The sequence below is a fragment of the Thauera sp. SDU_THAU2 genome (genome assembly GCF_038260575.1).
Lineage (GTDB): Bacteria > Pseudomonadota > Gammaproteobacteria > Burkholderiales > Rhodocyclaceae > Thauera.
Genome location: NZ_JBBWUN010000002.1, coordinates 1 through 100,415, shown reverse-complemented (window position 1 = coordinate 100,415; position 100,415 = coordinate 1). Strand labels below are relative to the sequence as shown.

Sequence of the window (100,415 nt, the reverse complement as noted above, 5' to 3'; positions counted from 1 at the left end):
AGTTGTGGACGACGACGCCCTACCGCTATCTCAAGCGGCAGGCGAGCTTCCACGCGGGCCGCTGGGTCTCCATCGAGAACGGCGACGCCGTCATGGTGTCGTCGGTCGGCCATTGACCGTCGCGGGTGCCTGACCTCTGACGGCCCCGATAACGGCCTGAACCACCGCTTTCGTCATGCTCGGGCCTGTCCTGCGCATCTGCCGACCCACCTGTTTTCTTGGAGCGTATGCGATCCTCGGCACGGGGCCGAGGATGACGGAAGAGGGCTGGGCGGGCGCCGTCGATACATTGCGAGCGCCTGACGGCCACCGACGAAAGTCCGACAACCTCTCCCTCGTCATGCTCGGGCCTGTCCTGCATCTGCCGGCTCACCCCGTTTTGTTGAGCGTGCACGGATCCTTGGCACGGAGGCCGAGGATGACGGAAGAGGGCTGGGCGTGCGCCGTCGATAGCATTGTGAGCGCCGGCTACCGACGAAAGTCCGACAACCTCTCCTCGTCATGCTCGGGCCTGTCCCGAGCATCTGCCGACCCACCTGTTTTCTTGAGCGTATGCGGATCCTCGGCACGGGGGCCGAGGATGACGGAAGAGGGCTGGGCGGGGCGCCGTCGCATACATTGGGTAGCGCCTGACGGCCACCGACGAAAGTCCGACAACCTCTCTCGTCATGCTCGGGCCTGTCCCGAGCATCTGCCAACTCACCTGTTTTATTGACGTGTGCAGATCCTCGGCACGGGGCCGGAGGATGACGGAAGAGGGTGGGGCGGGGCTTTTCGCGTGGAGCGCAACCAGCGATTCGCAGGCCCCGATCCGTCCGTGACCGTTCCGTCCTCCCGCTCCCCTTTTCTCCAAAAACCGCCGTTCGCGATTTTGACGGTTTACAAAAGTAATACAATATGATGTTTTGGATGGGCTGCTGAGGAGCAGCTTTGTTTGGGAGGAAATCATGAAATTCAAAGTCGCACTCGCGAGTGCCACGATCCTTGCTGCCTCGATGTTCAGCGCTGCGTCCGCCGCCGACATGACCGTGGGGTTCTCGCAGATCGGTTCGAACTACGGCGCCGCCGAGACCACGCTGACGAAGCAGCAGGCTGAGCAGCGCGGCATCGACCTGAAGTTCGCCGACGCGCAGCAGAAGCAGGAAAACCAGATCAAGGCGCTGCGTTCCTTCATCGCGCAGGGCGTGGACGCGATCCTTCGCGCCCGTCGTCGCGACCGGCTGGGACGAGGTGCTCCAGGAAGCCAAGGATGCCGAGATCCCGGTCGCGCTGCTCGACCGCACGGTCGACGCCTCGGATGACCTCTACCCGACGGCCGTGACCCGACCTCGTGCACGAGGGCAACGTCGCCGGCAAATGGCTGGCCGACACCGTCGCCGGCAAGCCCTGCAACATCGTCGAGCTCCAGGGCACGACGGGCTCCTCGCCCGCCATCGACCGCAAGAAGGGCTTCGAGCAGGCGCTGGAAGGCAAGGACACCCTGAAGATCGTCCGCAGCCAGACCGGCGACTTCACCCGCACCAAGGGCAAGGAAGTCATGGAAAGCTTCCTGAAGGCGGAAGACGGCGGCAAGAACATCTGTGCCCTCTACGCCCATAACGATATGGCCGTCGGCGCCATCCAGGCGATCAAGGAAGCCGGCCTGAAGCCGGGCACGGACATCCTCGTCGTCTCCATCGACGCCGTGCCGGACATCTTCGAGGCCATGGCCGCCGGCGAGGCGAACGCCACGGTCGAACTGACCCGAACATGGCCGGCCCCGCCTTCGACGCCCTCGACGCCTATCGCAAGGACGGCACGGCGCCGGCGAAATGGATCCGCGACGGAATCGAAGCTCTACACCCAGGCTGACGACCCGATGAAGGTCTACGAGGAGAAGAAGTACCCGCCACCGACCTCTCCTGTCCCATCCCTTCGCGGATGCGGGACGCGTGTAGCCGTCCCCGTCCGCGTGCCGGGCGGGACGGTCAAACTCATTCGGGGGCGGATCATGCAGCCGGACAGTTCCTACGTTCTCGCGGCGACGGGGATCGACAAGATCTTCCCGGGCGCCCGGGCGCTCAACCGGGTCGATTTTTCGCGGCGCGGCGAGGTGCATGCGCTGATGGGCGAGAACGGCGCCGGCAAGTCGACGCTGATGAAGATCCTGTCGGGCGCCTATACGGCCGATCCCGGCGGCTCGGTGTCCTGATCGACGGCGAGCCGAGTCGATCGCTCGGCGACCCGCTGAAGGCGCAGGACCTCGGCATAGGCACGTCATCTATCAGGAGGTCAACCTGCTGGCGCCGAACCTGACGGTGGCGCGAAAACATCTTCCTCGGCCGCCGAGCCGTCGCCGCTACGGCGTCACCGACCGCCCGCCGAGATGAACCGGCGCGCCGGCGCGATCCTCAAGCAGCATACGGTATCGCCATCGACGTCGACGGCGGAGCTGGCCAGCCTATCGGTCGCCGAGCAGCAGATGGTGGAGATCGCCCGCGCGCTCACTCACCAAGGTGCCCGCATCATCGTCATGGACGAGCCGACCACGAGCTTTCGACGCGCAAGAGGGCGAAGCTCTTCCGACGTCATCGCCTGCGCTCAAGGCCGACGGCATCGCCATCATCTACATCAGCCACCGCATGGAGGAGATCTACCAGATCGACCGTGTCAGCGTGCTGCGCGACGGCCACCTATGTCGGCACGCTCGAGACCGCGTCCGCCGCGCCGAACAAGCTCATCGCCATGATGGTCGGGCGCGAGCTCGACAGCGAGGTGAGCAAGAAGGAGCACCGGCAGCGTGGCGGCCAGCGCCCGCGGTGCTCTCCGTCAAGGGCGTGGGCGACGGCCGTGCCGGTGCACATTGCCCCTTCGACCTCGACGTGCGGGCGGCGAGGTGCTCGGCATCGCCGGCCTCGTCGGCTCGGGGCGCACGGAGCTGGCGCGAGCTGATCTACGGCGCCGAGCGGCGGACAACGGCTCGGCGGAGGCGGAACGGCAGGCCGCTCGACCTCGCCGCGCCCCGCGACGCGCTCGACGCGGGCGATTCGCCTATCTCACCGAGGACCGCAAGGTGCACGGCCTTTTCGTCGACATGTCGATGACGCGACAACATCAATATCGGCGTGATCTCGCAGGACGCCAAGGCGGGCGGGGCGCGTCCGTTGAGCCACAGCGAGCAGGAGCGGGCGCGCCAGGCGGTCAAGGCGCTCGTCATCCGCACGGCCGGCAGCGACATCAGCGTCGGCGCTGCTGTCGGGCGGCAACCAGCAGAAGGTGATCTCTCGCCCGTCTGCTCGCGACCAATCCGAATCCTCATCCTCGACGAGCCGACGCGCGGCATCGACGTCGGCGCGAAGGCGGAGATCTATCGTCTCATCGACGCTGCGCGCAGAACGGCATGTCGCGATCATCGTCATCTCCAGCGAGCTGGAGGGAACTCGTCGCCTATTCCAGCCGCGTCATCGTGCTGCGCGACCGCGCCCATGTCGCCGAGCTCGCCGGCGAGCGCGTGACGACGGCCGATATCGTCGAGGTGATCGCCGCCTCCGGCGAAAGGAGCGCGTCATGACGGGAACCCTCAAGGCCTATGCCGTCCGGCTGTTTCCGCAGGTGGCCGCGCCCGCCGTCATCCTGTTCATGGTGTCGATCACCTTTCCGGGCTTCTTCCGGCTCGAAATGCAGAACGGCCGACTTTACGGCAGCCTCATCGACATCCTCAACCGCGGCGCGCCGGTGGCGCTGCTGGCGATCGGCATGACCGTGGTGATCGCTACCAAGGGCATCGACCTGTCGGTCGGCGCCGTCATGGCGATCTGCGGGGCGGTCGCCGCCGCCTTCATCACCGCCGGCCATTCGCTGGCCGCCACGCTCCTGATCACGCTCGGCACCGGCGTCCTCTGCGGCCTGTGGAACGGCATCCTCGTCGCCGTCCTCGACATCCAGCCGATCATCGCCACGCTGGTGCTGATGGTCGCGGGGCGCGGCATCGCCCAGCTCATCACCGAGGGCGCGATCCTCACCTTCAACCATCCGGGCCTCATCTTCATCGGCAGCGGCCCCTTCCTCGGCCTGCCCATGCCGGTGGTGATCTGGCTCGTCTTCGGCCTCATCGTGGCGCTCCTGGTGCGGCGCACCGCGCTCGGCATGCTCATCGAGGCGCTCGGCATCAACCGGCGCGCCTCGACGCTGTCGGGCGTCTCCACCGGCGTGCTGCTGATCGCCGCCTACGTGCTGTCCGGCTCTGCGCCGCCATCGCCGGCATCATCGCCGCCGCCGACATCAGGGGCGCCGACGCCAACAATGCCGGCCTCTGGCTGGAGCTCGACGCCATCCTCGCGGTGGTCGTCGGCGGCACCTCGCTGCTGGGCGGCCGCTTCAGCATCGCCGCCTCGCTGCTCGGCGCCATGATCATCCAGTCCATCAATACCGGCATCCTGCTCTCGGGCTTCCCGCCGGAATTCAACCTCATCATCAAGGCCGCCATCATCGTGCTGATCCTGGTGATCCAGTCGCCGCGCGCCAAAGTGGCCTTCGCCTGGTTCTCGCGCTCGCGCGCGGCGGGCTCCGGCACGGGGCAGGAGGCGAAATGAACCCGCGCTATCTCCCGCTCGCCGCCACCGTCGCGATCTTCGTCGTCGCCTATGCCGTCTGCGTGCTCCAATATCCGAACATGCTGTCGACGCGGGTCATCGGCAACCTCCTGACCGACAACGCCTTCCTGGCATCGCCGCCGTCGGCATGACCTTCGTCATCCTGTCGGGCGGCATCGACCTGTCCATCGGCGCGGTCATCGCCTTCACCGGTGTCTTCCTCGCGGTGCTGCTCCAGTCGACGGCGATCCATCCGCTCGCCGCCTTCGCGCTGGCGCTTGCCGTCACCACGGCCTTCGGCGCGCTGATGGGGGCGATCATCCACCATCTGGAAATGCCGCCCTTCATCGTCACGCTCGCCGGCATGTTCCTGGCACGCGGCATGGCCTTCGTGCTGTCGATCGATTCCATCCCGATCAAGCATCCGTTCTACGCCACGCTGAAGAGCGTCTATTACAAGCTGCCGGGCGGCGGGCGCATCACGCTGATCGGCGGGCTGATGCTTGTCGTCTTCGCCGCCGGCATCCTCATCGCACACCGCACCCGCTTCGGGGCGAACGTCTATGCACTCGGCGGCGGCACGGCGACGGCGCGGCTGATGGGCGTGCCGATCGGCCGGACGACGGTGGCGATCTATGCGCTGTCCGGCTTCCTCGCGGGCCTTTCTGGCATCGTCTTCTCGCTTTACACCTCCGCCGGCTACTCGCTCGCCACCGTCGGCGTGGAGCTCGACGCCATTGCGGCCGTGGTCATCGGCGGCACACTCCTCACCGGCGGCTCCGGCTTCGTCGCCGGGACGCTGGTCGGCATCCTCATCCAGGGCCTCATCCAGACCTACATCACCTTCGACGGCTCGCTGTCGAGCTGGTGGACGAAGATCCTGATCGGCCTGCTGCTCTTCGCCTTCATCCTTGTTCCAGAAGGGCCTGATCCACGTCACGGATCGAAGGCGGCGTCATGCCTGACCGTCTCCACCCTCCAGCGGGCCGGCCCTGGGCGCGCGCGCCGCGCGGCGGAGGTGACCCATGGTGCGCCGGCGGGGACTGCTGGAGACGGTGATGCAGGGCGGCATGGCGCGCACCAGCCACTGGCAGGTCGTCAACCAACTCGGCCAGGCGATCGCCGCCGGCGAGTTCCCGGTCGGCGCGACGCTGCCCGGCGATGCCGAGCTGGAGGCCCGCTTCGGCGTCTCCCGCACCGTCCTGCGCGAGGCCATGAAGACGCTGGCGGCCAAGGGGCTGGTGGTGCCGCGCGCGCGCATCGGCACCCGCGTCACGCCCAAGGCGCAATGGAACCTCTTCGACGGCGATATCCTGACCTGGCACTTCGCCGTCGGCGTCGACGAGGATTTTCTCCTGCACCTGAGCGAGATCCGCTTCGGCTTCGAGCCGCATGCCGCCGCCCTGCCGCCCGTCACGCGACGGAGGCCGACATCAATCAGATGATGCATCTCGCCGTCGCCATGGGCGATCTGGGCCACACGCGCGAGACGCTGCGCGCGCCGACCTGCGTTTTCACCTGAGCGTGATGGAGGCCTCGCGCAACCCTTCATGCGCACCGTCGGCAGTCTCATCGAGGCGGCGCTTGCCGGCGTCTTCCGCCTCAGCTCGCCCGCCACCGACCGCATCAAGATCGGCGACGTCGCGGCGAGCCACATGCGCATCGTCGAGGAAATCCGCCGCCGCGACGAGGAGGGCGCGCGCCGCGCCATGCAGAACGTCATAGACGTCGGCCGAGGCCGCATGATGTCCTCCGCGCCCGCGAGCCCGACGTGACATCTTCGCCGCGCTGGCGGCGATATCGCGCCGGCCGTGCCCGTATGCCCTTCAAAAGCCGGCGCCATTCCGCTAAGCAGGTCCGAACAGGTTTGAACAGGCGGCGTCCGGACGCCGGAAAAGAGGAAGCGGAATGACGCGGGACATGACGATCCGCCGGATGCCGCGCATGCTGCGTGCCGCCTTGCTTGTCGGGACCATGGCGCTGGCGGGCTGCGCCGGCCGGCCGGAAGGCGTGCTTGTGCCGAGCGGCGAGGCGCCGGCCGGCGTCTCGACCGTCGACCTTCTCGTCGCCACGACGCGCGCGCCCTCGCAGGAACCCGGCGTTCTCTTCTCCGGCGAGCGCGGCTCCGGCCTGGTGCTGCGCGACATCGTCGTGTCCATCCCGCCGGATCTGAAGCGCAAGGTCGGGCAGGTGCAATGGCCGGCCAAGCTTCCCGCCGACCCGCTGAAGGAATTCTCGACGGTCAGCGTGAAGACGGTCGCGGACGCGGCGGCGGGGCGGACATGGCTTGCCGGCCACCTGCCGAAGAACCGGCGCGTGCTGGTCTTCGTTCACGGGTTCAACAACCGCTACGAGGATGCCGTCTATCGCTTCGCCCAGATCGTCCACGATTCCAAGGCGGATGCCGCGCCGGTGATCTTCACCTGGCCGTCGCGCGCCAGCATCTTCGACTATTCCTACGACAAGGAAAGAACCAACTATTCGCGCGACGCGCTGGAGGACCTGCTGCGCGCCGCCATCGACACCCGCGACGTCGGCGAGATCACCATCATGGCCCATTCCATGGGGACGTGGCTCGCGGTGGAGACCCTGCGCCAGATGGCGATCCGCGACGGCAAGGTGCCGGCCAAGATCCAGCAGGTGATCCTCGCCTCGCCGGACCTCGACGTCGATGTCTTCGGCCAGCAGCTTCGCGCGCTCGGCAAGGACAAGCCGAAATTCACCATCTTCGTCTCGCGCGACGACCGCGCGCCGACGCTGTCGCGCCGCATCTCCGGCAATGTCGACCGGCTCGGCCAGATCAATCCGGCGGAGGAGCCCTACCGGTCGCTCCTGGAGCGGCAGGGCATCACCGTCCTCGACCTCACCGCCCTGAAGACCGGCGACAACCTGAACCACGGCAAGTTCGCCGAAAGCCCGAGGTCGTGCGCCTCATCGGCAATCGCCTGATCCAGGGCCAGACCGTGACGGATCTGAGGTCGGCTTCGCCGATCGGCTGGGCGCGGTGGCGCTCGGCACGGCGCAGACCGTGGGAAGCGCCGCCAGCATCGCCGTCTCCACCCCCATCGCCGTCTTCGACCCGGTCACCCGCAAGAACTACGACGAGCAATGGCGGCGTTTCGGTAGCTCGGTCGAGAACACCGCGATAACGGCCACCGGCCAGTGAGAGAGCTTGGCGATTCCATCGCCCGGCAGATCGCTATAATCGGCATCCGGCGCACGCGGAAATGGAGACGGTCGGGTGTTCAGGCGGTTCAGGCGGCATCCGTTGAAATGGCTGGAGATGATCCCTGTTCCGGGCCTGCGCCATGCCGTGGTCTCCGCCTATAGGGCTATCGACCGCAAGGGCTCCCATGTCGGTTGCGCTCGCCGACCCGCAGACGCTCGTCGAGCCCTGGCCCTACCGCTTCTTCCGCAAGAAACTTCTCTCGCGCCGGAGAGCCGCTCGTCACCGTCGTCGTCGCGACGCGCAACAATGCCGCGACGATCGAGAAGTCGATCCGCAGCCTTCTCATGCAGACGCATCGCAACCTCGAGATCATCGTGGTGGACGATGCGAGCGAAGACGCCTCCACGGGGATTATCGAGAGGCTGGCGCGGGAGGACGACCGCATCCTGTTCCTTGCCAATCCGGTCCATGTCGGCACGGGCGCCAGCCGCAATCGCGGGATGGAAGCGGCAACGGGCGACTACGTGACGTTCCAGGACGGCGACGACACCAGCCTGCCCATCCGCATAGAGGCGCAGATCGACGCCTTCCGGCGGCATCCGCGCCTGAAGCTGGTCACCTGCAACTATGTCCGGGTCAACGGCGAGGGACGGCGCATCCGCATAAACGACAAGCGCATCATGGAATGCGTCATTTCCATGATGTTCCCGCGGCGCGATATCCTCGGGAAGGTCGGGTATTTCGACAATATCAGCGTCAGCGAGGATACGGACCTGCACGAGCGCATCCGCATCGCCTTTGGCCCGGACTGTCACGTCAACGTCTTCCGGACGCTCTATCTGGCGCTCTTCCAGCCGACGTCGACGTTCTTCTCCGATGTGGAGATCGTCGGCAGGAGTGAGACGGAGGTGACCTACAGGCGAACGGCGCGGGCGGCGGACGCCTATGCGGAAATCTGCCGGCGGCACGCGAAGATGCGGGCGGGCACAATGGCTGTCTATATCGGCCCGACGCCGCTGCCCGAACCCGGCGGCTTCGAGAAAAGAGCCTGACGAGCGAGGCGCCCCGCAGGTGACGCGGCGCGCGGGACAGGGTCGCCGACAGCCGAAGCCCCCCGCGCGGAACGCGGAGGGCTCGGAAACATCACTTTCCTGTCGGTGTCAGCGGACCCAGATCACTTCGCGCGAGCCGCGGTCGACCAGGACCGGACGGTCCTCGACATAGATGTAGCCATAGGCCGCGCTTTCCGGAATCTCGACGATCTGCACGGTTTCCGGGATGACGATGCCGGCTTCGACCGGACCTTCGAGCACGACCGATCGATCGGGTGGCGCTCGACCCATAGGTGATCGTGCTTTCGGGCACATCCGGCAGGACACTGCCGGTCGTCGTCGCTTCCACCGCCGGCGCATAGACCACCTGGCGGCTATCTGTGCGCACGATGACCGGGCGGTTGTCTATATAGACATAGGCGAGGTCTGGATGGTCCGGGATCGGCGTCAGCACCACGGTATCGTCAAAGCGCGTCTCGGCGGTTAGCTCGCCGTCCAGCACGACCGGCGGCGCCGGATTTTCCGGCGACATAGACACGGGCGTCGTTCGGAACGGCCGCCTCGCCGCCGATCGCCATGCCGACGATGCCGCCAACCGCGGCCCGATCGGGCCGCCCACGACGCCGCCGGCAACCGCGCCGGCGGCAGCGCCGGTGCCCATGCCGAGCGCCGCATCGTTTTTGTCGTCGGCATGGACCGCCGTCGCGCCGAGGAGGGCGAGCGCCGCGCCCGCTACAAGAATCTTGTGCATGTCCGTTCTCCTTCGAGAGTTGGTTCTACCCCTTCGGCGGAGACAACGTGGCATGGCCGGATCGGTTCCGGCGGGCGGCGCGGCGCGCTTCACGTTGCGTGACACGCGGTAACGCCCGGCAGCGGGAAAGCAGTTGGAGCCCGGTGCGTTCCGATATATCACAGGCGCGATTTCTGCGGACAGACGGAGCACGCCGGCATGAGATGGAAACGCACGATCCAGCTTCTGGACGTTCACTGCGAGGGCGAGGTCGGCAAGGTGGCGATCGGCGGCGTGCCGAAAATCCCCGGCAACACCATCGCCGAGCAGCTCAACCACATCAACACGGTGGACGACAGCCTGCGCCGCTTCCTGTGCCTCGAGCCGCGCGCGGCGGTGACGGGCTCCGTCAACCTGCTCCTGCCGGCCAAGCGCCCCGAGGCCGACGCCGGCTTCATCATCCTCCAGGCCGACCAGGCCCATGCCTCCTCCGGCTCCAATTCGATCTGCGTCACCACGGCGCTCCTGGAATCCGGCATCGTCGAGATGAAGGAGCCGGAGACCGTCGTCATGCTCGACACGGCCGCCGGCCTCGTCAAGGCGACCGCCACCTGCCGCGACGGGCGCTGCGAGACGGTGAAGCTGACCATGGTGCCCTCCTTCGTCCACGAACTGGACGCGGAGATCGACACGCCGCACTGGGGCCGGGTCCGCTTCGACATCAGCTATGGCGGCATCTTCTACGCGCTGGTCGACGTCACGCAGATCGGCACCACCATCGAGAAGGCCAATGCCCGGGCGCTGGTCGATGCCGGCATGGCGCTCAAGGACCTGATCAACCGGGCGATGCCGGTCGTCCATCCGGAAATCCCGGAGATCAGCGGCATCGCCTATGTCATGTTCCGGGATCGCGATCCGGACGGCACGGTGCGCACCGCGACGACCATGTGGCCGGGACGCGTCGACCGCTCGCCCTGCGGCACGGGCAATTCCGCCAATCTCGCCACGCTGCACGCGCGCGGCCTGGTCCAGGTCGGCGACACGTTCCGCTCCCGCTCGATCATCGGTTCGCAATTCGAGGTGGGGCTGGAGGCCGAGACGACGGTCGCGGGCCGCCCCGCCATCATCCCGACGATCACCGGCCGGGGCTGGACCTTCGGCCTGCACCAGATCGCGCTCGACCCGACCGATCCGTTCGCCGACGGCTTCGCGATGACGGACACCTGGGGGCCGCAGGCGGGCGAGATCGGCTGATCCCGCCCGTCCGGATGGCTATTCCGCGCCGTAGTGCTTCTCTATGGCGCCGAGCGTGATCGGGTCGATCTCCGCATTGCCGGCGCCGGCGATCAGCTTGCGCTCGGCCAGCACTTCCTTGATGGCGAGACGGGCGTCGGCGCTCAACTGTTCCGGCGTGTCCCGCAGGATCACCTCCAGGTCGACGTCCCGCATCTCGAAGGCGGCCAGCAGGCTGTCGATCGCCCCTCGATGTTCTTCACGACGCCGATGCCGCTCTGCTGCATCAGGCCGAGCTTCAGCTTGCCGAAGCTGTCGCCGCGTTCGGCGGCCATGCGGAAATAGGCGGCTGCTGCCGCAAGGTCCTGCGCGACGCCTTCGCCCGATTCCAGCATGAGCCCGAGATTGATCATCGCATCGATATTGCCGCCATCGGCGCCGAGTCGGTAATAGGCGGCCGCGCGGGCGTCGTCCTCCCCGATCAGCCCGCCGTCGTCGAAGAGGACGCCGAGGTTGAAGGCCGCCGTCGCGTCGCCGCCGGCCGCCGCCTTCTCGAACCAGCGCGCCGCCTCCGCGCCGTCGATCGCGGGTGCCGATGCCGTCGCGATAGGCGACGCCGAGATTGTAGGCGCCGAGCAGGTCCCCGCCCTCGGCGGCCCTGCGGTAGAGCTGGAACTCGCTCACCGCGTCGCCGCGCTTGCCGAGCATGGCGCCGTAATTGACCATGGCGACCGTATGGCCGAGCTTCGCCGCCTCGCCGTAGAGCTTCATGGCTTCGAGATCCTGGCCGGCGCGCTCCTGCGCCCGGGCGAGCTGGAAGGCCATGCGCGCGCCGCCGCCGGCATTGTAGGCCTCGCGGCAGGCCGAGAGCGCCGGTCCGATCGCCATGTCCTCCAGGGCGACCGGCGGAAAGGCCGTGTTGCGGGTGGAATCGTAGCGGCTGCCGGCGGCGGCGTCGCACTGGGCCTCGACCGCCATGCCGTTGGCATGGGCGGCGCCGGAAAGCAGGACCGCGAAGAAAATGGCGCGGCCGGCCGTCTTCACTGTGATGGATCGCGACATCATGATCCTTCTCCCTTTCTGGATCGATGCGTGCAGAATAGCGCGGCGTTCGTATCGCGCTGTTTCCGCGGGAACAGAGAAAGGCGCCCCCGGGCGCATAAGTCTGTCATGCCGGTGGGATGCGGTGTTGACGTTCCGGCCGGTCCCGGTTCAATTCGTGTCATTGCCGTCCGCGCGAGAGGTAAGCCATGCGCCAGCACCCGTCCTCCGGTTCCGTCACGATCAGCCGCCGCCTGTTCATGGCCGCCGGCGCGCTGGCGCTCACCGGCATCGGCATCCGCGCCACGCAGGCCAACATGGTCATCGGCAAGGCGAAGGAGGTGACCGGCAACGTCACCCGCAAGCAGGAGGACCATCTGGAGGGCCTGCAGACCGGGGCGAGCATCCTGGACCGCGATTTCGTCGCGACGGGACCGGAAAGCTTCGCCGTGCTCGAGCTTGGCGACGACACGATGCTCAGGCTCGGCAGCGAGACCGAGCTCCTCATCGACAGCTTCATCGCCGGGCAGGGCGGCGTCATCGAGCTCGGCACCGGCCAGATGGTCTTCGACCGGCCGGAGGGGCTGGCCAAGATCGACCTGACCATGCGCACCGCCTTCGGCATGATCGGCGTGCGCGGCACCAAGTTCTTCGCCGGCCCGAGCCGCGGCGTCTTCGCCGTCTTCGTCGAGCACGGCCGGGTCGCCGTCACCGGCGGCGGCGTGACCCGCGAGGTCGGCCCCGGCGAAGGCGTCGAGATCGCCGCGCCGGGGGCAGTACCCGGGGAGATCGTCCAATGGGGCGAGGCGCGCATCCGCGAGGCCTATGCGAGCGCCGGCATCCGCTGAAGCATTTCCAGCCGAGGCGGCATCGCTTCGGCGTCGGATAATGCGGTAAAAACAAGATACTAGAACCGATCCGGCATCATGCCTTCGCGTCGGCGGTCTCTTCCAGCGTGAACAGCGCCATGGTGCCAAAGCCGCGGATCTCGTGGCTGCCGATGGGCACGAGCGGGCGGCTGCTCTCGCCCGCCGCGCGCGGGCCGACGCAGATCTGCGTGCCGAGGAATTTGTTGGCGTCCTGGAGGCGGGCGGCGAGATTGACCGCGTCGCCATGGGCCGTGTAGTCGAGCTTGCCGCCGGCGCCGACCTCGCCCAGCACCGCCATGCCGGTCTCGACGCCGATGCGCGTGCGGCCGAAATCCTTTTCCAGAAAGACCGGTCGGCGGCGCATCTCCTCCGTCAGCAGGCGGATGGCCTCGGCGCAGGCGAGCGCCTTGTCGACATGGCCGTCGAGATCGTCCGGCGCGTTGAAGAGCGCGTGCACCGCGTCGCCCACCACCTTGTCGACCATGCCGCCGTGGCGCGCGACCAGGGCGTTGACCTCGGAGAAATAGATGTCGAGCAGCCGGACGAGGTCATGCGGCCCGATCTTCTGCGCCAGTGCGGAAAAGCCCTCGATATCGGTGAAGAGCGCGGTCACCCGCCGCTCCTCGCCGGCGACTCGTCCAAGGTCGGGATTGTCGATATAGCGCGAGACGACGGAGAGCGGCAGATATTGCGAGAAGCGTTGCCGCGCCGTCGCCTCCGCGCGGCGGACATGGCCATATTGCAGGAGCCCCGTTGCGAGCGCGGCGAGCGCGACGACGCCGGCGATGCCGACGGCATCGGCAAGCAGAGCGGTATGGGCATAGAGTGCCGCGGCGCCGGCGAAGGCCGCGCCGACGAGGCCGAGGCCCGCAAGCGCGGCCCAGAGCGGGCGCAGCCGCGCTGCGGCGAGCGCCGCCGCCGCCCCGGCGAGAAGCGCGAGCCCCGCCTCCACCGGCAGGAGCGCCGGATCGCGCATCGGGATATGGTCGGTCAGGATCGCATTGGCGATATCCGCATGGATCTGCACGGAGGGTTCGAGCGGCATGGCGGCGCTCGCCCGCAGGCCGCCGAGATTGGGCAGGCTGCTGCCGATCAGGACCACCTTGCCGGCGATCCGCCCGGCTGGAACCGTCCCGGCCATGACGTCGGCGGCCGAGACCGTGCGCGCGGCGATGGCCTCGGCCCGGCTCGCGACGAAGCGCAGGCTGCCGTCCTCGTCGAGCCTGAGGATGCGGCCGTCATGGCGCACCCAGGTCGGGTCGCCGCCAAGGACCGGCGTGCGCGTGCCCGCCGCCATCCGCGCCACTTCCAGCCCGAGCGCCGGATAGGCGGCGTTGCCGACGATCGCATAGGCCTGCACACGGCGCACCACCGCGTCCTCGTCGCCGACGAGGAAGGCCGCCGCGGCCGAGACGGCCCTGTCCTGGAGGAAGGGGCAGGAGGTCTCTGTCCCGTCGATGAACCACAGGTCCGGCACGATCACCGGCCGTTGCAGCGCGAGCGCCGGCACGGGGCGCGGCGCGTTTTCCGCATCCTCGCCGATGAGGAAGCCGAGCACCGTCGGCGTCCGGCCGATGGCGGCTGCCAGCGCCGCGTTCGCCGTCTCGTCGGCCGCGCATTCGGTGCTGAAGACGAAGTCGAAGGCGACGGCGCGCGGCCCGGCCGCCGCCAGCCGGTCGATCAGTTGCGCCGTCTGCCCGCGCGTCCAGCTCCGCTCGGGAGCGGACTGGAAGGCCTTGCGGTCGATGTCGACGACCACGACGTCCTGCGTCTGCGCGACGGGGACGGCCTGGGTCAGCGCGTCGAAGAAGAATTCCTGCTGCCGCTCCAGCGTCGCGCCGAACAGGTAGAGGCCGGCCGCGCCCGCGAGGCTCACGGCGAGGCCGGCGAGGAAGGGCGCGCCTTCTTCGCGATCATGCCGGAACGCCCCGCGCCTCGATGCGCATCGCCGGCCTAGTCGTCGTCCGGCTCGGCGATTGCGTAGAGCCGGCCGATATTGCAATGGATGATGCCGTCCTTGCGCCGGATCGCGCCCGATCCTCCAGTGCCAGGATCGAGCGGTTGATCTTCGGCGGCTGGCGCCGACGATGCTGGCGATCTCCGTCTGGCTGAGCGAGAGCTGGAGATTGGCGCTTTCCGGCAGGTCGTCGCCATGGATGTTGCGCAGCGTCGCCAGGAAGAAGCGGGCGACGCGCGCGTCGAGATCGTAGAGTGCGATGGTCTCGAGCTGCTCCGTCGTCTCGCGCAGCTTGGTGCAGAGATAATGGATGATCGCCTGGGCGGCGGTGGGGTTGCGCGTCAGGATCTCCAGGAAGTCCCGCTTGGCGATGACATAGCCTTCCGTCGCCGTGACGGCCGTCGCATCGGCCGAGCGCGGCTGGCCGTCGAGGATCGCCATCTCGCCGAGGATCGAGCCCGCCTCGAGCTGGCGCAGCGACAGTTCCTTGCCCTGCGGCGTGATGAGCGAGAGCTTGATGCGGCCGTTGACCAGCACGATGAGATAGGTACCCTCGTCGCCGCGCTGGAAGATGACGGTGCCGGCCGGCCATCGGCGCCAGGTGGCGATCGATGCGATCTCGGCAATGGTCTCCTTGCCGAAGCCTTCGAAAATCGGAAAAGAACGCCAGAACGCGGCACTCTTGTTGATCTCGTTCATGTCCCGGTTTCCCCCGGCCGCCGCTGTCCGGGCGGGCGCGCCTTACAAGGGGAAATCTTCGCCCACCGGCGGAGCGCATGCAACAGAAAGAACGGCCGGCGCCGCCTACCGGCAGAGACGCACGCGGCGCATCACCGCGCGCCCGTCCCTGTCGGCGTTGCGGATTTCCTTCGTCACGCAGGTCCGGCCGAGGATGGAGGACCGTTCCTCGCCGTAGCGCAGGCCCGCATGGCCGCTGACGGTGAAGGCGAGGGAGGCGGCGGCAAGGGCGAGGGCGAGGCAATAGTGGCGCATGACGGCTCCGGGGTGGCAACGGCGGGAAGTCCACGCCCTTGTCGCATGCGCCGCCGCCCCGGATTGTTCCGCCGGGAACAGGCGGATCGTTCACAAAAACAGAACGAAGTGTCTCCATCCATTACGGATGGATTGACGGTGAAAAGCTGCTATCTCCCGCGCACCGAAAACACCAGAGCCCCAGGAGCCCCCATGCAACAACAGAACCTCGCCGTCCTCGCCGGCCGCATCCTTCTCTCGCTGATGTTCATAACCGCCGGCTATCCCAAGCTGATCGATCCGAGCGGCACGGCCGGCATGATCGCCGGGGCCGGCCTGCCGGCGGCGACCGCGCTCGCCTATCTCGCCGGCCTGTTCGAGCTGGTCGCCGGCCTCTTCGTCCTCGTCGGCTTCCAGACGAAGGTCACGTCGCTGCTGCTCGCCGCCTTCTGCGTCTTCACGGCGCTCGTCTTCCATGGCGGCCCGATCAACATCCCGGACTTCCCGGAAGGCGCCAACGGCCTGCTGACCATGTTCAACGGCCTGATGATGTGGAAGAACATCACCATCGCCGGCGGCTTCCTCGTGCTCGCGGCCTTCGGCGCCGGCGCTTGGTCGCTCGACGCCCGCCGCGGCAGCGCGCTGAAGAGCCTTGCGGCCTGAGCCTCCCACCCTTCGCCTGAGATCCTCCCCGGTATCCCCGGGGAGGAACCTCTCCTTCGTCATGCTCGGGCCTGTCCCGAGCATCTGCGAACCTCTCGATTTCATTGCATGTCGGCAGACCCTCGGCACAAGGCCGAGGGTGACGGCAGGTGCGGGCAGGCTTGCCGGAACCGCGACCCTCCCCGGCTGGCCGGGGAGGGTTTTCGCATTTTCGGGGTGCGGGAAACGCGCCCTCATCTGGAAAGGCTCGCCTCTTGCTGCTATGCGCTCCTGAACAGTCACGCGGGAGATGCCGATGTTTTCCAATTCCTTTCCGGACAGAAACGTGATGGCGGAGCTGATGGCCCGCATGCTCTGGGGAGATCGAGGCCGTCCATTTCCGTCCCGGGGAGCCCTACAAGCTCGCCTCCGGCATGGCGAGCCCGGTCTATATGGACTGCCGCAAGCTCCTTTCCTATCCGCGCATCCGCTCGGCGATCATGGATTTCGCCGCCGCGACGATCACGCGCGGCGCCGGCCTCGAGCGCTTCGACGCGATCGCCGGCGGCGAGACGGCCGGCATCCCCTTCGCGGCGCTCCTCGCCGACCGCCTCGCCCTGCCGATGATCTACGTGCGAAAGAAGCCGAAGGGCCATGGCCGCAACGCGCAGATCGAGGGCGTGATGCCGGAGGGGGCGCGCGTCCTCGTCATCGAGGACCTCGTCACCGTCGGCGGCTCCATGTTCACCTTCATCGACGCCATCCGCGCCGCCGGCGGCATCGTCGATCACGGCATGTCGCTCTTCTACTACGGCATCTTCAAGGAGGCCGAGGCGCGCGCTATGCGAATGGCGGCGTCAGGCTCCATCATGTCGCCACCTGGCGCGACGTGCTCGCCGTGGCGCGCCGGGACGGGCTCTTCGACGAGGCGACGCTCGCCTCGGTCGAATCCTTCTTCGACGCGCCGCTCGCCTGGTCGGCCGCCCATGGCGGCGTCTCGGCGCTGCCGACCGCGTGAAATGCGCTCTGGCGCTTTTCGCGGCAATCGTTTAAATCGATTGAAAGATCAAAGGGGGGAATGCTCATGATCCTGTGCTGTGGGGAAGCGCTCATCGACATGCTGCCGCGCACCTCGACGCTCGGCGAGGACGCCTATGCGCCCTATGCGGGCGGCGCCATTTTCAACACGGCGATCGCGCTCGGCCGCCTCGGGGTGCCCACCGGCTTCTTCACGGGCCTGTCCGACGACATGATGGGCGACATCCTGCGCGACACGCTGCGCAAGAGCGGTGTGGACTACAGCTATTGCGCGACGCTCTCGCGGCCGACGACGGTCGCCTTCGTCAAGCTCGTCGACGGCCATGCGACCTATGCCTTTTATGACGAGAACACGGCGGGCCGCATGATCACCGAGGCCGAATTGCCGGCCGTCGGCGACGAATGCGAGGCGCTGCATTTCGGGGCCATCAGCCTCATCCCGGAACCGTGCGGATCGACTTATGAAGCGCTTCTGGCGCGCGAGCATGGAAGCGCGTCATCTCGCTCGATCCGAACATCCGTCCGGATTTCATCCGGGACAAGGACGCGCATCTCGCCCGCATCCGCCGCATGGCCGCCATGGCCGACATCGTCAAGTTCTCCGACGAGGACCTCGCCTGGTTCGGGCTGGAGGGCGACGAGGAGACGCTGGCGCGCCACTGGCTGCATCACGGCGCCAGGCTCGTCGTGGTGACGCGCGGCGCGCGGCGCGGCGGGCTATACGGCAAACCAGAAGATCGAGGTGCCGAGCGAGCGCGTGACGGTCGTCGATACGGTCGGGGCCGGCGATACGTTCGATGCCGGCGTCCTCGCCTCGCTCAAGATGCAGAACCTTCTGACCAAGGAGCAGGTGGCGAAGCTCACCGGCGAGCAGATCGCCGCCGCGCTGGCGCTCGGCGCCAAGGCCGCCGCCGTCACCGTCTCGCGCGCCGGGGCCAATCCGCCCTTCGCGCACGAGATCGGCCTCGGTTGATCGCACCCGGCAAGCCGGCGTCATTGCCCTGTCACGCGGGCATGGTCCAAGGGGCCATGTCCGCTCTTTCTTTCTCCGATTCGGTCCATCCGCCAACCGTCCTCATCGTCACGGATGCCTGGCATCCGCAGCTCAACGGCGTCGTGCGCACGCTGGAGGAGCTGGCGCGGTCGATGGAGGGGAGGGCGTGCGCGTCCTGTTCCTGACGCCGGAGCGCTTCGCCACCGTCCCCTTGCCCTCCTATCCCGACATCCGCCTCGCCATCGCCACGACGCGGCGTGTCGCCGGCGAGATCGGGGCGCTCGCGCCCGACTATATCCATATCGCCACGGAAGGGCCGCTCGGCATGGCGGCGCGGCGCGCCTGCCTGCAGCAAGGCCTTGCCTTCACCACCGCCTATCACACCCGCTTTCCCGAGTTCATCGGCGCGCGCTTCCCGGTGCCGGAACGCCTCAGCTACTGGTGGCTGCGCCGCTTCCATAATGCCGGCAATGGCATGATGGTCGCCACCGCCTCGCTCGGCGCCGAGATGGCGACGCGCGGCTTCAGGCGCATCAAGCGCTGGTCGCGCGGCGTCGATACGCGGCTGTTCGATCCCGGCCGGCGGCAGGACCTCGGCCTGCCGCGCCCGGTCTTCCTCAATGTCGGGCGCGTGGCGGTGGAGAAGAACCTGCCGGCCTTCCTGTCGCTCGACCTGCCGGGCAGCAAGGTGGTGGTGGGCGACGGACCGGACCTGCCGATGCTGCGCAAGCGCTATCCGGACGTGCATTTCCTCGGCCGCAGGACCGGCGAGGACCTTGCCGCCGTCTATGCCTCGGCCGACGCCTTCGTCTTCCCGAGCCGCACCGATACGTTCGGCAACGTGATCCTGGAGGCGCTGGCGAGCGGTCTGCCGGTGGCGGCATTCCCGGTCACGGCCCCGCGCGACATTCTCTCGCCCGGCGGCGGCGCGCTCGCTGAAGACCTGCGCACGGCCGCACTCGCGGCGCTGGACATCCCGCGCGACCTGGCGCGTAAGCGGGCGCTGACCTATAGCTGGAGCGCCTGCGCGCACGAGTTCCTCGGCAATCTCACGCCCGCCACGGCTGCGCGCCCGTCGAGGCGCGCGCCGTCTGGAGCCCTATCGGGCGGCCCCGAGCAGGGCCGCGACGAGGCCGGCGGTGGAGGATCGTGGCCTTCCGCGCTCTGCTTGCCCTCGACGACCGGCAGCAGGCCCGTCGCCAGCTCCTTGCCGAGTTCCACGCCCCACTGGTCGAAGGAATTGATGTTGAACAGCGCGCCCTCGACGAAGACGCGGTGCTCGTAGAGCGCCGATCAGCCGGCCGAGCGCGAAGGGCGTCAGGCTCTCATAGACCATGGTGATGGACGGGCGGTTGCCCGGGAAGACGCGATGGGGTGCGATGCGGTCCGCCTTCGCCTCGTCCATGCCCTTGGAGGTGAGCTGCGCCTTGGCTTCCGCCAGCGTGCGGCCCTTCATCAGTGCCTCGGACTGGGCGAGGCGGTTGGAGATCAGGAGCTCGTGCTGGTGGCGCGCGCCTTCTCGTAGCCGTTGGCGGCGATCATGAATTCGGCCGGGATGATCGCCGTGCCTGATGGATGAGCTGGTAGAAGGCGTGCTGGCCGTTGGTGCCCGGCTCGCCCCAGACGACCGGACCGGTCTGCATCTCGACGGGCGTCAGAGTCCATGGTGACGGACTTGCCGTTCGATTCCATGTCGAGCTGCTGGAGATAGGCGGGGAAGCGGGTAAGGCGCTGGTCGTAGGGCAGGATGGCGCGCGAGCCGTAGCCGAGCACGTTGCGGTGATAATAGCCGATTAGGCCGAGCATCATCGGGATGTTCTCCCGCACCGGCGCCTCGCGGAAATGGGTGTCGATGGCATGGCCGCCGGCCAGGAAATCGGCGAAATCCTGCTTGCCGATGGCGATCACCAAGCGGCAGACCGATGGCCGACCAGATCGAATAACGCCCGCCGACCCAGTCCCAGAAGCCGAAGACGCGCTCGGCGTCGATGCCGAAGGCGGCGACCTTGTCGAGCGCGGTGGAGACGGCGCAGAAATGATGGCCGACGGCCGCCTCGCCGAGCGCGGCGACGATGAAGCGCCGCGCCGTCTCCGCATTGGTCATCGTCTCGATCGTCGTGAAGGTCTTGGAGGCGACGATGAAAAGCGTGGTCTCGGCGTCGAGCAGCTTCAGCGTGTCGGCGATATGCGCGCCGTCGATATTGGAGACGAAATGCAGGCGCGGGCCGTCATGATAGGGAGCGAGCGCCAGCGTCGCCATGACCGGCCCGAGGTCGGAGCCGCCGATGCCGATATTGACGACGTCGGTGATCTTCCTGCCGGTCGCGCCGGTAAGCGAACCGGAGCGGACGGCGTCGGAGAAGGCGCCCATCGCATCGAGCACGCCGTTGACGTCCGGCATGACGTCCTTGCCACCGGCGAGGACCGGCGTGTTGGAGCGGTTGCGCAGCGCCGTGTGCAGCACGGCGCGCTCCTCGGTGATGTTGATGATGTCGCCGGCGAACATGGCGTCGCGCTTCTTCTCGACGCCGGCCGCGCGCGCGCAGTGCCTCCAGCCCGTCGAGGACGGCGTCGTTGACCGCGCATTTCGAATAGTCGAACAGGAAGTCGCCGAGCGTCAGGCTGTAGCGAGAAAACCGCTTCGGATCGGCAGCGAAGGCCGCGCGGATATCGACGGCGTTGGTGTCCCGGACGGTGGATTTCAGCTTTTCGACGAGCGCGTTCATCGGCGTGTTCCCTGCGTTGGACGATGACGGCTAGCTAGTCGCTTTGCCGCCCCCAAATCAAGTCCGCAATAGGGCCTTCGCCGAAAAAATTAAATCCGGTTTGACCCTTCTCTTCCTGCCGCAATTCCTTGCGCAGGATCTTCCCGACATTCGACTTCGGCGGGCTTTCGCGGAACGTCACATATTTCGGCCGCTTGTAGTTCGTCAGGTTCGCCGCGCAATGCGCCTTGACCTCCGCCTCGGTGAGCGCGGCGTCCTTGCGCACGACGAAGAGCTTCACCGCCTCGCCGGAATGGCCGTCCGGCACGCCGATCGCGGCGCATTCGAGCACGCCGGCAAGCGCCATCACCACTTCCTCCACCTCGTTCGGGAAGACGTTGAAGCCGGAGACGAGGATCATGTCCTTCTTGCGGTCGACAATCTTGGTATAGCCCCTTCCGTCATGAAGCCGATGTCGCCGGAGCGGAAGAAGCCGTCGGCGGTCATGGCCGTTGCCGTCTCGTCCGGCCGCTGCCAGTAGCCGGCCATCACCTGCGGCCCGCGAATGCAGATCTCGCCGATCTCGCCCAAGGCCAGCCGTTTTCCGTCGTCGTCGCGGATGTCGATCTCGGTCGAGGGCAGCGGCAGGCCGATGGTGCCGGTGAAGTCGGACCGGTCGAAGCGGTTGGCGGTCGCCACGGGTGACGTTTCCGAAAGGCCGTAGCCCTCGGTGATGCTGCAGCCCGTCATCGCCCGCCAGCGCTCGGCCACTGGCCGCTGCACCGCCATGCCGCCGCCGAGCGTCAGCATGAGGCCGGAGAGATCGAGCCTGGCGAAGCCCGGATTGTTCATCAGCGCGTTGAACAGCGTGTTGAGGCCGGGGAAGATATGGATCCGGTGTTTCCCCAGTTCCTTGACGAAGGCGGGAATGTCGCGCGGATTGGGGATCAGGATGTTGTGGCCGCCGAGCGCGATGCCCATCAGCCCGTTCACCGTCAGCGCGAAGATATGGTAGAGCGGCAGGGCGCAGACGAAGACGAGCTGGTCCGGCCGCTTCCTGGTCTGGAAGGTCGGCTCGATCCACAGCCTGATCTGCTCCATGTTGGAGAGCAGGTTCGCCTGCGTCAGCGTCGCGCCCTTGGAGATGCCGGTGGTGCCGCCGGTATATTGCAGGAAGGCGACGTCGTGCGGGTCCTGGGCGACGGGCCGCAGGGCCGCGTTCGCCCCTTCCGCGAGCACCTGGCGGAAGGGGATATGCCCCGGCAACGACCAGGCCGGCACGAGCTTCTTCACCTTGCGCACGACGAAATTGACGAGCAGGCCCTTGAGGCCGAGCATGTCGCCCATGGTGGTGACGACCACGTCGCGCAGCGCGGTGCGCGCAGCGACCTTCGCGACCGTGCCGGCGAAGTTCTCCAGCACGAAGAGGGTCTTGGCGCCCGAGTCCTTCAACTGGTGCTCGAGCTCGCGCGGCGTATAGAGCGGATTGACGTTCACCACGACGAAGCCCGCGCGCAGGATGCCGAAGATCACGACCGGGTTCTGCAGGATGTTCGGCATCATCACCGCCACCCGGTCGCCCCTTTCCAGCCCGCGGCCCTGCAGCCAGGCCGCGACCTTGCGGCTCTCGGCCTCGAACTGCTTGAAGGTCAGGGTCCGGCCCATGCTGGTGAAGGCGGGGCGGGCGGCGAAGCGCGAGCAGCTCGCCTCGACGAACGCGCCGATGGAGGGATGGCTGAGCGGCGCGATCTCGGCGGCCATGCCCGCAGGATAGGAGGCGAGCCAGAAACGGTCCGCCGGCGGCGCGGCGGGATCGTGGACGGTTTCCGACATCGAGCACTCCTCCTCGTTATGCGCCGGCATTCCGGCAGCGGACGATCCTCCAGCCATACGCTGCGGACAGGATGATGTTTTTCCGACGCGGCATCAAGGACGGATTGCGGGATTACATTGACGTGAACGTAAATTTACTGCTCAGCCGCCATACTGCGCGTCGGTCACGTGCTCCAGCCAGTCGACGACCTTGCCGTCCTCGACTTCCTGGACCGCGATATGGGTCATCGCGACGTCGGGCGCCGCGCCGTGCCAGTGCTTCTCGCCCGGCGCGAACCAGACGACGTCGCCGGGCCTTATCTCCTCGACCGGCCCGTCCCAGCGCTGCACCCGGCCGAAGCCGGCGGTGACGACGAGCGTCTGGCCGAGCGGATGGGTGTGCCATGCGGTGCGCGCGCCGGGCTCGAAGGTGACGCTCGCGCCCTGCACGCGCTCGGGCGCCGAGGGATTGAACAGAGGATCGATCCTCACCGTGCCGGTGAACCAGTCGGACGGGCCCTTGCCGGAGGCCCGCGATCCCGCGCGAAAAATATCCATGTCGATTCCTTTCGTCATGCGATCCGGGAGATGTAGTCTCCCGCCGCCAAATGTCACGGTGCTTTCGCGGGCTATCAGAAGCCGAAGCGGGTGTAGGGATCGGCAAGCGCCGCCTCCGGGCGGCTCACCGGATATTTGGTGCCGGAAATCTTGGCCGCCATCCGGTCGGCGCCGTGCTGCTTCAGCAGGCTGCGGAAGCTCGGATGCATGCCGCCGTCGACATAGGCCGAGACCGGCGCGGAGCCGGAGCCCGTCAGCGCTTCGTCCACCTTCCTGCGCTCCGTCTCGATCTTCGCCGTCAGCCCGGCATCGAGCGGCGTCGAGGCGGGGCCAGGCGGCCAGCGGATCGGCGGGCTCGCCGTCGGCGAAGTCCCGGTTGAAGACGTAGCGGCTGCCGCAGACCGACACTTTCGGCTGGCGCTTCGTGAAGGCGAAGGCGTCGTAGCCCTCCTTCAGCGTCCGCCAGAACGGCATGCTGGGATCGCCCCGGTGGCGGGCCATGTTGGCCGCCGTCATGCGGAAGGGGTAGGCCTGCACCTGGAAACGTTCCTGCCCGCCTTCCAGCGCCTTCTGCACGATGGCGTAGATCTCGCCGACGCCCTGGTCGGTCATCGCGTAGCAGCCGGAGGAGGAACAGGCGCCGTGCACCATCAGCGCCTCGCCCGTATAGCCGAGGGCCGATTCCAGCCGGTTCGGATAGCCGAGATTGAAGGAGACGTAATATTGCGACTTCGGGTTCAGCATCCGCGCCGAGACGTGGTAGAAGCCCTCCGGCGCCTGGCGGTCGCCGGATTTCATCTTCGGCCCGAGCTTGCCCGACCAGCGGCACATCGGATAGGACTTGAACAGCGCGTAGCCGCCGCTGGCATCGACCTTCCAGACCTCGAGCTCGCTCTCCTGCTTGAAGATGCGGATCAGCACCGGGCTTTCCGGCTTCATCTTCTTGCCCGCCATTTCCGCCACGACCTTGCGCGACAGCTTGGGCGCCGGGGCCTGCTCGGCGAAATCCATGGCCATGCAGCCGGCCAGCAGCGCGCCGGCAAGCGCCGTCGCGACGAGCTTCGGAACGAGCGAGAAGGGACGGCGGGCATCCCGGCGGCGTTTGTCTTGTCTGGCTGCGATCATCTCTTCGGCTTCGGGCTTCGGACCTGACAGTCTGTTCTCATAAGGGCAGATTCGAGCGGATGGGTTAGAACTTCGTTAACTTCCATCCGCGCGACGGGCGGCCGCCCGGCGGGAGCTTGATTTGACGCGACGGCTTTCTCATTTGCGTTCAGCGGTATAGCCTGTCCCAGGCTCCCTTCTGGCGCGAGAAAATGTCGCGGCGAAGGCAAGGCCGGAATTCGAAAGGAAGAAGCGATGCTGACCATAGGCGACCTGTCCCGGTCCACGGGCGTCAAGGTCCCGACGATCCGCTACTACGAGCAGATGGGCCTGCTGTCCCCGGCGGAGCGCTCCGAGGGCAACCAGCGGCGCTATTCCGTCGCCGAGCGCGACCGGCTGTCCTTCATCCGGCATGCCCGCGACCTCGGGCTGACCATCGACGCGATCCGCGAGCTGATCGAGCTCAGCCAGCATCCCGAGCGGCCCTGCCGGGACGCCGACCGCATCGCGGCCGCCCAGCTTGAGACCGTGCGGGCGAAGATCGCGCGGCTGCGGAAGCTGGAAGCCGAGCTGGAGCGCATCACCAGCCATTGCCATTCCAACCAGATCCGCGATTGCTACGTCATCCGCGCGCTTGCCGATCACGGCCTCTGCGAGGCCGATCACGACTGACGGGATCAGCGGATCGGCCGCAGCAGCCGCAGCGCGTTGAGCGTCACCAGCACCGTCGCGCCGGTATCGGCGAGGATGGCCGGCCACAGGCCGGTGATGCCGGCAATCGTCGTCACGAGGAAGACACCCTTCAGGCCGAGCGCGATGACGATGTTTCCCGCGATGTTACGCATGGTCCGCTTCGACAGGTCCATCATCAGCGCCACGTCGCCGACGCGCCCGTGCAGGATCGCCGCATCCGCCGTCTCCAGCGCCACGTCCGTGCCCCCGCCCATGGCGATGCCGATATCCGCCGCGGCGAGCGCCGGCGCATCGTTGATGCCGTCGCCGATCTTGCCGACGACGAGGCCTTCCTTGCGCAATTCGCCGACGATGCGCTGCTTGTCTTCCGGCATGAGTTCGGCGCGGACCTCGATGCCGAGCCGCGCGCCGACCGCCTCGGCCGTGCGGCGGTTGTCGCCGGTCAGCATCAGCGTGCGCACGCCCGCGTCGGAAAGCGCCTTCAGCCCCGCAGCGGCGTCGGGGCGCGGTTCGTCGCGCATGGCGATGGCGCCGGCAAGGGCCCCGTCGACGACGAGAAGCGAGACCGTCTTGCCCTCGGCGTTCAGCGCCTCGACGCGTTCGCGCGTCTCGCCGGAATAGGCCGTGCGGCCGGCCGCCGCCTTGGGCGAGCCGAGGAAGACCTCCACGCCCTCGACCGTGCCGGCGACGCCCTTGCCGCCGAGCGCATGCGCGCCCGTGACCGGCGGGACGGCAATGCCATCGGCCGCCGCCCTGTCGAGAATGGCGAGCGCGAGCGGGTGGCTGGAGCCGGTCTCCAGCGCGGCGGCGAGGCGCAGCACCTCCTCCGCCGGCTTCGCCAGCGCGACGATGTCCGTCACCTTCGGCTTTCCCTCGGTCAGCGTGCCGGTCTTGTCGAAGGCGATGGCCGTCAGCTTGCCCATCCCCTCCAGCACGCCGCCGCCCTTCATCAGCAGGCCGCGCCGCGCGCCGGCCGAAAGCGCGGCCGCGATTGCCGCCGGGGTCGAGATCACGAGCGCGCAGGGGCAGCCGATGAGCAGCACCGCGAGGCCCTTATAGATCCATTCGCTCCAGCTTCCGCCGAAAAGCAGCGGAGGAAGGCAGGCGACCAGCGCGGCGACCGCCACCACGGCCGGTGTGTAGTAGCGCGAGAAGCGGTCGATGAAGCGTTCGGTGGGCGCCTTGGATTCCTGCGCCTCCTCCACCAGCCGGACCACCCGGGCGATCGTGTTGTCCGCCGCGGCGGCGGTGACGCGCACGCGCAAGGCTGCGTCGCCGTTGACGGTGCCGGCGAAGATGGTGTCCTCCGCGCGCTTGCGTACCGGCACGCTTTCGCCGGTGACGGGCGCCTCGTCCACGGCGCTCTCGCCCTCGACGACGATGCCGTCGGCCGGAATGCGGTCGCCCGGGCGCACGAGGATGACGGTGCCGACGGCAAGCGTTTCGGCCGGCACCTCGCGGGTCCTGCCGTCCTCCTCGACGAAAGCCTTCTTGGGCACGAGGGCGGCGAGCGAGGTGATGCTGGCGCGCGCCTTGCCGGCGGCGACGCCCTCCAGTAACTCCCCGACGAGGAAGAGGAAGACGACCGCCGCCGCCTCTTCCGCCGCGTTGATGATCACCGCGCCGACGGCGGCGATGGTCATCAGCATCTCGATGGAGAAGGGCGTGCCCGCCCGCGCAGCCATGAAGGCGCGCCGGGCGATGGGCACGAGGCCGATCAGCATGGCCACGGTGAAGGCATAGGGCGCGATGGCCGGCGCGAGCAGGCCTGCGGCATAGGCGAGAACGAGCGCCGCGCCGGTCAGAAGCATTGCCTGTCCCTTGCGGCTCGCCCACCACGGGCCGTCGGACGGCACGTGGTCATGGCCATGTAGTCCCTCGACGGCGGGCTTCGCCGCCGCCCCGTGCCCGTGGTCATGCGTATGATCGGGCGCATGGTCGTGCTCATGATCGTGACCGTGGTCGGCCCGGTGCCCATGATCCGCCGCCCCGGACGATGCCCCGCCGGGGCTGACGGCATAGCCGAGGCCGGCCACCTGCCGGCCGATGGCGTCGAGGTCGCTCGTTTCGTCGTGGCGCACCAGCATCGTGCCGGCCGTCACGGAGACGGAGACGTCGCTGACGCCCGGCATGCGCCGGACCGCCCTGTCGATCTTGCCGGCGCAGGAGGCGCAATCCATGCCCCCGACCCGAAACCGCGTTTGCCTTGCTTCCTTCATCGTCCGGTCCTCGAATTCATCTCGAGGTCACCCTACGACCTCTAGTAACTAGAGGTGCAAGGGCCGGAGCCGGAAATTTCTCCCCCTGTTGAAACGGAGGGATGCCTTGTGCTAAAGGCCACGCACTTGTTGCAGGTTTCATCTGCTGGTTGGAGAGAGCGCGATGTCTTACGACGCCCTCTTCCAATCGGGGATGGGCTCGGTCGATGCCCCCCGAACGGAAGAACTCTTGCGGAGCCATGCCTCCACGGCATGTCCCGATGTTTTTCGTCTCGCCTCTTCGAGAAGGCGGGTGCTGTCCGCGCGCGTCCGCATGATGGGGCGGCAGAGGGGTAACAGCGCGAAAGCGCTGATCCCGCGCTGGATTCCGGGCACGATCCCTTCCTGACGCCGGAATCCTCCCTCCTCGGCATGTTGCCGGGAACCGGGGCGCTGCTGCGCCCGTTTTCACCATCACGTCACGCCGCCGCTATAAACATGCGGCATAGCTTTCCGCCAAACCGCACGCGAACGGGCACTGACAGAATGCATCCTACGACACCCTATTACCTGATCGACAAGTCGAAGCTTCTCCGCAACATGGAGACGATCGCCCGCCTGCGGGAGGCCTCCGGCGCCAAGGCGCTGCTGGCGCTGAAATGCTTCGCCACCTGGTCCGTCTTCGACCTGATGCGCGACTACATGGACGGCACCACCTCCTCGTCGCTGAACGAGGTGCGCCTCGGCCACGAGCGCTTCGGCAAGGAGACGCACGCCTACTCCGTCGCCTATGCCGACTACGAGATCGACGAGGTCGTCTCCCACGCCGACAAGATCATCTTCAACTCCATCGGCCAGCTCGACCGCTTCGCCGACAAGGCCGCCGGCATCGTGCGCGGGCTTCGGCTCAATCCGCAGGTCAGCTCCTCCAGCTTCGACCTCGCCGATCCGGCCCGGCCCTTCTCGCGCCTCGGCGAATGGGACGTGAAGAAGGTCGAGGCCGTGATGGACCGCGTCTCCGGCTTCATGATCCATAACAATTGCGAGAACGGCGATTTCGACCTGTTCGACCGCATGCTGGCTACCATTGAGGAGCGTTTCGCACCGCTGCTGAAAAAGGCCGAATGGGTGAGCCTCGGCGGTGGCATTCATTTCACCGGCGAGGATTATCCCGTCGAGCGTTTCGCCGAGCGGCTGAAGCGCTTTGCCGGCGACTATGGCGTCCAGGTCTATCTGGAGCCGGGCGAGGCCTCGATCACCAAGTCGACGACGCTGGAGGTGAGCGTTCTGGACGCTCTCCAACGGCAAGAACCTTGCCGTGGTCGACAGCTCCATCGAGGCGCACATGCTGGACCTGCTGATCTATCGCGAGAGCGCCAAAGTGTCGCCGAATGCCGGCCCGCATCGCTACATGGTCTGCGGAAAGTCCTGCCTCGCCGGCGATATCTTCGGCGAGTTCGCTTCGAGAGAACGAACTGAAGGTCGGCGACCGCATCTCCATCAAGGACGCGGCCGGCTACACCATGGTCAAGAAGAACTGGTTCAACGGCGTGAAAATGCCGGCCATCGCCATCCGCGAGCTGGATGGCACGATCAGGACCGTCCGCGAATTTTCCTACACGGACTACGAACAGAGCCTTTCCTGAGGCTGGGATCAACGGGCAGAAGGAGATTTCCCCGGTTACATGAAGAAGAACGTGCTCATCATCGGCGCCGGCGGCGATCGCGCAGGTCGTGGCGCATGGTGCCGCACAACGATGTGCTCGGCGACATCCATATCGCCTCGCGCACCAAGGCGAAGTGCGACAAGATCATCGCGTCCGTTCATGAGAAGAAGGCGATGAAAGAGCAGGGCGTGCTCGAAGGCCACGCGCTCCACGACGCGCTTCGACATCGAGGCGACCAAGGCGCTGATCAAGTCGACCGGCGCCGAGATCGTCATCAATGTCGGCACGGCCTTCCTCAACATGTCGGTGCTGCGCGCCTGCATGGACACGGGCGTCGCCTATATCGACACGGCGATCCACGAGGAGCCGGCGAAGATCTCGCGAGGACCCCGCCGGTATTTCGAACTACGAGTGGAAGCGCGCCGCCGAATGCGAGGAGAAGGGCATCACCGCCATCCTCGGCGCCGGCTTCGACCCGGGCGTCGTCAACGCCTATGCCAAGCTCGCCAAGGACGAATATCTCGACAAGGTGACGGACGTCGACATCGTCGACATCAACGCCGGCAGCCACAGCGAGTATTTTGCCACGAATTTCGATCCGGAGATCAGCTTCCGCGAATTCACCGGCGTCGTCTATTCCTGGCAGAACGGCCAGTGGCAGACCAACAAGATGTTCGAGATCGGCAAGGAATACGACCTGCCGATAGTCGGCAAGCGCAAGGCCTATCTGCGGCCATGACGAGGTGCATTCGCTGGCCAAGAACATGGACGGCGCGGACGTGCGCTTCTGGATGGGCTTCGGCGACCATTACATCAACGTCTTCACCGTGCTGAAGAACATCGGGCTCCTCTCCGAGCAGCCGGTGAAGCTCGCCGAAGGCCAGGAAGTGGTGCCGCTGAAGGTGGTGAAGCCTGCCTGCCCGATCCGGCTTCGCTCGCCCCTGACACGAGGGCAAGACCTGCATCGGCGACTACGTGAAGGGCCTGAAGGACGGCAAGGAAAAGACCGTCTTCATCTATAACGTGGCCGACCACAAGGAAGCCTATGAGGAAGTCGGCAGCCAAGGCATCTCCTACACCGCCGGCGTTCCCCCGGTCGCCGCCGCGATGCTGATCGCCACCGGCGAATGGGATGTGAAGCGGATGGCCAACGTCGAGGAACTGCCGCCGAAGCCCTTCATCGCCATCCTGAACCGCATCGGCCTGCCGACGCGCATAAAGGACGAGGACGGCGACCGCCCGGTCGACTTCTCCTGAGCGGTTTCCGCCACCACGAATGCCCCGGATATCTCCGGGGCATTTTTTGCTTCGGCCCATTGAACCCACCGCCAAGCTGCGCTATGACCCCGAGCCCTCAAGGGCCACTCGGCTGCACCCGTAGCTCAGCTGGATAGAGTGTTGGATTCGATTCCAAAGGTCACAGGTTCAGATCCTGTCGGGTGCGCCACCGAACTTATTGATTTTATTGACTTATCGGTCTTCGCTTGATCTCTGATATTCCAGAAATAAAACTGGCGCACCCCCCCCCCATCAAAAACTCAAACTTTTCAACCTAAACTTCACACCTACACATCTTACCATCTGTTGATTGCCACTGAGAACTGACCCGGCGTGGCCTGATATTTCCATTGAGAATTGACCCATGTTCCAACCTTCCCTCGCATGTTTTCAGCGGGGGCTATGGAGTGATCGACATGGCGTTATTGAGCGTGATCCGACGCTGGCATTTTCGAGAGCAACTATCGATACGGGAGATTTGCCGCAGGACCGGCTTATCCCGAATACGATCCGCAAATACCTGCGCCTGGACGGCGTGGAGCCGAAGTTCAAGGTTCCGAGCGGCCGAGCAAGCTTGATCCGTTTGCAGATCGGTTGTCGGCCTGGCTGAAGACCGAATCCAAGAAGAACCGTAAACAGAAGCGGACGATGAAGCAGTTGCATGCCGATCTGATGAGCCTCGGCTATGAGGGCTCCTATAATCGGGTGGCGGCATTTGCCCGGGAATGGCGTGATGATCGTCAGCGGGAATTGCAGACGACGGGTCGCGGGACATATGTGCCCCTGGCGTTCGATCCTGGAGAAGCTTTCCAGTTCGACTGGTCGGAAGACTGGGCCATCATCGGCAATGAGCGCACCAAGCTGCAGGTTGCGCACACGAAGCTGAGCTATAGCCGTGCCTTCATCGTGCGGGCCTATCTCCTGCAGACGCACGAGATGCTGTTCGATGCCCACAACCATGCATTCCGCGTGTTCAGGGGCATCCCCGGCCGTGGCATCTACGACAACATGCGCACTGCGATCGACAAGGTCGGCCGTGGCAAAGAGCGTGACGTCAACGTGCGCTTCCAGGCGATGGCCAGCCACTACCTGTTCGAACCCGAGTTCTGCAATCCGGCTTCGGGCTGGGAGAAGGGACAGGTCGAGAAGAACGTTCAGGACGCGCGCCATCGTCTGTGGCAGCCAACGCCGCGCTTTCCATCGCTGGATGCTCTGAACGACTGGCTCGAGCAGCGCTGCAAGGAGTTCTGGGCGCAGACCCCGCACGGTCAAATGCGTGGCTCCATTGCCGACATCTGGGCGGAGGAAGTACCCGCGCTTATGCCCGTTATCCGGCCGTTCGATGGGTTTGTCGAATACACCAAACGTGTCTCACCGACCTGCCTCGTACATCTGGAGCGTAATCGCTACAGCGTCCCGGCGTCCTTCGCCAATCGGCCGGTAAGCCTCCGGGTTTACCCAGACCGCGTTGTCGTCGCCGCAGAAGGACAGATCGTTTGTGAACATCGTCGCGTCATTGATCGGTCTCATGACCGGCCTGGGCAGACCATCTACGATTGGCGGCACTATTTGGCGGTGGTGCAGCGAAAGCCAGGCGCTCTTCGTAATGGCGCACCGTTCGCCGAGCTTCCAGACGCATTCCGGGCTCTGCAGCAATATCTCCTGAAGAAGCCGGGAGGGGATCGCGAGATGGTCGACATTCTGGCGCTTATTCTCCAGCACGACGAACAGGCGGTACTCTCGGCCGTCGACATGGCGCTGAAGTCCGGCGTGCCGACCAAGACGCATGTGCTGAATCTGCTGCATCGTCTCGTCGACGGCAAATCCTTCACCCCGCCGACCATCGATGCGCCGCAAGCCCTGACGCTCATCAACGAGCCCAAGGCCAATGTCGAACGATACGATGCCCTGAGAAAGACGGAGACCCGCCATGCGTCATAATCCAGCAAGCGGCGCGATCGTCATCATGCTGCGGCAATTGAAGATGCACGGCATGGCACAAGCCGTCGGCGAACTGACCGAGCAAGGGTCGCCGGCATTTGAAGCCGCCATTCCGATCCTGTCGCAGCTTTTGAAAGCGGAAACGGCCGAACGGGAAGTGCGATCGACTGCCTATCAGCTCAAGACCGCCCGCTTTCCTGCCTATCGTGATCTAAATGGCTTCGATTTTGCCAGCAGCGAGATCAACGAGGCGCTCGTGCGCCAGCTTCACCGCTGCGAGTTCCTCGACGACGCCAACAACATTGTCCTGGTCGGCGGTCCCGGCACGGGCAAGACGCACATCGCGACGGCAATAGGTGTCCAGGCCATCGAGCATCATCACAAGCGTGTCCGGTTCTTCTCGACCGTCGAGCTGGTCAACGCGCTCGAGCAGGAGAAGGCGCAAGGACGATCTGGCCAGATCGCCAATCGGCTTGTCCATTCCGATCTCGTTATCCTCGACGAGCTCGGGTACCTGCCGTTCAGTGCCTCGGGCGGTGCGATGCTGTTCCATCTGCTCAGCAAGCTCTACGAACGCACCAGCGTCATCATCACGACAAACCTCAGCTTCAGCGAATGGGCCAGCGTCTTTGGCGATGCCAAGATGACCACCGCGCTGCTGGACCGCCTCACGCATCATTGCCACATCCTAGAAACCGGAAACGACAGCTTCCGCTTCAAGAACAGCTCCGCGCACGACACCAAAACGATGAGGGAGAAAACGAGAAACTTGACCACGACCACAGACCCGAAACATACCTAAGAGGCGGGTCAATTCTCGGTGGAAACGCCGGGTCAGTTCTCAGTGGCAATCAACACTCTCCACGCCCATATCCCGCAATCGCTCAACGAGTAACAGACCATCAGGCTCTGCTCATCGGGGAAGGCGCCCGACTGCCCCCGCAGCCGTCCCACACTATCCCCCTATAGCTTCTTCAGCGTGACGCAGAAACCTAGGAGAGTACCGGTATCGCGCTGATTGCTCTCGGCCTCCATCAAGTCGTGGATCTTCTTATTGATCGGATAGAACCGTAGGCAACGTGGGGCGCGAGGCGCGGGAGGCCGTGAGGGAGAGGGGTGAAGTGGTGGGGTGGTGTGGGTTGCTGGGTTGGGGTTGGGTGATTAATTCCCTAGTTAGATCTTGGTCTCACACCTACACCGCACAGCCATCAACCAACCATGACTACTAGCGGCGACATCGTTAAACATTGGTAAACGTGAACGAAGTGTAAAGGCGTTTGTCGGGACGGAGGATTGGCTTGCAGCAAGGCAGGCAAGAGACCGGACTGAAGGCCATGACCAGCATCCTGACGAACAATTCGGCTATGGCCGCGCTTGAGACCTTGCGGACAATCGGCGCCAGCATGATCGACACGCAACGACAGGTCAGTTCCGGGCTTCGGGTTCAGGTAGCAGCCGACAATGCCGCCTATTGGTCGATTTCCACGACGATGCGTTCGGACAATATGGCGCTGTCAGCAGTGCAGGATGCCCCTGGCTTGGGTGCTGCAAAAGTCGATGTCGCCTATGCCGGAATGGAAGCTGTCATCGACGTCCTCTCCGAGTTCAAAGCCAAGCTGGTGGCGGCCAAGGAGGACGGTGTCGATAAAGAAGCGAAGGTTCAGGCTGAGCTTGAGCAACTCAAGGAGCAAGTTGTCAGCATCTCAAAATCCGCCAGCTTTAGCGGACAGAATTGGCTCGACACAGATATCGCTGACATCAAGGATGAGGCGCAGAACAAGACCTCCGTGGTCTCGTCGTTTGTACGTGGCGCTTCCGGTGACGTTCGCGTGACAACCACGTCCGTCGATCTCTCAACGATCTCCTAATTCAACAGCACCGGACGCGGACTGCTTCAGGCAGATGTAGGTATTGGCGGCGCGCCCGGAAGTGGTGGGCAATCTTATAGCATACAAGAATATTACAATTTCTATGGCCCGGTCGATCTCGCGGCTGGAGAAAGCATCAGCTTTATCGTCGAGATTTATGATCCCCTATCAAGCAGTGGCGATACGTTTTTTTCCGCTACCATCACTCACGCCGATGTAAACGCCGCGCCTGGCATTGCAACTGGAAGAGTATCCGACGCACATGATATGAGCCTTGTGCTCAACAATGTCTGGAGCGGGAATATCGTTGCCGGGCAAGCACAGTTTTCTGAGATGTGGCTGGGAAGAGGGCCAAGCTATCTCTCTTCCTCAAAAGCCAAGGGTCGCGCCGTCCCTGACAGGGTTATCGTCCATTTCGAAGAGCAGATAAAAGAGCGGGCGAACAGAGCGAGGCGGATGCTGGACCTTTCACCGATCTCAGCCGGCACCAGCAGGAACTCCTAGCCATGGTCGATATTCATCGGCTTGAGAGGGAGAGGCTACCGGATCATGGCGATGAGGGACACCCTGCAAACTGCAACCGTCAGCAACTGGAGGAGAGTCGACATCCTGCCGAGCAAATTCGAGGTTTCCTCGACAAGCTGACGGCGTTCGAGGTTTTTGATTATCGACAGCCCATTCCGTTCGGAATGGGCTCACTTATCGCCATTGGCGACAAGCCTATCCTAAAGCAGATCGACCGCCGCCTTCATCATATCGTCCCGAACGTCGATATAGCGTTGGGTCGTCGTCAGGTTCCGGTGTCCCGCCAATGTCATGATGACCTTCGGGCTGACACCGGAATGGGCAAGCTTGGTGATGAACCAGCGTCGTCCGCTATGCGACGTTGCACCATCGGAACCGGCAAGCCGATATAGCTGCGCCATCAACTGGCAAAGCGTGTTCGAGCTGAACGCCGTTCGCTTTTGCGTCATCAACAACGGAGCATCATCATTTCCGCCCTCGGGCCATTCGGTTCGGTATCGTTCGATTTCTCGGCGGAGCCATCTCATTCAGGAAAACCGTTCGGGCATGGCCGCCCTTGGTGATCTCTGCTCGCAACCGCAATTGCTCACGAACCTTGCCGTCGCCATCGACCACATCACGCACCGTCAATGCTGCGATCTCTCCAGCGCGCAATCCTGCGAGATGGGACAGCATCAGGGCCAGCCGGTTCCTTCCCGCGTGCTTCATCTGCGCCACGACGGCCAGCAGCCGTTTGAATTCCGTTTCCCGTCAACACCGCGGGCCTGTTTCATGCAAACCTCACAAAAGGCAGGGGTTTCGTGCCTTTCGTTATGTTGCCGTCTGGCGAAAAGAGCGACCGGAAATTGGCGCAGAAAGAAGCTCTGCAAAATTAAGGTTTTATAAGCCGCCACCGGCCAAAACCTCAGAAAATGCACATTTTGTGAGATTTAGCTTTCCTCGTCGGTCCCGGTATATGGACACGGACACGGAGCTTATGGCTTCCCGCCTTCAGCTATGTGCGCACTGAGCGGCTCGCCAAAAAGAACCAGGCGAACGCGAAGAAAAAGCCAAAAAATCTCCCAGTCCATTTGTGTTGGTTTAGTCCAGTGCGAAGGGATGCAATATGCTTACCGTCTGCCTTGATCTGATGGATCACACGGTCGCCATAGCCGTGCACCTCAAATGCATTGAAATCTAGTCCTGCCATGGCAATCTTGGGTTCCAACCAGCTTCGCTCCTTTAGGGCCAGCTTAGAGGCGGTAGCGGACGATACCCCCGCTTTGAAGTCAAAATAGCTGATGAAGCACTGTGGCGATGAGATGCCATTTTTTTCCTCGGCATCACATATTTGCAAAAAGCACTTGGATTTGTCGCGGAGCCAGCTCCTGTAGGAAGCTGCGCTACTCGTCGACAGGATCAAATTCTCGATCTCGCGGCAAGGTGGGCTGCCCACTGCACCAAGAAAGCCACTGTTTTTTGACGAATGATTTGTTTAAGCGCGCTATCTTAGGACTTTCAGACGACACGGGCGCGCTCTTATCCAGAGTCGACAATAGCAATTTCAATTCGTTTATTTGGAAGAATATCGTCAAGGACGTTGGCAATATCATCGCCTCCACCGTGCATCGTGTCCATTGCTACAGGCCCAGGCTTTCCGCGAATGCCGACGCACTCAAACACTTGTTTAAGAAAACCAACCGTCAATGCCCGAGTTCTCGACCAGCAGAACACTCGGCTCTAATAGTCTGGACTTTGCTATCAAGCCAAGCCAGACGTGGTACTCCAGAACCTTGTTGGCTAGCAATATCCTCCATGGTGTTACGCACGACCACATACGCACTTGACCGTTTGTGCAGCCCGCCTGTTTGCGTGAATTCAGACCCAAGTCGCTCTAGTAAAGCGTGATCAGCGCGCGATAGTTGCAGCTTTTGCAATTCGGCGGCTAGTTGCCGGTCTGTTATTACGAGGTGGTGGCCTCGCCGGTGCGCCCGCAAGATCTCTGAAGTAACTTCAGGAAGCTTGGGATCATTCGATATTCCTTCGAATCCGTCGTCCAGAAACCATCTAAAAATCATTAGAGAACCGCAGGCTGAAAAAATCCGTATGGCCAATCAATAAGAGTGCCGTCGTTATCGTACTCGACGGTTCCCACTGACGTTTTACCCGTGTCATCAACCGGCTCGAACAAAATGACCTGAACATCTCGTGGATCTAACCGCTTTACGGCGATGAATTCACCAAGCCTGTTTACGAGCGTTTCGCTGTGCGTCTCAACTATATAGACACGCATTCTGGCCGATGTGGGCTTCGTATGTGATGATGCAACGGCGCTTCTCCAACCAACGCGTCAGCCAACAAAGCTTGGTGCGCCGGATGTAGATGCAACTCCGGCTGTTCGATAGCCAGAAGCGCTAACGGCGTACGCGAATTCCTCGAAACCGTTCTATTGCGCGCCCACCAGATTTGCCCCAAAACGGGCAGGAATTTGCGATACCCCATATCCGACGTCGACTATGTTTGTTTCTGTACTTCCATCTGTTAAATGAATACTAATATGGCCAGTTTGTTGGGAGACTTTAACGCCATATCCAAATAGGCTGTGAACCCATCTTGAGAACTCTTCGATTTGGTGCCGATTCAAAGAATTCAAAAACATAGGGAAGTTTTTCCCGTCAGGATCAATCTCTGAAACTGCCAAGTCTTGAGGAGCGGTAGTAGCGCTCGCTCCTAGCTCTAGCTGGACCGATATAGAGCGTCGCGCTCAATATGGTCCGAAGATGTTGCCCAATAGTTCTAAAGACCGATGGGAGTGCGGCGGCATTTAGTAGAAGGGCTATCTGCTGATAAGTTTTGTTGCCTGGGTCACTTGACAGACTACGAAATAGGCGACCAACAGTTATGCCGTTGCTGCCACCGATGGTTTCAAACTTTTCCTTATCGGCAATACCCGAGGCTATTAGGCGCGCAGCGATATCCGCTATCGTCCGATCTTTAACGCGCTGATCAATCGTGCGCCTAAGAAGCTTGGTGAGCGCCGGCATAAGAGCGGAGCCGGCACCTGACGCCCAGAAGTCTCGACTGGGATCATCCTTGGATCTCAAATACCTCGCAAATCTGGAAACAAAGACCCAGTCGAGAGAGCAAGCCGCAGTGGAGATATTGCCGCTAGTATGTCATCGTCATTTACTTGAATTTTCCGGATTGAGTTGCTATCATCGATCTCTCTAGCAATACACGCAGTTCTGGGTTCGCAATATTAATGCTTATCGATGAAATGCGGGTCCTTTCCCCGCGCCGCTCGATGCCTACTATGTAGCGGACGTCCCTGATTGTTTGCGGTGCCGCGGCTCTTCGATAGTAACCAAGCTCTTCGCCGAGGTATACTGGGCGATCTTCCACTACCCAACATGATCGATTATGTAGGAGAAATAGACGGATTTCGATTGAGCATCCCTCGCCGAGAACAGTGTCAAAAGATCCAAAATCAACCAGGTCGCCGTACCAAAGGATCGGTGAACTTGTCCTCGTCATGAGCGATTGACGAAAGAGTGGAAAGGTTCGGAGAAATGTACTTTTTCCACCGCTGTTTCTACCTAACAGCAGGGTGATGGGTTTAATTTCGATCGGGTCAACGTGTTCGAGGCGACGCACGTTGTCGATACCAAACTTTAGCATCTAAAAATTACCTCGCGCAAAAATTGCTTCGGCAACTTCTTGCACAAGTGGTTTTTGAAATCAAAGGGAGGTGGGGCGTTTATTTCAGACACGTCTATACGATCACCAGACTGAGATACGACTTCCTTTGCAAACGCCGGTAAATGTGTCGTTTCCAAAATCCGTCCGCTTGCAAGCTAAGTCAGCCACTATAGAACAGAAAAAAGCTAAATGGATCGCTCATGAGACCGTCAATCGCATTCGAAAGGCATCGTGCCGACGTCCGATCCTTGGTTATCCACTTCCGCGCGGGCAATCTGCGCGTGTTTGGTTCCTTGGCCCGTGGCGATGATGCTGACGGCAGCGATCTTGATATTCTGGTCGATGCCCTGCCAGGAGCAACCCTTTTTGACCTGGGTGGCCTACAAGTCGAACTTGAAGATATGCTTGGCGTCCCAATCAATTTATTAACGCCAGAAGACCTACTTGAGAAGTTCCGCGCCAAGGCTCTTGCGGAAGCAAGACCGGTAGAACATACACTCGACTAAACCTCCCTCGCTAACGCCACGCCTCTTCGATTAGAACCAGACCATAATAGTCAGCCAAAAGAAGCTGTTTTTTAGCAGCAGCGATACCTGCAACCCAAACAACCGACGACAGAACATTAGGGTTGCAAACTTTATTGTGTTCACTTTTTTACGCTCGGCGATCACTATCACCCAGAACGAATCGACGAGGTAAGCGATCATGGCCCGAGGAAGTGAAAAACCAGCGGTTTTTCGCGTTTTGTTTGATCGCCGATACAATTGGAAGACCAAGGTCTTCACCGCCCATACAGTGACAAACGACGAAATTCAGGAGGTAATCCTACAGCTTCGTGCGGATGAAGGGATTTCGCTGGCAGCAACCAATCCGGCAAATTTTCTGAAAGATTTCCTCAGGAGCAAAAATCGGAACGCTCATTGGCCGCAGGAAATCGCTGAGGTCGGTTACACGGCGCGCCAGTCTTATAGTGAAGGGAGAGTATTCGACTTCGTGCCGTTTTCTCCTGGCCAAACAATCCCATTTCCCGATGGGTTTGTTTTGCCGCCAGACGTTGTCATACATCGGATTGAAACGATATCTCTCCCTTCCGCTGCACGAGCACTCGGTCGAGCTGACGAGCCATGGCTAACTCAAGTCTGCGTTCATCAGCGCGTTCTGGAAACCCACTTCGCCCTATTTTCTAATATAGCGGTCGTGGATTTCCTCCATCTACAGAACAGCATCAAGGGCGTTCCTGAAATCGACGCGCTATTTCTGATGACATTCAAAACTGGGGCGACCCTGCAAAAGGCGCTTGTAACATTCGAGGCAAATCGGGACGAGCCTATTCTGCCCGATCAGATCAAGTCGCAAGTAGCGCTAATGTCTCATCGCACCAGCATAGAAGCTGGACTTAGCGATATCGATTTCATCGTTCCAGTTGCCGCCAAAACTGAGCGTATTGGGCCGCAAAGAGTGATAGCAGTTTTTGAGATGCAGGGCATACCAGTTGCCGATGGCGTTGCTGCATACCAAGCGGAGGCGGCGCACGCCTTACCTTTGTCAATTACGCAAACTATAGCGTACCGATTGGAACCCGAACTCCACGGCATCTCCGGAGCGTGATTTGGTAGACACCAGAACACCCGCACAGCGCCGCCACATCATGCAATCTGTAGGTCAGAAAGACACTGGCCCGGAACTCGCGATCCGACGTGCATTGCATCGGCTGGGATATAGGTTCCGGCTGCATGCAAAAAAACTTCCGGGGGCGCCCTGATATCGTCTTTCCATCTCGCCACAAAGTTGTATTCATACATGGATGCTTTTGGCACGGGCATAACTGCTCAAAGGGAAAACTGCCGAAATCTCGAAATGAGTATTGGATACCCAAGATCGAAGCCAACAAAGCTAGAGACGAACGAACCATAAACGCGCTAAGAGAAGCAGGATGGGAATCGCTTGTCGTTTGGCAATGTCAGGTTGCAGATCTTGATAGCGCGGTTGCAAGCATAAGGCACTTCTTGGGGCCGCCGGGAACTGCCCCCCGAGGCCGCAGAAAAGTTTGCGGAGTAGGATTATGACCAGACCTATTGGCATCGACCTGTTTGCGGGTGCAGGCGGTCTAAGCCTCGGCTTCGAGCAAGCTGGTTTCGATGTTGTAGCAGCGGTTGAAATCGACCCCCGTCCATTGTGCCGTCCACAAGTTCAATTTTCCAAACTGCGCCGTGCTTCCTCGTAGCGTCACAGGCTTATCGGGGGAGGAAATCAGGGAAGCGGCCGGCTTAAGCGCTGATGCGACGGTAGATGTCGTCTTTGGTGGACCTCCATGCCAGGGCTTCTCCATGATCGGTCAGCGGTCTTTGGACGATCCACGAAACAGGTTGGTTTACGACTTCGTCCGGATCGTCACCGAGCTAGATGCCAACTACTTCGTGTTTGAGAATGTGAAGGGTTTGACAGTTGGCAGACAACGCAAATTTCTGGAGGAAGTCGTCGAGGCTTTTCAGAAGGCCGGCTACGATGTCCGTCTACCGTGGAAAGTTTTCAATGCATCGGAATACGGCGTTCCGCAGCAACGCGAGCGACTTATTTTGATCGGATGTAAACGTGGGCTGGCCCTGCCAGAGTTCCCATCAGCAATTACCCGCGCCGCGAACGGCACATCGGATCGCCTTCCAGCCGGGCCGAGCGTTGAGGAGGCCATTGGGGGATTTGCCGGACGCCGATCAGTTCGATGAGTTGGCTAACGGCGATAAAGCGAAGACAGTTAAATACGGAGAGCCTAGCCTGTATGCTGCTGAGCTCCGCTGCCTCACCAATGACGCGTGGCATTTCGGCTATCGAAGAAATTGGGATTCCGCGACTTTGACCTCTTCTTGGAGGACAGAGCATACGGAGATTTCTCGCCGCCGTTTCGCGGAAACTCCATCGGGAGAGAGCGAACCTATAAGCCGATTTTTCAAGCTCGACGCAAACGGTGTATCGAATACGCTTCGTGCCGGGCACGGATGGAGCACGAGGTGCATTCACCAGCCCTAGACCGATCCACTACCGATATTCGCGCTGCATCACAGTACGGGAGATGGCCCGCCTTCACGGTTTCCCTGACTGGTTCAGGTTGCACTCCACAAAATGGCACGGTGCGAGGCAGATAGGCAACTCAGTTCCTCCCCCGCTAGCTCGCGCTGTTGCAAGCAGCCTAATTGCTGCGATGGGCAAAGAAGCAACTCGCCCGGATGAAACCATCGAGTTGGGCGATGAAGCCTTGCTTTATGCAACAGTCAGCGAGGCCGCCGATCTTCTTGGGGTGGTGGCTCCGAAGACGAAGCGAGATCGGAATTCTAATATCCGGAAGAGGAAGCAGCATGAGACGGAAGCTGCGAGACTGGCAGCGCTAGGGGCACTTAGCGATGGCTAAGAGCCCCCGAGGGAACATATACCAAGAAATTATCGGCCGGATTTTCTCAGAGCACTATAGCGATGGGGTGACTGAATTCGAATTTGAGCGAGCGGATATTGAGCGTGCAGCAACGGACATGGAGGTATCGCTCCCAAAAAACTTAGGGGATGTGATTTATGCCCTCCGCTACCGGAAAAGCTTTCCCGAAGCGATTGTTGCTACGCAACCGCCCGGAATGGAATGGATCATCGAGGGAGCAGGACGGGCAAGGTACAAGTTCGTCTTGGTTCCTTTGAACCGAATTCTACCGAGGGAGGAGCTTGTTACCATCGGGGTTCCGGATGGCACGCCTGAGATGATCAGAGCGTATGCTTTGGATGATGAGCAAGCTCTACTCGCGATTGTCCGCTACAATCGTCTTATCGATATTTTCCTAGGCCTTACCACCTATTCGCTACAGAATCATTTGCGCACTACCGTGAGAGGCATAGGGCAGATTGAAATCGACGAGCTATATGTCGGCATAGACAAATACGGTTGTCACTATGCCATACCAGTCCAGGCAAAAGGCGGCACGGACCAAATTTCAGTCGTGCAGACAAAACAAGATCTCGCTTGGTGCGCACAGCAATATCCTGGCATGAGGGCTAGAGCTGTGTCCGCGCAATTTATCGGAACCGAGAAAATCGCACTATTCGAACTCACCGTGGAGGAGAACACGGTGAAGGTGGTCGAGGAACGACATTTCAAGCTTGTACCCGCGGCAGAGCTCGATCAAGCAGCCATTCGCTCCTATCGATAGCAAAGCAGGAATCTAGCGCATTCATAGCGCAGCTGAATTGCAGCACATGTAAAAACAAGAGTTTATAATCGCTGTCTACCAATTCCGATTCCAAAGGTCGTAGGTTCGAATCCTACCGGGTGCGCCAAATTCCGCCGATTGCCATCTATACTACGCTATAACCGCCGAAGTTAATCCTTTCATCGGGGTAGTAGGCAGCCTATGTGCAGAAAAGCGTACAAACGGCGGCGTTTGGCGGTAACAAAGTTCGAATCGTCTCCGGTCGCTTGGGGTCCCACGAAGGCTTCGCGTTTGGAGCTTTATATGATAGCTACCTGCCTTCATATTGGTGGTTGAGCAGTCGTCCGCTGAGCCCGAAGAAGCCATTCGCCAACGCTACCCGCCCATAATGGTATCGCTGCGCTATTTAAGGGCGCTTAACTTAGCTCAACGTCTATTTAAGCCAAGAGCCAATTGCTTAAATAACACTGCGCCCTCATAATCGGGCATGTCCGAATCAGCTTCTAACTTTCGGCTAGGCCGCTTTTGTCGAAACCCCCGTTGCGGGGGAAATCGTGCGTGCCTACGTTCCGCCCTCACTGCCTCCAGAACCGGCCATTGACGTGCTGGCCCTCTTGGAGCGGTTAAGTCTGGCCGAACGCGCCTTGGGGCGTCTGGACGGCATCACCATGCTGCTGCCGCGTCAAGAGCTGTTCCTTTATATGTATGTGAGGAAGGAGGCCGTCCTTTCATCCCAGATAGAGGGCACACAATCGACTCTTTCGGACCTGCTCCGCTTCGAAACCGAGGCGCAGGCCGGCCAGCGATCGACGACATCCGTGAAGTGTCGAACTATGTCGATGCGATGATGTATGGGCTGGAGCGTCTGGAAGATCTGCCGCTGTCACTCCATCTGATCCGCGAGATGCATGAGCGACTGCTGCAAAGCGGGCGCGGCGGCACGAAAAATCCCGGCGAGTTTCGGCGGTCTCAGAACTGGATCGGTGGTTCACGTCCAGGCAACGCACTGTTCGTGCCGCCACCGCCGACCGAGATGGGTGCTTGTCTCGATGCGCTTGAGCGCTTCATGCACGAGGACGGCTCGCGTCTGCCTGCCCCTGATCAAGGCCGGGCTGCTGCACGTCCAATTCGAGACCATCCACCCGTTCCTTGATGGCAATGGCAGGATCGGTCGCTTGTTGGTGACACTGTACCTCTGCGTCAACGGTGTGCTGCGCAAGCCGCTGCTCTATCTGAGCCTCTACCTTAAAACGCATCGCGCCGACTATTACCGCCTGCTTCAGGAGGTGCGCGAGCACAGGGCATGGGAAGCCTGGCTCGATTTCTTCCTTGCCGGTGTTGCGGATACGGCCAATCAGGCATTCGAGGCCGCCACCCGGATTGTCGATCTGTTCAAGGAAGACCGCGAGCGGATCACGACAGAGAGCGACCGGGCAGGCTCCGCGCTGCGTATCCACGATCTGTTTCAGCAAAACCCGTTCCTGACGGCCAACCAACTCGTTCAGCAAACAGGGCTCTCAGCCCCCACGGTCAATGCGGCGCTCGCCGATCTGGAACGGTTCGGCATCGTTGAAGAAATCACCGGGCGCAAACGGGGCGCGTGTTCAGTTACCGGCGATATCTCGCCATCCTGAGCGAGGGAACCGACCCGCTCCCCACGACGGCCTGAAAGGGGAGCCTGTGCCGATAAAAACTATCTCCGCCGCACAATTCGCGACAGCGTTCGATCTTAGGCCAAATCTTGTGGCGTGGTTCCTCGGCGCAGGTGCATCGGCCGCCTCTGGTATCCCGACCGGCTATGCCATGATCCGCGATTTCAAGGCGCAGATATTTTGCCGTGAGACAAACCTGTCAAAGCGGGAGATCGATACGGCTGATCCCATCTGGATCGATAGGATCGATGCCTTTTTCCGGCAAACGTCACTGTTGCCGCCTGACGGCGATCCCACGGAATACGCCAAGGCCTTCGAAGCGGTGTATCCAGAGGCCCGGCATCGCCGACAGTATATCGACGATGCGATCTCAAAGGGCAGTCCCTGTTTTGGACACAAGGTACTTGGCAGTCTGATCGCTGCCGGCAAGGTCGATTGCGTTTTCACGACGAACTTCGATCCGCTCATCGAGGAGTCGGCGCATTCGGCAAATGGGATTCTGCCAGTAGACGACCAGAACCGCCCGACTGTGGCGGCGATCGATTCCGCCGACCGTGCCATGCGGTGCCTCAATGAATCGGACTGGCCGTTGGTCGCTAAGCTCCACGGTGATTATCAGTCGATCGCGATTAAGAACACGGGATCGGAACTAGAGGAACAGGACGCCCGGATGCGGCATGTGCTGGTGGAATCCGGAAAGCGCTTCGGAATGATCTTCGTCGGCTATAGCGGACGCGACGCTTCGATCATGGAGGCGCTGAACACGGTTCTCGATGCGCCGTCGCCGTTTCCGAACGGACTGTACTGGCTCACCTCGTCAGCTTCGCGCTTACTGCCGGCAGTGATCGAATTCCTAGATCGGGCCAAAGCGGCCGGCGTCGACGTGGCCGTCGTCGAGTGCGCGACCTTCGACGAACTCGCTGCCGACATCATCAAGATAACCGATCTGCCTACGCTGCTTTTTGATCGGGTGATGGAAGAAGGGGAACGTCGCCATGCAGGCAACAACGCATCTTCTTGAGGACCGGGCTTGACCTTACGGCGTCGCATCGCTGCGACCCCCTCCGTCTCCAAGCGCCTCAAGGACAGCCTTCCCCCGAGCAGAAAGTTGTAGCCGTCCATTTCCGCTACCATTTTGGTCGGTGGGTGATGGAGGTGGAGTATCGTGCGACTGGCCCGCGTCGCTTTTCTCATCGGCCTTAGCATCCTCACGCGCCTGCTTTTTGCATACTCTTGAAACGCTTGGAAGGTGGCGAGGATGTAACGGACAATCCCTTCTTTCTTCGGGAGGCCGGTGATCGCCACGATAACGTCGATAAGCGCAGCTTCCTCGGCCTTATGCGCGTACTGATTGCGTCAGAAATATCTCGCCGAAGCCATTTCGCAGGGCATTGAAGGGCGGCCGCAGGGCGACCTGCATCGGTCTGGAACTGCGCGTAGAGTTCTGTGGGCGCTCCCGTTTGATTGAGGAAGCCTGTCGCCTTCAAGATCGGAATAATTGGTCGTGCAGCTCCTCCTCTTGCATTCCATGACCGTGCCGAGAAAGTCATAGGTGAAGGTGCCCGGCTTCTCCGAAGTTGGTATCTTCTCGAAGACACGCCGCAAGACCCCGGACTAGACGTGTACGGAAGACCGCCCGGTATCTTGCGGCGAGCGGTCTTTTCTGGATTAGCGGGTGCGGCCGATGCCTCTTGTTCAGATGCCAAGTCAGATCCCCTTTGCCCAGCACTCTTGCTCACAACGCAACGATCTGCAAGTCGTACCCCATCCGATAACCAAGTCATCAATTTGTAAGCATGGCTTGCGCTAAGCTTCCCCAGATACGAGCAGCCGGAACGAAGTGCGCTTCTCCAAGCGCTTAACCGTGCGGGCATGTAAATTCACCGTCTGGCCGTCCTCATAGCGCCTACGCCCCAAGGGCGCATGGGGTACACTGGCAGCATCAGATGACAAGGAGGCCTTTTATCTCGCTGCTGAGCGCGATGTTGCATGCCCGGGGTCAGTGCCCTTAGCGGATGGACGGCGAGGAATGGTTCGCCGGAGCCTACACGCATTTGAGCACGGATTTCATAAACTCGTTTAGAGGGCTGTGGCATAGACGGCATGCTGTCATCTTCACCTGGCTGGCGCGCCATTCTCCTCCCTCATATTGAGCCATCCGCGTGAACCGGCGCGAACGCGGGATCATTTGGCGTTGACGTCGAAGATCTGGCGGATCCGCGTGCTGGAGATCGAGGGCGTCCGTTCCAGGTAGACGACGTCGCAATGGTCCATGAGGAATCAAATTTTCCGGCCCAGTCTGTCGCCATCGTGGAAGGTGTCGACGTGGTACGTGCGGTCGTCGTCGATCGTCCTGCTCCCAGGTCCGCTCCGGAATGACGAGGTCGACGTAACGCAGCGCCTCGAGGTCTTCCTTGCGCGCGTCATAGGTGAACATGGCCTTCTTGCCCTTCACCGCGTTGAATTCGTCCGTCGACAGCGCGACGATCAGGTAGTCCCCAAGGCGCGCGCGCGCCGGAGAAGGCGGACGTGCCCGTGATGCAGGGTGTCGAAGGTTCCGTATGTCAACACGCGGCGCATGGCCGGGCACCTCAATTGATCGGTCGGCTTCGGCGCCGCTCCTTTGCCGCGGGATCGAGGGCGTGCGTCGGCATGACGTGATTTCTGCAACTCAGTTCCACGGCCCGTGTCAATGCCGGCGCCTGCATCCGCGAGGGCCTGTCGCTCGCAGGGCGACTTGAAGGCATAGTGCCTTGAAAGGAACTCCAGCTTGGGTGCGATAGTCCGCGTCCAGCGCCGCTGTTGCCGCCGTCGTTCAGGCAGCGAATGCTGCGATACCGCCTGTGCTTGAGGAACTGGCGGAAATTCGTCGACCCGAGGATCAGGGACTCCTCGTCCACGTCCACGGCCTGGCCGGAGCCAGGGCGAGGTGGTGGTAGAGGAAGAGGTGAAGGGGACGTCGTCCCGGGACCGGAAGCGGGCGGAGCAGGTCGTGTCGGCTTCGCGGGGATAGTCGCGGATCATCCTGTCATAGACGCTTCGGCAGAGGGAATAGGGGGCATGGCGGTGCAACCGCGTCGGGAAGATGCCGTTCCGCGCCTGCGCCAGCCGCGCGCTGTTCAGCGCGGCCGCCTGCCACTCCTCGGCCTTTCCCTCTTCCGCCAGCGTATCGAGATAGTGCAGCGTCCCGTCGAAGAGCTCCAGCCTTGCCAGCGAGCGGCCATAGGCCGTGGAAATCCGACAGCCGCACTGGGTGCCGAGAGGAAAAAATCGTCGTTGAAATAGATGAAGTTCTCGGTAAGGCCGGGGATCTCGTACAGGAAGGTCTCGATGGCATGGGAGTTGAAAAGCGGCAGGTGTGTCTCCGCCACCACCTCCTCGTGCCGGACCCAGCGGATCCGGTCGGTCTCGCGGAACCAGTCGGGTGGCGCGCAATTGCTGAAGATATGGATGCGCCGCGCCCAGGGGCGAAAAGCCACCGACCGCAGGGAATATTTCAGCTCCCCGTCCGTCTGCTCGAAACGGTCCGGGTCGATCCGGCCGATGTCCTTGTAGGGGGACACCAGGTCGCGCCAGGCAGACTCGTGGGCGTCGGCCCAGGTCTGGACGATATCCGGCGGCGCTGCCGTGGAATCGGCCGGATGAAGCCAGTCGGGCATGCTGCTGGCGGCGTTCGCGCGCGCTTGACCGGCGCCTCGGCTGATGGCCACGCAGCATAGTCCTTCGTCGAGCGCCAGAGATGGACAGTACGCGTTCCGTCGTCCGGCCGGATGCGTCCGCGACGGCAAGCTCGACGCAGCCCCAGGCGATGCGGCGGGACGCATGCCGGTCCAGCGGGCCGCACGCGGGGCTGCGCCATATGCCGTCGCCGTCGAAAACGAGGAGCGCCTCGTCCCGCGACCGGGCGAGGTGCCTGCAGGGCCGAGGAGATCGAGGAAGGAGATCGCGCGGGCGATGTCCCTGTCGCCCGCAAGGCCGGTCGCGCGGCGCGTGGTATCGAGGCTGAGTTCCGCCGGGAGGTCGGAACCAGGCCGGCCATCGACAGTCCGCGTGAAACCCACTCGCGCAGGCCGTTCCATGCGCGCGCATCGCCGCCAGCAGGGGGAATTCCCGTTCCGGCCGCCGGGAGCGCGTCCGGACACCGGCGGCGGCCGCGGCGGTTTTCGAGCAGGTTTGCAATTCGGCGGATCATCTTTTCGTGCCTGTCGACTCTTGGGCATACCGGCGGCGGAACATGGTCATCCGGCCATCTGCCCACGTCCCAGAACGGGGTGAAGCGGCTTTCCGTCAGGAAATGCCTGGCCCAGGACGCGCGCTCCGGGCACCGTGGGTTGGCGGACTTTCTGCGCATGGAGGGGCAGGGCCTATCTCGCCTTGCCGTAGATGGCGTTCGGTATGTCGGCAGGCGCCGTCCGGCGAGGTTCAGGCGTTCGCGGGCGACCGGCCAGTTCTTCTGCGTATAGCTGTCCGGCAGGACGGCCAGCTCGTCCGGGGCGGCGGCGGGCAATTCAGGCGGATGATCGCGGGTGATGTCGCGTCCTCGGTGCCGTAGGCGAGGCTCGATCGGTCCGCCCTTAGCAGGCCGCGCCGTCTTCTCCACGAACTCCGCAGCGCCTTGACCACGGCGCTTCTGGTCGTTGACGGGGAGTCCGCATCCCAGACCTTGTGCAGTGTGACCTGCTTGCCGTGGAAAAATCACCTCGATCCCTCGCCCAGGCCGCGTCGCGTCATCGGCGCTCCATGGAGATCTCGCCGATGAAATGCACGAGGTATTTCAACGCCGCCGTCTTCGACGTCGAGGGGGGCATCGGGCGATTTCAATGTTTCTTTGCACCCCCTCGATAGCCCCCAGGATGCAGGCGTTTCTCTTGCAATGGCGGGCGGGATCGTAGGGGGTGTCGCCGCCGTCGAGCGTGACCATGTGGGAGGGTTGCTTGGGGACGCTGAGGTGGCGCATATGGTCTGCCCAGGAAGCGACCTCGGCCAGCAGGAAATGCACTTGTCTTCCACGACGCGAGCATCTCCCGCACCCGCGGCAACGCAGACTTGCGGCATCCGGTGGTTTTCGGCGATGATGCCGACGACGGCGTGCCCTTTGACCGTCCAGGCGTGCGCCGGGAAAGCAGTACAGGAGGACGCATAGAAAAAAGAAGCCGTATCAATGCTGTCGTCTCCACCCGAAACCACGCGCCAAATTAATGCGGGGCAAGGTCCCGTGGCAAGACCCATGCGCCTTGCCCGGCGGCACTCAGGGCCGCAGCCGTTTCCAGGCGGAGGCCAATGCGCTGGCAAGCCGTGTCGCCATGGACGCAGGGTTATGGGCGAGGAGGGGCGACGCGGGTCGCATCTTTTCCTGCGGTCGCTGCGGCCAACGGGGGCTTTTCCCTTCCCTCGGACTTACCGGACGTGTGGACCGGGCGGCGGCGAAGGCGGCGTCGAGATCGCCGGCAAGCCGGGTCAGTTCGGCCGCGCAGATGGCACCGGACCGGCCCCTTGTCTCGCTCGGAAGATATTGCTCCATGAAGGCGGTCACGTCCGGCCCGATGGCGACGCAGCGGCTGTTGCCCGAAGCGCCATGAAGCTCGTCGAAACTGTCCGGGTGATAGCCGAGCCTGTTCTTTGAAGATACCTATGGGCTTCCTCGGCGCTCTTCGGCCGGTATTTCTTGCACGCCCTTGCCGATGATCCAATAGGGGAAGATGACGGGCTTGCCGAGCCCTCAGGCCTCGTAAAGCCATGAGTGCCGAAGTCGGAGATGACGACATCGAAGCCTCCAGCATGCTGATCCCGGTCGGCTGCTTGTCCTCGCGGTTGCGCGGATGCAGGCCGATGGACAGGTCGACTTTCTCGGCGAGCCGATCGGTGAAGAACAGGAAGCCCGGATAGGACGATGTCGAGATATTCTCCGCTGCCCGTGCCGGCGGGCGTCATGCGTGATGAGCCCATAGGACCTTGAGCTTTTCGCCCTTCGTCGTCTCGCCGCGTGCCTTCATGCCTTCCCCCCCAGCAGCGTATCCAGGCGCGGCCAGCCGACAGGGACGATCTGCCTTGCCTCGAGCTCGACGCCGGGCGTCGCCAGCAGCACGTCCTTCAGCCAGGGGCCGGGCACGAACAGGGTGGCATAGTCGTTGATCATGAAGCGCCCGTCTTCATGCCTCCTGTACATGTAGTTCTTGTCAGCGACGCCGGAGTGCGACATGAAAACGTCGCCGCCCCGGCCGAAGAACATCGACATGTTCAGCAGGTCGGGATTGTGCCGATGGCGATAGGAGAAGCTGCCGGCCGGCAGGTGGCGGCCTATAGCGCCGAAAATGGCCTCTCGACTTCGGCGTAATTGCCCTTCTTCTTGGCCTGGAAGTTGATGTTTTTCATGAGGGGTGACTTCCATGTAAAGGACGGCCGCAGCCACGATGCCATAATCGACGTTGCAGCTTTCTGCAACGATCCGGCTGATGTAATTTCCGGCCGAAGCGGGATCGCTTCGGCGTCGGATAGTGCGGAAAACAGAATCTGGAGCATTTCCGGTGAAGCGGATTGCACCGGAAATGACTCTAGCCCCGCGTCGCCAGTGCCTTCGTCAGCTTCAGGACGGCGGTCACCATGCTCGTCGCCTCCAGGGGCATCTCGCCGTTCTTCCTGTACTGGCGGGCGACCCGGGTGACGTGGTTCGGCAGGAGCCATGTCAGGATACAGTGCAGGGAAGCCTTGAACGACGTCCGCATGCCCCGCTTCGCCCGGCAGCATGCCGTCGATACCTTTCGCAAAAATATGAATTCGTGGAATGCGTTCCTGTCGAAGTCCTTGCCGATGAAGTAGTTCGCTATTGCCTCGCCGAGATCGAAGCCGATGGGAAGCAAGGCGACGGTCCCCCAGTCGGTGACGTAATATTTGCCGCCTCTTTCGACGATGTTGTGGAACCACAGGTCTCCATGGGAGAACGCCTTAGGCAAGGCCGATGCCCTGGCTCTCCAGTCGTTGACGATGGGCTCGATCTGATGGAAGTCGACCCTTTGGTCGGGTTGTATCTCGTCGTTGATCTTCCTGATCAGTTCCATCGCCAGCGCGTCGAGCGTCCTGTATTTCACACTCGGAAGGTGTTCCGACGGCAGGGCGGACTTATGTTCCGGCGTCAGGCAGGCCGCGTTGATCTGCCCGGCGATGGAGGCCAGGCGAAAGGCGCTCTCGTCGGTTCTCGAAGGTCCTCTTCCGGCGATGAACTCGCACAGGACATAGGACTGGCTGCGGCTTGAAGATTCGACATCAAGACGGAAGGCACGCCCCAGCCTTCTCCCCCGAGCTCCGGTGCGATTTTGGTCAGGAAGTAGATCTCGGGATCGAGGGAATAGACGGGCTGATCCACACGGGCGGAAATATCGAGGAATTTGTCCTTGAAGCTCTTCTGGAAGAATTCCAGCTTGCCGCCGTCTTCATTGCGCACGACATGGCGGAAGACGCCGCGGGAATTCGAGCCCCTGCCTTTCTTTATAGGCGCGATCTCCCAGGATGCGACGGCGAAGTCCTTCGGAACACAAGCATCCGCCAGCATTTCCATGTCCCGAAATGGGGTTCTCACTGATCCCTCACCTGTCCGTTCCCGCGTCCGATCTTCCTCGTCCTGTCCGGCGAGGCGTGAAACGCTCCCTCTACGATTCAGCTCCTGTCCGGCGGCTCGGCCGAGCGGGCTCCTCCAGCCGGAGAATGGCCTCGTGGACCCGCGCGCACCAGTGGCCGTCGCGGAACAGGAGCGTCCGCTCGCACGGTACATAGTCCGGCTTTTCCCGGCCGGCACAAGTCGCCTCGACCTGATCGAGAAGCGCGTCAAGCGCGGTTTCCACAGGGCCGAAGCCATCCTTCAAGTATTCGAAATATCCCCGCTTGTAGAAATGCCCCGTCGAGAAAAGCTGGTCGATGTCAAGAAGGTAATACAGGACGGGGCGTTCGAGATAGGCCATTTCGAACGCGACGGACAGATAGTCGGTGATCATCATGCCGGCTTCCGTGAAGAGGCCTGGGTGATTGAGCGGCCAACGGGTGGCGGACCTCGACATGGCCGGGGACGTCGAAGTCGTCGATGTACATGGACATGTTCGGATGCGGGCAGAAGAGAATGCCGAGGCCGGCCTCCTCCGCGATCCGGCGCAGGCGCTCGCTGCGCAGCAAGGCCCCCAGTGGCGCGCATAGTCCGTCTCCTCGAAGTTCGCGATCTTGCCGCGCGCCATGCCGACGCGAACGCTTTCGTCGGTCAGGGAGCGGCGCCATGTCGGCATGATCATGATCTTGCGCGGCTCGACGCCGCGCCAGCAGGCGGTCATGGCGCGGCAGGCCGGAAAGCAGCACCTCCTTCTCGGAGAAGATGTAGTTGCTGTCGTAGCCGGCGATGGACTCGTACTCCGCCTCGGTGGACGTCACGAACAGGAAGATGGGCTTGGTGTTCAGCCATTGGGACAGGTCGTGCAGAATGACGCCGTGCTGCAGGAAGATGAACCTGTAGTCGACCATATCAGCGCATTGGTTTGCCGGCCACGGCCAGGGATGTGATGGTCGATATGCGACGAGATCACGAAGGTCGCATGCGTAAGCGCGCAGAAATGGCTCTCGCTTTGATATTCCAGCAGCCGGAAACCGTCCGCGGCAAGACGGTCCCAGTCCGGGAATCCGTCTCAGCACATAGAATGCCCGATCGGACCGCCCCGATTGCAAGAGATGGCGATAAGATGCTCCGCATTGTCGTCCGCGGCGTCTTCGCGGTCCATGAGCAGCCAGCAATCGCCGTAGCGGGCGCGCGCCTCCTCGGAGCGCGCCTGCATGCGCAGCTCCAGCATGGAGGCATCCAGGGTCGCCGCCTTCGGCTGCGGTTTCTGCATGTGCGCGACGATAGTCGCAAGGCCCTGGCAACGGCTCGATCGTCTTTCCGCCATATTTCAGGCGAGCGGGAACTTGCCGTCGAAGCTTGCGCTGATCTCGTCGCCTTCGGCAACCGGGATCCAGAACCTGTGCTCCGGGAAGTAGAGCCGATTCCGCCTTGAACAGGCTCTGCCGCTTGCTGGACATTTGCGCCGCGACGGCGTTGCCGTTGACCGCCGCAACGATCTCCGGCTGGCTCCGCCCGAGCAGTAGCTTAGCTGCACCAGCCCGTTGCCGGGTCGTATTGTCGGCAATAGAGGATGCCTTGCGGCCGTACCGCGTCCTTGAACATGGCCAGGGGGCGATCTTGTGCTCCTCGTGGCACTTGCCCAGGTTGAAGTCGTTTATGGTGCTCTCGTCGATATGGGGGAAGACCGCGTCGAGGAGCCGCAGGAACTCGCTCTTCTGCTCTTCCGTGAGAAAGTCGGTGCGTTCCGGGTGATCGACCAGATAGCGAAAGCGCCAGGAAGACGTCGTAGAGAACCGTGCGCTGGACGAACCGCGGCACCTGTCCGCCGCTATCGCGCGGGCCTGCTCCAGCAGGTCGACATCGCCGTAGCGGAACTGGTCGCTGTACCACTCGACCTTGAGCTTGGCCCCGTCGACAAGCGAGCTCGCATTGGCGCGCTTGCGATAGAAATAGTTCGCGTCGCGCAGGAAGACGACGTTCCTGTCCGGCTCGCGCAGGAGCAGTCTGTTGAGAAATGCCCGTCCTCGAATGTCGGCCTGATCCGGGAATCGAACCGCAGGCCGTGACGCTCGATCGCCGCCCGGTCGAACCAGGCGGAGCACACCTGCAACTGGATCTGGTTGCGCAGGTCCGAGGACGGCAGTTCCGTGCGCGGCTGGGCGAAGCGGTAGTCCAGCGGATGAATGTTGCTGAACCTGTCTGTATCCTCGTGATAGAAAACCGGCCTTGCCGATACCATCAGGGGAGGGGACGGGAATACCGCCTGCTGATCTCGGCATCGACGGTCGCGAAATAGTTCGCGTCCAGGAAGTCGTCGGGATCGCGAAGCTCACCCAGTCGCCCGTGGCATGCGCGAGCCCGGTATTGCGGGCGGCGGAAAGTCCTGGTTCTCCTGGTGGATATAGGTGATGGCGTCGGGATAGCAGCTCTGCCACCGCCGGGCGATGGCGCCGGACTGGTCGGTGGCGCCGTCGTCCACGATGATGATCTCGACATTCTCCAGCCCCGTCGATTGCCGCACGACCGAGGAGAGGAACTCGTCCAGGTAGGCCCCCACATTATAGGTGGGCACCACGAGCGAGCCGGTTCCGCGAGAGGCCTGGAAGCGGCGGCCGATGCCTTGGAGCGCTCCAGATGCTTGACGATGGCCGACAGCGGAGCGGCCGCTCCGATGAACACCCGGCCGTATTTCAGATGCGCCGGCACGCCGTCGACATCCGCGCCGATCTCGTCTTCGGGCAGGGCCGGTATCCAGAACCTGTGCTCCGTGAAATAGGGGCGGTCGATGAACAGGATCTGCCGCTTGCTGGGCATGAGCGGCGCGACGAGGTGCCGTTGACCGTCGCCGTCACATGCGGCGGCGTGCCGCCGGAATAATAGCTCAGTTGAAGCAGGTTGTTGGCATCGTCATGGTGCCTGGCATAGAGCGCACCCTCGGGCCGCGTCGCGCCCTTGAACAGGGCCAGCAGCGCGACCTTATCCTCCTCGTGGCACTTGCCGAGCTCGAAGCCGTTGATGACGTCTTCATCGATGTCGGAGAAGATCCTGTTCAGGAGCCGGAAGATCTCCCCCTTCTGGTCCTCCGCGAAGCGCTGGCCTGTTCGGGGCGGTCGACGAGATGCTTGATATGTCCGAAGGCGCCGTAGAGGACCGTGCGCTGGATGAACCTCGGGACCACGCCGCGCGCCGCCAGGCCTGCTCCAGCAGGTCCAGATAGCCATGGCGAAACTGGTCGATGTACCATTCGGCCGATACGCCCGCATTGGGCCGCGTGCGATAGTAGGTGTTCGCGTCGCGCAGGAAGACGACGTTCCTCTCCGGTTCCCGCAAAAGCAGCCTGTTGACGAAATGGGCGTCCTCGAAGGCCGGCCCGATCCGCGGATCGAACCGCAGCCCGTGGCGCTCGATCGCGGCCCGGTCGAGCCAGGCGGAGGACACCTGCGGCTGGATGTGGTTGCCCGGGTCGGCGGCGGGCAGCTCCGTCCGGGTGTCCGCGAAACGGTAGTCGAGCGGATGGTCCGTGCGGAACCTGTCGGCATCCTGCTGGTAGGAGACGGGCCTTGTCGCGATCATCACGGGCGCCTGTCCCTGCGTGCCGCTGATTTCGGCATCGATCCTGGCGAAGAGGTTCGGGTCCAGGAAGTCGTCGGGATCGCCGAAGCTCACCCAGTCGCCCGTGGCGTGCGCGAGACCCGTGTTGCGGGCGGCGGAGAGTCCTGGTCCTCCTGGTGGATATAGGTGATGGCCTTGGGAAAGCGGCGCTGCCGCCGCCGGACGATGGCCCCCGACCTGATCGCCGGCGCCGTCGTCGACGACGATGATCTCGACATTCTCCAATCCCGTCGATTGCCGCACGGCCGGGAAAGGAACGTGTCCAGGTATTTCGGCGCATCGCCGACGCACAGGATCAGGGAGAGGCGATTGCGGACGGGCGGCGCGGCCTCGCCCGCGCATCCGCTTGCAGAACTGCTTGCGGCCCCACGCCTTCTTTCCGATCGTCTCCCAGGGATGGCGCAGCATTCTTCGCGACGTGCGCAACAGGGCAAGCAACCGATGTCCCATATATCAACCCTTTCGACGATGCGGCCGAGAGGCAGTGGCCAATGCGCCGACCTTTGTCAATAGCGCGGCTGGCGGCTCCGATTCAGCTGGCGGAGACGTGCGGAAAAAGGCGGCGCGGAAAGCCTTTCATCATGCCGGAGGGCGGGTGCCGCAGGCTTGGCTATGCCGATGGTTCCGTATATTGTCCGGGCACCATCAACAAAAGGCATCCCCTTATGAACCTGATCAAGTGGCTGGGTATTTCAAAGAAGAATGATAGCAAGAAACAGCCTGCCCCGCCCAAAGCCGGTGAATTCGCTGCACAGGTGAAATCCCTGAAAGATAAGGCGCAACCGGCGAAGAAAGCGAAGAAGCGCTGGCGCCTTCCGCCGGACATGTCTGTCGACGCGTTTATCACCGCGGCGAAGGCGACGAATGCGCGTTTCGTCATTCTCAGATGGTTCTACGGCCTGCCCGTCGTCGACGGCGACATCGATATCCTGGTCGACGACGTCGATTATGAAAAGCTGACGGGCCTTCTCGTCCGCGACACGTCCAGCAGGACGGCTTCGATATTTTCACCGTCAACGGGATACTCAAGGGCACCTATCGCAGCATGCCCTATTATCCCCCGCATCTGGCCGAGGAGATATTGGAGTCGGCCGTCGACTACAAGGGTATGTATCCCGTCCCCGACAGCCGGAGGCATATGCTCAGCTTCATCTATCACGCCGTCTACCACAAGGCCGAGCAGTCCGACCTGCCCTTCGGCGCGGGCGACAAGCAGAAGAGCCTCGACAAGGGCAAGCACAGCCACGCGGACCTCATACGGTCGCTGTTCCACGCCATGGATATCAACGAGCCCGTTTCGTTCCTGTCGCTGCACCAGTTTCTCCTCGCCAACGGCTGGGGCGCGCCGACCGATCTCCTGAGAAAGATGGGCGTCAAGAGCCGCTGGCACCGCGAGCTGTACAAGCCCAACCGCAAAAGACGGGGCAGGGGGAGCTCGGCGTCTTCGTCCTGCGCGATTCCGGCCTGAACGTCGGCTGGCTGGAGAAGATGAAGCCCGTCCTGACCGAGCAGGGGTTGCAGATCCTCTCGGTCGACGTTCTGGACGGCGAGCAGCGGGAGATCGCCAAGCGCAAGCTGCGCGGGGGCAACTGGAAAGTCGGCAGCGACCTTGCCTCCCTGCAAAGCCTGAAGGCGATCGTCAACGGCCCCGCCGCCGCGATCTTCGTTTACGACCCGGCGCGCAGGCAGCCCCGTCGGCTTTGCTGGAGGTGCATCCGTTCGTTTCCAACGCCCGCATCCACGAGACCAAGGAATATCTGCGCAAGCAGATGTGGGAGGACATCCGGCCGATACTGGAAACGGAAGGCGGCGGCTGGAACGGCCTGCACGCGGCGGATGACGAGATCGAGGCATGGGAGATGATCGAGGCCGTCCTGCCCGGACGTCTCGCCGGCATCAGGGAGCAGTACCGGGAACTCCAGGAAAAGGAGCGTCTCCCGCGGCGGCGCAAGGCGAGGCGGCCGAAGAGAGAGCCAGCCAGATCGCATCCTGACCCGCACCGGCACATCGGGCCGCAGATCCTACGGGCCGGCGGCCGTGCGCGAAAGCCCTCAGTTTCAAAAGCGGGCTTCGGGATGCGGGCCGGTGACACGGGCAAGTGCCGTGCCGTCCTTGTCCCCGCCAGAGCACTTCTGCGTTTCTCCGAATCGCGAAAGTGCTCTATCTCTTTGTTTTTACGCATTTCCGGACGCAAAGCCGCTGCGCATTTTGCTGGAAATGCTCTAACCCCGATCCCAGGGCAGGCCGCGCGCCTGCCACTCGCTCTTCATCCGTTCGATGATCTCGCCCTCGGCGCGATGGGGAAACCGGGAATGAAGGCGGGCGGCGAGATCGTGGATGTCCGCGATATGCGGCCGGATTTCCTCGGCCTCGCCGGCAAGCCGGACGATTTCCGCCTTCAGGTCCTCGTCCATGCCGTTCTCCTTTTGGCAATGCGTCTGGCGCGGCGGGACGGCCGTCTCCCCGTCACGCCGGCCCCGATGCTCACCGCCCCTGGATCACCCGGATGAAGCGGGGGCTGTTCGTCCTGAAGTCGCTGTAGGTGATGCGGCCGCTGGCGACGCCGTTAAACGTGCGCTGGCAATAGATGCGGGCGACGTCCCGGCGGGGCTGACATTCATGATCTTCGCCATCTCGGCCTTGCGGGCGGGCGATGCCCTGCGGGCACCGGCATAGCACTTGTTCACGCCGTCGCGTTTTGCCGCCGGGCTGCCCCGGACGATCTCCTGGGCGCGATTGTAGTTGCTCTCCGTCATGCATCCCGCAAGGAACAGGGACGCGGACGCAAGCGCTGCGATCGACATCAGTCGCATGTGATTTTCCCCTTCTCGGTCATCAACCGGAAGAAGAATAGGGAGTGTGCCGCAAAGATCAATGCGCCGACGTCAGCCGGCGGCATTTCTCCGCGCATCTCCCGGATATCCCGTAAAAGGACGCTCCGGATTCAAGAAGATGGAGCACCCTTGGCATATCGGACGCCGGGCGCGCTAGATGCCGTCGCTTCCAAGCCCCGGGAGGCCGTCGATCCGGCCGACGGTCGTGCCAAGCGAGCGGACCGCCTCCATCGTCGTCGCGAGGCCTTCCATCAGCAGGGCGATATCCCGTTCCTGGCCGGAGCCGGAGAGCTCCGCCGCCCTGCGGCGCAGCGCCTCGCCGATTGTGTCCAGACGGGCATCAAGTTCTTCGTTCATTCCATCCTCCGATAGGCTGTTATTGTCAGAACCATTCCCACGCCGCCCATAGGCAGGCATAGGCGATAACGACGATTATCACGCACAGGGCGATCTGCCGGGCCAATCGCTCAGCTCCGGTCGCCCGTCGGCTTCACGAGCGAGATGACGCGCGGCTTGGAAGGGGCGTCCAGCCACTCGATCCATTTGTCCCGCTCCTCGACCGTGTCGAAGAACCGCCATAGCTTGTATTCCTCCTCGGTGGTCTCCAGCATCTCGCCGATCGATACGAGCTCCAGCGGCAACGTCACCTCGTTGCCGTCGAAACGCACGAAATAGATGCCGTCGGCCGCGAGGCGGACGACCTGGCCGGTCCCATAGGTCCCGTCGGGGTCGTCGACGGTGAAATACATGCCGGACAATGTGTCGAAGATGGGATCGGTCATTGCTTTCGTTCATTCCTCGTCTGGAGCGTGAACCGAGGACATGACGGCGTCGAACATCATGGAGGATCCGACGTGCCATGCCGTGAAGGGAAGTCCCATCCTGCCCCGGACCGTGACGTCCCTGCCGATGGCGTCGGCCCAGCCCGGGGCTTCCCCGTCCTTGGGGGCGAGATGGACGTCCCGGATGAAGACGTCGGAACGCTCGCCTTCCATGTCCTCGAGCGAGGCGCATGGCCCGTCCTCGACGAAGACGACGAAAGCTCGGATGAGCGTGCCGTTCAGGTGGCTGGTTTCGACGATGCGCAACTGCCCGGTGATCTCCGGCGGCGGTGCTGCGCAATCGTCCGCAAGCGCGGGCAGGGCGGAGGCGACGGCCGCGCAACTGGCGAGAAGCATTCTGGCAAACACGATGACCTCCCGGGGCCGGCGATGCCGGACTTGAAAACGCATGGCATCAGACGTTCGCCCAAGCCCTCGCGAAAGGCAAGCCGGCATATGTCGGACAGTGGATCGGGAAGAGTGGTGCCGCTTAGGTGACTCGAACACCTGACCCCATCATTACGAATTGTTTTTCGTAACAATATCAGATATTTAGACACTCTACGAAATCGTTGGACCCTACTGGACAAGCCATTGGCCGGAATCCACTTTCAGGAGTTGAGAGGTAGCACAGGGTATCACCCGGTTGCCACCCCTTTGATCCCGCGACACTACTAGCAGCCTACAGTTCGCGGTTGGCCCTACTAATCGGCACGGCACCAGCCGGACCTCCCCCTATCAACGGCGCTCACAGTTTGGGGCGGGGAGGGAGTCCGTGGGCGTCGGGATGTCCCGGATCGGCCGGATTCTTGATGTTCAGGCATTGGCAGAAACGGTAAGCGCTTGATCTGTCAGTCCAAGCGGGTGATCTTGGCGCTTCAGGCTGGGGGGAAGTGCATTGCAGACAGACGATTTTTCAATCGAAACAATATTGGCCGAAGGCCGCCGATTTATGGTTCCGCTGTATCAGCGGAAATACCAGTGGGCAGACGAGCGGCTGGTGCCCTTTTGGGATGATGCCGAAGCAAAGGCCGCAGAAGTGCTCGGCGGCAACAATCGATTTCAGCACTACATGGGCGCGCTCATCCTAGCGCCTCTTGGCGAAGGTTCGCAAATTGGAGTGACGCCAAGGGTGCAGGTGGTCGATGGTCAGCAGCGGCTAACGACCTTTCAGCTTTTCCTTGCGGCACTGCGCGAGGTGGCCCGGACGCACCAGTTCGCCGGCATCATTGATCAAGCGAATGGCTACCTGTTTAATCAGCCGCGCTCGAAAGACACTGACCCGCTTGTAAGGTTCAAGCTGACACCGACGCCATCGGACCGCGAAGTCTTCCACGACATCATAGATACTGAGTATTCAAAGGTTCGGGCGAAGTACCAGCGCTTTTATTGGGGCAGTGGCGTTCCGAAGAACACACCGTTCCGGGCGTTGCGTGCATACGACCTGTTTCGGAAGTGGATCAGCGAATTTGCGCTGAACGGCCCCAGCGATGCTGAACCTGACACAGAAGATGAGTCCGGTCGAAGCGGCAGATGAGGGCGCGCACGCCGGAGGTAATCGAGCAGCGCCTTGATGCCCTGCTAAGCGCTGTCCTTGCCCAAATGAAGCTCGTCGTCATCACACTGGGCGAGGGTGACGACGCTCAAGTCATTTTCGAGACGCTCAATTCCAAGGGAGAACCGCTCCTGGCTATGGACTTGGTGCGGAACAACATCTTCCACCGGGCCGAGAAGCAAACCACGGCGACGGATGAGCTTTATAAAGAGCTTTGGGACCCGTTCGACGCGCCTTGGTGGCGCGAGGACGCGCCGAACGCTCGCCCTCGGCGTCCGCGAATTGATCACTTCCTCGCGCATGTCCTTGCCGCCGAGAGCGGTGCGAGTATCGCCATGCGCGAACTCTATGCAGAGTATCGCGCGTTCGCGGTTCCGAAAGGACGGCCCCGCTTCCCGAATGTCGAAGACGAACTGAAGGTGTTGCAACGGCACTCGCCGATATACGAGACGCTTGAAGGCCGAAAAGACGAAAACCCGACTATGGCTTGGCTGGGTCGAAAGCTGGCGATGTGGCAAGTCACCACGGCATACCCAATTGCATTGCAGATCGCGGCGGCAGGGCTTCCAGACGACGAGCAAGATCGCATCGCGCGGCTGGTCTATTCCTACATCGTGCGTCGCGCCGTCTGCGACCTCACCAACAAGAACCTCAACAAGCTGTTTCAGGCGGTCTCGCAGAAGTTCTTTGAAGACGGCCCGTCCTACGACAATCTTCGGGACTTCTTCGTCACCCGCTCGGGAGAGAGTTCGCGTTTTCCCGGCGATGAAGAATTCCGGCGCGGCATTCTGCAGAACCCTGTCTACCAACTGGCTCCCGGCGACCGCAACAAGGATATCCTGTGGGAGCTTGAGCTAACCAGCCGCTCGAAGTTCGCGGAGAAGGTCGCCCGCCCCGGTGGGCTGTGGACTGAGCACGTCCTGCCTGTGTAGTGGACTGAGGACTGGCCGTTCGCCGAAGGTGAGTTCACACCGCGCGGTCAAGGGCACCAGAAGGCGGAAGACCGCGACCGCCTGTTGCACACGCTGGGCAACCTGACCTTGATTACCGGTGCCCTCAACATTTCATCGGGCAACAAGGGCTTCGCTCAGAAGCGCGAGAAGTTTGACGAGCACACGTCGCTTTTCCTGAACAAGTGGTTCGCCAAGCGGGAGTCGTGGACCGAAGCCGACATTCGGGAGAGGGTGAGCATCTAGCGGAAAAGGCGTTGGTCATCTGGCCCGGAGTTGAAGAATGATGTCAGCTTAGGCGCTAAAGGACGACCGGCCTAAAGATCGACTCCGGCGAAATCAAGCTGGGGGCGGTTATGCCCTTGTCGGGTTTGACATTCGCAGACCGTATCCCTTTTCGAGCCACGGTAAAATTTCCGTCTCGTTGGCTAACCGAACATAGTCATCCTCGAAGCGGGTCTTCGATACGACATAGCAGCCGTCATCGTGCTTATGAGGAAATAGAAGCTCGCCCAAGCGAGCGCCACGGCTGACGAAGGCATGCAACTGGCGTTTCGGCAATTTTTCTGTTTCCTCTGCGGACCTGGTCACCAAATGAACTGGTGCCCCATTCGATCAAGTCTTCTTAGGCGATCCTCGTAGTCCGGCATGATCGTTTCCAACGAGCGCCAAAATCGCCGTGAATGATTGTGCTCAAGAACGTGACAAGCCTCATGGGCAATAACGTAGTCGACCAATGGCATTGGTGCCATGACCAAGCGCCAGTTTAGGCGGATGCGTCCCCGTGCGTCGCAACTTCCCCAGCGTTTGGACTGGTCGACGACTTTGACAATTGGTGCCGGAATGCCAAGCGTCTCTGCGATCATTCGCGCACGGACGGGAAAATGCTGGATCGCATGGGCTCGATACCAGTGCCTCAGCCCGCTGCGGACAGCGGTGCGCTGCACGGATGCATGCCCATTCGGCAGAACCGGCGCGATGAGTGTCGAACCTCTCGCAGCAATTCGGGTCACAACGGCGGTTTCGTCGGGAATGAGCTTCAAGCGATACTGGCGGCCAAGATAGTGGAAGGTCTCGCCGCTCACAAACTCCTTGGCAACCGGCTGCCCTCCAAGTTCGCGGTACGCCGCCTGTTTGCGAAGCAGCCATTCGGGGAATGATCGAGCGGGGCGACCGCCATCACGATATCGCAGCGTTCTTCGGCCTCAATCAGGGCCGGATCGCTGAAGTAAAGGATGGAACGCGGTTTCCTGAAGTTCCGCCGGCGAGTCCCGACGAACTTCCGCCGAGGGGACCGCATCTGAGCCCGAAGGCAACGTGGATGGAAAACCGACTGGTCTCGTAAACCAGCCGATTTCCGAATACCTGGGCAAAGCCCGCTAGGCATGCTTTGAACACCGTTACCCTAGCTGGCCCATCCTTAAAGATCAATGACCCGGCGCTTCGGACGGGTCATATTTCCGGCCCAAGGAGGGCCAGCTACATGTTTGAAATCCTTCGCGCGAACGCAGGCGGGTACTTCTGGCGTCTTAAGGGTGCCAACGGCGAAGGCCTTGTGCCACTCCGAAGTCTACACCTCCAAGCAGTCTGCTCAGGCGGGCGTCGATGCGGCAAAGAGGGTTGCTCCCCTCGCACAGGTCCACGACCGAACCTAACGCCTATCGCGTTCTCATAACGAACCTCGCGGCCAACGCCGCGAGGGTTCATTTTTTATGCTGTGGGCTAAACTGAAACGGCCGTTGCTCATTTGCGTCCGCTCGCGCGTGCGTGCGTATCGGATGGCGTCGGACAGGGTTTCTCATCTTTGGCCTAAAGCTCCTTTTGTGTCATAAACATCTGATATCACTAGTAATTTCACGTTATTGACGTTAGGTTGAGTTGAGGCCAACAGGAGGTCTCAATGCCAAACCTACGTCTGACCCGCCGCGCAGTTGATGAAATTCCCCATCCCGCGAGCGGCCAAGTTTTCTACCGTGACACCACGCTGACCGGCTTCGGTCTTCGCGTCGGCAAACAATCCAAGGTCTACTATGCCGAGGGGCAGGTGAATCGGCAGACCCGCCGCGTGACCATCGGCCGCGCCGATGTGTTCGCGGCGGAAATCACCCGCAAGAGAGCGATGGCGCTGCTCGCCGAGATGGCGGAAGGTCATGACCCGAATGCCGAGAAGCGCAAGGAGGCGGTGGCCAAGGTCACGCTGGCTGACGCATTCGACAGCTTCTTCATCGCTCGTCCGCAGCTTTCGCCGCATACGGTGCTGAACTATACGAGGACTGCCAAGCTCTACCTCAAGGCATGGCGCAAGAAGCCGATCAACGAAATCACCCGCCAGATGGTGCTGAAACGGCATCAGGAGCTTTCCGCCGAAATCGGGAAGACCACGGCCAACAATGTGATGCGGCATCTGCGGTCGGTCTACAATTTCGCCGCTGCGACCCGCTGTGAGTTTCCGCCGAACCGGGTACAGATATTGACGCAGGCGCGAGCATGGCACCGCGAACAGCGTCAGCAGACAGTCGTGACGGCGCTGGACCTGCCTATTTGGTGGAAGGCGGTGATGGCCGAACCGGACTATGCCCGAGACTTCTTGCTCATGGCGCTGTTCACCGGCATGCGCCGGGGTGAGTTGATGGCCCTACGTTGGGACAACGTGGACCTGATCGCTCGGACACTGCACCTCCCGAAGACCAAAAATGGCGACCCGCTGAACCTACCTCTGTCGGGGTTCCTCGTGGACCTGTTAACGGAGCGCAAAAGGCAGCCGGGCGAGTCAGCATTTGTGTTCCCCGGCCCCGGTAAACAGGGCCACCTGATGGAAACGAAGAAGTTTCTGCTCCGGGTCAGCGCAGGGTCCGGCGTCAGCTTCACGCTGCACGATCTGCGGCGGACATTCATCACCATCGCGGAAAGCCTCGACGTTCCGTACTATGCGCTTAAGCGATTGCTGAACCACCGCGCTAATGGCGACGTGACGGGCGGCTATATCGTCGTGAATGTCGAACGCTTGCGCGGCCCGGTGGAACTGGTCGCGGCGGATACTGGAGTTGGCCAATGTCAGGCGGTGACTCCACTTACACAGCGATTTTTGGGGACAGCGGCACGGTGCTTGAGCGCGTCCTACTCGCCATCATCAACGCCCACACCACACCAGCCACAGACGGACGCCAGCTTGAGCGTCTGGACGCGGCGATGAACGCGCTGACCGGAGTCGACTGGCCGGCGAACCCGGCTCACGCCGCCGCTCTGCGCAAGGCGCTGAACTTCATGGCGCAGGAACGGCAATGCGAAATTTGCGACCGGGATATGGATATGTTGCGGGCAGGCGGCAAGGTCGGCCCGTCCGCTCGGTGCGGGAACTGGCGACGATAGCTGTCTCCGAGTTTCTGGATTGCGCCGACATGGCAGAACTAAACGAAGCCGCCGAACATCTTGTCGCACTCTTCAGCGATCGTCGCCGCGAGTTTCGGATAGTTGGTTACGATGCGGTGCGCGAGGCTATGGAGACAGAGGCAGTCCAGCGTCTGTGCGCCGAACTGACGGAATGGGATGTCCCAATCTGCCTCTGATATTTCAACCGCTTACCGGCTTTCTGTTTCAATCGCCAGTATTGCCCGTTGAATATCAACCCGCATCATGCAATGAAATAGATGCGGATGAGTTGACATCCATCGCCCGGAAACATCCGGTGGCGAGTAACCCCAGGGTCGGCGCAAGTGGCGCCGGGGCCTGACGGACTATACTCTTGCGGGAAGCCCTTCCCGGCCATGTCATGTAGCTGAGAACCGAGAACGAGGAACGACTGCCTACTCCGGCATCGATTTCCCTTGTGCGCGCTCGGTCGCGCTAGCTCGAAAGTTACAGACATGACATCGATAACTCACAATCGCGCCCAGCAGGGCGCGATTCCTTCCCCTACGCAATACAGCCAACAGCCGATGGAACGGTTCCTGACAACCGGTCAGGTAGCCACATTAACTGGCATGAGCGAGTCGTATTTCGAGAAGGCGAGGCTCAGCTCTTTCGGCCCTCCCTTCATCCGGCTTCGCCCCGGTTCCAAGAGCGGCGCGATCCGCTATCGTCTCAGCGCTGTCATGCGTTGGTTGGAAGAGCGGCAATACAACCCGGAGGAGGCGCATCATGGCTGACCTTCTCCAACCCGATGCGCAGCAGGCAATTTCCTTCCTGCTTTGGCTCAACCCGCAAGCGCCGCTCCATCTGGAAACACATGAAAGTGCGGGTGATACACGGCCAAAGCCGAAGAACTATCAGGCTCACGCCGCCGACGCCGCAAAACGCTTCGTCGCCGCCAACAACGGCGACGAGTATCGACGCAATGTCTATTTTTGCCCAACGCCGAACTGATGTCGGGCGGGCGCGCCAAGGTCAATATATCGGCCTCGCGTTTCCTCTGGGTTGACCTCGACTGCAAGGATTATCCCGGCAGAGAGGAGCAACAGCGCGACACAATACTTGGCCTACTTAGCGAAGACAAGCTGCGTCCGGCAGGCATACCGAAGCCGACTGCATTCTGGTTTACAGGAGGTGGTTATCAGGCGATCTGGCGCATGGCAGAGCCTGTTCCGCAGAGGAAGCCGAGGCTTACAACCGCGCTTTGCTTGTCGCGCGTTCCAAGGCGGAGCTGGTCCGATCGACGTCAGCCGGCTTCTCAGATTGCCCGGAACCGTCAACTGGCTGAGCGATAAGAAGCGGGCAACAGGCCGGGAACCGGCCAAGGCGTTCCTGTTGGAACCGATTTCGTTCGGCGCCTCCCCGAGAAGCTATACGCTCGCCGATTTCAGGTTGCGTTTCGACAAATCCAGTTCGTCCAAGACTGATGGCAAGGCTATCGCCAATCTGGACGACATCGAGGCGCTGCCTCTGCCTGACGACCGAGGCGAGATAATCCCTCTCGACCCGGTCTGGTCGGAGGCTATCGTCACGGGCAAGAATCCGCCCGGCAAGAATTATCAGTCTCGTTCGGAACTGGTTTTGCGGCGACTCTCTGGCTGCTTCAGCAGCAATGTCACGCCCGGTCATGTCGTGTCGATCCTGACCAGCCCCGATCTCGGCATCAGCGCCCATGTGAGGGAAAATCCCAACCCGCTACGATATGCACGGCGGCAGGTGGCGCGGGCGATGGAAACCATCGATCTGCGAGGACGAGGATGGCCGAGGGGTCGACGAGTACGGGCATCCGGCGTCGAATGCGCCAGAAAATGTGCGGTTCGCTCTCGCCATGCTCGATGTCGATGCGCGCCGCAACATGTTCACTCATGCCGACGAGGTGACCGGACTGGGGCTTGAAGGCCGGGACATCTCGGATATCTGCGAAATCCTGTGCAGCATATTCGACCGCAAGCTGGGTTTCAGCGCGGAGAGTAACTGTCATTCGGCGTGAACTGATTACGGTTGCCTATGAACGTGCCTACCATCCTGTCATCGACTATCTGGACGGGCTGGTATGGGACGGTGTTCCGCCGCCTTGACACATGGCTTAGCGATTATTGCGAGGCGGACGACACCGAACTCAATCGGGAGTTCGGCGCGCGGTTTGATCGGCGGCGTACGGCAGGATCAAGCAGCCCGGCGTCAAGTTCGACACCATGTTGGTCTTGGAAGGCCGTCAGGGTGTCGGCAAATCGCGTCTGGCGGCGCGGCTTGCCGTTCGTGACGAATGGATCTGCGGCAATCTTAACCTGAATGCGGACGCCAAGACCAAGGCCGAGCTTGTCTCTCGCGCGTGGATTGTCGAATGCCAGGAACTCGACGGCGCGCGCAAGGCGACACTTGACGCGATCAAGGCATTCCTCGCCACGCCTATAGACACCTATCGGCCTGCCTATGCCCACTGCCGGTTCTTTCCCCGGCATTGCGTGATTATCGGCACGACCAATGAGGACGCCTATCTGCGCGATTCGACCGGGAACCGACGGTACTGGCCGGTGGAGAGTCGGCAGCATCGACATCGAGGCCTTCAGCCGCGACGTGCATCAGCTATGGGCCGAGGCGGTCGTGCGGGAGCAGGGCGGCGGGCGATCACCCTGCCTCGTCATCTATGGCAGGTTGCCGACGAGCTTCAGGCCAGCCGCATGATCGAGGACCCTATCGGCATCGTGCTGGAGGGCGCATTTGGCGAGCGCACGGGCCGGGTGTCGATGGAGAGCGTCAAATTGCTTCTCGGCTACGAGGCCGGGCGCATGTCCGCCGGCGAGTTCCAGCGCATTACCGGCGCGATGACGACGCTGGGGTGGGAATACGGGACCCACAGGCTCCACGATCTCGGCCGCACGGGGCGAAGCGCCCGTAAGGGGTTTGCGCGCGGCAATGCCGACGAGCAGGGGACTGGAATGGGTCGCCAAACGCGTCGAGGGCGGCATCGCCGTCCTTCAGGCTGTAGGCGAGCCCACGGATGCGGGCAGCCCGTTTTGACGGCCCCGTGTAACCTGCAGCCTGTAGCCTAACAGGCTGCAAGACCTATAGCGGCTGGGGCAGGGGGAGTTGACTACTCCCCCTGCCTCTTTTGTGTGTTTGAACCTTAAGTTACAGGTACAGGTAACAGGCATTGTAGCCGTGCCGACTGCGGGGTGGGCAGTGAGGCCGGCAAGGCTCGCCAGATGCCCTTAGCGGCCCTCCAGAGCGCCGCTGGCGCACGGGTTGGGCATGTAGGGGTGGTGTGGGGGGCGTTGCCGCATCCGGCGGCCCTCCAGACGGCCTCCGAGGCCGCGGTACCCGACAAACGCCTTCAACATCTTTGCGGCCCGGTCTAGCTGGTCGTCGTTCATCCGGGAGAGGGTGCGGTGAATATCGGTTAGAAGCGATGCCCGCTCCCCGGTGCCCAGCATGGCGTCGGCGCCGAACAGGACGGGCGCGGGAATGTCGAGTGCAGCCGCAGATTTTACCTCGGCCGTCTCGAAAAGCGGCGCGGCGACACCTCGCTCGATCTTGCCGATAGTCTCGCGAGACATACCGGTCTGCCCGGAAAGCTGCTCAAAGGGTCCAGCCCTTGGCTTTCCGATGATGACGCACATTCGCGCCGAATAGTCGTTGAAGCTCCATGCGCACACCTCTTTCGAAGAGGGCGGCAACGCGGTACGCAAATCGAGAAATGGGAGCTTTGCATTCTCAAAACTGAGAACTATAAATTCTCATTAATGCCAAACAGAGATTCTATGGTTCAGTTCTCGATGGTTGGTGATATTCTCCTAAAAGGCCGTAAGCTGGCTGCTGGTCGCCTTCTTTGGCGGTCAGGTGCTCATCTTTATCGGTCTGATCCTGCGGATGATCTGGACGTACTCGATAAAGCCGAGGCTGATCCCCGCCGCTGAAATCGACCACCGCGTGGCCGATGATATTATCGCCAGCTATCCCGACCCCGAACTTGAGGCGTTCGCCCGCCACGAGCGCGCGTGGTACGACAGCGACGGCGCGGAGCAGACCTATTGGTATCGGGTGCGGAAGGCCGTCAGGCGGCGGCTGGAAGGGCACTGGGCGCATCCAGCCGAACAGCGGGCCGTGACCGCCGCCAGCGGCCTTGCGGCACACCTCGTCCTCGCGGGCCTCGCTGACCTCCCGCCGGATGTCGTAGGTCTCCCGCACCATCCGGTCGAGCTGGTCGAAGTCGAAGAGTTCGACGCCCTCGTCGGTGCTCAGCTTCACGGGGCGCTGGTCTTCGACAGCTTCGCCGAACTGAACGATGCCGAGCCGAGCGGCAGCGAAGTCTGGATTCGCCACCCGGATATGCTCGTGCATCATTGAGAAGACGAAACGTCTGGCCGCTGCCGTCAGACCCTTGCCGCGTCTGGGATCGATGAAGATCACCAGCGGCGCACCTTCCAGCGCCGTCACCATCGGCAACCAGTATTCCACCTTCTCGCCGACGCTCAGCGGCAGCGGGAAGAAGACTTAGGAGCGGCTGCGCAGGGCATTGCAGCGGGCGAAGTCGTGCAATCCCTTGGCGACGAGCAGATTGGCGTTGCACTCGTCGTCGGACGTCGCCTTTGCCCGGATCAGCCGTTCAAGAACCGGCCATGCGGTCGGATCGGCGGCGGCGAACATATCGGGCTGGACATTGAAGATATCGGCGAACCGGGCACGTACCGGCTTGTAGGTGATCGTCGGATGCCCGAGCTTGAAATGCTCAAGGGCGCGGCGCTGGTCTGTCGGCAGCGGGGCTATGCGGGCAAGGTCGATCTCGCAGGTAAGCGGCGTATCTTCATCCGGTTCTCCCGCGACCAGGGCCGCGCCAATGGAAACCTTGTGGAACTTGAATCGGTTAACGATCACATCATCGGGGATTCGCAACCCCAGCGCAACAGACGTTCTGCCTTTGTCCGCAATGTAATCCCAAGGCGCGCCCTTGGCATGGGAGATGTCCACCAGCCGCCCCGGCGATAGCTGCCCGTATGACGACATGATGCGTGCCAGATGGCGACGAATGGTAGGGTCGTCGGGAAGGTCCAGCGCATGGCGCTCACCGGTCATCACGTTTTGCCCGGTGGCGCGGAAGTTGATAGGAGAACTGCCAGCGGTCTTGAAAGCCGAGTAGGCGGCAGGATGCACCGGCCCATATTGCCATGCCTCGAAATAGCCGCTGACCAGAGGTCGCTTGGCTTCGATGAGGAAGATGGAGTGGGCGAAGTAGAGGAGTTTTGCAGTGCAAGATTGGTGACCTTGATCCCCGACCGGTCAGCCTCTCTCGTCCAGCATGAGGTTGGCGACGGCTCTCGGATCGTATGGACCACCGGTCATCTGCGCACTTTGACTTCCTCAGGCTGGGAAGTGGTGCCGCTTGCGTGACTCGAACACGCGACCCCATCATTACGAATGATGTGCTCTACCGACTGAGCTAAAGCGGCTTAACCCTTCACACACGGCCATGCTATGGCCCTACTAACTTACACTCACCAGCCTAACTCACTGGCCTCACACCTCATTCTCTAGCGGACCCGCTAATTACGAATGATGTGCTCTACCGACTGAGCTAAAGCGGCCCTTTTCGGTCCCGAAGCGTGTCGGAACGCGATGGGTGCGCTGATAACCGCAATGCGAGGAGATTTCAAGCGGGGGAGTTACAACTTCGTCACTTTTCCCGCGCGGCCCTCACGGGCGGGCGCAAAGGCAGGCGCGGGCGGCGGCGTATTCCTCTTCCAGCCGGGCTACGAGCCGGGCGACCGGGACGACCGCGTTCACCGCGCCGATGCCCTGGCCGCAGCCCCAGATGTCCTTCCAGGCGCGAGGGCCGTCGCCCGTTGCCGCCGCGAAATCCATCTTCGAGGGATCGGCTTCCGGAAGGTGGTCCGGGTCCATGCCGCTCGCGGCGATGGAGGGCTTCAGGTAGTTGCCGTGAATGCCGGTGAAATGGCTGGTATAGACGATGTCGGCGGCCGCGCTGTCGACGATCATCCGCTTGTAGGCCTCGCTCGCGCGCGCTTCCGGCGTGGCGATGAAGGGCGAGCCGATAAGGCCATGTCGGCGCCCATCGCCTGCGCGGCGAGCACGGCGCCGCCCGTCGCGATTGCGCCGGACAAAAGCAGCGGACCGTCGAACCAGGCGCGGATCTCCTGCACCAGCGCGAAGGGCGACAGCGTGCCGGCATGGCCGCCGGCGCCCTCCGCCACCGCGATCAGCCCGTCTGCCCCCTTGCGGATGGCGGAGCGGGCATGCCGGTCGTTGATGACGTCGTGCAGCACGATGCCGCCATAGGAATGGATCGCCGCGTTGACCTCCCGGCACGGCGCCGAGCGAGGAGATGGCGATCGGCACCTTGTATTTCACGCACAGGCCGAGGTCGTGCTCCAGCCGCCGGTTGGACTTGTGGACGATCTGGTTGACGGCGAAGGGGCCGCCGGCCGGTCCGGATGGTGCGCGTCGTGGGCGGCGAGCGTCTCGGTGATCTCGGCGAGCCATTCGTCGAGCTGCGATTGCGGCCGGGCATTGAGGGCGGAAAGGCGCCGACGATCCCGGCCTTGCACTGGGCGAGCGTCAGGCGGGGATGGGAGATGATGAAGAGCGGCGCGCCGACCACGGGCAGTCGAAGCTCGTCCTGGAGGATCGCGGGTAGCGCCATTGGGATTCCTGTCCGATCTGACCTTTACGAAAACGTCAAAAGCCTATCAGCGGAGCCGGGGCGTGAAAAGGGGTGCAGGGTGCAGCTGCCATCCCCGACCCGTGCCGGAAGGGTCGTCCGCGGCCTTGCTATCGGCGGACAAGCGTGGCCGGGGCGGCCGAAAGGCTTGCGCAAATCCCGCGCAAACGTTACGCAAATGCTAACAAGCGCCGGAAAGTAAAGCTCTTTCCACATCTGTTTCCCGGCCGCGGCTTTCGCGGCCTTGGAAAGGTCGAACGTGAGCGGACTGGAGACGGCAATCAGGAACGCGCTGGCGCGTTCGAGCGCGCCAATCCCGAGGTGCGCGCCCGGATTTACCAGTCGGCGCGCAATGCGCTGGAGGCGGGCCTGCGCAAGCAGGAGATCAACGACCCGGAGACCATCGCCGCGCAGCGCCACCGCCTGGAGGCGACGATCCACCAGATCGAGGCGGAGGAGCGTGTGGCGCCCCCGGCCGTCGAGCCAGTCCGTGACGAGCGGCTGGAGCCCGCCGGCAAAGCCGGGTCGAGCCCGGATACGGGAGACACAGGCGCGGCGCGAGCCGGAATTGACGGCCGAGCGCCCGCAACCGCAACAGGCGGCGGCAGCGGAAACGACGGCGGCGGGCGCGGGGACGAGCGATATCGGCGCGATCCGCCCGGACCGCGGGGACGGTTTTCCGCCGGCGGCGTCGCGCAGACACCGGCAAGCGCGCGGACGACCGATTTCCGGCCGGAGCGGGTGGCGAAGGCGCGCAAGCGGCGCGGCCGCTTCTTCTCCTTCCTGCTCGTGGCCGCCACGCTGATCGCCGGTTTCGGCACCGCCGCCTGGTGGGTGCAGACGAGCGGCCTCCTCGATCCGCTGCCGGACGAGGATGGCTCGGGAACCGTCTCGGGCGGTTCCTTTTCCGGCGAGGACCCGCTCAAGAGGGCGCTCGACACCCAGAGCCGCTTCTCCGCGGAATGGCGCGAGATTTTCTCCCCGCCGATACGGGCAGCCTTTCGGCGGGTCCGCAGGGCAGGGCGGAATCCGTCGGCACCAGCGAGGGGCCGGCGGCGCGCATCACCTCGTCCAACCCCGAGCGCGACGGCGCGGTCCTCGTGCCGGTCTCTCCGGCGATCCTCGGCGAATTGGCCGGCAAGACCTCGACCGTGGCGCTGACCGTCCAGTCGGTGAGCGGCAAGCCGGTGCAGATTTCCGTGGAATGCGCCTTCTCCACCATGGGCGGCTGCGGGCGGCATCGCTTCACGGTCGCGGAGCGGACGGACGCGCGCTGTTCCAGGTCGAGTTCGACCGCGCGCTCTCGCCGAGCGAGGACGGCCATCTCGTCGTCAACACGGATGTGGCCGGCGACGGCGCGAGCGTCAACCTCTTCGCCGTGCGCGTCCTGCCTGGGGAGTGATCCCCGTTTCTTCGAGATCGCGAAAACGCTGCGCGCTTTTGCTGGAAATGCACTACTTGAGGAAGCCGGGGCCGAAGCCCAGGAGCTTCTCGTCGATCACGCTGATCGACTTCTTGTCCTTGCCCTCGTAGTCGAGCGTCTTCAGCATGTGGCGGATGACGTTCAGCCGCGCGCGGCGCTTGTCGTTGGCGCGCACGACGGTCCAGGGCGCATGCTCGGTATGAGTCTCCTTCAGCATGCGGTCGCGCTTGCTCGTATAGTCGTCCCACTTGCCCAGCGAGGCGATGTCCATCGGCGAGAGCTTCCAGATCTTCAGGGGATCGTGGCGACGGTCATGGAAGCGCTTGAGCTGCATCTCGCGGCCGATATTCAGCCAGAACTTGAAGAAATGGATGCCCTCGGAGGTGATCAGCTTCTCGAAGCGCGGCGTCTCCTTGAGGAACTTCTCGTATTGCTCGGGCGTGCAGAAACCCATGACCGGCTCGACGCCCGCGCGGTTGTACCAGGAGCGGTCGAACAGGACGAATTCGCCGGCCGTCGGGAAGGTCGCGACATAGCGCTGGAAATACCATTGCCCACGCTCCGTCTCCGTCGGCTTCGTCAGGGCGACGATGCGGGCGGAGCGCGGGTTCATGTAGGACATGGTGGCGTGGATGGCGCCGCCCTTGCCGGCCGCGTCGCGGCCCTCGAAGACCGCGATGACCCGCTTGCCCGTCGCCTGCAGCCAGAACTGCACCTTGACCAGCTCGATCTGGAGCCGCTTCAGCTCGGCCTCATATTCCTTGTTGGGGAGCTTCTTGTCATAGGGATAATCGTCCGAGCCGAAGGCCTTCTTCTCCACCCAGTCGGGCAGGACGGGGTCGTCTATGTCGAAACGGCGCGCCTTGCCGCCGATCTCGAGGTCCACGGCCCTGCTTTCGCTCGCTTGCGCCATTGCTTGCTCCCTGTGCGGCCGGTCGCCGGCTCTCTGTTCCCGGCAAGGTGGCCACATCCGCATTGCGAATTCAAGCCGGCCGTGAAAAACATGTCATCAAGTCGCGATATCGATAGGGAATCGATGTCGCGGCGGAGGTTGACATGTTCGCGAGGGAATGGACGGCGGTGACGGACGAGCGCAGGCCGGTCGGCTGGGTGCTGACGCAATTGTGGGGCGAGCGGGTTCTGGTCGCCGCGGCCGTCTTCGTCGGCTTCCTGATGTGGGCGGCCGGGGTGCCGGTCGGCTGGGTCTTCTTCGGCGTGCTGCTCCTGATATTCGCCGGCCTGATGCGCATCGACCGCACGGCGTCCGGCACGCTCGGGCAGGCCGAGGCCGTCGCCGCGCCGCCGGCGGACGTGGCGGAAGAGCCGCTGGACGGGCTCGCGCCCTTCGCCGCCGTGCTCGACGCGCTCGATACGCCGGCGCTCCTGCTTTCGCCGCGCGAGGCGATCCGGCTCCAGAACCAGGCGGCCGAGGCGCTGCTGGGGGCGCTCCCCCGCAACGGCGACCTCGCCGGCCGCGCGCGTGCGCCCGTCATCCTCGACATGGTGCGCGAGGCGATCGGCTCCGGCGTCGCCCGGGAGACGGAATATGCCGAGCGCCTGCCCTCGGAAACGGTCTATATCGTGCGCATCGCGCCGCTGGCGCATCGCTGGGCCGATCCGGCGAGCGAGCCGCTCTGGCTCCTGACCTTCCGCGACGTCTCGCAGGCGCGCCGCATCGAGCGGATGCGCTCCGATTTCGTCGCCAATGCCAGCCACGAGCTGCGCACGCCGCTCGCCTCGCTGCGCGGCTTCATCGAGACCCTGCAGGGGCCGGCGAAGAACGACGCGAAGGCGCAGGAGCGCTTTCTCGGCATCATGCACGAGCAGGCCACCCGCATGAGCCGCCTCGTCGACGACCTCCTCTCGCTGTCGCGGCTGGAAATCCGGCCGAACCTGACGCCGGGGCAGACCGTCGACCTCGCCTCCATGCTCGGGCATGTCCGCGACAGCCTTCAGCCGCTCGCCGCCGATCTCGGCGTCGAGGTGAGCCTGCACCTGCCCGGCCATCCGGTCACCGTCACCGGCGAGCGGGACGAATTGCTGGAGGTCTTCGAGAACCTGGTGGAGAACGCCTGCAAATACGGGCAGGACGGCAAGCGGGTCGACGTGGTCCTGTCGGGCGGCGAAGGCGAGCCGGCGGAGGTCAGCGTGACGGACTACGGCCCGGAATCCCGCCGGAGCATGTGCCGCGCATCACCGAGCGATTCTACCGCGTCAATGTCGAGGCGAGCCGCACCCGCAAGGGCACCGGGCTCGGCCTGGCGATCGCCAAGCATATCCTGACGCGCCACCGCGCGCGCCTCGTCGTCAGATCCGAGGTCGGCAAGGGAACGGTCTTCACCGTGAAGTTCTGACACATAGGCCGTATCTGGCGATGGGTTGATCGAAATAGTCGTTCCATTTCAATCGCTTGACCTGTCATAAATGTTTCGTGGAACTGACATAAAACCGCAGGGGAAGGCGGTCTAGAGAAAGGGCGCCGATCGACGGCAAGCGAGCGCTGAAAGACGCGCTTCCACCACGTTCTCTTTGGGAGACCCCAGATGAAATCCCTTAAGCTCACCGTTGCGGCGCTCGTTGCTTCCGCCGCTTTTGCCGGTGCCGCCGCTGCGCGCGACCAGATCCAGATCGCCGGCTCCTCGACCGTTCTTCCCTATGCGAAGATCGTCGCCGAAACGTTCGGCGAGACGCTGCCCGATTTCAAGACGCCGATCGTCGAGTCCGGCGGCTCCTCCGGCGGCCTGAAGGAATTCTGCAAGGGCGTCGGCCCGAACACGATCGACATCGCCAATTCCTCGCGCGAGATCAAGGAAAGTGAAGTCGAGGCCTGCAAGGCAGCCGGCGTGACCGAGATCCAGGAAGTCCGCATCGGCTATGACGGCATCGTCTTCGCGACGGATGCCAGCAATGCCGATCTCACGCTGGAGCCGAAGGACCTCTATGAGGCGCTGGCCGCCGAGGTCGTCGTCGACGGCAAGCTCGTCGCCAACCCGCATCGCAAGTGGTCGGACGTCAATTCCGCGCTTCCCGATGCGGAAATCGCCGCCTATATCCCGGGCGAGAAGCACGGCACGCGCGAAGTCTTCGAAGAAGATCCTCGCCCAGGGCTGCGAGGATGCCGGCGCGAGCGAGGCCATCAAGGCCATCGTCGCCGACGAGAAGGACCAGCACGCCAAGTGCGTCGCCGTCCGCAAGGACGGCCTCGCGGTCGATATCGACGGCGACTATACCGAGACGCTCGCCCGCATCGACGCCAACAAGTCCGGCATCGGCGTCTTCGGCCTGTCCTTCTACGAGAACAATGCCGACAAGCTGAAGGTCGCCACCGTCGGCGGCGTCGTTCCGTCCACCGAGGCGATCGCCTCGGGCGAATATCCGGTTTCCCGCCCGCTGTTCTTCTACGTCAAGAAGGCCCATCTCGGGGTCATCCCCGGCCTCAAGGAATATGTCGAGTTCTTCACGAGCGACGACATGATCGGTCCCGACAGCCCGCTCGCCGAATACGGCCTCGTCGCCGCGCCGGACGCCGAGCGCGAGGAGATCCGCAAGGCCTTCGAAGACGGCAAGATCATGTGATGGACGGCGGCCGGCGCGGAAACCGCGCCGGCCGCGCGCCGATCGGTCGGGCGGACGATTTTCGCCGGGAGACTTTCCTTCATGAGCATTTCCATTCTTCTGCTGATCGTCGCGGCCATCGGCGTGGCGGGCTATCTTGCCGGTCGCTGGCGCGCCAACGCGCTGGCCGGCGGCAGGCTGTCCAGCCTTCATTCCCGCCCCGGCTACTACGGCTCCTTCGTCGCCATCTGGGCCATCCTGCCCGCGCTCGCGCTGATGATCGTCTGGATGATCGCGAGCCCCGCCTATATCGGCTCGACTGTGCGCGGCGGCTTTCCCGAGGCGGTGAAGGCCGAGCCGCAGGCGACGCAGAACCTCAACTACAACATGATCGGCGCCATCGCCCGGGGCCTGCGCCTCCTCACGCCGGAAGAGCGCGCGGCGCTTTCCGCCGGGGACGGTGCTGCGGCCCGCGCGGCGCTCGCCGGCAAGGGCGTGCCGCTCGCCGCCGATCCGGCGCCCTACATGATCACCGCCGCCGCCGACCTCGACCGCATGACGACCGCGAGCGCGACCATGCTGCTCGCCGGGGTCGTCGCGGCCGCCCTGCTCGGCGGCGCCATCGCCTACCGCGCGGTCGCGCCGCGCTTTCGCGCCCGCAACCGGGTCGAGGGCGTGATGCTGGCCGGCCTCGTCGGCGCCTCCTCCATCGCCATCCTGACGACCGTCGGCATCGTCGCTTCCATGCTCACCGAGGCCATCCACTTCTTCAACATGGTGCCGGCGTGGGAATTCTTCTTCGGCACGGTCTGGGACCCGCGCTTCGCCGCCGCCGGGGCGACGGATTCCTCCGGCCAGTTCGGCCTGATCCCGCTGCTCGCCGGCACGCTCTACATCGGCTTCGTCGCCATGGTCGTCGCCGTCCCGGTCGGCCTCTTCGCGGCCATCTACATGTCCGAATATGCCTCGGCCCATGTGCGCTCGGTGGCCAAGCCGCTGATCGAGGTCCTGGCCGGCATCCCGACCATCGTCTATGGCTTCTTCGCGCTCGCCACCGTCGGTCCCTTCCTGCGCGACATCTCCGCCCAGTTGAACGGGCTGGTCACGGGCAGCTATGCCAGCTTCATCCAGGCGCAGAGCGTGCTGACGGCGGGCTTCGTCATGGGCATCATGCTGATCCCCTACGTCTCCTCGCTGTCCGACGACATCATCACCGCCGTTCCGCGCGCGCTGCGTGACGGATCGCTCGGGCTCGGCGCCACGCGTTCGGAGACGATCAAGCGCGTCGTGCTGCCGGCGGCGCTCCCGGGCATCGTCGGGGCGCTGCTGATGACCGCCTCGCGCGCCATCGGCGAGACGATGATCGTCGTGCTGGCCGCGGGCGTGGCCGCGCGCATGCAGCTCAACCCCTTCGAGCCGATGACGACGGTCACGGTGAAGATCGTCAATCAGCTGACGGGCGACCTCGAATTCACCTCACCGCAGACGCTGGTCGCCTTCGCCCTCGGCATCACGCTTTTCTTCATCACGCTTTGCCTCAACATCTACGCCCTCTACATCGTGCGTAAGTACCGGGAGCAGTACGAATGAGCCACGTCACCACGGGTTCCCGGATGGCGGATGTCGCCTCGGTTTCCGCCCGGCCCGAACGCCGCGATATCGGCCTTCGCCGCCGCTACGCCGCCGAACGCCGCTTCCGCCTCTACGGGATGGCCGCCGTCGGCTTCGGCCTCCTTTTCCTCTTCCTCCTGCTGACGTCGGTGATCTCCAAGGGCTACACCGCCTTCCAGCAGACGATGATCACCATCCCGGTCGAGTTTTCCGAGCAGGTCATCGACAAGGACAACGCCCGGGCCACGAACCCGCAGAAGCTGATGACGGCCAACTATCCGGTCGTGGCGCGCGATGCGCTCGCCAAGGTGCTTGGCGTGGACGAAGGCGACCGCGCGGCGATGCGCGAGGTCGGCGGCATGGTCTCCGACAGTGTCCGCGTGCAATTGCGCGCAACATCGTCATGGCCGATCCTTCGGTGATCGGCCGGACGCTGCCCGTCTCCATCCTGGCGCACGGCAACGTCGATTCCGCCTTCAAGGGGCAGATCAACCTCGAGGTCAGCGAGAAGAACCGCAAGGTCTCCGACCGCCAGGTCGGCCTGGATGAACCAGCTCGCCGAAAGCGGCGCGCTCGCCAAGCATTTCAACACCGGCCTCTTCACCAACGGCGCCTCCAGCCGTCCCGAAGCCGCCGGCGTCGGCGTCGCCCTCATCGGCTCGCTCTACATGATGCTGATCGTGCTCGTGCTGTCCTTGCCGATCGGCGTGGCCGCCTCCATCTATCTGGAGGAATTCGCCCCGAAGAACCGCTTCACCGACCTGATCGAGGTGAACATCAACAATCTCGCGGCCGTGCCCTCCATCGTTTACGGTCTCCTCGGCCTCGCCGTCTTCATCAACTTCGCCGGCTTCCCCCGCTCGGCGGCGCTGGTCGGCGGCCTCGTGCTGACGCTGATGACGCTGCCAACCATCATCATCGCCACCCGCGCGGCGCTGAAGGCCGTGCCGCCGTCGATCCGCGCCGCAGCACTCGGCCTCGGCGCCTCGAAGATGCAGACGGTCTTCCACCACGTCCTGCCGCTGGCCATGCCGGGCATCCTCACGGGCACCATCATCGGTCTCGCGCATGCGCTCGGCGAGACGGCGCCGCTGCTCCTGATCGGCATGGTCGCCTTCGTCGCGGACATGCCGGCCACGCCGCTCGATCCGGCGACGGCCCTTCCGGTGCAGATCTACATGTGGGCGAACGAGGCGGAACGCGCCTTCGTCGAACGCACCTCGGGAGCCATCATCGTGCTCCTCATCTTCCTCATCCTGATGAATGTCGGGGCAATCCTGTTGCGCCGCCGCTTCGAACGGCGCTGGTAGAAGGAGCGGTCAAATGAATATGATGTCGGATGCAGCAGTCGAGAAAGCGCTGGATAAGAAAATGAACGACGTTTCCTACAAGATGATCGGCACGGACGTTTCGGTCTATTACGGCGAAAAGCGCGCGCTTTACGACGTCAACCTGAACGTCCGGGAAAACACGGTGACGGCGCTGATCGGCCCCTCCGGCTGCGGCAAGTCGACCTTCCTGCGCACGCTCAACCGCATGAACGACACGATCGACGGCTGCCGCGTGACCGGCGCCATCACGCTCGACGGCGACGATATCTACGATCCGGCGATCGACGTGGTCGAGTTGCGCGCGCGCGTCGGCATGGTGTTCCAGAAGCCGAACCCCTTTCCCAAGTCGATCTACGAGAACGTCGCCTACGGCCCGCGCATCCACGGCCTGGCGCGCGGCAAGGCGGAGATGGACGCCATCGTCGAGCGCAGCCTGCAGAAGGCCGGCTTGTGGAACGAGGTGAAGGACCGGCTCCATGAGTCCGGCACGGGCCTGTCCGGCGGCCAGCAGCAGCGGCTCTGCATCGCCCGCGCCGTCGCCGTCAGCCCCGAGGTCATTCTCATGGACGAGCCCTGCTCGGCGCTCGACCCGATCGCCACCGCCCGCGTCGAGGAGCTCATCCACGAACTGCGCGCCAATTTCACCATCGTCATCGTCACGCACTCCATGCAGCAGGCCGCTCGCGTCTCGCAGCGCACGGCCATGTTCCACCTCGGCCAGCTCGTCGAGGAGAACGAGACGGACAAGATGTTCACCAACCCGGACGACCAGCGCACGCAGGGACTACATCATGGGCCGCTTCGGCTGATGCCGGCCTGTCGCGAAACCCGGGCGTATTGAGGACAAGACCATGCCATCGACCCATATCGTCTCGATCTATGACGAAGAACTGAAATATCTCTCCCGCCGCATTTCCGAAATGGGCGGCACCGCCGAGCAGATGGTGGCGGACGCCGTGCGCGCCCTCGTCACCACCGACGGCGCGCTGGCGCAGAAGGTCATCTCCGAGGACGTCGTCCTCGACAATGCCGAGCGCCAGATCAACGAGAAGGCGATCCTCACCATCGCCAAGCGCCAGCCAATGGCGGCCGACCTGCGCGAGATCATGGGCGCGATCCGCATCGCCGCCGAACTGGAGCGCGTCGGCGATCTCGGCAAGAACACCGCCAAGCGCGTCATCGCCGTCCAGAGCTCCGGCATGCCGCGCAAGCTGAGCCGCGGGCTCGAGCACCTGGCCGAGCTGGCGCTGATGCAGCTCAAGGAAGTGCTCGACGTCTATGCCACCCGCTCGGTGGAGAAGGCCAAGGCGATCCGCGAGCGCGACGACGAGATCGACGCGATCTACACCTCGCTGTTCCGCGAGCTCCTGACCTACATGATGGAGGATCCGCGCAACATCACGCCCTGCACGCATCTCTCCTGTTCTGCGCCAAGAACATCGAGCGCATCGGCGACCATGCCACCAACATCGCCGAGACGATCTACTTCATGGCGACGGGCTCGCAGCCCGAGGGCGACCGGCCCAAGGACGACAACACGACGTCGGTGGTCGCGGACGCGGCCGAGCCGTCGGCATAGGGAGAACGGCCCCAATGGTGCCCAGAATTGCCGTTGTCGAGGACGAGGAGGCGCTGAGCGTCCTGCTGCGCTACAATCTCGAGGCCGAGGGCTTCGAGGTGGACACGATCCTCACGGGGGACGAGGCCGAGATGCGCCTGCAGGAACGCGTGCCCGACCTGCTCATTCTCGACTGGATGCTGCCGGGCGTCTCCGGCATCGAATTGTGCCGGCGGCTGCGCCAGCGGCCGGAGACCGAGCGCCTGCCGATCATCATGCTGACGGCGCGCGGCGAGGAGAGCGAGCGCGTGCGCGGCCTGGCGACCGGGGCGGACGACTACGTGGTCAAGCCCTTCTCCACGCCGGAACTGGTGGCGCGGGTGCGCGCCATGCTGCGCCGGGCGCGGCCGGAGGTCGTCTCGACGGTCCTGCGCTGCGGCGATATCGAGCTGGACCGCGAGACCCATCGCGTCCACCGCAAGAGCCGCGAGGTGCGCCTCGGGCCGACGGAATTCCGCCTCCTGGAGTTCTTCATGACCTCGCCGGGCCGGGTGTTCTCGCGCTCGCAGCTTCTCGACGGCGTCTGGGGCCACGACATCTATGTCGACGAGCGCACGGTGGACGTCCATGTCGGCCGCCTGCGCAAGGTGCTCAACTTCTCCAACATGCCAGACGTCATCCGCACGGTGCGCGGCGCGGGCTATTCGCTGGAGGCCTGAGCGCCGGACTTTCCTCCCAAGGACGGAAATGGGCCCTTCGGGGCCTGTTTGCGTTTCGCGTGATGGCGAGCGGGTCGCTCAAACGAAAACAGGCCCCGGAGGGCCTGTCGCGCGTTCGCTCGTCGTCCCGCCTATCGCATCCGGCGGCGCTCGGCCGACGGCTGGTAGGCGAGGCGCTGGTGATAGGTGCAATAGGGCGAGTTGTCCGGCGATTCATTGCCGCAGAAATGGAAATCGTCGTTCAGCGGGTCGCCGATCGCCATTTGCAGGTGCGTTCGGTGAGTTGCGTCAGCTCCAGCCGGCGCGACATGGGCACGACGACGCTGTTGGCATTGGCCGCCACGGGAAGCTGCTCGACCGGTGCCTCGAAATCCCCCTCGATCCCGTCCTGCTGCGCGCCGCCGGCATTCGGCCGGGCGACGGCGCGGGCCGGCGCGGGCCGGGCGGCGAAACTGGCGGGGCGCGGCGTGGCGGGTGCCGGGCGCTTGGGACGCGTCGCGGTCGGCGTGCCGCCCGTCTTGGCGCGGCCCGGGAGGTTGAGGCGGTGGACCTTGCCGGATCGCCGCGCGGCTGACGCCGCCCAGTTGCGCTGCGATCTGACTCGCGCTCAGGCCCTCGCTCCAGAGCTTCTTGAGTTTCTCGACCCGCTCGTCTGTCCAGTTCATGCTTTCGTCTCCGCTCGGCGCTCGCGATGCGGGAATCCCTCATCGCTGTTCCGGAGCGAATCCGGACCATGAACGCCTTGGCACTGTTGGTGACCAGTTCCGCCGCATGCAGCCTAGCAATTGGCGCTTAACCTAGAGACCCGGGGACCCCGTGACAAGAGTCGCCGGAATCCGGGCGAATCGATTTTCGAGTTTTCCCCAACTTGCTGCCCGGGTGTGACTCACTTGCGACACTCTGCCCGCACGCCGCGAATCCTCACCCGGCGGCAGGTTCGGCGGCGTTTCAAGATGCGCTTTTATTGACATTGCGCCGCGAAGTGCAGATAGTGCGGCCTGCCGCCGAAAGGCGGCTTTTGATTTTTTCGCACCCGGAAAGTCAAGTCCGAAAAGACGATTTCCGCCCCAATCTCCGGAGGAAACGGGCCATGGCCGACGCCGCGCCGCTCTACGACACCTATATGCGCGCTCCCTGCGGTTCGAACGCGGCGAGGGCGTCTGGCTGATCGCGGAGGACGGGGAGCGCTATCTCGATTTCGCCGCCGGCGTCGCCGTCAATTCGCTCGGCCATGCCCATCCGCATCTCGTCGCCGCGCTGAAGGACCAGGCAGAGAAGGTCTGGCACCTGTCCAACCCTCTACGAGATCCCCGGCCAGGAAAGCCTCGGCCGCCGGCTGGCCGAGGCCACCTTCGCCGACAAGGTCTTCTTCACCAATTCCGGTGCCGAGGCGCTGGAATGCGCGATCAAGACGGCGCGCCGCTATCATTTCGCCAAGGGCCATCCCGGCAAGTTCCACATCATCACTTTCGAGGGCGCCTTCCACGGCCGCACGCTGGCGACGATCGCCGCCGGCGGCTAGGAGAAATACCTGGAAGGTTTCGGGCCTAAGGCGCCGGGCTTCTATCAGGTGCCCTTCGGCGACATGACGGCCGTCAGGGACGCCATCACCGAGGAAACGGCGGCCATCCTCATCGAGCCCGTCCAGGGCGAGGGCGGCATCCGCCCCCGTGCCGAAGGAATTCCCTCCAGGAACTGCGCCGGCTCTGCGACGAATACGGCCTGCTGCTGATCCTCGACGAGGTCCAGTCCGGCGTCGGCCGCACGGGCCGGCTCTTCGCCCACGAATGGGCGGGCGTCACGCCCGACATCATGGCGGTGGCCAAGGGCATCGGCGGTGGCTTCCCGCTCGGCGCCTGTTTGGCGACGGCCGAGGCCGCTTCCGGCATGGCGGCCGGCACGCACGGCTCGACCTATGGCGGCAATCCGCTGGCCATGGCCGTCGGCAACGCGGTGCTCGACGTGGTGCTCGCCGACGACTTTCTCGAGCATGTACGCGACGTCGCGCTCGTCTTCCCGCCAGGGGCTCGCCGCGCTCAAGGACCGTTTCCCGGAGGTCATCGAGGACATTCGCGGCGAGGGTCTGCTGCTGGGCATCAAGGCGAGGATCCCGGCTGGCGAGCTGCTCAAGGCGGTGCGCGCCGAAAAGCTGCTCGCGGTGCCGGCCGGCGACAACGTCCTGCGGCTCCTGCCGCCCCCTGACGGTCACGGCGGAGGAGGCGCGCGAGGGGCTTGCGCGCATCGAGCGGGCGGCGGAAAAACTGACGGCCGCCACCAGGGCGGCCTGAGCTTCAGGGGACTGGGACAGACAGGACATATCATGGCCAAGCATTTTCTCGATCTTTCCGCCGTGACGGAAGGCGATCTCCGCGCCATCATGGACGATGCACGGACGCAAGGCGGCCTGCAAGGCCGGCACCGAAGCAAAGCCGCTCGCCGGCAAGATGCTCGCCATGATCTTCGAGAAACCCTCAACGCGAACCCGCGTCTCCTTCGACGTCGGCATGCGCCAGCTCGGCGGCGAGACGCTGTTCCTCTCGGCCTGGAACGAAATGCAGCTCGGCCGCGCCGAGACCATCGGCGACACGGCCAAGGTGCTGTCGCGCTATGTCGACGCCATCATGATCCGCACCACCGATCACGCCCGTCTGCTGGAGCTGGCCGAGCATGCGACCGTGCCGGTCATCAACGCGCTGACGGACCTCACCCATCCCTGCCAGATCATGGCCGACATCATGACCTTCGAGGAGCATCGCGGCTCGACGAAGGGCCGCACCTTCGCCTGGATGGGCGACGGCAACAACGTCCTCCATTCCTTCGTCGAGGCTCCGCCCGCTTCGGCTATACGATGAAGATGGCGGTGCCGCTCGGCTCGGAGCCCGACGACCGCATCCTCAACTGGGCGCGCGACAATGGCGGCGAGATCCTGCTCGGCCGTCGATCCCGAGGCGACGCCCGCCGGCGCGGACATGATCGTCACCGATACCTGGGTCTCCATGAACCAGGAGCACCGTGCCCGCGGCCACAACATCTTCCAGCCCTACCAGGTCAACGCCGCGCTGATGGCGCGCGCGGACAAGGGATGCGCTCTTCATGCATTGCCTGCCGGCGCATCGCGGCGAGGAGGTGACCGACGAGGTGATCGACGGTCCCCAGTCCGTCGTCTTCGACGAGGCGGAAAACCGCCTGCATGCGCGAGAAATCCATTCTGGCCTGGTGCTTCGGCATCGTCTGAGCTGTCCTTGAAAAGGGCGCGGGCCATCACGATCTAGGGGCCATCGCAGGGCGCCGCAAGGCGCCTGTCTCTGGCGCATGCCCGCCCGGTATGGAATGATCCGGGCGGCGCGACGCGCGAAATCAAGGTGGAACGCCTGACGGGTGCGGGGCCGGGCCGGATTGGCCCCGGCGACACGCAGGCGTGCAAGGAGCAGATGACGATGGCTGAGAATGTCCCCAAACTCGGCGAGCCCGGATTCGCCGGCGACGATCATGTCCTGCCGTTCCAGGTCGAGGGCCTGGACGTGCGCGGTCGCGCCGTCCAGCTCGGCCCCATGCTGGACGGCATCCTCGGACGGCACGATTATCCGCTGCCGGTCGCCCGGCTGCTGGCCGAGGCGATCACGCTGACGGTGCTGCTCGGCACCTCGCTCAAGTTCGAGGGCAAGCTGATTGTCCAGACCAAGGGCGACGGGCCGGTCGATCTCCTCGTCGCGGATTTCTCCGCGCCGGAGAACGTGCGCGCCTATGCCCGCTTCGACAGTGCCGCGCTCGACGCGGCGGTCGCGGAAGGCCGCACCGCCTCGCATGAGCTGCTCGGCAAGGGCGTCCTCGCCTTCACCATCGACCAGGGCCAGCATACCCAGCGCTACCAGGGCATCGTGCCCCTCGACGGCCATACGCTGGAGGACATCGCCGGCGTCTATTTCCGCCAGTCGGAGCAGATTCCGACCAAAAGTGCGCCTCGGCGTCGCCGAGCTCTTCGACCGCGACGAGAAGGGCAAGGCCCGCCATCGCTGGCGCGCCGGCGGCATGGTGGCGCAGTTCCTGCCCCCCGCCTCGGAGCGGATGCGGCAGGCCGACCTGCCGGGCGGCGACGGCGAGGAGGCAGGCCACGCGATCGCCGACGACGATCATTGGGCCGAGGCCAAGGCGATGGTCGAGGCGATCGACGCGGACGAGCTGACCGATCCGAACGTCGGCACGGAGCGGCTGCTGTTCCGGCTGTTCCACGAGCGCGGCGTGCGGGTCTATCCGCCGCAGCGCGTCTTCGACCGCTGCTCCTGCTCGCGCGAGAAACTGAAGGGCGTGCTCTCGGGCCTCAGCCGCGAGGAGATCGAGGCGAGCGCGGACGCGGAAAACGAGATCGCCGTGACCTGCGAGTTCTGCTCGACGACCTATCGCTTCGAGGCGGCGGAAGTGCTGCCGGCGTAAAGCCGCGCTACCTCTCCAGTTCAGCACTCGTACCTGCCCGGGCGTGTCGAGGGAGAAGGCGGGAATGGCGACGTCGAAGGCCTCGCCATTGTCCGCCTCCATGTGGTAGCGGCCGAACATGATGCCGGACGGGGGTCTCCAGCGGGCATCCCGACGAATATTCGTAGGTGTCGCCGGGTCGCAGCACCGGCTGCTCGCCGATGACGCCGGGCCCCGCGACCTCGTCCACCTGTCCGTTCTGGTCGGTGATGTGCCAGTAGCGCGTCATCAGGCGGACGACGAGGTCGGAATGATTGGAAATGACGACCCGATAACCCCAGACATATCGATTGTCGTCCGGATCGGACTGATCGGCCAGATAATAGGGCTCTACAGTCACTTCGATATCGCGGGTCAGCGCTCGATACATGGGAAAGCCTTGAACTGATTAGCTCTTCGCTATTCTACAGGAAGCGGCTTCGTCAAGAACAGACAAATAAGCGCCGGCCGCGTTCGCGGCCGGCGCTATGGTAAATCCGGCAAGGCCCGTTCGGCTCACGCTGTGACCCGGGCAAGCGCGCGGGCGAAATCCTCGATCAGGTCCTCGCCGTCCTCGATCCCCGCGGAAAAGCGCACGGTGCCGGCGGAAATGCCGAGCTCGGCGCGCGCCTCGTCCGTCAGGTTCTTGTGCGTCGTCGTCGCCGGATGGGTGATGAGGCTCTTGGCGTCGCCGAGATTGTTGGAGATCTTCACCACTTCCAGCGCGTCCTGCAGCGCGAATGCCGCTTCCTTGCCGCCCTTGAGCTCGAAGCAGACGAGCGTTGAGCCGCCCGTCATCTGCCGGGCGATGATATCGGCCTGCGGATGGTCCTCGCGCCCCGGATAGATCACGCGGGCGACCTGGCCCTGGTCCGCGAGGAAATCCGCGATGCGGCTCGCATTCTCGGTCTGCTGCTCGACGCGCAGCGGCAGCGTCTCGATGCCCTTCAGCAGCGTCCAGGCATTGAAGGGCGACATGGCCGGGCCGGTATGGCGGAAGTAGTCGTGCAGGTTCTCGTCGATCCACGCCTTGTCGGAGCACCACGCCGCCGAGGCAGCGTCCCTGCCCGTCGATATGCTTCGTCGCGGAATAGACGACGACATGCGCGCCGAGCTCCAGCGGCTTCTGGAAGAGGGGCGTGGCGAAGACGTTGTCGACGACGACCTTGGCGCCGATCTGGTTGGCGAGCCGCGCGACGCCGGCGATGTCGATCACCTCCAGCGTCGGGTTGGTCGGGCTTTCGAGGAAGAAGACCCTGGTGTTCTTGCGGACGGCGCCTTCCCAGTTGGCGAGGTCGCGGCCGTCGATCAGCGTGCATTCGATCCCGTATTTCGGCGCCAGCGTCTCGACCACCCAGCGGCAGGAGCCGAAGAGGGCGCGCGCGGCGACGATATGGTCGCCTGCCTTCAACTGGCAGAGGATGGCGGCGGAGACGGCGGCCATGCCGGAGGCCGTGGCACGCGCGTCCTCGGCGCCTTCCAGCATGCACATGCGCTTTTCGAACATGTCGTTGGTCGGGCTGCCGTAGCGGGCGTAGATGAAGCCGTCCGTCTCGCCCTTGAAGCGGGCTTCGGCGGCCGCCGACGTGTCATAGACGAAGCCCTGCGTGAGGAAGATCGCCTCGGCGGTTTCGCCGTGCTGGGAGCGGGTGGTTCCGCCGTGAACGAGTTGGGTGGCCGGGCGCCAGGACTTGCTCATGTTCATCGTCGCCTTCAAAACAAAAAAACCGGCCGCGAAAGCAGGCCGGTTCGATACCCGGCCTTTTTAGCTACTTGTTTTACGTGGCTGCAAGCCGGCCGGCCAAATCACCACGGGATAAACCCGCTATTACTGCGCCGGCGCGCTTGCGTCAATTGCCCGCATTTGGTTTTGTCTGGCCATTCTGACGGAATGGGACGATCATGGCTTCTGCGACGCGCGACACGGGCATTCTGGCGGACCACGCCATTCGCGGCTTGTTCGACGCCGGCCGGCTGAAGAGCGAGGCGGCGCTCGACGCCGACCAGGTCCAGCCTGCGAGCCTCGACCTGCGCCTCGGCGCCAAGGCATTCCGCGTGCGCGCCAGCTTCCTGCCCGGCCCGGCCCATCTCGTCGCCGACAAGCTCGACCGGCTGAAGCTGCACGTCATCGACCTTTCGGAAGGCGCGGTGCTGGAGACCGGCTGCGTCTATATCGTGCCGCTGATGGAAAGCCTCGACCTGCCGGCGGAGCTCGCCGCATCGGCCAATCCGAAAAGCTCCACCGGCCGGCTCGACATCTTCACCCGCGTCATCACCGACCGGGCGCAGGAATTCGACAAGATCCCGGCCGGCTATTCCGGCCCGCTCTATCTGGAAATCTCGCCGCGCACCTTCCCGATCGTCGTGCGCCGCGGCTCGCGCCTGTCGCAGATCCGCTTCCGCAAGGGCAACGCGATGCTCGGCGAGGCGGAGCTTCCAGGCGCTGCACGGCACCGACACGCTCGTCGCCAGCGAGACGCCGAACGTGTCCGGCGGCGGCATCGCGCTGTCGATCGACCTCAAGGGGACGGGGCCGGACGGTCTCGTCGGCTATCGCGGCAAGCACCACACCTCGGTCGTCGACGTCGACCGCAAGAACCAGCACGACGTCTTCGATTTCTGGGAGCCGCTTTTCAGCCGCGGCCGCAACGAACTGATCCTCGATCCGGACGAGTTCTACATCCTGGTCTCGCGCGAGGCCGTGCATGTGCCGCCGCTCTATGCCGCGGAGATGACGCCCTTCGATCCGCTGGTCGGCGAGTTCCGCGTCCACTATGCCGGCTTCTTCGATCCCGGCTTCGGCCATGCGCCCGCCGGCGGCTCCGGCAGCCGCGCCGTGCTGGAGGTGCGCAGCCACGAGGTGCCCTTCATCCTCGAACACGGCCAGATCGTCGGCCGCCTGGTCTACGAGCACATGCTGGGCGTCCCCGAAGGCCTCTACGGCTCCGGCCTCGGCTCGAACTACCAGGCTCAGGGCCTGAAGCTCTCCAAGCATTTCCGCGCTGGCTGACGCCCGCCGGAAGAGGACCGCTTGACAGCCCGCCCGAACTGTTGAATGACTGCCGCCCACGGCACCCTGCGGGTATGATGTACTGGTAGCCTGTCAGCTTCCCAAGCTGAACGCGCGGGTTCGATTCCCGCCACCCGCTCCAAAAACCAGTTCCAAGGAAATCCAGCGGCGTCCATAAATCATTGAAATGGAAAGACAATTGACTTCGCAGCGTCCAGTGAAATCCGCCGGAAGCCATATGCAGCCAGGACTTTTAAGTCCATTTCTTTAGGGACGCTGCTGGTTCCGGTTTGATGCTGGTGGAGCGGCGAAACGAATCGAATTCTGACCCTGACTCATAGCTCAGGAGACAGCACCATGGTTCTTACCGACACGTCGGTCCGGCAGGCAAAGCTTACGGGCAAGGATTACACGCTCCCCGACTTTTGACGGGCTGTCGCTCGCTGTGTCCGCACAAGGCGGAAAATCGTGGTATTTTCGCTACTACTGACTCGATAAGCAGAAGCGTATGTCGCTCGGCACTTATCCTGAAGTCAGCCTTCGCGAAGCTCGTGCCCTCAAGGATGAGGCGAGGGCTATGCTGACCAGAGGTGTGAATCCCAAGTCGGATCGCAAGCAAAGGCGATGCGCCGCTCGACTGGCGAGCGAGAGTACTTTCAAAACTATCTATGAGAAATGGCTCGAATTCCGGGGCTATGAACTCAAGGAAGGGCGCCAGACGACGCTGACCGTCATGAAGCGCGTCTTCAAAAAAGATGTCCTGCCGATGATCGGCAACGTCTCCATCTACAAGATTGGGCGGGCCGATCTGCTTGACCTCGTCGGCCGCATTGAGCGCCGAAATGCCCTTTCAGTCGCCGGGAGGGTGCGAATATGGCTAAATCAGTTGTTCCGTATGCGCTGGTAATGGTTCCCGGTTTAGAAAGTAATCCAGCATCGGATCTAAATGTCGTCGCAGTTCCTCAAACGCCTGTCCGGCAGGAAGTCGGCATCGCGCGCCTCATCGCGATCACCGGCATCGGCGCGGGCGAGACACGGGGCCATGACGGATGGTTCTATAACCGGATCGTCTATCCGCTGTTCATCCGCAATCGATATGTGGACAAGGATCGGCAGGGGGCGATCATCGAACGGTCCGGCCTTGACTGGACCATCGTTCGGCCGGCGCCCGTTCACGTCGAAGGCTGGCGCAGGATCCTGGCGCGTTTGCACGGATATTCCGCCGGATCTGCAATTGCGGTCGATCACCCGCAACGAGGTCGCCACCTTCATCCTCGACACGCTGGAAAGCGGCAGCTTCATTCACGAGAAGCCGTTCATCGGCCATTCCTGACGCACAAGACGGCCTGTGGTCGAGACGACGGGTGCAGCGGCGTCGAAGGAATCATGTCGGTTCGGTTTCGGCCGTACTATCCGTACCGTCGGCGAGTGCTGTCACGAGACCGACGATTTTTATGGAATAAATAAACCTCCACCTTCGGTGGAGGACTGGACGCGTTCTACATAGTGATTGAGAGACCTCCGCGCTTGGACCGTTAGATTGGCCGAGACATAGAACGGAGGTTTTATGGACGAACGATCACAATCGTACTCCACATGGGACTGCAAATATCATGTGGTCTTCGCGAGTAAGTACCGAACGAAACGCCTTTACGGGGACGCAAGGCGTGAGCTTGGTGATCTGCTGCACACTTTTGCTCGACAAAAGGGGTGTGAAATCAGGGAAGGGCACTTGATGCCCGACCATGTGCACATGCTGATATCGATCCCGCCGAAATACTCGGTGTCATCCATTGTCGGCTTTTTGAAAGGCAAGACGGCCACTTACGTGGTAAGCGCGATTTTCAGGTCCTGCCGTTGGATGAGGTTGGGTCGGCTTGTGTCCATCATGGAGGTTATGGACACAAGCGCGATGCTACCGTCGCATCATGGTGCGACCTGAGCCTTGGCGAAGTTGAAGGGTAGCAAGTCGGTAATGTCGTCCTCAGCCGGGCGCTGCGGCAGTTCGGTGAGAACGAAGCGCAGCCAGACGTATGGATCGATACCGCAGGCACGGCAGGTCAGCATGAGGCTGTAAACGACGGCGCTGGCTTTGGCACCGGCAGGCGTATCGCTGAACAGCCAGCTATTGCGTCCGGTGCAAAACGGCCTGATGTCGCGCTCAAGCAGGTTGTTGTCGATCGGCGCGTGTCCGTTTTCGACATAGCGGATCAGGTAATCCCACTGGTTGCGAGTATAGGAGATGGCCTTGCCAAGCTTGCCCTTGGGCAGCACCTTGGGGGCAATGTCGTCGAGCCATTTCCTGAGCGCCGCTAACACTGGAAGGCTATGCGTCTGACGGAGCCGTCGGGTAAGATCGGCACGCGTCTCACCCTTGGTCACGTCGGTTTCCCGCGCCAGCCGCTCCACCTTGTAGAGCGCCTCGAAGAAGGCCAGTGCCTGAAGCGGCGGTCCGCCTGGTTTCTTCATAGCCTTGAGCGCGTCGGTAAATTTTCGGCGCGCATGCGCCATGCAGCCATAATGAGTGGCGCCCTTGATCGTTCGCCAGGCCTCATAGCCGTCACTCATGAGCAGGCCGCGATAATCCCCGAGGAAGGCTTGCGGGTATTTCTGGCCACGGCCGGGCTGATAGTCGAACAGCACGATCGGTTCCTCGCTGTCCTGGCCGCTGCGATATGCCCACATGTAAGATGTATCCTGCGCCTGCCGGCCTTCCTCTTTCAGGACCTGGACGAAGGTCTCGTCGCCGTGGATCAGCGGCTGCAGCCGAAGTTTCTCCTTCATGGCATCGTAGATACGCTCAAGATGCAACTGGCTCGACCGGATCACCCAGTTGGCGATTGCCCCGCGGCTGAGAGATACGTTGGCACGGCCAAGGGCCTGCGACAGGCGATAGATCGGTGTGCCGTCGACATATTTGTTGGCCAGCATCAGCGCCAAGGTCGCCGGCGTTGCCACGCTCCCCGGCAAAGGCTGGGCTGGCATGGGCGCAAGCACCATCGGTGTCTTGATGCCGGTCCGGTCGCAATGGCGGCAGGCGTATTTGAACCGGACGTTCTGCAGCACTTTCGCCTTGATCTCGATATGCAGCTGCTCGCTCATCGCCTCGCCCATCCGGTGAAGCGGGTTTCGGCAGCACGGGCACAGTTTTCCATCTTCCGGCAGGTCGTATTCGACACGCTCGCGCGGAAGATCGGCTGGAAGAGGCCGGCGGCCTCGCTTGCTGCCCTCAGGCTTGTCCAGCTCCGGCAGGCCTGTGTCGGGAAGGTCGACGGTGTCGAGACCGTCAATGCCGGCGTCAAAATCGCCATCGATATCAGGGTCGGACCCGGCAGCCTGTTCCGCCTCGTTGAACAGGCGATCCATATGCTTTTCGCTGCTGGGCCCAAAGCGGTGCTGCTGCGCCAGCCGCAATTCTTCCTCCAGCGTGCTGACGCGCGCCTTCAACGCCGCGATTTCAGCCGCGTTCGCCGCAAGCTGTGCCAGCAAAGCTTCGACATCAGGAGGATTCGTACGAGTCATTCCAGTTTTGAATCGGAACACCTCACCGACGTCAACGATTTTTGGCCACGCCTATCCCGAAGACCGCTCGGGCAGCATGGGCGTATCGAAGTGCGCAGGAACCTGTGCCCCGGCACTGGCGTACTGCCGCAAAGGGTGTCGGGACACAGCTTCGATGTCGATGCCGTCGAGAAGCCAGTGAAGCTGTTCGGTCGTCAGATGTGCCACGGCGTCACGGCGATTTGGCCAGTAAAACCGGTCCTCTTCCAGGCGACGCAGGATCAAGACGAAGCCGGACCGATCAAAAAACAAAAGCTTCACCCGATCCCGGCGCCGATTGCAGAAAGCAAATACCGCCCGCTCGAACGGATTGAGACCCATCGACTGCTCGACCAGGATCGCCAGACTGTCGATCCCGGCGCGGAAGTCGATGGGATCGCGATGAAGATAAACCCGCACATCAGCCGACAGACGGAACATTGCCCAAAGCTCCGATCATGGCAGCCACCATGGACGCGTCGGTCAGATCCACCGACAGCGTGACACCGTTCGGCAGCGTGACCCTAGCTCTCAGCCCGGATACCGCGCCATCGCCGGCGGCAATAATCGATCGTTCCCGCCGTTCCGTCGGTGGATCGCCCAAACCTCTCGGTTTGCGATCGTCATCGGCAATGCGCTCAGCCCGTGCCTCTGCGACCGGAATAAACATCGACACTTCCGCCGGCGGCGCAGGCCCGGCCAAAACCGGCGCCTTCAACTTGCGATGCTTGCGGATCCACGTCCGTAGCAGATTCGCATTGATACCGTTCTCAAGCGCCAGTTTCGATATCGAAACCCCAGGCGTCAGGCAGGCTTCCAACAGCCTGGCTTTCGACGCCGGATCAAACTCGCGTTTCCCGCCGCGACCAGCATGCAATACCCGCAATAGCCGCGGCTCGATAACATCATCCATCGCATTGTGTCCATTACGTTGCTTGTGGACACAACCTGCCTAAGCGCTCCCCCCGATTCATAGGTGACCCAAAAATCGCGGTTACCTTACGTGGCCAACAAATATGCCCGCAAACGGCGCCAAGGGTTATCACTTTGGGTGTGGGTACTTCGTCTCTACGGCTGGCTATGATGAGCAGGTCGTCAGACGTTGTATCCGTGGTCTGAAAAGGCCGACAAAGCTTCCGACTTTGCCGACCTCGAACGTGGCTTACTGGGTCCGACATAGCAACCGCTTCAGAGCCCGTCCGCTATCAGCTGCACCGATCGTTGCTGTTTTCTGATTCCCCACCCGCTTTGACGGAGGTTGGTGTGATGGCCAGAGCACCCTCGGTGATGATTGGCGGTTGCGTGTCTCGAAAGCTGTCGACGATGGTGGGGCACTCCCGCTGCGACAGGCGGCGGCGACCGTTCGGCGTTGGGGCGTGCCGAGCGACATCCGCTGGATCGCGCGGGCGAAGGCCGGCGAACTGACACCGCGCCCCCAGGGACGGCGGCGCGAACCACGCCCTCGACGGATATGAGGACTTCATCGTCGGGATGATCGAGGAACGCATGGACATCACGCTCAACGAGATGGTCGGGCGTCTCGATACGGAGCGCTCTATGCGTATCGGCCGAAGCACCTTGAGCGACTGGCTTGGCAGGCACGGGTGGACATTCAAAAAAGTCCGCCCATGCACTGGAGCAGGACCGCCCCGACATCCTGAAGCGGTCGCGCCTGGTTCGACAGCCAACCTGATCTCGATCCGGCCAGGCTGGTCTTCATCGATGAGACTGGCCTGTCGACCAGGATGGCGCGCCGCTTGCGCGGCCGTTCGCCCTGCGGTGAGCGCTGGTCGCGCCGATGCCGCACGGCCATTGGAAGACCACCACTTTCACTGGCGCACTCAGGCTGTCCGGCATGACCGCTCCCGTCGTCTACGACGGCGCCATGAACGGCAACGTGTTCCGCGCCTATGTCGAGCAGGTTCTGGTCCCGTCCCTTGCGCACGGCGATGTCGTCATCATGGATAATCTGCCCGCCCACAAGGCCGCCGGTGTGCGCGACGCCATCGAAGCGGCGTGCGCGAGCCTGCTCTACCTGCCGCCTTACAGTCCCGACTTCAACCCCATCGAGAACGCATTCGCAAAGCTCAAGGCGTTGATGCGGGCAAGGGCCGAGCGAACCATCTCCGCTCTCTGGAACGCCGCAAGTTCCATCGTCGAACTCTTCACCCCAGCCGAATGCGCAAACTTCGATTTAGCAGCCGCAGGATATGAACCGGATTAGGTCGAGACTCAATCATATCCCCCACATGCAGATTGCCGCTATGTGGCAGGTTGCTGCGAAATTGGTTGCCAGCTTGTCGTATCGGGTGGCGACGCGCCTCCAGTCTTTCATGCGGCAGAACGTGCGTTCGATGATGTTCCTGCGTTTGTAGGCTTCAGCATCAAGGGCTGGATATGCTTTCGTGTTGGATCGTTCGGGATCACCGGCTCGGTGCCGCGCGCGATGAGAAACGTGCGCAGAGCATTGCTGTCATAGGCGGCGTCGGCAGCGCATAGACGGCTGGGTGGCAGGGTTGCGATCAGCGGTACGGCAATGGGGGCGTCACCCCGCTGCCCTGGTGTTATCTTGAGCGCGAGAGGACGGCCGCGACTATCGACAACAGCATGGATTTTTGTCGATCTGCCGCCTCGCGAGCGGCCGATTGCCTCGCCATCCGCCCCCTTTTCCACCCGCTGCCGATCGATGGGCCTTGGCCGTGGTGCTGTCAATCATGTGAATATCCCGATCGTTCGTTTGCACCAGGGCATCGAACAGTCGCCGCCATATTCCGCGCGCCGACCATCGATGGAAACGGTTGTAAATTGTTGTTGGCGGCCCGTAGCAGGCAGGACAGTCCTGCCACCGACAACCCGAGCGCAGCACGTGAATGATGCCGCTGATGACCCGGCGGTCATCCGTGCGATGAGCGCCGGGTTGGTTCGTCGGCAGATGCGGCTCAAGCACCACCCACGCATCGTCGCTTAACCAGAAAAGCCCGCTCATCAGCGCCTCCGTCATGCCTACGCATGCGAGAATCTGATTTGCTATGACGCATCAATAGGCTGATTAGGTTTTGACCCTAGACTGCCTGGGATGTTGCTGGCGACGCCAGCGAATATGCGGCAGTGATGGTATCGCCTCACGGCGACAGGCACGCAGCACCGGCATCCTCTTATCACCGCATTCCGTGAACACGACCGAAGCCTGCCTGTACGGCTTCGTAAATCGCACTCTCCGACAAGATCATCGCATCGCACTGTCTGAAGGCAGGCCAGATACGTCATGGAGCGGGCCGTCACCGGAAGGGCTTTTTCCGTCGAGAGAGAGGATCGCGATCCGCGCCAGCCACGGCACCGCGGTGGCCAGCACGCGGTCGTCGAAATCGTAGCGCCCTTGATGGAAGGCGCCGGCATCGCCGGCCGGCCCGTTGCCGATCCACACATAGGCGCCGGGCATGTGAGCGAGGAACTCGGCGAAATCGCCGATCATGCTCGGCCGCATGTCGTTCGACAGGATGGCGCCCGTTTCCAGCGCGGCCTTGCGCGAGAGATCTCGCTCGTACGGCGTATTGGACGACAGGATTGCTCGTCACGCTGTCGCAAACAAGGATATCGACATTGAAGGCGGCCGCGAGCCCCGCGCACTGACGCCCACGGCATCGAGCGCCGCCTGCCGCTCGGCCTGGCTGAAGGTGCGCAGCGTGCCGCCGATCTCGATGAGGTCGGGAATCTGGTTCGCGACGGTCCCGCCCCTGAGCGTGGTCAGGAGAGGGTAGCGGCGTTCCCGGGGCGATTTCGCGCGAGACGATCGCCTGCAGTGCCACCAGCAGATGGCCGGTCGCGATCACCGGATCGCGCGCCAGATGCGGCATTGCGGCATGCGAGGACGCGCCCCGGACGGTGATCGCGAGCTGGTTGCCCGCCACAGCGACAGGACCTTGGTGGAACGGCGATCGAAGCGAGATCGAGGCCGGGATAGTTGTGGAAAGCGTAAATCCGCTGGCAGGGGAAGCGCTCCAGCATCCCGTCCTCGATCATCGCGCGCGCCGCTGCCGGTTTCCTCGGCCGGCTGGAAGATCAGGCGGACCGTGTCTTCCCATCTGTTCGAACATTGCAGCAATGCCGCGGCTCCCAGCAACGCGGCCAGTGGCCGTCATGGCCGCAGGCATGCATGACCCCCGGATTTTGCGAGGCATGGGGAATATGCGCACATTCGAGGATCGGCAGCGCATCGAGCTCGCAGCGCAGGCCCACAGAGCGCGGTCCCTGTCCTCGGTGGATCGTCGCGACGACGCCGTGCCTGCCGATGTCCCTCTCGAAGGCGATGCCCATCTGCGCGAGACGGCGGCATACTTCGTCGGCGGTCCGTCGTTCCTCGCCGGAGAGTTCCGGCATGGCATGCAGGTGCCGTCTCAGCCGGACGGCCTGTTCCAATATCGCGGGAAGCATCGTCATATCGGGCAATCCAACGTCTTTCATGGGGGAGGGGGATGGAGAGGTCATCCGCCGCGCTCGCCCGGGCTTTTGGCGACCATCGCCATGACCGCGTCGTCCGTGCATCCGAGCGGATTCGAGCGCGTCGGAAAGGTCCGCATGAAGGGAAGGAGCTGGCGCTTGGCGATCTCGAACACGCGCCGCAATTGGCCACCGGCTCCGTATGCTCGTCGATCCTTGAGGTCGACATGGGGATACTCCTCCTGTCGACGACGCAGAGCGCGGCCGGATTGCTGCCGCGCAAGTCGCCGCCGTGGGCCTGGCCGGCTTCCAGCGCGCGCATAAGCCGCGCGCGCGGGTAGGTCCCCGTCGCAGGACAGGAAAGCCGCCTCCATCGCCTCTATCGTCTCGGGGCCGGTCAGCATGTTGCCCTGGACCGCATAGCCCGGCTCCCGCCGGTGCCCGAACCAGGGCGTGCAGTCCGGCCCGCTATGGACGGCGCTGTGGTGCTGCGCGTCGACGATGCCGATCTGGCGCCGCGAGCGCCCCGTCGTCGGCCAGCAGCCGCTCCAGCGTGTCGCCGGCTGAAAAGCCCTCGGACAGGAGGCGTATCCCGTCGAGGCCGAGATAGGGATTGACCCAGATTGCGTCGCGATCAGCCTGACCCCGGCCCTGGCATGCGGACAATTGGAACCGACGGCCGGCATCGCGGTCGAGACGCTGACGCCCATCATGCTGGTTTGCGCAGCGCGCGACGATCGAGAAGGTATTGAGCTCAAGCATCAGACACTCCTAGAACGGGCCGGGCAGGCTGCGCCGGCGCCGCGAAATGACAGGTCGAAGTTTCCACGCCGCCGCCGACATCCCTGGACCGGCGGCTCCTGCCGGGTGCAGATCGCCCGGCCATGAAGCAGCGCGTGCGGAAACGACAGCCGCTCGGCGGATTGGCCGGGCTAGGCGGCTCGCCGCGCAGGATGATGCGGGCGGCGGCGTTCCCGGCGCGCCGGATTGGCAATGGGCACGGCCGACAGCAGCGCCTGGGTATGCGGATGCGACGGCGCTCCGTAGATGCGCTCGCGCGGCCCTATCTCCACGATGCGGCCGAGATACATCACCGCGACCCTGGGCGCCATGTGGCGCACCGTGGCGAGATCATGGGCGATGAATATATAGGAGAGGCCGATGGTCCGCTGCAGGTCGCGCAGGAGGTTGACGATCTGGGCCTGCACCGAGACGTCATGCGCGGAGAGGGGCTCGTCGAGCACGACGAGCTGGCTTCAGCGCCAGCGCCCGCGCGATGCCGACGCGTTGGCGCTGCCCGCCGGAGAACTGGTGCGGAAAGCGGTCGGCATGGTCCGGCGCCAGCCCGACGAGATCGAGCAGGCGCGCGACCTCCGTCCTTTGCGCCGCCCGGTCGAGCGTTCCGTGGATGCGCAGCGGTTCGCCGACAAGCTCCGATACCCGCATCCTGGGATCCAGAGAGGCATAGGGGTCCTGGAACACGAACTGCATGGTCGCGCCAGACGCGGCGCACTTGCCGCGGCCCCAGCCCGCTGATCTCCTCGCCCATGAACTGGACGCGGTCGCCGGTGGGGCGCTGCAATCCGACGAGCGTGCGCGCAAGGGTCGATTTCCCGGAACCCGACTCCCCGACGATGCCGAGCGTCTCGCCGGCGGCGAGCGAGAAGCTCCCACGCCGCTCTACGGCACGGCACCGCCTCCGCGCCTTGCCGCGAAGAGGCCCGAATGCGAGCGGAAGTGTTTCGCAAGCTCTTTCACGCGCAGGGATTTCCCGGTTCTGTACCGGCGTCTGGTCGGCCGCGTTCATATCGGTCTGGCCCGTTCCGGACGACATTCCCGTGGCTGAAATGGCACGCGCCAGATGGGCGGCGCCCACGGATTTAAGCTGCGGCGCGTCCGCTCCGCGTACTCGGAGCGGCCCCCCGCTGAGAGCGCAGCGCGGCCGGAAGGCGCAGCCTTTCCTCTCGGCGCCGGCGCGCGGCGGCTGCTCGCCGATCGGCTCCAGCCTGTCGTCGGAACCGATGCTCGGCCGGCTGGCCAGCAGGCCCGCGGTATAGGGATGGCGCGGGGCGGCGAATATCGCGTGCACGTCCGCGGTCTCGACCAGATTGCCCGCATACATCACGCCGACCCGGTCGGCGACCTCCCGCGACGACGCCCAGATCGTGGGTGATGAAGAGCATGCCGGCATGCCGGTCTCGGCCTGGATGGCCCTTGAGCAGCGCGAGGATCTGCGCCTGCACGGTCACGTCGAGCGCCGTCGTCGGCTCGTCGGCGATCGAGGAGCTCCGGCCGGTTGGCGAGCGCCATGGCGATCATCACGCGCTGGCGCATGCCGCCGGAGAGCTCGTGCGGATAGGCCGAAGGCGCGGTCGGCGGCTCGGGGATGCCCACCTGCTCCAGCAGGGCGACGGCCTGCGCGCGGCGGCGCCGTCGCGACACTGGTCGATGCAGCCGGATCGCTTCCGCCGATCTGGCAGCTCCGATGGACAGGACCGGATTGAGCGAGGTCATCGGCTCCTGGAAGATCATGCCGATGTCGCTGCCGCGCACGGTGCGCAGCTCCGCGTCGCCGGCAGACCGAGGATATCGCCATGGCCGGCGAGAGTCACCGAGCCGGAGACGGATCCGCGCCGCCGGATAGGGCAGGAGGTTCAGCACCGAGTTCAGCACGTCACCCACTTGCCGGACCCGGATTCGCCGACCAGCGCCACCACCTCGCCGGGCCGGAGGTCGAAGGAGACGCCGTCGACGGCGCGCTTCGGCTCGTCGGGTCCGACGAAGTCGATCTTCAGGTCTCGCACCGAAAGGATGGGATCGTCACGCATGTGCGGCGCCATGCCTTCCCGAGGCTGCTCTTGCCGGGCCAACGGCTGCATCGATGTGATCCTCCTTGTCGTTCATGCGGTTCATGCCTCCTCATCCGATGCGGAAGGCCCTCGAAGGCCTCCTTGCGGAAGGTCAGGCCATGCCCCGGACGGTCCATCGCCACGGCGCGGCCGTCCACCAGCGCCGGGGTTTCCTCGAAGAGGCGGTCGGTGAAGGGAAAGTGCTCGACATAGACGGTGTTGAACGAGGTCGCCGCGAGCGGCGCTGAAGCGGCGCACGAAAACGCGAAAGCGTTTCACGATAAATGCGAAAACTAGGGAAACACGATAGAATCCGAAGGTTAAACACCCAAATTGAAACTGAACGAAG

General features: G+C 63.3%; 111 protein-coding genes, 3 tRNA genes, 30 pseudogenes and 1 riboswitch. Of the genes and pseudogenes, 87 read left to right on the top strand and 57 right to left on the bottom strand.

What is annotated here, in order from left to right; genetic code table 11:
• The first annotated feature begins 2 nt into the window (after positions 1-2).
• From AAFL97_RS24510 to AAFL97_RS00935, 12 genes and pseudogenes are all read left to right on the top strand, one after another.
• Complete coding sequence (locus AAFL97_RS24510; RefSeq protein ID WP_445954456.1) at positions 3-116, top strand: transglutaminase-like cysteine peptidase; 114 nt, start codon at positions 3-5, stop codon at positions 114-116.
• Positions 117-947: 831 nt separating this feature from the next.
• Positions 948-1,301, top strand: a complete 354-nt coding sequence (locus AAFL97_RS00980; RefSeq protein ID WP_341643345.1) for a hypothetical protein — start codon at positions 948-950, stop codon at positions 1,299-1,301.
• A gap of 29 nt (positions 1,302-1,330) precedes the next feature.
• Positions 1,331-2,191: a substrate-binding domain-containing protein gene (locus AAFL97_RS00975; RefSeq protein WP_341643344.1), complete on the top strand. Its 861-nt coding sequence runs from the start codon at positions 1,331-1,333 to the stop codon at positions 2,189-2,191.
• Positions 2,192-2,359: 168 nt separating this feature from the next.
• Positions 2,360-2,728, top strand: a pseudogene (locus AAFL97_RS24505) (hypothetical protein); the annotation flags it as partial.
• Positions 2,729-3,379: 651 nt separating this feature from the next.
• Positions 3,380-3,550, top strand: a complete 171-nt coding sequence (locus tag AAFL97_RS00970; protein ID WP_341643343.1) for a hypothetical protein — start codon at positions 3,380-3,382, stop codon at positions 3,548-3,550.
• Positions 3,547-4,571, top strand: a pseudogene (locus AAFL97_RS00965) (ABC transporter permease). The gene AAFL97_RS00970 and the pseudogene AAFL97_RS00965 overlap by 4 nt, the downstream one beginning before the upstream one ends.
• On the top strand, positions 4,568-4,723 hold the full coding sequence (locus AAFL97_RS00960; protein WP_341643342.1) for a hypothetical protein: 156 nt from the start codon (positions 4,568-4,570) through the stop codon (positions 4,721-4,723). Before AAFL97_RS00965 ends, AAFL97_RS00960 begins: the two are co-directional and overlap by 4 nt.
• Complete coding sequence (gene yjfF, locus AAFL97_RS00955) at positions 4,720-6,093, top strand: galactofuranose ABC transporter, permease protein YjfF (RefSeq protein ID WP_341643341.1); 1,374 nt, start codon at positions 4,720-4,722, stop codon at positions 6,091-6,093. The genes AAFL97_RS00960 and yjfF overlap by 4 nt, the downstream gene beginning before the upstream one ends.
• 28 nt (positions 6,094-6,121) lie before the next feature.
• On the top strand, positions 6,122-6,346 hold the full coding sequence (locus AAFL97_RS00950) for an FCD domain-containing protein (RefSeq protein WP_341643340.1): 225 nt from the start codon (positions 6,122-6,124) through the stop codon (positions 6,344-6,346).
• A gap of 169 nt (positions 6,347-6,515) precedes the next feature.
• On the top strand, positions 6,516-7,520 hold the full coding sequence (locus AAFL97_RS00945) for an alpha/beta hydrolase (RefSeq protein ID WP_341643339.1): 1,005 nt from the start codon (positions 6,516-6,518) through the stop codon (positions 7,518-7,520).
• Between the two features lie 79 nt (positions 7,521-7,599).
• Entirely contained in the window at positions 7,600-7,737 is a 138-nt protein-coding gene (locus AAFL97_RS00940; protein ID WP_341643338.1) for a hypothetical protein, read from the top strand.
• 194 nt (positions 7,738-7,931) lie between these two features.
• Positions 7,932-8,792: a glycosyltransferase family 2 protein gene (locus AAFL97_RS00935; RefSeq protein ID WP_341643337.1), complete on the top strand. Its 861-nt coding sequence runs from the start codon at positions 7,932-7,934 to the stop codon at positions 8,790-8,792.
• Between the two features lie 91 nt (positions 8,793-8,883).
• Here the strand turns inward: AAFL97_RS00935 and AAFL97_RS00930 are convergent, their stop codons facing one another.
• Positions 8,884-9,543: a hypothetical protein gene (locus tag AAFL97_RS00930; RefSeq protein ID WP_341643336.1), complete on the bottom strand. Its 660-nt coding sequence runs from the start codon at positions 9,541-9,543 to the stop codon at positions 8,884-8,886.
• A gap of 198 nt (positions 9,544-9,741) precedes the next feature.
• On the opposite strand from AAFL97_RS00930, the gene AAFL97_RS00925 reads away from it, so the two are divergent.
• Positions 9,742-10,776 carry a proline racemase family protein gene (locus tag AAFL97_RS00925; RefSeq protein ID WP_341643335.1) on the top strand — a complete coding sequence of 345 codons (1,035 nt, stop codon included), beginning with the start codon at positions 9,742-9,744 and terminating at the stop codon, positions 10,774-10,776.
• Positions 10,777-10,946: 170 nt separating this feature from the next.
• Here the strand turns inward: AAFL97_RS00925 and AAFL97_RS24500 are convergent, their stop codons facing one another.
• Positions 10,947-11,237: a tetratricopeptide repeat protein gene (locus tag AAFL97_RS24500; protein ID WP_445954455.1), complete on the bottom strand. Its 291-nt coding sequence runs from the start codon at positions 11,235-11,237 to the stop codon at positions 10,947-10,949.
• Positions 11,238-12,005: 768 nt separating this feature from the next.
• On the opposite strand from AAFL97_RS24500, the gene AAFL97_RS00915 reads away from it, so the two are divergent.
• Positions 12,006-12,644: a FecR family protein gene (locus AAFL97_RS00915; protein ID WP_341643333.1), complete on the top strand. Its 639-nt coding sequence runs from the start codon at positions 12,006-12,008 to the stop codon at positions 12,642-12,644.
• Between the two features lie 76 nt (positions 12,645-12,720).
• On the opposite strand, the gene AAFL97_RS00910 is transcribed toward AAFL97_RS00915, so the two are convergent.
• On the bottom strand, positions 12,721-15,321 hold the full coding sequence (locus AAFL97_RS00910; protein WP_341643332.1) for a CHASE2 domain-containing protein: 2,601 nt from the start codon (positions 15,319-15,321) through the stop codon (positions 12,721-12,723).
• A gap of 105 nt (positions 15,322-15,426) precedes the next feature.
• Positions 15,427-15,615 carry a hypothetical protein gene (locus AAFL97_RS00905; protein WP_341643331.1) on the bottom strand — a complete coding sequence of 63 codons (189 nt, stop codon included), beginning with the start codon at positions 15,613-15,615 and terminating at the stop codon, positions 15,427-15,429.
• A gap of 192 nt (positions 15,616-15,807) precedes the next feature.
• Here AAFL97_RS00905 and AAFL97_RS00900 point away from each other — a divergent pair, with 192 nt between their 5' ends.
• From AAFL97_RS00900 to AAFL97_RS00875, 6 genes and pseudogenes are all read left to right on the top strand, one after another.
• The gene (locus AAFL97_RS00900; RefSeq protein ID WP_341643330.1) at positions 15,808-16,257 is read left to right on the top strand and encodes a DoxX family protein; all 450 of its coding nucleotides are present in this window, start codon (positions 15,808-15,810) and stop codon (positions 16,255-16,257) included.
• 362 nt (positions 16,258-16,619) lie between these two features.
• The gene (locus tag AAFL97_RS00895; RefSeq protein ID WP_341643353.1) at positions 16,620-17,324 is read left to right on the top strand and encodes an orotate phosphoribosyltransferase; all 705 of its coding nucleotides are present in this window, start codon (positions 16,620-16,622) and stop codon (positions 17,322-17,324) included.
• Positions 17,315-17,686, top strand: a pseudogene (locus AAFL97_RS24495) (PfkB family carbohydrate kinase); the annotation flags it as partial. The gene AAFL97_RS00895 and the pseudogene AAFL97_RS24495, both read left to right, overlap by 10 nt.
• 86 nt (positions 17,687-17,772) lie before the next feature.
• Positions 17,773-18,247, top strand: a pseudogene (locus AAFL97_RS24490) (PfkB family carbohydrate kinase).
• A gap of 56 nt (positions 18,248-18,303) precedes the next feature.
• Positions 18,304-18,453 (top strand): hypothetical protein, encoded by a 150-nt coding sequence (locus AAFL97_RS00880; RefSeq protein ID WP_341643328.1) that lies wholly within the window; start codon positions 18,304-18,306, stop codon positions 18,451-18,453.
• Positions 18,435-19,220: pseudogene (locus AAFL97_RS00875) on the top strand (glycosyltransferase family 4 protein); the annotation flags it as partial. The gene AAFL97_RS00880 and the pseudogene AAFL97_RS00875, both read left to right, overlap by 19 nt.
• A 56-nt stretch (positions 19,221-19,276) precedes the next feature.
• Here the strand turns inward: AAFL97_RS00875 and AAFL97_RS24485 are convergent.
• From AAFL97_RS24485 to AAFL97_RS24465, 5 genes and pseudogenes are all read right to left on the bottom strand, one after another.
• The gene (locus tag AAFL97_RS24485; protein ID WP_445954454.1) at positions 19,277-19,513 is read right to left on the bottom strand and encodes a hypothetical protein; all 237 of its coding nucleotides are present in this window, start codon (positions 19,511-19,513) and stop codon (positions 19,277-19,279) included.
• Between the two features lie 106 nt (positions 19,514-19,619).
• Positions 19,620-19,724 (bottom strand): annotated as a pseudogene (locus AAFL97_RS24480) (hypothetical protein); the annotation flags it as partial.
• An 82-nt stretch (positions 19,725-19,806) separates the two neighbouring features.
• Positions 19,807-19,878: pseudogene (locus AAFL97_RS24475) on the bottom strand (hypothetical protein); the annotation flags it as partial.
• Positions 19,850-20,176 (bottom strand): annotated as a pseudogene (locus AAFL97_RS24470) (hypothetical protein); the annotation flags it as partial. The pseudogenes AAFL97_RS24475 and AAFL97_RS24470, both read right to left, overlap by 29 nt.
• 64 nt (positions 20,177-20,240) lie before the next feature.
• Positions 20,241-20,774 (bottom strand): annotated as a pseudogene (locus AAFL97_RS24465) (glucose-6-phosphate isomerase); the annotation flags it as partial.
• Here AAFL97_RS24465 and AAFL97_RS00865 point away from each other — a divergent pair.
• Positions 20,755-21,021, top strand: a complete 267-nt coding sequence (locus AAFL97_RS00865; RefSeq protein WP_341643325.1) for a hypothetical protein — start codon at positions 20,755-20,757, stop codon at positions 21,019-21,021. The pseudogene AAFL97_RS24465 and the gene AAFL97_RS00865 sit on opposite strands and share 20 nt — an antisense overlap.
• A 7-nt stretch (positions 21,022-21,028) precedes the next feature.
• Here AAFL97_RS00865 and AAFL97_RS24460 read toward each other — a convergent pair whose 3' ends face one another.
• The 3 genes from AAFL97_RS24460 to AAFL97_RS00855 all read right to left on the bottom strand — a co-directional run bounded on the left by AAFL97_RS24460 (position 21,029) and on the right by AAFL97_RS00855 (position 24,468).
• On the bottom strand, positions 21,029-21,394 hold the full coding sequence (locus AAFL97_RS24460; RefSeq protein ID WP_445954448.1) for an AMP-binding enzyme: 366 nt from the start codon (positions 21,392-21,394) through the stop codon (positions 21,029-21,031).
• Entirely contained in the window at positions 21,391-22,806 is a 1,416-nt protein-coding gene (locus AAFL97_RS00860) for an AMP-binding protein (protein WP_445954447.1), read from the bottom strand. The genes AAFL97_RS24460 and AAFL97_RS00860 overlap by 4 nt, the downstream gene beginning before the upstream one ends.
• 141 nt (positions 22,807-22,947) lie before the next feature.
• Positions 22,948-24,468 carry a (R)-mandelonitrile lyase gene (locus tag AAFL97_RS00855; RefSeq protein WP_341643324.1) on the bottom strand — a complete coding sequence of 507 codons (1,521 nt, stop codon included), beginning with the start codon at positions 24,466-24,468 and terminating at the stop codon, positions 22,948-22,950.
• Positions 24,469-24,702: 234 nt separating this feature from the next.
• On the opposite strand from AAFL97_RS00855, the gene AAFL97_RS00850 reads away from it, so the two are divergent.
• Positions 24,703-25,119, top strand: a complete 417-nt coding sequence (locus AAFL97_RS00850; protein ID WP_341643323.1) for a MerR family transcriptional regulator — start codon at positions 24,703-24,705, stop codon at positions 25,117-25,119.
• Between the two features lie 5 nt (positions 25,120-25,124).
• On the opposite strand, the gene AAFL97_RS00845 is transcribed toward AAFL97_RS00850, so the two are convergent.
• A complete protein-coding gene (locus AAFL97_RS00845; RefSeq protein WP_341643322.1) occupies positions 25,125-27,359 on the bottom strand; it encodes a heavy metal translocating P-type ATPase in 2,235 nt (744 codons plus the stop codon).
• Positions 27,360-27,770: 411 nt separating this feature from the next.
• Between AAFL97_RS00845 and AAFL97_RS00840 the strand changes: the two genes are divergently transcribed.
• Both AAFL97_RS00840 and AAFL97_RS00835 read left to right on the top strand, forming a co-directional pair.
• Complete coding sequence (locus tag AAFL97_RS00840) at positions 27,771-28,817, top strand: hypothetical protein (RefSeq protein WP_341643321.1); 1,047 nt, start codon at positions 27,771-27,773, stop codon at positions 28,815-28,817.
• Between the two features lie 44 nt (positions 28,818-28,861).
• Positions 28,862-28,984 (top strand): hypothetical protein, encoded by a 123-nt coding sequence (locus AAFL97_RS00835; protein ID WP_341643320.1) that lies wholly within the window; start codon positions 28,862-28,864, stop codon positions 28,982-28,984.
• Positions 28,985-29,019: 35 nt separating this feature from the next.
• Here the strand turns inward: AAFL97_RS00835 and AAFL97_RS00830 are convergent, their stop codons facing one another.
• Positions 29,020-29,280 (bottom strand): hypothetical protein, encoded by a 261-nt coding sequence (locus tag AAFL97_RS00830; RefSeq protein WP_341643319.1) that lies wholly within the window; start codon positions 29,278-29,280, stop codon positions 29,020-29,022.
• On the opposite strand from AAFL97_RS00830, the gene AAFL97_RS00825 reads away from it, so the two are divergent.
• From AAFL97_RS00825 to AAFL97_RS00795, 7 genes and pseudogenes are all read left to right on the top strand, one after another.
• Positions 29,231-29,839 (top strand): saccharopine dehydrogenase NADP-binding domain-containing protein, encoded by a 609-nt coding sequence (locus tag AAFL97_RS00825; RefSeq protein WP_341643352.1) that lies wholly within the window; start codon positions 29,231-29,233, stop codon positions 29,837-29,839. The two genes, AAFL97_RS00830 and AAFL97_RS00825, sit on opposite strands and share 50 nt — an antisense overlap.
• On the top strand, positions 29,749-30,027 hold the full coding sequence (locus AAFL97_RS00820; protein WP_341643318.1) for a hypothetical protein: 279 nt from the start codon (positions 29,749-29,751) through the stop codon (positions 30,025-30,027). Before AAFL97_RS00825 ends, AAFL97_RS00820 begins: the two co-directional genes overlap by 91 nt.
• Positions 29,981-30,262, top strand: a complete 282-nt coding sequence (locus AAFL97_RS00815; protein WP_341643317.1) for a saccharopine dehydrogenase C-terminal domain-containing protein — start codon at positions 29,981-29,983, stop codon at positions 30,260-30,262. Before AAFL97_RS00820 ends, AAFL97_RS00815 begins: the two co-directional genes overlap by 47 nt.
• 114 nt (positions 30,263-30,376) lie before the next feature.
• A tRNA-OTHER gene (locus AAFL97_RS00810) sits at positions 30,377-30,452 on the top strand.
• A 247-nt stretch (positions 30,453-30,699) separates the two neighbouring features.
• Positions 30,700-32,224: pseudogene (gene istA / locus AAFL97_RS00805) on the top strand (IS21 family transposase).
• Positions 32,214-33,026: an IS21-like element helper ATPase IstB gene (istB, locus tag AAFL97_RS00800; RefSeq protein ID WP_341643316.1), complete on the top strand. Its 813-nt coding sequence runs from the start codon at positions 32,214-32,216 to the stop codon at positions 33,024-33,026. The pseudogene istA and the gene istB overlap by 11 nt, the downstream one beginning before the upstream one ends.
• A 532-nt stretch (positions 33,027-33,558) precedes the next feature.
• Positions 33,559-34,092: a flagellin N-terminal helical domain-containing protein gene (locus AAFL97_RS00795; RefSeq protein WP_341643315.1), complete on the top strand. Its 534-nt coding sequence runs from the start codon at positions 33,559-33,561 to the stop codon at positions 34,090-34,092.
• A 725-nt stretch (positions 34,093-34,817) separates the two neighbouring features.
• On the opposite strand, the gene AAFL97_RS24455 is transcribed toward AAFL97_RS00795, so the two are convergent.
• Positions 34,818-35,066, bottom strand: a complete 249-nt coding sequence (locus AAFL97_RS24455; protein WP_445954453.1) for a tyrosine-type recombinase/integrase — start codon at positions 35,064-35,066, stop codon at positions 34,818-34,820.
• Here AAFL97_RS24455 and AAFL97_RS00785 point away from each other — a divergent pair.
• Positions 35,032-35,502: a hypothetical protein gene (locus AAFL97_RS00785; RefSeq protein ID WP_341643313.1), complete on the top strand. Its 471-nt coding sequence runs from the start codon at positions 35,032-35,034 to the stop codon at positions 35,500-35,502. The genes AAFL97_RS24455 and AAFL97_RS00785 overlap by 35 nt on opposite strands.
• A 109-nt stretch (positions 35,503-35,611) precedes the next feature.
• On the opposite strand, the gene AAFL97_RS00780 is transcribed toward AAFL97_RS00785, so the two are convergent.
• Together AAFL97_RS00780 and AAFL97_RS24450 are read right to left on the bottom strand one after the other, a co-directional pair.
• Entirely contained in the window at positions 35,612-35,824 is a 213-nt protein-coding gene (locus AAFL97_RS00780) for a hypothetical protein (protein ID WP_341643312.1), read from the bottom strand.
• A 1,049-nt stretch (positions 35,825-36,873) separates the two neighbouring features.
• Positions 36,874-37,098, bottom strand: coding sequence for an AAA family ATPase (locus tag AAFL97_RS24450; RefSeq protein WP_445954446.1), 225 nt, complete (start codon positions 37,096-37,098; stop codon positions 36,874-36,876).
• A gap of 1,397 nt (positions 37,099-38,495) precedes the next feature.
• On the opposite strand from AAFL97_RS24450, the gene AAFL97_RS00775 reads away from it, so the two are divergent.
• The 12 genes from AAFL97_RS00775 to AAFL97_RS00740 all read left to right on the top strand — a co-directional run bounded on the left by AAFL97_RS00775 (position 38,496) and on the right by AAFL97_RS00740 (position 45,155).
• The gene (locus AAFL97_RS00775; RefSeq protein ID WP_341643311.1) at positions 38,496-38,801 is read left to right on the top strand and encodes a nucleotidyltransferase family protein; all 306 of its coding nucleotides are present in this window, start codon (positions 38,496-38,498) and stop codon (positions 38,799-38,801) included.
• A gap of 199 nt (positions 38,802-39,000) precedes the next feature.
• Positions 39,001-39,903 carry a hypothetical protein gene (locus AAFL97_RS00770; protein WP_341643310.1) on the top strand — a complete coding sequence of 301 codons (903 nt, stop codon included), beginning with the start codon at positions 39,001-39,003 and terminating at the stop codon, positions 39,901-39,903.
• A 1-nt stretch (position 39,904) separates the two neighbouring features.
• Entirely contained in the window at positions 39,905-40,057 is a 153-nt protein-coding gene (locus AAFL97_RS24445; protein WP_445954445.1) for a hypothetical protein, read from the top strand.
• Positions 40,029-40,361: a DNA mismatch endonuclease Vsr gene (gene vsr, locus AAFL97_RS24440; protein ID WP_445954444.1), complete on the top strand. Its 333-nt coding sequence runs from the start codon at positions 40,029-40,031 to the stop codon at positions 40,359-40,361. Before AAFL97_RS24445 ends, vsr begins: the two co-directional genes overlap by 29 nt.
• Complete coding sequence (locus tag AAFL97_RS24435; protein WP_445954443.1) at positions 40,358-40,519, top strand: DNA cytosine methyltransferase; 162 nt, start codon at positions 40,358-40,360, stop codon at positions 40,517-40,519. Before vsr ends, AAFL97_RS24435 begins: the two co-directional genes overlap by 4 nt.
• Positions 40,449-41,018 (top strand): DNA cytosine methyltransferase, encoded by a 570-nt coding sequence (locus AAFL97_RS00765; protein WP_341643309.1) that lies wholly within the window; start codon positions 40,449-40,451, stop codon positions 41,016-41,018. The genes AAFL97_RS24435 and AAFL97_RS00765 overlap by 71 nt, the downstream gene beginning before the upstream one ends.
• Before the next feature lie 239 nt (positions 41,019-41,257).
• The gene (locus AAFL97_RS24430; RefSeq protein ID WP_445954442.1) at positions 41,258-41,698 is read left to right on the top strand and encodes a DNA cytosine methyltransferase; all 441 of its coding nucleotides are present in this window, start codon (positions 41,258-41,260) and stop codon (positions 41,696-41,698) included.
• 67 nt (positions 41,699-41,765) lie between these two features.
• Positions 41,766-42,482, top strand: a complete 717-nt coding sequence (locus AAFL97_RS00760; RefSeq protein WP_241605431.1) for an endonuclease — start codon at positions 41,766-41,768, stop codon at positions 42,480-42,482.
• A 554-nt stretch (positions 42,483-43,036) separates the two neighbouring features.
• Positions 43,037-43,330: a Fic/DOC family N-terminal domain-containing protein gene (locus AAFL97_RS00755; protein ID WP_341643308.1), complete on the top strand. Its 294-nt coding sequence runs from the start codon at positions 43,037-43,039 to the stop codon at positions 43,328-43,330.
• Positions 43,306-43,635 carry a Fic family protein gene (locus tag AAFL97_RS00750; RefSeq protein WP_341643307.1) on the top strand — a complete coding sequence of 110 codons (330 nt, stop codon included), beginning with the start codon at positions 43,306-43,308 and terminating at the stop codon, positions 43,633-43,635. The genes AAFL97_RS00755 and AAFL97_RS00750 overlap by 25 nt, the downstream gene beginning before the upstream one ends.
• The gene (locus AAFL97_RS00745) at positions 43,532-44,116 is read left to right on the top strand and encodes a Fic family protein (RefSeq protein WP_445954452.1); all 585 of its coding nucleotides are present in this window, start codon (positions 43,532-43,534) and stop codon (positions 44,114-44,116) included. The genes AAFL97_RS00750 and AAFL97_RS00745 overlap by 104 nt, the downstream gene beginning before the upstream one ends.
• A 109-nt stretch (positions 44,117-44,225) precedes the next feature.
• Positions 44,226-45,155 (top strand): SIR2 family protein, encoded by a 930-nt coding sequence (locus AAFL97_RS00740; protein ID WP_341643306.1) that lies wholly within the window; start codon positions 44,226-44,228, stop codon positions 45,153-45,155.
• Between the two features lie 187 nt (positions 45,156-45,342).
• Here AAFL97_RS00740 and AAFL97_RS24425 read toward each other — a convergent pair whose 3' ends face one another.
• From AAFL97_RS24425 to AAFL97_RS00705, 10 genes and pseudogenes are all read right to left on the bottom strand, one after another.
• The gene (locus AAFL97_RS24425) at positions 45,343-45,918 is read right to left on the bottom strand and encodes a DUF5343 domain-containing protein (protein WP_445954441.1); all 576 of its coding nucleotides are present in this window, start codon (positions 45,916-45,918) and stop codon (positions 45,343-45,345) included.
• Positions 45,919-46,493: 575 nt separating this feature from the next.
• Positions 46,494-46,724 (bottom strand): annotated as a pseudogene (locus tag AAFL97_RS24420) (hypothetical protein); the annotation flags it as partial.
• Entirely contained in the window at positions 46,622-47,206 is a 585-nt protein-coding gene (locus AAFL97_RS24415; protein ID WP_445954440.1) for a stealth conserved region 3 domain-containing protein, read from the bottom strand. The gene AAFL97_RS24415 and the pseudogene AAFL97_RS24420, both read right to left, overlap by 103 nt.
• A 47-nt stretch (positions 47,207-47,253) precedes the next feature.
• Positions 47,254-47,844 (bottom strand): hypothetical protein, encoded by a 591-nt coding sequence (locus AAFL97_RS00735; RefSeq protein ID WP_341643305.1) that lies wholly within the window; start codon positions 47,842-47,844, stop codon positions 47,254-47,256.
• Positions 47,845-50,123: 2,279 nt separating this feature from the next.
• Entirely contained in the window at positions 50,124-50,522 is a 399-nt protein-coding gene (locus tag AAFL97_RS00730; RefSeq protein WP_341643304.1) for a hypothetical protein, read from the bottom strand.
• A 163-nt stretch (positions 50,523-50,685) separates the two neighbouring features.
• A complete protein-coding gene (locus AAFL97_RS00725; RefSeq protein ID WP_341643350.1) occupies positions 50,686-51,348 on the bottom strand; it encodes a phosphotransferase family protein in 663 nt (220 codons plus the stop codon).
• Positions 51,264-51,686: a hypothetical protein gene (locus AAFL97_RS00720; RefSeq protein ID WP_341643303.1), complete on the bottom strand. Its 423-nt coding sequence runs from the start codon at positions 51,684-51,686 to the stop codon at positions 51,264-51,266. Before AAFL97_RS00720 ends, AAFL97_RS00725 begins: the two co-directional genes overlap by 85 nt.
• A gap of 91 nt (positions 51,687-51,777) precedes the next feature.
• Entirely contained in the window at positions 51,778-52,122 is a 345-nt protein-coding gene (locus AAFL97_RS00715; protein WP_341643302.1) for a CDP-glycerol glycerophosphotransferase family protein, read from the bottom strand.
• Positions 52,046-52,633 carry a hypothetical protein gene (locus tag AAFL97_RS00710; RefSeq protein ID WP_341643301.1) on the bottom strand — a complete coding sequence of 196 codons (588 nt, stop codon included), beginning with the start codon at positions 52,631-52,633 and terminating at the stop codon, positions 52,046-52,048. Before AAFL97_RS00710 ends, AAFL97_RS00715 begins: the two co-directional genes overlap by 77 nt.
• Before the next feature lie 161 nt (positions 52,634-52,794).
• Complete coding sequence (locus AAFL97_RS00705) at positions 52,795-52,998, bottom strand: hypothetical protein (RefSeq protein ID WP_341643300.1); 204 nt, start codon at positions 52,996-52,998, stop codon at positions 52,795-52,797.
• Positions 52,999-53,356: 358 nt separating this feature from the next.
• Here AAFL97_RS00705 and AAFL97_RS00700 point away from each other — a divergent pair, with 358 nt between their 5' ends.
• The gene (locus AAFL97_RS00700) at positions 53,357-53,794 is read left to right on the top strand and encodes a hypothetical protein (RefSeq protein ID WP_341643299.1); all 438 of its coding nucleotides are present in this window, start codon (positions 53,357-53,359) and stop codon (positions 53,792-53,794) included.
• A 263-nt stretch (positions 53,795-54,057) separates the two neighbouring features.
• On the opposite strand, the gene AAFL97_RS00695 is transcribed toward AAFL97_RS00700, so the two are convergent.
• Positions 54,058-54,303 (bottom strand): glycosyltransferase, encoded by a 246-nt coding sequence (locus AAFL97_RS00695; protein ID WP_341643298.1) that lies wholly within the window; start codon positions 54,301-54,303, stop codon positions 54,058-54,060.
• A gap of 59 nt (positions 54,304-54,362) precedes the next feature.
• On the opposite strand from AAFL97_RS00695, the gene AAFL97_RS00690 reads away from it, so the two are divergent.
• The gene (locus tag AAFL97_RS00690; RefSeq protein WP_341643297.1) at positions 54,363-54,605 is read left to right on the top strand and encodes a hypothetical protein; all 243 of its coding nucleotides are present in this window, start codon (positions 54,363-54,365) and stop codon (positions 54,603-54,605) included.
• A gap of 147 nt (positions 54,606-54,752) precedes the next feature.
• Here the strand turns inward: AAFL97_RS00690 and AAFL97_RS00685 are convergent, their stop codons facing one another.
• Complete coding sequence (locus AAFL97_RS00685) at positions 54,753-55,778, bottom strand: glycosyltransferase family 2 protein (protein WP_341643296.1); 1,026 nt, start codon at positions 55,776-55,778, stop codon at positions 54,753-54,755.
• Between the two features lie 607 nt (positions 55,779-56,385).
• On the opposite strand from AAFL97_RS00685, the gene AAFL97_RS00680 reads away from it, so the two are divergent.
• Together AAFL97_RS00680 and AAFL97_RS00675 are read left to right on the top strand one after the other, a co-directional pair.
• The gene (locus tag AAFL97_RS00680) at positions 56,386-56,808 is read left to right on the top strand and encodes a hypothetical protein (RefSeq protein WP_341643295.1); all 423 of its coding nucleotides are present in this window, start codon (positions 56,386-56,388) and stop codon (positions 56,806-56,808) included.
• A gap of 232 nt (positions 56,809-57,040) precedes the next feature.
• Positions 57,041-57,850, top strand: coding sequence for a hypothetical protein (locus tag AAFL97_RS00675; RefSeq protein WP_341643294.1), 810 nt, complete (start codon positions 57,041-57,043; stop codon positions 57,848-57,850).
• Here the strand turns inward: AAFL97_RS00675 and AAFL97_RS00670 are convergent.
• The 4 genes from AAFL97_RS00670 to AAFL97_RS00655 all read right to left on the bottom strand — a co-directional run bounded on the left by AAFL97_RS00670 (position 57,839) and on the right by AAFL97_RS00655 (position 59,364).
• A complete protein-coding gene (locus tag AAFL97_RS00670; protein ID WP_341643293.1) occupies positions 57,839-58,153 on the bottom strand; it encodes a hypothetical protein in 315 nt (104 codons plus the stop codon). The genes AAFL97_RS00675 and AAFL97_RS00670 overlap by 12 nt on opposite strands.
• Before the next feature lie 174 nt (positions 58,154-58,327).
• Complete coding sequence (locus AAFL97_RS00665) at positions 58,328-58,531, bottom strand: hypothetical protein (RefSeq protein WP_341643292.1); 204 nt, start codon at positions 58,529-58,531, stop codon at positions 58,328-58,330.
• Positions 58,532-58,641: 110 nt separating this feature from the next.
• On the bottom strand, positions 58,642-58,956 hold the full coding sequence (locus AAFL97_RS00660; protein WP_341643291.1) for a hypothetical protein: 315 nt from the start codon (positions 58,954-58,956) through the stop codon (positions 58,642-58,644).
• A gap of 9 nt (positions 58,957-58,965) precedes the next feature.
• Positions 58,966-59,364, bottom strand: a complete 399-nt coding sequence (locus AAFL97_RS00655; RefSeq protein ID WP_341643290.1) for a hypothetical protein — start codon at positions 59,362-59,364, stop codon at positions 58,966-58,968.
• A gap of 529 nt (positions 59,365-59,893) precedes the next feature.
• Between AAFL97_RS00655 and AAFL97_RS00650 the strand changes: the two genes are divergently transcribed.
• From AAFL97_RS00650 to AAFL97_RS00640, 3 genes and pseudogenes are all read left to right on the top strand, one after another.
• On the top strand, positions 59,894-60,532 hold the full coding sequence (locus AAFL97_RS00650) for a DUF262 domain-containing protein (RefSeq protein WP_341643289.1): 639 nt from the start codon (positions 59,894-59,896) through the stop codon (positions 60,530-60,532).
• Positions 60,529-61,482 carry a DUF262 domain-containing protein gene (locus AAFL97_RS00645; RefSeq protein WP_341643288.1) on the top strand — a complete coding sequence of 318 codons (954 nt, stop codon included), beginning with the start codon at positions 60,529-60,531 and terminating at the stop codon, positions 61,480-61,482. The genes AAFL97_RS00650 and AAFL97_RS00645 overlap by 4 nt, the downstream gene beginning before the upstream one ends.
• Before the next feature lie 18 nt (positions 61,483-61,500).
• Positions 61,501-61,746 (top strand): annotated as a pseudogene (locus AAFL97_RS00640) (HNH endonuclease family protein); the annotation flags it as partial.
• A 341-nt stretch (positions 61,747-62,087) separates the two neighbouring features.
• On the opposite strand, the gene AAFL97_RS00635 reads toward AAFL97_RS00640, so the two are convergent.
• Positions 62,088-62,645 (bottom strand): YgjP family zinc-dependent metalloprotease, encoded by a 558-nt coding sequence (locus AAFL97_RS00635; RefSeq protein WP_341643349.1) that lies wholly within the window; start codon positions 62,643-62,645, stop codon positions 62,088-62,090.
• 285 nt (positions 62,646-62,930) lie between these two features.
• Here AAFL97_RS00635 and AAFL97_RS24410 point away from each other — a divergent pair, with 285 nt between their 5' ends.
• The 8 genes from AAFL97_RS24410 to AAFL97_RS00600 all read left to right on the top strand — a co-directional run bounded on the left by AAFL97_RS24410 (position 62,931) and on the right by AAFL97_RS00600 (position 67,961).
• The gene (locus tag AAFL97_RS24410; RefSeq protein ID WP_445954439.1) at positions 62,931-63,155 is read left to right on the top strand and encodes a YegP family protein; all 225 of its coding nucleotides are present in this window, start codon (positions 62,931-62,933) and stop codon (positions 63,153-63,155) included.
• A gap of 245 nt (positions 63,156-63,400) precedes the next feature.
• Positions 63,401-64,693: a tyrosine-type recombinase/integrase gene (locus AAFL97_RS00630; protein ID WP_341643287.1), complete on the top strand. Its 1,293-nt coding sequence runs from the start codon at positions 63,401-63,403 to the stop codon at positions 64,691-64,693.
• Positions 64,690-64,869, top strand: coding sequence for a hypothetical protein (locus tag AAFL97_RS00625; RefSeq protein ID WP_341643286.1), 180 nt, complete (start codon positions 64,690-64,692; stop codon positions 64,867-64,869). Before AAFL97_RS00630 ends, AAFL97_RS00625 begins: the two co-directional genes overlap by 4 nt.
• Before the next feature lie 29 nt (positions 64,870-64,898).
• Complete coding sequence (locus AAFL97_RS00620; RefSeq protein WP_341643285.1) at positions 64,899-65,066, top strand: hypothetical protein; 168 nt, start codon at positions 64,899-64,901, stop codon at positions 65,064-65,066.
• A gap of 297 nt (positions 65,067-65,363) precedes the next feature.
• Positions 65,364-65,645: a helix-turn-helix transcriptional regulator gene (locus AAFL97_RS00615; RefSeq protein WP_341643284.1), complete on the top strand. Its 282-nt coding sequence runs from the start codon at positions 65,364-65,366 to the stop codon at positions 65,643-65,645.
• Complete coding sequence (locus AAFL97_RS00610; RefSeq protein ID WP_341643283.1) at positions 65,638-65,862, top strand: hypothetical protein; 225 nt, start codon at positions 65,638-65,640, stop codon at positions 65,860-65,862. The genes AAFL97_RS00615 and AAFL97_RS00610 overlap by 8 nt, the downstream gene beginning before the upstream one ends.
• Positions 65,863-66,736: 874 nt before the next feature.
• Entirely contained in the window at positions 66,737-66,898 is a 162-nt protein-coding gene (locus AAFL97_RS00605; RefSeq protein WP_341643282.1) for a hypothetical protein, read from the top strand.
• A gap of 175 nt (positions 66,899-67,073) precedes the next feature.
• On the top strand, positions 67,074-67,961 hold the full coding sequence (locus AAFL97_RS00600) for a VapE domain-containing protein (RefSeq protein ID WP_341643348.1): 888 nt from the start codon (positions 67,074-67,076) through the stop codon (positions 67,959-67,961).
• 159 nt (positions 67,962-68,120) lie between these two features.
• On the opposite strand, the gene AAFL97_RS00595 is transcribed toward AAFL97_RS00600, so the two are convergent.
• From AAFL97_RS00595 to AAFL97_RS00570, 6 genes and pseudogenes are all read right to left on the bottom strand, one after another.
• Positions 68,121-68,465 carry a hypothetical protein gene (locus AAFL97_RS00595; protein ID WP_341643281.1) on the bottom strand — a complete coding sequence of 115 codons (345 nt, stop codon included), beginning with the start codon at positions 68,463-68,465 and terminating at the stop codon, positions 68,121-68,123.
• 202 nt (positions 68,466-68,667) lie between these two features.
• Complete coding sequence (locus AAFL97_RS00590) at positions 68,668-69,366, bottom strand: hypothetical protein (RefSeq protein WP_341643280.1); 699 nt, start codon at positions 69,364-69,366, stop codon at positions 68,668-68,670.
• A 36-nt stretch (positions 69,367-69,402) separates the two neighbouring features.
• A pseudogene (socA, locus tag AAFL97_RS00585) lies at positions 69,403-70,137 on the bottom strand (type VI toxin-antitoxin system SocA family antitoxin); the annotation flags it as partial.
• 142 nt (positions 70,138-70,279) lie between these two features.
• A tRNA-Thr gene (locus AAFL97_RS00580) sits at positions 70,280-70,355 on the bottom strand.
• A 244-nt stretch (positions 70,356-70,599) separates the two neighbouring features.
• Entirely contained in the window at positions 70,600-70,902 is a 303-nt protein-coding gene (locus AAFL97_RS00575) for a hypothetical protein (RefSeq protein ID WP_341643279.1), read from the bottom strand.
• Positions 70,899-71,189, bottom strand: a complete 291-nt coding sequence (locus tag AAFL97_RS00570; RefSeq protein WP_341643278.1) for an alpha-hydroxy-acid oxidizing protein — start codon at positions 71,187-71,189, stop codon at positions 70,899-70,901. Before AAFL97_RS00570 ends, AAFL97_RS00575 begins: the two co-directional genes overlap by 4 nt.
• Positions 71,190-71,710: 521 nt before the next feature.
• On the opposite strand from AAFL97_RS00570, the gene AAFL97_RS00565 reads away from it, so the two are divergent.
• Positions 71,711-72,745: a hypothetical protein gene (locus AAFL97_RS00565; RefSeq protein WP_341643277.1), complete on the top strand. Its 1,035-nt coding sequence runs from the start codon at positions 71,711-71,713 to the stop codon at positions 72,743-72,745.
• Between the two features lie 43 nt (positions 72,746-72,788).
• Entirely contained in the window at positions 72,789-72,986 is a 198-nt protein-coding gene (locus tag AAFL97_RS00560) for a hypothetical protein (protein ID WP_341643276.1), read from the top strand.
• Positions 72,987-73,038: 52 nt separating this feature from the next.
• Here the strand turns inward: AAFL97_RS00560 and ppk2 are convergent, their stop codons facing one another.
• On the bottom strand, positions 73,039-73,920 hold the full coding sequence (gene ppk2 / locus AAFL97_RS00555) for a polyphosphate kinase 2 (RefSeq protein WP_341643275.1): 882 nt from the start codon (positions 73,918-73,920) through the stop codon (positions 73,039-73,041).
• Between the two features lie 143 nt (positions 73,921-74,063).
• On the opposite strand from ppk2, the pseudogene AAFL97_RS00550 reads away from it, so the two are divergent.
• From AAFL97_RS00550 to phoB, 11 genes and pseudogenes are all read left to right on the top strand, one after another.
• A pseudogene (locus AAFL97_RS00550) lies at positions 74,064-74,876 on the top strand (histidine kinase dimerization/phospho-acceptor domain-containing protein); the annotation flags it as partial.
• A 314-nt stretch (positions 74,877-75,190) separates the two neighbouring features.
• Positions 75,191-75,361 (top strand): ATP-binding protein, encoded by a 171-nt coding sequence (locus AAFL97_RS24405; RefSeq protein WP_445954438.1) that lies wholly within the window; start codon positions 75,191-75,193, stop codon positions 75,359-75,361.
• Between the two features lie 189 nt (positions 75,362-75,550).
• Positions 75,551-76,583: pseudogene (locus AAFL97_RS24400) on the top strand (substrate-binding domain-containing protein).
• A gap of 81 nt (positions 76,584-76,664) precedes the next feature.
• Positions 76,665-78,152 (top strand): phosphate ABC transporter permease subunit PstC, encoded by a 1,488-nt coding sequence (pstC, locus tag AAFL97_RS00535; protein ID WP_341643271.1) that lies wholly within the window; start codon positions 76,665-76,667, stop codon positions 78,150-78,152.
• Positions 78,149-78,595, top strand: coding sequence for a DUF3333 domain-containing protein (locus AAFL97_RS00530; RefSeq protein WP_341643270.1), 447 nt, complete (start codon positions 78,149-78,151; stop codon positions 78,593-78,595). The genes pstC and AAFL97_RS00530 overlap by 4 nt, the downstream gene beginning before the upstream one ends.
• Positions 78,577-78,627: pseudogene (locus AAFL97_RS24395) on the top strand (hypothetical protein); the annotation flags it as partial. The gene AAFL97_RS00530 and the pseudogene AAFL97_RS24395, both read left to right, overlap by 19 nt.
• A gap of 91 nt (positions 78,628-78,718) precedes the next feature.
• Entirely contained in the window at positions 78,719-79,483 is a 765-nt protein-coding gene (gene pstA / locus AAFL97_RS00525) for a phosphate ABC transporter permease PstA (protein WP_341643269.1), read from the top strand.
• 61 nt (positions 79,484-79,544) lie between these two features.
• Positions 79,545-80,345: a phosphate ABC transporter ATP-binding protein PstB gene (gene pstB / locus AAFL97_RS00520; protein ID WP_445954437.1), complete on the top strand. Its 801-nt coding sequence runs from the start codon at positions 79,545-79,547 to the stop codon at positions 80,343-80,345.
• A 10-nt stretch (positions 80,346-80,355) separates the two neighbouring features.
• Positions 80,356-80,871, top strand: a pseudogene (phoU, locus tag AAFL97_RS24390) (phosphate signaling complex protein PhoU); the annotation flags it as partial.
• A gap of 38 nt (positions 80,872-80,909) precedes the next feature.
• The gene (locus tag AAFL97_RS24385; RefSeq protein WP_445954451.1) at positions 80,910-81,083 is read left to right on the top strand and encodes a PhoU domain-containing protein; all 174 of its coding nucleotides are present in this window, start codon (positions 80,910-80,912) and stop codon (positions 81,081-81,083) included.
• 14 nt (positions 81,084-81,097) lie between these two features.
• Positions 81,098-81,781 carry a phosphate regulon transcriptional regulator PhoB gene (phoB, locus tag AAFL97_RS00515; protein ID WP_341643268.1) on the top strand — a complete coding sequence of 228 codons (684 nt, stop codon included), beginning with the start codon at positions 81,098-81,100 and terminating at the stop codon, positions 81,779-81,781.
• Positions 81,782-81,912: 131 nt separating this feature from the next.
• Here phoB and AAFL97_RS00510 read toward each other — a convergent pair.
• Together AAFL97_RS00510 and AAFL97_RS24380 are read right to left on the bottom strand one after the other, a co-directional pair.
• Positions 81,913-82,277: pseudogene (locus AAFL97_RS00510) on the bottom strand (GcrA family cell cycle regulator); the annotation flags it as partial.
• A gap of 73 nt (positions 82,278-82,350) precedes the next feature.
• A pseudogene (locus AAFL97_RS24380) lies at positions 82,351-82,446 on the bottom strand (GcrA family cell cycle regulator); the annotation flags it as partial.
• 235 nt (positions 82,447-82,681) lie between these two features.
• On the opposite strand from AAFL97_RS24380, the pseudogene AAFL97_RS24375 reads away from it, so the two are divergent.
• From AAFL97_RS24375 to AAFL97_RS00490, 7 genes and pseudogenes are all read left to right on the top strand, one after another.
• Positions 82,682-83,065: pseudogene (locus tag AAFL97_RS24375) on the top strand (aminotransferase class III-fold pyridoxal phosphate-dependent enzyme); the annotation flags it as partial.
• Between the two features lie 22 nt (positions 83,066-83,087).
• Positions 83,088-83,303, top strand: a complete 216-nt coding sequence (locus tag AAFL97_RS24370) for an aminotransferase class III-fold pyridoxal phosphate-dependent enzyme (protein WP_445954450.1) — start codon at positions 83,088-83,090, stop codon at positions 83,301-83,303.
• A 173-nt stretch (positions 83,304-83,476) separates the two neighbouring features.
• The gene (locus AAFL97_RS24365; RefSeq protein WP_445954449.1) at positions 83,477-83,983 is read left to right on the top strand and encodes an aminotransferase class III-fold pyridoxal phosphate-dependent enzyme; all 507 of its coding nucleotides are present in this window, start codon (positions 83,477-83,479) and stop codon (positions 83,981-83,983) included.
• Positions 83,984-84,165: 182 nt separating this feature from the next.
• Entirely contained in the window at positions 84,166-84,633 is a 468-nt protein-coding gene (locus AAFL97_RS00500; protein WP_341643266.1) for a hypothetical protein, read from the top strand.
• 60 nt (positions 84,634-84,693) lie between these two features.
• Positions 84,694-85,053 (top strand): hypothetical protein, encoded by a 360-nt coding sequence (locus AAFL97_RS24360; protein WP_445954436.1) that lies wholly within the window; start codon positions 84,694-84,696, stop codon positions 85,051-85,053.
• Positions 85,054-85,212: 159 nt separating this feature from the next.
• Positions 85,213-85,674: pseudogene (locus AAFL97_RS24355) on the top strand (Hsp33 family molecular chaperone HslO); the annotation flags it as partial.
• 61 nt (positions 85,675-85,735) lie between these two features.
• Positions 85,736-86,212, top strand: a complete 477-nt coding sequence (locus AAFL97_RS00490; protein WP_341643264.1) for an Hsp33 family molecular chaperone HslO — start codon at positions 85,736-85,738, stop codon at positions 86,210-86,212.
• Positions 86,213-86,251: 39 nt separating this feature from the next.
• Here AAFL97_RS00490 and apaG read toward each other — a convergent pair.
• Positions 86,252-86,621 (bottom strand): annotated as a pseudogene (apaG, locus tag AAFL97_RS00485) (Co2+/Mg2+ efflux protein ApaG); the annotation flags it as partial.
• Positions 86,622-86,746: 125 nt separating this feature from the next.
• Positions 86,747-87,929 (bottom strand): annotated as a pseudogene (locus AAFL97_RS24350) (O-succinylhomoserine sulfhydrylase).
• 45 nt (positions 87,930-87,974) lie between these two features.
• Positions 87,975-88,053: riboswitch (SAM riboswitch) on the bottom strand.
• Positions 88,054-88,132: 79 nt separating this feature from the next.
• On the opposite strand from AAFL97_RS24350, the pseudogene AAFL97_RS24345 reads away from it, so the two are divergent.
• The 6 genes and pseudogenes from AAFL97_RS24345 to tnpA (AAFL97_RS00445) form a co-directional block, all read left to right on the top strand.
• A pseudogene (locus AAFL97_RS24345) lies at positions 88,133-88,621 on the top strand (2'-deoxycytidine 5'-triphosphate deaminase domain-containing protein); the annotation flags it as partial.
• Positions 88,622-88,715: 94 nt separating this feature from the next.
• Positions 88,716-89,240, top strand: coding sequence for a 2'-deoxycytidine 5'-triphosphate deaminase (locus tag AAFL97_RS00465; RefSeq protein ID WP_445954435.1), 525 nt, complete (start codon positions 88,716-88,718; stop codon positions 89,238-89,240).
• A 68-nt stretch (positions 89,241-89,308) separates the two neighbouring features.
• A tRNA-Gly gene (locus tag AAFL97_RS00460) sits at positions 89,309-89,382 on the top strand.
• A 366-nt stretch (positions 89,383-89,748) separates the two neighbouring features.
• The gene (locus tag AAFL97_RS24340; protein WP_445954434.1) at positions 89,749-90,147 is read left to right on the top strand and encodes a tyrosine-type recombinase/integrase; all 399 of its coding nucleotides are present in this window, start codon (positions 89,749-89,751) and stop codon (positions 90,145-90,147) included.
• Positions 90,114-90,350 (top strand): annotated as a pseudogene (locus tag AAFL97_RS24335) (hypothetical protein); the annotation flags it as partial. The gene AAFL97_RS24340 and the pseudogene AAFL97_RS24335, both read left to right, overlap by 34 nt.
• Positions 90,351-90,807: 457 nt before the next feature.
• Positions 90,808-91,182, top strand: coding sequence for an IS200/IS605 family transposase (tnpA, locus tag AAFL97_RS00445; RefSeq protein ID WP_445954433.1), 375 nt, complete (start codon positions 90,808-90,810; stop codon positions 91,180-91,182).
• Here the strand turns inward: tnpA (AAFL97_RS00445) and tnpC are convergent.
• Genes tnpC through tnpA (AAFL97_RS00430) form a run of 3 tightly spaced genes read right to left on the bottom strand, consistent with a single transcriptional unit; the run spans position 91,167 to position 93,693 of the window.
• Complete coding sequence (gene tnpC, locus AAFL97_RS00440) at positions 91,167-92,762, bottom strand: IS66 family transposase (RefSeq protein ID WP_087747255.1); 1,596 nt, start codon at positions 92,760-92,762, stop codon at positions 91,167-91,169. The two genes, tnpA (AAFL97_RS00445) and tnpC, sit on opposite strands and share 16 nt — an antisense overlap.
• Positions 92,763-92,813: 51 nt before the next feature.
• Positions 92,814-93,221: an IS66 family insertion sequence element accessory protein TnpB gene (tnpB, locus tag AAFL97_RS00435; protein WP_087747257.1), complete on the bottom strand. Its 408-nt coding sequence runs from the start codon at positions 93,219-93,221 to the stop codon at positions 92,814-92,816.
• Positions 93,202-93,693, bottom strand: a complete 492-nt coding sequence (tnpA, locus tag AAFL97_RS00430; RefSeq protein ID WP_113033721.1) for an IS66-like element accessory protein TnpA — start codon at positions 93,691-93,693, stop codon at positions 93,202-93,204. The genes tnpB and tnpA (AAFL97_RS00430) overlap by 20 nt, the downstream gene beginning before the upstream one ends.
• A gap of 385 nt (positions 93,694-94,078) precedes the next feature.
• On the opposite strand from tnpA (AAFL97_RS00430), the pseudogene AAFL97_RS00425 reads away from it, so the two are divergent.
• Positions 94,079-95,004 (top strand): annotated as a pseudogene (locus AAFL97_RS00425) (IS630 family transposase).
• 12 nt (positions 95,005-95,016) lie between these two features.
• Here the strand turns inward: AAFL97_RS00425 and AAFL97_RS00420 are convergent.
• Together AAFL97_RS00420 and AAFL97_RS00415 are read right to left on the bottom strand one after the other, a co-directional pair.
• Positions 95,017-95,781, bottom strand: a pseudogene (locus tag AAFL97_RS00420) (IS5 family transposase).
• Between the two features lie 225 nt (positions 95,782-96,006).
• Positions 96,007-96,252 (bottom strand): hypothetical protein, encoded by a 246-nt coding sequence (locus AAFL97_RS00415; protein ID WP_341643260.1) that lies wholly within the window; start codon positions 96,250-96,252, stop codon positions 96,007-96,009.
• Between AAFL97_RS00415 and AAFL97_RS00410 the strand changes: the two genes are divergently transcribed.
• The gene (locus tag AAFL97_RS00410) at positions 96,251-96,538 is read left to right on the top strand and encodes a hypothetical protein (protein ID WP_341643259.1); all 288 of its coding nucleotides are present in this window, start codon (positions 96,251-96,253) and stop codon (positions 96,536-96,538) included. The two genes, AAFL97_RS00415 and AAFL97_RS00410, sit on opposite strands and share 2 nt — an antisense overlap.
• A gap of 301 nt (positions 96,539-96,839) precedes the next feature.
• Here AAFL97_RS00410 and AAFL97_RS00405 read toward each other — a convergent pair whose 3' ends face one another.
• The 7 genes and pseudogenes from AAFL97_RS00405 to AAFL97_RS00380 all read right to left on the bottom strand — a co-directional run bounded on the left by AAFL97_RS00405 (position 96,840) and on the right by AAFL97_RS00380 (position 100,096).
• A complete protein-coding gene (locus AAFL97_RS00405) occupies positions 96,840-97,217 on the bottom strand; it encodes a hypothetical protein (protein ID WP_341643258.1) in 378 nt (125 codons plus the stop codon).
• 247 nt (positions 97,218-97,464) lie between these two features.
• Positions 97,465-97,539: pseudogene (locus AAFL97_RS24330) on the bottom strand (hypothetical protein); the annotation flags it as partial.
• Positions 97,540-97,618: 79 nt separating this feature from the next.
• A pseudogene (locus AAFL97_RS24325) lies at positions 97,619-97,903 on the bottom strand (DUF1028 domain-containing protein); the annotation flags it as partial.
• A gap of 246 nt (positions 97,904-98,149) precedes the next feature.
• Positions 98,150-98,461 (bottom strand): ABC transporter ATP-binding protein, encoded by a 312-nt coding sequence (locus AAFL97_RS00395; protein ID WP_341643257.1) that lies wholly within the window; start codon positions 98,459-98,461, stop codon positions 98,150-98,152.
• Positions 98,433-99,339, bottom strand: a pseudogene (locus AAFL97_RS00390) (oligopeptide/dipeptide ABC transporter ATP-binding protein). The gene AAFL97_RS00395 and the pseudogene AAFL97_RS00390 overlap by 29 nt, the downstream one beginning before the upstream one ends.
• A complete protein-coding gene (locus AAFL97_RS00385) occupies positions 99,339-99,899 on the bottom strand; it encodes an ATP-binding cassette domain-containing protein (protein ID WP_341643256.1) in 561 nt (186 codons plus the stop codon). Before AAFL97_RS00385 ends, AAFL97_RS00390 begins: the two are co-directional and overlap by 1 nt.
• Positions 99,884-100,096, bottom strand: a complete 213-nt coding sequence (locus tag AAFL97_RS00380) for an ATP-binding cassette domain-containing protein (RefSeq protein WP_341643255.1) — start codon at positions 100,094-100,096, stop codon at positions 99,884-99,886. The genes AAFL97_RS00385 and AAFL97_RS00380 overlap by 16 nt, the downstream gene beginning before the upstream one ends.
• Between the last annotated feature and the right edge of the window lie 319 nt (positions 100,097-100,415).

Bases quoted from the DNA above. Each gene is read 5' to 3' on its own strand.
- AAFL97_RS00945 (WP_341643339.1), top strand. From the start codon at position 6,516: ATGCTGCGTGCCGCCTTGCTTGTCGGGACCATGGCGCTGGCGGGCTGC.
- AAFL97_RS00690 (WP_341643297.1), top strand. From the start codon at position 54,363: ATGCTTGACGATGGCCGACAGCGGAGCGGCCGCTCCGATGAACACCCG.
- tnpA (WP_113033721.1), bottom strand. From the start codon at position 93,693: ATGGATGATGTTATCGAGCCGCGGCTATTGCGGGTATTGCATGCTGGT.
- AAFL97_RS00900 (WP_341643330.1), top strand. From the start codon at position 15,808: ATGCAACAACAGAACCTCGCCGTCCTCGCCGGCCGCATCCTTCTCTCG.
- AAFL97_RS00410 (WP_341643259.1), top strand. From the start codon at position 96,251: ATGCTCGGCCGCATGTCGTTCGACAGGATGGCGCCCGTTTCCAGCGCG.
- AAFL97_RS00560 (WP_341643276.1), top strand. From the start codon at position 72,789: ATGCGCCTTCTCCACCATGGGCGGCTGCGGGCGGCATCGCTTCACGGT.
- pstB (WP_445954437.1), top strand. From the start codon at position 79,545: ATGAACGACGTTTCCTACAAGATGATCGGCACGGACGTTTCGGTCTAT.
- yjfF (WP_341643341.1), top strand. From the start codon at position 4,720: ATGACCTTCGTCATCCTGTCGGGCGGCATCGACCTGTCCATCGGCGCG.
- istB (WP_341643316.1), top strand. From the start codon at position 32,214: ATGCGTCATAATCCAGCAAGCGGCGCGATCGTCATCATGCTGCGGCAA.
- AAFL97_RS24460 (WP_445954448.1), bottom strand. From the start codon at position 21,394: ATGATCCTCGTCTCCGGCTTCAACGTCTTCCCGAACGAGGTGGAGGAA.
- AAFL97_RS00865 (WP_341643325.1), top strand. From the start codon at position 20,755: ATGATGTCGCCGGCGAACATGGCGTCGCGCTTCTTCTCGACGCCGGCC.
- AAFL97_RS00575 (WP_341643279.1), bottom strand. From the start codon at position 70,902: ATGATCGTCGACAGCGCGGCCGCCGACATCGTCTATACCAGCCATTTC.
- AAFL97_RS24450 (WP_445954446.1), bottom strand. From the start codon at position 37,098: ATGGGGTATCGCAAATTCCTGCCCGTTTTGGGGCAAATCTGGTGGGCG.
- AAFL97_RS00680 (WP_341643295.1), top strand. From the start codon at position 56,386: ATGCCCTATTATCCCCCGCATCTGGCCGAGGAGATATTGGAGTCGGCC.
- pstC (WP_341643271.1), top strand. From the start codon at position 76,665: ATGAGCATTTCCATTCTTCTGCTGATCGTCGCGGCCATCGGCGTGGCG.
- AAFL97_RS00980 (WP_341643345.1), top strand. From the start codon at position 948: ATGAAATTCAAAGTCGCACTCGCGAGTGCCACGATCCTTGCTGCCTCG.
- AAFL97_RS00915 (WP_341643333.1), top strand. From the start codon at position 12,006: ATGCGCCAGCACCCGTCCTCCGGTTCCGTCACGATCAGCCGCCGCCTG.
- AAFL97_RS00415 (WP_341643260.1), bottom strand. From the start codon at position 96,252: ATGATCGGCGATTTCGCCGAGTTCCTCGCTCACATGCCCGGCGCCTAT.
- AAFL97_RS00930 (WP_341643336.1), bottom strand. From the start codon at position 9,543: ATGCACAAGATTCTTGTAGCGGGCGCGGCGCTCGCCCTCCTCGGCGCG.
- AAFL97_RS00845 (WP_341643322.1), bottom strand. From the start codon at position 27,359: ATGAAGGAAGCAAGGCAAACGCGGTTTCGGGTCGGGGGCATGGATTGC.
- AAFL97_RS00630 (WP_341643287.1), top strand. From the start codon at position 63,401: ATGCCAAACCTACGTCTGACCCGCCGCGCAGTTGATGAAATTCCCCAT.
- AAFL97_RS00745 (WP_445954452.1), top strand. From the start codon at position 43,532: ATGCGCTTGAGCGCTTCATGCACGAGGACGGCTCGCGTCTGCCTGCCC.
- tnpC (WP_087747255.1), bottom strand. From the start codon at position 92,762: ATGACTCGTACGAATCCTCCTGATGTCGAAGCTTTGCTGGCACAGCTT.
- AAFL97_RS00855 (WP_341643324.1), bottom strand. From the start codon at position 24,468: ATGATCGCAGCCAGACAAGACAAACGCCGCCGGGATGCCCGCCGTCCC.
- AAFL97_RS00720 (WP_341643303.1), bottom strand. From the start codon at position 51,686: ATGGAAATGCTGGCGGATGCTTGTGTTCCGAAGGACTTCGCCGTCGCA.
- AAFL97_RS00530 (WP_341643270.1), top strand. From the start codon at position 78,149: ATGAGCCACGTCACCACGGGTTCCCGGATGGCGGATGTCGCCTCGGTT.
- AAFL97_RS00380 (WP_341643255.1), bottom strand. From the start codon at position 100,096: ATGCAGCCGTTGGCCCGGCAAGAGCAGCCTCGGGAAGGCATGGCGCCG.
- AAFL97_RS00795 (WP_341643315.1), top strand. From the start codon at position 33,559: ATGACCAGCATCCTGACGAACAATTCGGCTATGGCCGCGCTTGAGACC.
- AAFL97_RS00840 (WP_341643321.1), top strand. From the start codon at position 27,771: ATGTTGCCGGGAACCGGGGCGCTGCTGCGCCCGTTTTCACCATCACGT.
- AAFL97_RS24410 (WP_445954439.1), top strand. From the start codon at position 62,931: ATGACCCGGCGCTTCGGACGGGTCATATTTCCGGCCCAAGGAGGGCCA.
- AAFL97_RS00830 (WP_341643319.1), bottom strand. From the start codon at position 29,280: ATGACGATCTCGGCGCCGGTCGACTTGATCAGCGCCTTGGTCGCCTCG.
- AAFL97_RS00605 (WP_341643282.1), top strand. From the start codon at position 66,737: ATGCTCGATGTCGATGCGCGCCGCAACATGTTCACTCATGCCGACGAG.
- AAFL97_RS24435 (WP_445954443.1), top strand. From the start codon at position 40,358: ATGACCAGACCTATTGGCATCGACCTGTTTGCGGGTGCAGGCGGTCTA.
- AAFL97_RS00835 (WP_341643320.1), top strand. From the start codon at position 28,862: ATGGTCAAGAAGAACTGGTTCAACGGCGTGAAAATGCCGGCCATCGCC.
- AAFL97_RS00625 (WP_341643286.1), top strand. From the start codon at position 64,690: ATGAACGCGCTGACCGGAGTCGACTGGCCGGCGAACCCGGCTCACGCC.
- AAFL97_RS00730 (WP_341643304.1), bottom strand. From the start codon at position 50,522: ATGGAAGTCACCCCTCATGAAAAACATCAACTTCCAGGCCAAGAAGAA.
- AAFL97_RS00715 (WP_341643302.1), bottom strand. From the start codon at position 52,122: ATGATGATCACCGACTATCTGTCCGTCGCGTTCGAAATGGCCTATCTC.
- AAFL97_RS24455 (WP_445954453.1), bottom strand. From the start codon at position 35,066: ATGACGCAAAAGCGAACGGCGTTCAGCTCGAACACGCTTTGCCAGTTG.
- phoB (WP_341643268.1), top strand. From the start codon at position 81,098: ATGGTGCCCAGAATTGCCGTTGTCGAGGACGAGGAGGCGCTGAGCGTC.
- AAFL97_RS00850 (WP_341643323.1), top strand. From the start codon at position 24,703: ATGCTGACCATAGGCGACCTGTCCCGGTCCACGGGCGTCAAGGTCCCG.
- AAFL97_RS00860 (WP_445954447.1), bottom strand. From the start codon at position 22,806: ATGTCGGAAACCGTCCACGATCCCGCCGCGCCGCCGGCGGACCGTTTC.
- AAFL97_RS00960 (WP_341643342.1), top strand. From the start codon at position 4,568: ATGAACCCGCGCTATCTCCCGCTCGCCGCCACCGTCGCGATCTTCGTC.
- ppk2 (WP_341643275.1), bottom strand. From the start codon at position 73,920: ATGGCGCAAGCGAGCGAAAGCAGGGCCGTGGACCTCGAGATCGGCGGC.
- AAFL97_RS00665 (WP_341643292.1), bottom strand. From the start codon at position 58,531: ATGAACGAAGAACTTGATGCCCGTCTGGACACAATCGGCGAGGCGCTG.
- AAFL97_RS00500 (WP_341643266.1), top strand. From the start codon at position 84,166: ATGCACGGACGCAAGGCGGCCTGCAAGGCCGGCACCGAAGCAAAGCCG.
- AAFL97_RS00705 (WP_341643300.1), bottom strand. From the start codon at position 52,998: ATGCAGAAACCGCAGCCGAAGGCGGCGACCCTGGATGCCTCCATGCTG.
- tnpB (WP_087747257.1), bottom strand. From the start codon at position 93,221: ATGTTCCGTCTGTCGGCTGATGTGCGGGTTTATCTTCATCGCGATCCC.
- AAFL97_RS00970 (WP_341643343.1), top strand. From the start codon at position 3,380: ATGTCGCGATCATCGTCATCTCCAGCGAGCTGGAGGGAACTCGTCGCC.
- AAFL97_RS00615 (WP_341643284.1), top strand. From the start codon at position 65,364: ATGACATCGATAACTCACAATCGCGCCCAGCAGGGCGCGATTCCTTCC.
- vsr (WP_445954444.1), top strand. From the start codon at position 40,029: ATGCAAAAAAACTTCCGGGGGCGCCCTGATATCGTCTTTCCATCTCGC.
- AAFL97_RS00670 (WP_341643293.1), bottom strand. From the start codon at position 58,153: ATGCGACTGATGTCGATCGCAGCGCTTGCGTCCGCGTCCCTGTTCCTT.
- AAFL97_RS00405 (WP_341643258.1), bottom strand. From the start codon at position 97,217: ATGACGATGCTTCCCGCGATATTGGAACAGGCCGTCCGGCTGAGACGG.
- pstA (WP_341643269.1), top strand. From the start codon at position 78,719: ATGAACCAGCTCGCCGAAAGCGGCGCGCTCGCCAAGCATTTCAACACC.
- AAFL97_RS00660 (WP_341643291.1), bottom strand. From the start codon at position 58,956: ATGACCGATCCCATCTTCGACACATTGTCCGGCATGTATTTCACCGTC.
- AAFL97_RS00910 (WP_341643332.1), bottom strand. From the start codon at position 15,321: ATGAACGAGATCAACAAGAGTGCCGCGTTCTGGCGTTCTTTTCCGATT.
- AAFL97_RS00925 (WP_341643335.1), top strand. From the start codon at position 9,742: ATGAGATGGAAACGCACGATCCAGCTTCTGGACGTTCACTGCGAGGGC.
- AAFL97_RS00710 (WP_341643301.1), bottom strand. From the start codon at position 52,633: ATGGTCGACTACAGGTTCATCTTCCTGCAGCACGGCGTCATTCTGCAC.
- AAFL97_RS24425 (WP_445954441.1), bottom strand. From the start codon at position 45,918: ATGACTTGGTTATCGGATGGGGTACGACTTGCAGATCGTTGCGTTGTG.
- tnpA (WP_445954433.1), top strand. From the start codon at position 90,808: ATGGACGAACGATCACAATCGTACTCCACATGGGACTGCAAATATCAT.
- AAFL97_RS00950 (WP_341643340.1), top strand. From the start codon at position 6,122: ATGCGCACCGTCGGCAGTCTCATCGAGGCGGCGCTTGCCGGCGTCTTC.
- AAFL97_RS00645 (WP_341643288.1), top strand. From the start codon at position 60,529: ATGAGGGCGCGCACGCCGGAGGTAATCGAGCAGCGCCTTGATGCCCTG.
- AAFL97_RS00770 (WP_341643310.1), top strand. From the start codon at position 39,001: ATGGCCCGAGGAAGTGAAAAACCAGCGGTTTTTCGCGTTTTGTTTGAT.
- AAFL97_RS24360 (WP_445954436.1), top strand. From the start codon at position 84,694: ATGGCGGCGAGATCCTGCTCGGCCGTCGATCCCGAGGCGACGCCCGCC.
- AAFL97_RS00610 (WP_341643283.1), top strand. From the start codon at position 65,638: ATGGCTGACCTTCTCCAACCCGATGCGCAGCAGGCAATTTCCTTCCTG.
- AAFL97_RS00905 (WP_341643331.1), bottom strand. From the start codon at position 15,615: ATGCGCCACTATTGCCTCGCCCTCGCCCTTGCCGCCGCCTCCCTCGCC.
- AAFL97_RS00880 (WP_341643328.1), top strand. From the start codon at position 18,304: ATGTCCGCTCTTTCTTTCTCCGATTCGGTCCATCCGCCAACCGTCCTC.
- AAFL97_RS00775 (WP_341643311.1), top strand. From the start codon at position 38,496: ATGAGACCGTCAATCGCATTCGAAAGGCATCGTGCCGACGTCCGATCC.
- AAFL97_RS00595 (WP_341643281.1), bottom strand. From the start codon at position 68,465: ATGTCTCGCGAGACTATCGGCAAGATCGAGCGAGGTGTCGCCGCGCCG.
- AAFL97_RS00620 (WP_341643285.1), top strand. From the start codon at position 64,899: ATGGCAGAACTAAACGAAGCCGCCGAACATCTTGTCGCACTCTTCAGC.
- AAFL97_RS24340 (WP_445954434.1), top strand. From the start codon at position 89,749: ATGTCGCTCGGCACTTATCCTGAAGTCAGCCTTCGCGAAGCTCGTGCC.